72 protein-coding genes and 1 pseudogene are annotated in these 87,909 nt (G+C 70.4%); 27 read left to right on the top strand and 46 right to left on the bottom strand.

What is annotated here, in order from left to right; genetic code table 11:
- Positions 1–23,375 precede the first annotated feature (23,375 nt).
- Genes HEP81_RS40385 through HEP81_RS40375 form a run of 3 tightly spaced genes read left to right on the top strand, consistent with a single transcriptional unit; the run spans position 23,376 to position 26,190 of the window.
- A complete protein-coding gene (locus HEP81_RS40385) occupies positions 23,376–25,067 on the top strand; it encodes a Helicase associated domain protein (protein ID WP_190276130.1) in 1,692 nt (563 codons plus the stop codon).
- On the top strand, positions 25,067–25,366 hold the full coding sequence (locus tag HEP81_RS40380; RefSeq protein ID WP_078967743.1) for a hypothetical protein: 300 nt from the start codon (positions 25,067–25,069) through the stop codon (positions 25,364–25,366). Before HEP81_RS40385 ends, HEP81_RS40380 begins: the two co-directional genes overlap by 1 nt.
- A complete protein-coding gene (locus HEP81_RS40375) occupies positions 25,363–26,190 on the top strand; it encodes a hypothetical protein (RefSeq protein ID WP_037663129.1) in 828 nt (275 codons plus the stop codon). Before HEP81_RS40380 ends, HEP81_RS40375 begins: the two co-directional genes overlap by 4 nt.
- Before the next feature lie 62 nt (positions 26,191–26,252).
- Here the strand turns inward: HEP81_RS40375 and HEP81_RS40370 are convergent, their stop codons facing one another.
- The 3 genes from HEP81_RS40370 to HEP81_RS40360 form a co-directional block, all read right to left on the bottom strand.
- On the bottom strand, positions 26,253–26,477 hold the full coding sequence (locus HEP81_RS40370) for a hypothetical protein (protein WP_106980090.1): 225 nt from the start codon (positions 26,475–26,477) through the stop codon (positions 26,253–26,255).
- 2 nt (positions 26,478–26,479) lie between these two features.
- Positions 26,480–26,830 carry a hypothetical protein gene (locus HEP81_RS40365; protein WP_037663131.1) on the bottom strand — a complete coding sequence of 117 codons (351 nt, stop codon included), beginning with the start codon at positions 26,828–26,830 and terminating at the stop codon, positions 26,480–26,482.
- A gap of 108 nt (positions 26,831–26,938) precedes the next feature.
- Complete coding sequence (locus HEP81_RS40360; RefSeq protein ID WP_063755289.1) at positions 26,939–28,576, bottom strand: replication-relaxation family protein; 1,638 nt, start codon at positions 28,574–28,576, stop codon at positions 26,939–26,941.
- A gap of 660 nt (positions 28,577–29,236) precedes the next feature.
- On the opposite strand from HEP81_RS40360, the gene HEP81_RS40355 reads away from it, so the two are divergent.
- Positions 29,237–29,680 carry a hypothetical protein gene (locus tag HEP81_RS40355; RefSeq protein WP_051850658.1) on the top strand — a complete coding sequence of 148 codons (444 nt, stop codon included), beginning with the start codon at positions 29,237–29,239 and terminating at the stop codon, positions 29,678–29,680.
- Positions 29,681–30,134: 454 nt separating this feature from the next.
- Here HEP81_RS40355 and mobF read toward each other — a convergent pair whose 3' ends face one another.
- On the bottom strand, positions 30,135–32,108 hold the full coding sequence (gene mobF / locus HEP81_RS40350) for a MobF family relaxase (RefSeq protein ID WP_157854655.1): 1,974 nt from the start codon (positions 32,106–32,108) through the stop codon (positions 30,135–30,137).
- Positions 32,109–32,403: 295 nt separating this feature from the next.
- Here mobF and HEP81_RS40345 point away from each other — a divergent pair, with 295 nt between their 5' ends.
- On the top strand, positions 32,404–32,745 hold the full coding sequence (locus tag HEP81_RS40345) for a hypothetical protein (RefSeq protein ID WP_051850660.1): 342 nt from the start codon (positions 32,404–32,406) through the stop codon (positions 32,743–32,745).
- Positions 32,746–32,774: 29 nt separating this feature from the next.
- The gene (locus HEP81_RS40340) at positions 32,775–32,984 is read left to right on the top strand and encodes a hypothetical protein (protein ID WP_037663136.1); all 210 of its coding nucleotides are present in this window, start codon (positions 32,775–32,777) and stop codon (positions 32,982–32,984) included.
- 94 nt (positions 32,985–33,078) lie between these two features.
- Here HEP81_RS40340 and HEP81_RS40335 read toward each other — a convergent pair whose 3' ends face one another.
- The 28 genes from HEP81_RS40335 to HEP81_RS40205 all read right to left on the bottom strand — a co-directional run bounded on the left by HEP81_RS40335 (position 33,079) and on the right by HEP81_RS40205 (position 52,740).
- Entirely contained in the window at positions 33,079–33,939 is an 861-nt protein-coding gene (locus HEP81_RS40335; RefSeq protein WP_037663139.1) for a hypothetical protein, read from the bottom strand.
- Positions 33,936–34,712: a ParA family protein gene (locus tag HEP81_RS40330; protein WP_051850661.1), complete on the bottom strand. Its 777-nt coding sequence runs from the start codon at positions 34,710–34,712 to the stop codon at positions 33,936–33,938. Before HEP81_RS40330 ends, HEP81_RS40335 begins: the two co-directional genes overlap by 4 nt.
- Before the next feature lie 233 nt (positions 34,713–34,945).
- Positions 34,946–35,314 carry a hypothetical protein gene (locus HEP81_RS40325; RefSeq protein ID WP_157854656.1) on the bottom strand — a complete coding sequence of 123 codons (369 nt, stop codon included), beginning with the start codon at positions 35,312–35,314 and terminating at the stop codon, positions 34,946–34,948.
- Positions 35,311–35,916 carry a hypothetical protein gene (locus HEP81_RS40320; RefSeq protein ID WP_037663143.1) on the bottom strand — a complete coding sequence of 202 codons (606 nt, stop codon included), beginning with the start codon at positions 35,914–35,916 and terminating at the stop codon, positions 35,311–35,313. Before HEP81_RS40320 ends, HEP81_RS40325 begins: the two co-directional genes overlap by 4 nt.
- A gap of 62 nt (positions 35,917–35,978) precedes the next feature.
- Entirely contained in the window at positions 35,979–36,695 is a 717-nt protein-coding gene (locus HEP81_RS42475) for a hypothetical protein (RefSeq protein ID WP_244312129.1), read from the bottom strand.
- 10 nt (positions 36,696–36,705) lie between these two features.
- Positions 36,706–37,200 (bottom strand): hypothetical protein, encoded by a 495-nt coding sequence (locus HEP81_RS40310; protein ID WP_037663144.1) that lies wholly within the window; start codon positions 37,198–37,200, stop codon positions 36,706–36,708.
- Positions 37,201–37,202: 2 nt separating this feature from the next.
- Positions 37,203–38,066, bottom strand: a complete 864-nt coding sequence (locus tag HEP81_RS40305) for an Lsr2 family DNA-binding protein (protein WP_037663146.1) — start codon at positions 38,064–38,066, stop codon at positions 37,203–37,205.
- The gene (locus HEP81_RS40300; RefSeq protein ID WP_037663149.1) at positions 38,066–38,632 is read right to left on the bottom strand and encodes a WhiB family transcriptional regulator; all 567 of its coding nucleotides are present in this window, start codon (positions 38,630–38,632) and stop codon (positions 38,066–38,068) included. Before HEP81_RS40300 ends, HEP81_RS40305 begins: the two co-directional genes overlap by 1 nt.
- Positions 38,629–39,090 carry an ASCH domain-containing protein gene (locus tag HEP81_RS40295; RefSeq protein ID WP_037663150.1) on the bottom strand — a complete coding sequence of 154 codons (462 nt, stop codon included), beginning with the start codon at positions 39,088–39,090 and terminating at the stop codon, positions 38,629–38,631. The genes HEP81_RS40300 and HEP81_RS40295 overlap by 4 nt, the downstream gene beginning before the upstream one ends.
- Entirely contained in the window at positions 39,087–39,767 is a 681-nt protein-coding gene (locus tag HEP81_RS40290; protein ID WP_037663151.1) for a GGDEF domain-containing protein, read from the bottom strand. The genes HEP81_RS40295 and HEP81_RS40290 overlap by 4 nt, the downstream gene beginning before the upstream one ends.
- A gap of 89 nt (positions 39,768–39,856) precedes the next feature.
- On the bottom strand, positions 39,857–40,153 hold the full coding sequence (locus tag HEP81_RS40285) for a hypothetical protein (RefSeq protein ID WP_037663199.1): 297 nt from the start codon (positions 40,151–40,153) through the stop codon (positions 39,857–39,859).
- 103 nt (positions 40,154–40,256) lie between these two features.
- On the bottom strand, positions 40,257–40,673 hold the full coding sequence (locus HEP81_RS40280) for an NUDIX domain-containing protein (RefSeq protein ID WP_037663153.1): 417 nt from the start codon (positions 40,671–40,673) through the stop codon (positions 40,257–40,259).
- Between the two features lie 62 nt (positions 40,674–40,735).
- Positions 40,736–41,539, bottom strand: coding sequence for a hypothetical protein (locus tag HEP81_RS40275; protein ID WP_051850663.1), 804 nt, complete (start codon positions 41,537–41,539; stop codon positions 40,736–40,738).
- A gap of 93 nt (positions 41,540–41,632) precedes the next feature.
- The gene (locus HEP81_RS40270) at positions 41,633–42,202 is read right to left on the bottom strand and encodes a hypothetical protein (protein WP_157854657.1); all 570 of its coding nucleotides are present in this window, start codon (positions 42,200–42,202) and stop codon (positions 41,633–41,635) included.
- 96 nt (positions 42,203–42,298) lie between these two features.
- Positions 42,299–42,991 carry a hypothetical protein gene (locus HEP81_RS40265; RefSeq protein ID WP_037663156.1) on the bottom strand — a complete coding sequence of 231 codons (693 nt, stop codon included), beginning with the start codon at positions 42,989–42,991 and terminating at the stop codon, positions 42,299–42,301.
- A 96-nt stretch (positions 42,992–43,087) separates the two neighbouring features.
- A complete protein-coding gene (locus HEP81_RS40260) occupies positions 43,088–43,468 on the bottom strand; it encodes a hypothetical protein (protein WP_037663158.1) in 381 nt (126 codons plus the stop codon).
- A 108-nt stretch (positions 43,469–43,576) separates the two neighbouring features.
- Complete coding sequence (locus HEP81_RS40255; RefSeq protein WP_037663161.1) at positions 43,577–44,152, bottom strand: hypothetical protein; 576 nt, start codon at positions 44,150–44,152, stop codon at positions 43,577–43,579.
- A 3-nt stretch (positions 44,153–44,155) separates the two neighbouring features.
- Positions 44,156–44,287, bottom strand: a complete 132-nt coding sequence (locus tag HEP81_RS42260) for a hypothetical protein (RefSeq protein WP_272924171.1) — start codon at positions 44,285–44,287, stop codon at positions 44,156–44,158.
- Complete coding sequence (locus tag HEP81_RS40250; RefSeq protein WP_037663164.1) at positions 44,284–44,751, bottom strand: Pycsar system effector family protein; 468 nt, start codon at positions 44,749–44,751, stop codon at positions 44,284–44,286. Before HEP81_RS40250 ends, HEP81_RS42260 begins: the two co-directional genes overlap by 4 nt.
- A gap of 87 nt (positions 44,752–44,838) precedes the next feature.
- Positions 44,839–45,435: a hypothetical protein gene (locus tag HEP81_RS40245; protein ID WP_051850664.1), complete on the bottom strand. Its 597-nt coding sequence runs from the start codon at positions 45,433–45,435 to the stop codon at positions 44,839–44,841.
- 136 nt (positions 45,436–45,571) lie between these two features.
- Positions 45,572–46,012 carry an RRQRL motif-containing zinc-binding protein gene (locus HEP81_RS40240; RefSeq protein ID WP_338058784.1) on the bottom strand — a complete coding sequence of 147 codons (441 nt, stop codon included), beginning with the start codon at positions 46,010–46,012 and terminating at the stop codon, positions 45,572–45,574.
- A complete protein-coding gene (locus tag HEP81_RS40235) occupies positions 45,996–46,490 on the bottom strand; it encodes a hypothetical protein (RefSeq protein WP_037663166.1) in 495 nt (164 codons plus the stop codon). Before HEP81_RS40235 ends, HEP81_RS40240 begins: the two co-directional genes overlap by 17 nt.
- Positions 46,491–46,631: 141 nt before the next feature.
- Complete coding sequence (locus HEP81_RS40230) at positions 46,632–46,814, bottom strand: hypothetical protein (protein WP_037663170.1); 183 nt, start codon at positions 46,812–46,814, stop codon at positions 46,632–46,634.
- Positions 46,811–48,319, bottom strand: a complete 1,509-nt coding sequence (locus HEP81_RS40225) for a hypothetical protein (protein ID WP_051850665.1) — start codon at positions 48,317–48,319, stop codon at positions 46,811–46,813. The genes HEP81_RS40230 and HEP81_RS40225 overlap by 4 nt, the downstream gene beginning before the upstream one ends.
- Before the next feature lie 170 nt (positions 48,320–48,489).
- Complete coding sequence (locus HEP81_RS40220) at positions 48,490–50,634, bottom strand: hypothetical protein (protein WP_037663173.1); 2,145 nt, start codon at positions 50,632–50,634, stop codon at positions 48,490–48,492.
- Positions 50,634–51,095: a hypothetical protein gene (locus HEP81_RS40215; protein ID WP_037663175.1), complete on the bottom strand. Its 462-nt coding sequence runs from the start codon at positions 51,093–51,095 to the stop codon at positions 50,634–50,636. The genes HEP81_RS40220 and HEP81_RS40215 overlap by 1 nt, the downstream gene beginning before the upstream one ends.
- A gap of 108 nt (positions 51,096–51,203) precedes the next feature.
- A complete protein-coding gene (locus HEP81_RS40210) occupies positions 51,204–51,407 on the bottom strand; it encodes a hypothetical protein (RefSeq protein ID WP_037663176.1) in 204 nt (67 codons plus the stop codon).
- Positions 51,408–52,359: 952 nt separating this feature from the next.
- Positions 52,360–52,740 (bottom strand): hypothetical protein, encoded by a 381-nt coding sequence (locus HEP81_RS40205; RefSeq protein ID WP_051850666.1) that lies wholly within the window; start codon positions 52,738–52,740, stop codon positions 52,360–52,362.
- Between the two features lie 186 nt (positions 52,741–52,926).
- Between HEP81_RS40205 and HEP81_RS40200 the strand changes: the two genes are divergently transcribed.
- The 9 genes and pseudogenes from HEP81_RS40200 to tpg (HEP81_RS40160) all read left to right on the top strand — a co-directional run bounded on the left by HEP81_RS40200 (position 52,927) and on the right by tpg (HEP81_RS40160) (position 63,283).
- Positions 52,927–53,259, top strand: a complete 333-nt coding sequence (locus HEP81_RS40200; RefSeq protein ID WP_157854658.1) for a GntR family transcriptional regulator — start codon at positions 52,927–52,929, stop codon at positions 53,257–53,259.
- A gap of 153 nt (positions 53,260–53,412) precedes the next feature.
- Positions 53,413–54,846 carry a helix-turn-helix domain-containing protein gene (locus HEP81_RS40195; RefSeq protein WP_037663181.1) on the top strand — a complete coding sequence of 478 codons (1,434 nt, stop codon included), beginning with the start codon at positions 53,413–53,415 and terminating at the stop codon, positions 54,844–54,846.
- A 22-nt stretch (positions 54,847–54,868) separates the two neighbouring features.
- Positions 54,869–55,552 (top strand): RibD family protein, encoded by a 684-nt coding sequence (locus HEP81_RS40190; RefSeq protein WP_037663182.1) that lies wholly within the window; start codon positions 54,869–54,871, stop codon positions 55,550–55,552.
- Positions 55,552–55,968: pseudogene (locus HEP81_RS40185) on the top strand (cytidine/deoxycytidylate deaminase family protein); the annotation flags it as partial. The gene HEP81_RS40190 and the pseudogene HEP81_RS40185, both read left to right, overlap by 1 nt.
- Positions 55,969–55,995: 27 nt before the next feature.
- On the top strand, positions 55,996–56,319 hold the full coding sequence (locus HEP81_RS40180; protein WP_338058785.1) for a helix-turn-helix transcriptional regulator: 324 nt from the start codon (positions 55,996–55,998) through the stop codon (positions 56,317–56,319).
- Positions 56,320–57,323: 1,004 nt separating this feature from the next.
- A complete protein-coding gene (locus HEP81_RS40175; RefSeq protein ID WP_051850763.1) occupies positions 57,324–59,507 on the top strand; it encodes a hypothetical protein in 2,184 nt (727 codons plus the stop codon).
- Entirely contained in the window at positions 59,504–60,319 is an 816-nt protein-coding gene (locus tag HEP81_RS40170) for a DciA family protein (RefSeq protein ID WP_051850764.1), read from the top strand. The genes HEP81_RS40175 and HEP81_RS40170 overlap by 4 nt, the downstream gene beginning before the upstream one ends.
- 192 nt (positions 60,320–60,511) lie before the next feature.
- Positions 60,512–62,722, top strand: coding sequence for a telomere-associated protein Tap (gene tap, locus HEP81_RS40165; protein ID WP_037664294.1), 2,211 nt, complete (start codon positions 60,512–60,514; stop codon positions 62,720–62,722).
- A gap of 3 nt (positions 62,723–62,725) precedes the next feature.
- Positions 62,726–63,283, top strand: coding sequence for a telomere-protecting terminal protein Tpg (gene tpg / locus HEP81_RS40160; RefSeq protein ID WP_106980123.1), 558 nt, complete (start codon positions 62,726–62,728; stop codon positions 63,281–63,283).
- Positions 63,284–63,340: 57 nt separating this feature from the next.
- On the opposite strand, the gene HEP81_RS40155 is transcribed toward tpg (HEP81_RS40160), so the two are convergent.
- Together HEP81_RS40155 and HEP81_RS40150 are read right to left on the bottom strand one after the other, a co-directional pair.
- Positions 63,341–63,841 (bottom strand): hypothetical protein, encoded by a 501-nt coding sequence (locus HEP81_RS40155; RefSeq protein ID WP_157854695.1) that lies wholly within the window; start codon positions 63,839–63,841, stop codon positions 63,341–63,343.
- A 91-nt stretch (positions 63,842–63,932) separates the two neighbouring features.
- Entirely contained in the window at positions 63,933–64,460 is a 528-nt protein-coding gene (locus HEP81_RS40150) for a DUF6233 domain-containing protein (protein ID WP_190276129.1), read from the bottom strand.
- An 88-nt stretch (positions 64,461–64,548) separates the two neighbouring features.
- Here HEP81_RS40150 and tpg (HEP81_RS40145) point away from each other — a divergent pair, with 88 nt between their 5' ends.
- The 3 genes from tpg (HEP81_RS40145) (at position 64,549) to HEP81_RS40135 (ending at position 66,290) form a co-directional block, all read left to right on the top strand.
- Positions 64,549–65,151 (top strand): telomere-protecting terminal protein Tpg, encoded by a 603-nt coding sequence (gene tpg / locus HEP81_RS40145; protein WP_338058783.1) that lies wholly within the window; start codon positions 64,549–64,551, stop codon positions 65,149–65,151.
- Between the two features lie 102 nt (positions 65,152–65,253).
- A complete protein-coding gene (locus tag HEP81_RS40140; RefSeq protein WP_106980124.1) occupies positions 65,254–66,027 on the top strand; it encodes a hypothetical protein in 774 nt (257 codons plus the stop codon).
- Positions 66,024–66,290, top strand: coding sequence for a hypothetical protein (locus tag HEP81_RS40135; RefSeq protein WP_037664299.1), 267 nt, complete (start codon positions 66,024–66,026; stop codon positions 66,288–66,290). The genes HEP81_RS40140 and HEP81_RS40135 overlap by 4 nt, the downstream gene beginning before the upstream one ends.
- A 229-nt stretch (positions 66,291–66,519) precedes the next feature.
- Here the strand turns inward: HEP81_RS40135 and HEP81_RS40130 are convergent, their stop codons facing one another.
- A complete protein-coding gene (locus tag HEP81_RS40130) occupies positions 66,520–66,939 on the bottom strand; it encodes a hypothetical protein (protein ID WP_037664300.1) in 420 nt (139 codons plus the stop codon).
- 124 nt (positions 66,940–67,063) lie between these two features.
- Here HEP81_RS40130 and HEP81_RS40125 point away from each other — a divergent pair, with 124 nt between their 5' ends.
- Both HEP81_RS40125 and HEP81_RS40120 read left to right on the top strand, forming a co-directional pair.
- Positions 67,064–67,294 carry a hypothetical protein gene (locus tag HEP81_RS40125; protein ID WP_037664301.1) on the top strand — a complete coding sequence of 77 codons (231 nt, stop codon included), beginning with the start codon at positions 67,064–67,066 and terminating at the stop codon, positions 67,292–67,294.
- Positions 67,284–67,541: a hypothetical protein gene (locus HEP81_RS40120; protein ID WP_037664303.1), complete on the top strand. Its 258-nt coding sequence runs from the start codon at positions 67,284–67,286 to the stop codon at positions 67,539–67,541. The genes HEP81_RS40125 and HEP81_RS40120 overlap by 11 nt, the downstream gene beginning before the upstream one ends.
- Positions 67,542–67,732: 191 nt before the next feature.
- On the opposite strand, the gene HEP81_RS40115 is transcribed toward HEP81_RS40120, so the two are convergent.
- From HEP81_RS40115 to HEP81_RS40095, 5 genes are all read right to left on the bottom strand, one after another.
- A complete protein-coding gene (locus HEP81_RS40115) occupies positions 67,733–68,119 on the bottom strand; it encodes a hypothetical protein (protein ID WP_051850765.1) in 387 nt (128 codons plus the stop codon).
- Between the two features lie 38 nt (positions 68,120–68,157).
- Positions 68,158–68,598, bottom strand: coding sequence for a RapZ C-terminal domain-containing protein (locus tag HEP81_RS40110; protein ID WP_037664304.1), 441 nt, complete (start codon positions 68,596–68,598; stop codon positions 68,158–68,160).
- Positions 68,599–68,638: 40 nt separating this feature from the next.
- Positions 68,639–68,986, bottom strand: a complete 348-nt coding sequence (locus HEP81_RS40105; protein ID WP_037664305.1) for a hypothetical protein — start codon at positions 68,984–68,986, stop codon at positions 68,639–68,641.
- Positions 68,987–69,095: 109 nt separating this feature from the next.
- On the bottom strand, positions 69,096–69,578 hold the full coding sequence (locus HEP81_RS40100; protein ID WP_037664307.1) for a hypothetical protein: 483 nt from the start codon (positions 69,576–69,578) through the stop codon (positions 69,096–69,098).
- A 218-nt stretch (positions 69,579–69,796) separates the two neighbouring features.
- On the bottom strand, positions 69,797–70,192 hold the full coding sequence (locus tag HEP81_RS40095; protein WP_037664309.1) for a hypothetical protein: 396 nt from the start codon (positions 70,190–70,192) through the stop codon (positions 69,797–69,799).
- A gap of 79 nt (positions 70,193–70,271) precedes the next feature.
- On the opposite strand from HEP81_RS40095, the gene HEP81_RS40090 reads away from it, so the two are divergent.
- The 6 genes from HEP81_RS40090 (at position 70,272) to HEP81_RS40065 (ending at position 73,343) form a co-directional block, all read left to right on the top strand.
- The gene (locus tag HEP81_RS40090; RefSeq protein ID WP_157854696.1) at positions 70,272–70,889 is read left to right on the top strand and encodes a replication/maintenance protein RepL; all 618 of its coding nucleotides are present in this window, start codon (positions 70,272–70,274) and stop codon (positions 70,887–70,889) included.
- A complete protein-coding gene (locus tag HEP81_RS40085) occupies positions 70,883–71,278 on the top strand; it encodes a hypothetical protein (protein WP_037664309.1) in 396 nt (131 codons plus the stop codon). Before HEP81_RS40090 ends, HEP81_RS40085 begins: the two co-directional genes overlap by 7 nt.
- A 218-nt stretch (positions 71,279–71,496) precedes the next feature.
- Positions 71,497–71,979, top strand: coding sequence for a hypothetical protein (locus HEP81_RS40080; RefSeq protein WP_037664307.1), 483 nt, complete (start codon positions 71,497–71,499; stop codon positions 71,977–71,979).
- Between the two features lie 109 nt (positions 71,980–72,088).
- Positions 72,089–72,436, top strand: a complete 348-nt coding sequence (locus HEP81_RS40075; RefSeq protein ID WP_037664305.1) for a hypothetical protein — start codon at positions 72,089–72,091, stop codon at positions 72,434–72,436.
- 40 nt (positions 72,437–72,476) lie between these two features.
- Positions 72,477–72,917: a RapZ C-terminal domain-containing protein gene (locus tag HEP81_RS40070; protein WP_037664304.1), complete on the top strand. Its 441-nt coding sequence runs from the start codon at positions 72,477–72,479 to the stop codon at positions 72,915–72,917.
- A 141-nt stretch (positions 72,918–73,058) separates the two neighbouring features.
- Complete coding sequence (locus HEP81_RS40065) at positions 73,059–73,343, top strand: hypothetical protein (RefSeq protein ID WP_190276128.1); 285 nt, start codon at positions 73,059–73,061, stop codon at positions 73,341–73,343.
- Positions 73,344–73,534: 191 nt separating this feature from the next.
- Here HEP81_RS40065 and HEP81_RS40060 read toward each other — a convergent pair whose 3' ends face one another.
- Complete coding sequence (locus HEP81_RS40060; RefSeq protein ID WP_037664303.1) at positions 73,535–73,792, bottom strand: hypothetical protein; 258 nt, start codon at positions 73,790–73,792, stop codon at positions 73,535–73,537.
- Complete coding sequence (locus HEP81_RS40055) at positions 73,782–74,012, bottom strand: hypothetical protein (protein ID WP_037664301.1); 231 nt, start codon at positions 74,010–74,012, stop codon at positions 73,782–73,784. The genes HEP81_RS40060 and HEP81_RS40055 overlap by 11 nt, the downstream gene beginning before the upstream one ends.
- 124 nt (positions 74,013–74,136) lie before the next feature.
- Between HEP81_RS40055 and HEP81_RS40050 the strand changes: the two genes are divergently transcribed.
- Positions 74,137–74,556 carry a hypothetical protein gene (locus tag HEP81_RS40050; RefSeq protein WP_037664300.1) on the top strand — a complete coding sequence of 140 codons (420 nt, stop codon included), beginning with the start codon at positions 74,137–74,139 and terminating at the stop codon, positions 74,554–74,556.
- A 229-nt stretch (positions 74,557–74,785) separates the two neighbouring features.
- On the opposite strand, the gene HEP81_RS40045 is transcribed toward HEP81_RS40050, so the two are convergent.
- From HEP81_RS40045 to HEP81_RS40970, 4 genes are all read right to left on the bottom strand, one after another.
- The gene (locus tag HEP81_RS40045; RefSeq protein WP_037664299.1) at positions 74,786–75,052 is read right to left on the bottom strand and encodes a hypothetical protein; all 267 of its coding nucleotides are present in this window, start codon (positions 75,050–75,052) and stop codon (positions 74,786–74,788) included.
- Positions 75,049–75,822, bottom strand: coding sequence for a hypothetical protein (locus HEP81_RS40040; protein WP_106980124.1), 774 nt, complete (start codon positions 75,820–75,822; stop codon positions 75,049–75,051). Before HEP81_RS40040 ends, HEP81_RS40045 begins: the two co-directional genes overlap by 4 nt.
- Before the next feature lie 102 nt (positions 75,823–75,924).
- Positions 75,925–76,266 (bottom strand): telomere-protecting terminal protein Tpg, encoded by a 342-nt coding sequence (tpg, locus tag HEP81_RS42030; protein WP_243279863.1) that lies wholly within the window; start codon positions 76,264–76,266, stop codon positions 75,925–75,927.
- A gap of 3,781 nt (positions 76,267–80,047) precedes the next feature.
- The gene (locus HEP81_RS40970; RefSeq protein WP_207748350.1) at positions 80,048–80,230 is read right to left on the bottom strand and encodes a hypothetical protein; all 183 of its coding nucleotides are present in this window, start codon (positions 80,228–80,230) and stop codon (positions 80,048–80,050) included.
- Positions 80,231–87,909: the final 7,679 nt, after the last annotated feature.

The raw sequence follows: 87,909 nt of genomic DNA, 5'->3' as shown, positions 1-87,909 counted from the left end.
GGGGCGGGTACCGACAAGCCACAAGCGCGCTCACATCGCCGCTCGCCCGGAGCGGCGGTCCGAGCCCGCCACGGAGCCGCTACGCCGCCTCGAATGGCCTCTCCCCAGCTCGAAACACGGAGCTTGCCTCAAAACCTTCGCGGGCCGGCCCCGGGAACCTGGACGGACCGGCGGCCATCAGACGCAATGCTCCGCCCGCCATCCTCGACGACTCCGAGACTTCATCTTGCTGGATGTGAGATTCCTCGAGACAGTCCATCTGCGATGGCACGTGGAGATTGACCCTCACATCTTCGGCGCGTACGTTACAGAACGAGCGTGTGCCCCTGCTGGCGGCCAGCACGAGAGCCCAGCGCCCGCAGTGGCAGAGTCGAGGAAGTCGAGCCCAGAGTCTCCAGCGAGACTCGTGCGTGCCCACGTGGCATTGGTCGGTCAACAGCGAGAGCGCAGAGCCCTTCGCCGCTCGCGAGACGTCCCCGCAAGAGGACGACCGCCAGGGCGCGAGCCCGTGGGCAGGCACGTGAGACCCACCCCGAGGGACGGTCCGCCGGCTCGCAGATCTCCGAGACCTCGAGCCTGTTTGTCGTGCATGGGGCCCGTTTACGGGCGAGCTTGACCGAGGGGCCCCCACCGACGCTGTAACGGATCTCATCTGCTGAATCACCCCCCGCCGGCCCGCGCTGGCCCAAGCGTACACCCATGTCAAGGTCCTCTGGGCAGGACCGCGCGTGCATATGCCGGACGGCAGCTCGAGGAAGTCCACGCGCCTCGAGCGCAGCTGCATGCAGTCCTCCACTCGCCCCGACCGCCCCATCCGACGGACCCCGCAATCCGAACGAGCACGTACCGGGCCCACGTGCTCCGCTGGTGAGCCCCGTACCTCCCGCCCCGGCAATGCGAGGACCCACCGCCGACTGAGGGTGACAGTCCGCTCCGTGACGGGTCGCATGTTTTGGAGTGTTGCGCGGGCAGCCAGCGATATCAGGTAGGTGTGCCCCAGGGCTCCCTGGTCTCAGATACGCATGCCGACTACCCCAGGCCCCGGACGTGGGTGTCGCGTGCGAAGGAGAGATATGGACCCAGATAAGCTCAAGAGGGGGGTGTCAACGCGGGCTTCGGCACACTGGGTCAACTCCGTGAGCGGGACGCGCGAGGAGCGCGCCTCCCTCCGCTACCGGAATTACGCGCCGGCTGTACACGAGCCCGGAGCGGGGTTCACGATATGGTGGGCAGGGCACACGCCTCTCCGCGCGCGAAGCCCTATCGCGGACGCCGGCACCAGGATGCCTTAATGCGCACACGATGGGAACGGCCGAAACCAGATCCAGCGGCCGGCGTGCGCGAGAGGTTGCTTGCCATGCTCGCGCCGCGCCAGAGGGCCCGGCGGCGCGGCGGGCCCGGGAGCGATCCGCCACGCGGCTTGCCAGGGTGCCGGGCCCAGGTGCGAGCCCGGGATGCGATTCGAATACGCCCGGTCGAGCGAGATCCACCGGTGCGAGGCCATGGCAGAGCTGTAACGGCGACTCGGACTGCGCCGAGAACTGCTCGCGCGCATGCGTCGGACTTTCCAGACGCCGGTCAGCATATCCACACCGCTCCACGACACCCGACCCCCGATCCGCACGGCACAGTCTGGGGGCTCTGAGTCGACCAGGCCGCGGGCTCCGACAACTGCAGCACGAGCACCGAGGCACCCTCGGCCTGCATGACTACCTTCGGCGCCCCGTCTCCACCTAGGCGCGCCGAGCCCCCACATCCACGGCGCGTCCGGCCAAGGCCCGCACATTATCCGGGGAGAGGTCTGCCTTCGGTTGGGTCGATTCACACCTTCTCCGCGGACCGGCTTGAACTCCCCCGGCCGCGCATGCGGGGAGACCTGAGCGGGTGGCGGAACGCAACGACATTTGGCCCTCGGTCGGCGCCCGTCGCCTCATTCCGGTGTTGCGCGCCGGAGGTCACAGCTGTTTTTTGGACGATTCAAAAATTCCGGGGCGTCGGGGTACGCGCGCGAACGAGATGGCACGAGCTCGATGCCGTGTAGCCTCATCGCACGCCGGTAGCCAACGGTCCAGCCAGTCATATGACCGCTCCCCCTGTCTCTCCCCGTTCCGGCTGTGTGCTGCGTCGTGAGCGCGCGCAACTCTCCGGCGCGGGCGCATGCCGCTCCTGCAGCGACCGCTACGGGGTGCGGCGGTGAGAGCGGCTCAGCACGGCTAGAGCATTGCGCTGCCTATATCGCGCGTGCCCGCCGTCCATTCCAGGCAGGGCGGACTCCCTCCACTCTCATCCTGTCGATCGAATGGGCATGCCCCCACAGGTGGCCCGCCCGGGCGAGAGCCCGGTGAGCCAACGCGCTGCTGGTGCTCGCACAGCGGCATCGCCCACTGGCGAGACCTTTTCGCCGACCCGACCACCATCGACGGCGGCCGCGAGACAGCACATGTAATTCGTCAAGTCCAGACCGACACGGCCCCGCGCGACCCGGACGAAGACGTCGGAACATCCAGCGTTGCGGCATCCGTTTCCCCCGGGGCACGGCCGCCGTGTGACACAGGCTCCCGGGGCGGCAGACTCCGCTCGGGCCCCCCACGGCGCCGGGGTTCCGCCCACGGCTGGGAGGGAAAGGCACGTGTGCGTCATGCGAGCAGATCACCGGCGAAACGTACGTCATGCGCTTCGGGCCAAGCCGCGATCCGGCCGGCGCGCGTTTCTGCCTCCCTGTTCCCGGGCTGGTATTCCAGAGTTGCGAAGTCCTGGTCGACGGGCCTTGTCTTCACAGGAACATCCCGAGGACACTCTGGTTGGCGTCCGAGCATTCCTTTAAGAGCCGCGATCGGTGATAGTCACGACGGATTAGACCCCGAGGTCTAGAGGCGAGATACGGTGAAACGGAGACTTCGGGTGGGCGGCCCCTCCGGCTACCTCGTGGAGGGCGTTCCATGGGGGCGTTCTCAGGTCTGTCGAACAGGCTCCATGCGGTCACCTCGTTTCGCAGACCTCAGAGTCACAATCCGGCATGTGACAGTCTCCGGTGCCGACCATGGAGGACCGAGCGGATGGGGACATCCGTGGAGAGAATAACGACCAGTCAAGTACCTCGCGAGCGGCTTCGTTGACCCCTCACTTCGGCACATGCGGCGCGACCAGTCTGCGGGTACTCGCTTACAAGCGGCTGACAAATACTGGCCAGGGAACAATGACGGAGCGAGGACACCCGGCAAGCGTTGGCCACCTCTACGACAACAATCCACTCGGTCCTCAGGAGGGGCTTTGGGTCGACAGATTTTTTCGGGCGGGCGGTTGCGCAGCTACGGTCTCAGTCAGGGACTCGCCCTCGGCATCTCGCACCGGCCAGGTGCCGCCGCTGTCACCGTCGAGACCTGGGCGTGCCTGGACGCGATTTCAATGGGCCGCGCCTGGGGCACCAGACCCCATGGGAAGCCGGGAGGAACCGGCGAGTCGCCGAGCTCTCGGCTCCGGCGAACGTGCGGATTCGGCAGACCCCGCAGACGGCCACATGAGCAATCCCGGGTGTAACGACGTTCAGCTGGTGCTCCGGGGTACTCCCATGGACAAGCGAGGGTTCGCGAGAACTGGAAGCGCGCCCGTGATCCGGGACCAGACTGCACACGAGGCCCTTAAGGCGGCCCCGCACAGGTAACCTCGCGCACACGCCCGCCGCGACTCGCGCGTCCAGGGCCCCGCGGCGAGCAAGCGGGCCGTGAATAGCAATAGTGGGTTATCGAGGCTCGCGGCGAATGAGGCTGTGCTGCTGCCGTACGAGCCGAACGGACGGCAGACCGCCTGCTGCCTAGCCCGGAGAGCACGGTCAACCAGCCTGAAGCGGCCGGGGTAGCGGTCCTTCAGATGCGACCCTCCTCAGGAACATCTGTGGAGCGCGGCACGCCCGGGGGCGGTCAACGTGCACCGGCGCCGGTATCAGCACACAAACAAGGAGCGCCCCCCGGCTCCCGCCCGACAAGCAGAGAGATCGCGAGACGCGTTATTCGGTGACTCCGGGGGGTAACGTGAGGTCCAGCTGCAGGGGCCCCCGGGCCGAGGGCAGGTGCGTAACTCGGAAGCCGCCGGTGTCAGTGGTCCAGGGCGGACAGGCAGTGCCGGTCGCGGAGCGCTATGACACCTATGCCTGATCCGTCAAGCGTCGTTCTCACAACGAGTGTTGATTCTCCCTTGCAGGTTATGCAGCCGCGGCCTAGCATCCAGATCAAGGTAGAGAGACGGATCTGTGGCGACGGGGGCTACTCCCAAGCCCATCAAGGACGCCTAACTCTTCGAGTAAGGAACGGGCAAGTACAAGCAGGGCCCAGTCCGGGCGCTACAGCGCCTCCTCTCCAGGCGGTCCGGCGGGTCGGCCGGTGGAGGAGACGGGCAGATCCTCGGGGGGTAGTCGTTCCACGGCCGCACATCGTGGAACGTGATCACAACGACGGGCAGTGCGCGAACTCCGCGGGCCTCAAGTCGTGGCCGCAGGTCCGGGACTGGACGACGGCGGACGTTGGACCGAGGTGTTCAGAACTGAATCTGGCGCGCTGGCTGAGTCAAGGGCAAGGTCACCGCGAAGTCGCTGGCCGCTGCTGCGCGAAGGAGCTCGACTCAAGGGTCGTTGTCGACGATGGCCTGAGCGGGTGGGTGCCTGGAGCAGACGCAAGCTGCGGTCGCGCTAACGGGGGGCGAACTCGACGGGATGCGGGTTCACTGGTACCTGCGAAAGGAGTCGGGGTGAGCTACCGGTACGTCGCCGACGAACGCCTCGAGGAGCGTGGCGCGACCAGCTTATGAGCGGTGCAGGGGCACGACTGAGCGCCACTGCTCACAGCAACTGCAGCTGCGAGAAAAGGCGTCCTTCCGAAGCGAAGTTCGCGGCAGGCACGCATACTGACAGCGGCGCACAGCGGCGCTCCTTCGGCGGAAGCACAGTTGGGCAACCGAGAAGTCGCTGAGCAGCGTTCTCGCGAGCATCGGCGGAGCGCCCGGTCGACTAGAACACATTTTGGGCATTCAGTCGCAACGCCGGGTCTCCGGCCTCGGGGGTATGCGGCACGGATGCGGGCGTCGCGGTGCAGGCGTCGTGACGGGTCCTGGATCGCGGAGGTGCTACTGCGCTGGCTTGGACCGGGAGCCTTGCTGTCTCCGGGATGCCCGGAAAAAGGGGCCCCTATTGCTCGAACTGCCCGCACTGTTTGCGGGCGCCTTCGCGCGCGATGCCTCAATTACGCTCGACCAGGCGGGCGTCACCTACGCGATTTCGGATGCTCAACTGACGACCTCGTAGGCGTGCTCTACGGGGGGTTGCCGTGCCTGGCTGTACAGCGTGTTGCGCCAGCGGGGGACCCGCAGGCGACATCGGCGATGTCGGAGGGCACAGCGACGCTCTGAGAAGAAATGTGCCGTGCTGCGCAAAGCCGGTGCTAGCGTGCCTGGTCAGATCGACGCTCCTCGCTGGAGAGTCGTCTGCTCGTGCGGCATGTGCTGATGATCACGCTCCGCAAGTGCGAGCGCTACCCGGTGATCGCACCTGATGGTATTGGAGTGCGCTGAGCACACATCGCGGTGGTGGGACGCAATCGGGGTGGGGACCGGCGCAAGCTCCACACTTCCGCATCCAGGGCGGTGTGCGGGTACCATGAGCACCCGGATGGTTGCGGTGCAGATGCTGAGTCGCTGAGATCGATCGGAGGATCACCAGAAACACGCGGGAAGCGACGTACCGGCGTAATGGACGGATTGGAAGCCGTGGCGGGGCCCTCGCGGCGTCCGCGTACAGCCCCGGCGCTGGCGGGCCCACTTCGGGACGGTAAGGGTGGAGCGCGGCGTGGAGCAACAACGGTCCTGTGGCCAAGGTTAGCGCCAGCCAATCGGCGATGCAGCGCCCGCCAGAGTGATCGATGTGATGGTTCCGAGTCCCTCGCAGCGGGGAGACATCTTCGTCGTGAACCGCACAGGGCGCGGAGCAGGTGCCGCGCCGCATCCGCTCATAGGGCTTGGTCTCGGTGGCGGGTCGCGAAGGCAGGTCCCATGCTGGCTGTGCGTGGGCGGGTCGGCGGTGGTAGGCGATCCTCTCTATGGTAGAGACATGGCCTTCTGCGGGGGCCAGGCGGGCGGAACGGCCGTTTCACGGGCCGTTGCGAGTTCGGCGTAGAGGGTCTCCTCACGGGCACGAAAGCAAGGTGCTAGCGGTAAGGCGCCAGCGGGTGGCCGGGGGCTGGGTTGGAAGAAGTACAGCGGTGGCGTGTTTTGCGGTGCGTGCTGTCTTGGGACATGGTGTGGCGGACGATGCGTTTGCGTCGGGTTCGTCAGTTGGGTGCTTGGTACTTCGTGCATCTACTCCGTATGGTGTCCAGGTTGGATGCGAGAGGGGAAGAGACCAATTCGTGTTCGTCGCGGCCAGCGTCGAAGCTGCGCGAGGCGGGTCGACAAGAAAGCTTCGTGCCCCTGCTCGCCCGCCTGACGCGGCTGTACCGCTGGTTGCCTTTGATTCTTATGCCAGAGTAGGGCCGTGTAGCCCCGATGGTCTCCATGACAGTGGATATCAGGGTGATCCGGGCGTGTCAGATGTAAGCGCTTTAACTAGCCCCGAGGCATTACGTCCGGAGAACGTGCGTCGGACGATGGAGGGACGCCCGCGCCCGGTCGCAGCCGTCTTGCGAGCCGCCAGGAGGCAGAAGGGGTTCCGGCCGGGCGCTGGATGGGCCAGCGGCCTTGCGGCGCTCGACTATGCAGACGGGCGAAGGAAGTCGACGAGGCGGCGTCGCTTGCAGCGACAACCTCTGTTCGGCCATGGGCCGCGGCGCCACCGGAGACGGACCGGACGAGGCCGACCTGCTGCGGCGGGCGCTCAGAAGAGGCTTAGAGGCCTGGCGGCAGAGTCGGCTGCCGAGTGAGCGTCAGGGGCGTCGGTGGAACTCTTGTGCTCTCGGGCCGAGCGCAGCGGAGCATGAAGCGCCGTACGGTCATTGCGTGGGGGATGAGAGAGACCGGTGGTGTCGAGGTGACGGGCCGTGGAGGTCCACAGGGTCGACGATCAGCGCCTTCCGGGTGCTCGTCCCGTAGAATGGGTGTGGTGAAGTGCGATGACGGCGAGGTGCCTGTGGCGGCGGCTGATTCGAAGCACAGTGGCGGTAGCCGTCACGTCGTCGCGATGTGATAGAACCCGGCGGTGCCCGGCTGCCCCGGCGCGTCCGGCACAGATGGAGAGCCCTCTGAGCGCGCGTCTAGCAGAAAGTCGCGGGGCTTGCCGCAGCGCAGCCATCAGCTTCGGCTAGGCAACTCCGCGTGCGTAGGACTTGCCGGTGGTGGTGGAGGGCGTGCTAGGAGAGGCCGGCGGCGCGCTGAGCTCCGCAACCGAAGAGGCCACCCCTTGTCCCACAGGAGAACCAGATCGCGTGGTCTGGCGTCCATGGGTCTAAACGCCCTCGTCGGTGTCGCGCTCTGGGTCCTGGTGTCAGGTGGGTCGGTGTTGCGGCGGCCTCGGTCCGCCGCTAGTCCGTCGGCGCTGTGGGCGGCGGCCGCCGGGGCGCTTGCCGCGTCAGCTGCTGTGGATCGAGCCGCGGCCGTGTCGCCGTGAGGCGGATCGCTACGCTGCTGGTTCATTGTTCGTGCACGGCGGCGCTGCAGTCAGAAGCGTAGCGACCAGATCCAGCACTCGCCTCGCTGTCGCGACATCCTGGAAGAAGGAGTTGGTCTGGCTCCGAAAGTCGTACTTCCCCCGCTCACTGCCACCCTTGATGGTCCGGGGCGGGAGGGTGGCGGAACGTAGGGCAAGCGAACGGCTTGGCGGTTCCCTGGCCAGTATGGGTCCTGACAGAGCCGGAGCAGCGGCCCTAGATGGAGAGGAATGCTCGGCCTCGGTAGAACCGAGCATGGCGCTTGATGTCCGAAGACGAATGATAGCGGCCGGAGTGCTGGAATTGTCCCTCGGCGCAGTGAGACGAGATACTGCATCAGACGAGGGCACCAGGACTCGACGGATCCTACCTCAGTCCTGTTGCCAAGTCGTCGTGCTGCTCCGGCCCCGGCTCGAGAGGTCACTCAACGAAGCTCGTAGCCCTGTGCCCCTTCTCTGGTAGATAAGGGACCTCCGTCCTTGCGAGGATCTTGCCCGGCAACGGCGCGCGGGCGACTGGGCGGGAGCCGCACAGGGCAGTCGGCCGCATGATGGTAATGTGCACTGGCGTGCGTGGACGTCGCCGGGGAACCAAGGTGGTTTGAGGTGATTGCAGCTGGAGACCGGGTCGGAGCCGGGCAAGCCACGCCCTGTAATTCACTGCGCGCCGCGAAGACTCGGTCGCACTCGGGTCAGGATAAGGGCGCTAGTGTGCGAGAACTGAATCGACCGAGTATCTCTTCTGGCCGTGCGCCGGCTGGTCAGCTTGTCGAGCAGCTTCGTCCGGCTGGTGCCGGCCGAGGGTTTCCCCGGCGGCGTGTGTAAGACAGCACATGACAGTGCTCGGTCCGTTCCCGCATCGTCCTGGAGCCGCCCTTGGTCCCATCAATGTTACTCGCTGATCTCTTGCAGAGCCCGGACAAGCCCAGGTAGTAGCGCGGGCCCGTGGAAGGGCGGCGGATCCATTGGCCTCTCGGCTTCGCATTCCAGATAACTCACCGAGGTGCGCTGGTCGCCTCGTTGCGAACCTCCGCCCGAATGCTGGCGGCACCAGACGCTGCCGGGCTAGTGCCGGATTCGGACCGCGGGCATTCCCCGGCGACAGTCTCCGGCGAGCGTGGGCATTCTCCGAGCCTGCCCGCTCGGGGCTCGGCAGGGCAGCGGGTGAAGTCGAGTACGCCGCTCGCAGAGTCGTGCCGAGGCGCGGGTACTGTCTCGCGTGCGGTGGTCGCGCGAGGCAGCTGCGCACACCCAAACCGCCAGACGTGCGGGCGGGCCCGACCTTCCACCGAGTGTGGTCGGTCCACCGGCGCCGTTCGGGCGTAAATCGGGGGCGGAGTTAGCCCTGGCGTCGCGCGCTGGTGGGCGCCCATGGGCGTATCCCCCCTAGCGCGACCTCGACAGGACGAGGCTATCGCGTGCCCGCGGTCGAGGGCATGATTCCTCTCGACATGAAGGCGGCACCTGAGCGGGATCGCGTCGATCCGTACACGTTGGCGAAGTCGACTCCCTGCGCATAGCCAAGTGTGTCGCTCCGGCGGGAGTATCAAGACGGGTGTTACAACCCAGAGCGCGGGACTGGGTGGAAACCAGCTCCGAGCGTAACTTGGGACGCAGCGCGCGTGGATGCGCGGGCGCGGCGTCCCGAGGGGACGGCGGTGTCTGACGTGACGAGGGCGCGGACGGCGGGTCCTGGGGTGGCCCGCCGGGGCTCCGACGCGCAGATCGGATCGAGGCGCCGGAGGGCTGAGTAACCTTCCGTGCAGGTGCCACCGAGAGGCCGATGGGGCGCGTCGACGCAGAGGGACGCGGCGGGCCTGACGCGTCGCGGACGCCGTATCGAAGGGGCGCCCGTCTGGGGGACGGCCACCGGGTGCGGGTTGCGTGAACTCGACGAATCGAGACGATAGTACGGTGTCCGAGGGGCACGTCGGCGGAATGGCACGGGTGATCACCAGAACTCGCGAGGGGCTGCGCGCTGGAGCCCGACCACGGGTCGGGCGCGGGTCCACGTGCGTCCCCCGGATAGTAAAGCACCGGCGTGGGGCCGCGACAATCTGGTGGGAGTGGACCGTGCAACCTGAAGAATCGGGGACACATGAGAGTTGGACACTACCTGAGAGTCGCGGCGAGTGGCGCCCGAAGTATCCCCACGGACGGTGGCGTTCTCTGATAGAGCAGCGCGAGTTCAGTGATGAGGGGGGCCCCACTGCGACGACTGCTAGCGCCCTCCGTCCCTGACAGCGGCCGAACTTGACGAAATCTTCGAGAGGACGACTCACACGGGTCGTGCTTCCTGGAGGGCGAGCGCGCCGGAGCGAGGTTAGTGCCGAGCGTGGAGCCGGACCGCGGCCGCCGCTGTGAACCGAGGTGCGCTCCGCCGGCCCCCGAGTGAGCGCCCCGTGGACGGTGGTGGCGCATCGGGGATAGGCGCACGGCTGATCGGTGCCGCACCGCCGGAACCACACGGGGAGCGAGCGGACCGGGGCGACGGGCCACCGGGACAGGGGGTGGCTCTCACGACCACCGGCAACGACGATTGGACTGCGGGTGGTGGGCTAGAGTGGTGGGCTCAGGTTCGCCGGACGATCGATTAGAGTGGACAGCCGCCACAGCGAACGTCTCACCCACCGCGCATAGCCTCCGCGGCTGGTCCGCGGCGTACATCCGGGTGGTCGGGTCCGGAATGAAACAGCTTACGCGTCGACGACGGTGGCTCAGTGCACTTGCCTTGGCTCGGGCTCGCCCCGCTACCGCGGCCAGGTCGTTCCCGCCACGGCGCGTGGGGCGGTGGGGTGCGATCGCGTGGTTCGGTGCGTGGGGCGTGCACCCTCTGATGGTGTTCCTCAGACGTCCCGTCAAGCGGGGACCGCCGAGAGCTATCCCCCGCCTCAGTCCCGCGCGACAAGGCGTAAGCGGCTCTGCCTCCGTCCGGCGTGCCGGCCCGGTGCCAAAGATGTCTCGAAAGGCAGCAAGGCAGGTTCGCAGCGGCACAGGTGGTGTCGGCTCTCCGCCGGAGTTTCGAGAGCGAGCAAGACAGGGGAGAGCGTTCCCGTACCACACTGCGGGCCACGCGCTCTCATGTAATCGACAACAACTTTGGAGCTGGTGCAGGGGCGCGCGCTGTGGGGAGAGCAGGAGGCGTGCATGGCGCGTGCTCAACCGGTACTGGGCGGGGCTGCCGCGTGGTGTACGGACGTCGCCTGCTGCGACGGGACACCGTGCGCCGCCAGCAAGGCATCGGGGCTCAGCGCCCCAGCATCGACCACAAAGACGCTAAGACCGATGTTGCGTCCGCGCCTTGCGGGGGGGCCGGCGTCAGCCCGCGTACGCACACGCGGCGACACACGCGCGCAGTCCGCATTTGTCGATGTCGCTGGCTGAACGAGTACCGGGCATCCGTGATCGCTCAGGTGACCTGCGTTTCCCTAGACGCACGGTTGGATCCTGCCACAGGCCACGGTCGAGTCGCGGATCCTCAAGGACGGGTGCGAGGTGGGGAGTCTGCCGCCGCTGCCCCACATCCGATTGGGCTGTTTGATCCCCGCCTGGAGCGTGAGCAGTGCCGCGGGGACGAAGACGCGTCTAGCGCCGAACGTTCGCTAGAAACCGAACCCGGTGGACCGGGGCTGGGAGCGAACGTCAGCGCGCAGCCGGAGGGTGTGTGCGATGACAATCCGGCCAAGGCTCACGCGCCGTCCTTCGGCGGTCGAGCCCGCCAAGGGGTTCGTGGGGCTCGCACCGTCATCTCAAAAAAACGGCGACGGCGCACGCTTTGGCAGTACAGCACGGAGCCGACGCGAGATAACCTCACACGACACTAGGGCTATCTTACCTGCTCGGAGGTCGCAAGTTACCTCGCACCGTACCGCCAGACGCTCTTAGACTCTTTATCCTTGGGTCTGTCCTGTAAAGAGTGTGGTGGGAGGAACTACTTGGGCAGGGGTTGGCGGGTGGCAGAGACGCCACGCTTCCTCAAAGGGGCGCGCAGAGCACCTGGTAGAGCAAGGAAGAAAGAGGAGGAATGAGGGTTTGGGTAGACGGCTGGCGGGGCCGCTGTGCGAGCGAATACGAGCGCAGACGAGGAGGCCGGCTGGCTGATTGAGGGCGAGGCGTTGGACGCACAACCCGTACGGCGGGTCGCGTCGCGATACATGGTCATGCCTTCATGGTGGGCAGTCATGAACAGCTCCAGAACCAGGCAGCGATCTATCGTTCGGCGACGGGCGCGAAACACAACGTGAAGAACTGATGGCCATCTACTCTGTTACACGGCTGCGGCAGTGCCAGGGCGTCGTTCGTCAGGGACCGCGCGCGCGAGTAGGCGGCGCGCAAAACAGCGCGGGCTCATCGGTCCACGAGCTGGTACGCCAGCCCTTGTACGGCTTCCCCTCGGCTCCGTCGTAGTCGACGACGAGGGCGGCGGCAGCCCGCTCTTCGACACGCGCCGTGGCATAGACTAACCGTATGCTGTGGCAGGCGCCGGCGCGCTTCGGCCGGTGCGTCGGCTCCTCTGGTGAGACATGCGGTGCTGCGGCGACGGCCACGCTGGTCGCCGCAGGCCCAGCGGGAGCGCCTCGCGAGAGCACCGTGGATCCGGCAACGTCTCCTGCAGCAACAATCCGGGCCTCTGCTGGTGGCGAGGTGGCCGAGGGCGGTTCGCCTAATGAGAGCGGAGGCTACCGCGCTACGCGGCCGGCTGGTAGCAACGATGGCTAGCGCATCGCGCTGGCAGGACGGCACGCGCGGTCGGAACGCTGAGCGCGCATGAGGCGTCGCGGCACCTCAGCTGGTGTCTGCAACTGCTGCCCGGTACTGCTGCGAGATCTAGTGATGCCGATCCACGCGGCAGCCATAGTGCAGAGAGTACTGTAGCGTAAGCTGGCAGCGGTCCATCCGCTGCGATGTGGCCTTCGCCGTTCACGCGCTGCCCTGCAAGCCGGCCGGGTGAAGTCGAGAGGCTGATCGGATTCGATCCGGAGTCCTACGAGGCCGTGGATCCGCGAGGTGTGCTTGCGGCTGCGGCCCGCTGAACGCCGCCCGGCCGGGGGCGCGCGGCGCCGCTTGTGCGTTCCTCTTGTGCGATGATCACCGCCGGAGCTGCGCCGGTTTGCTGCTGCCTCGTACGTCCTTCTGCCCGGGTCGCGCCTTCGCCACCCGGCGCGCCGGGGATCGGTTCCGGGTGCGCAAGGGCGGCGGCGAGGACGGTATGCGGGCTGGCCCGCGCCCCGCACCGCACGAGAGACAGCAACGCCCGGCCGCGTAGGTTACAGCACAGTGCAGGAGCTGCCCGCCTCGGGAGACCCCGCACGTTGGCGGCGACGCACGCCGCCCCGGTGCCCGTGGCTGCATCGACGGCTTACCTACGCCCTCAAGCACGCGCTGCGCCTTTTTCGTGCGGGCGAGTGAGCCGGAGGTGGCAGGTCACGCGGCCGGAGACAGCCGTAGTGGCGCCCCCGTGGTGCCCACAGGCCGTCCGGGAGGCGCGACGCCGTGCTCTGTTCCACCCACTCGGCGCGGCCACCCGCCCGTCCCGAGCCTGCAAAGCTGACCCGCACTGTGGCAGGGGGGCGGCCGGCGGGGCCACACCTTTCGACCGGAAGAACCGATCAAAAATACGGGCGGGCTGAAGCTCCAGCAGCAAGGCCCGGCGGCGGCACGTGTTCGCAAGGCTTCTGGCGTAACGCTCCCGCAAGCCGCTCCTGGAGGGCAGCGAGTCGGCGAAGACGCCGGCGCTCCCGCCCTGGCCGAGAACGTCGTGTGGGGACGTAGCAAGGGAGGGACCCTCGAGGCCTCATCGAGAGGCCGTGCCCGAGTAGGGACGAAACGAAAGTAAGGCCGCTCTCGGAATGGCCGCCCAACCCGATGCGCGACGGGGGGCGGGCCGCGCTAGACGCGTAACCACGGTAGTGACTCGGGCCACTGGGTCAGCGCATCGGACGGATCTGGCAGCCGCAGCAAAATGGTGTCTCCTATGACAAGCCGCCCGCAACCTGGAGCCAAGCGACGGCGGTGGCCATCGCACCGCCGGCCTCGGCCCCGTCGCAGTCTGCGCGCCGCGGCAGAGTTGTGATCACCAGCGCAGCCGCCGCGTAGCCTGAGCTCCGCCGCGTGCCAGCAGGGCCGGACGCCCCCCATAAGGATCCAGCGTGGTGACCTGTCGGTGGCGCGCAAAGCGCGTCGCGTTCGCGGAACCGCCGTGGGCGCCTCCGGCGTCGACGAGGGCCGCCGGCCCGACTGGTCGCCACCTGGAGTCACGGATGGCGAGGGGACAGCCGGGGCCACCGAGGCTGCCCGACAGTACGCTGATGCGTCGCGGCGTTCTGTGTCGCGAAGCTGACGACGGTCTCTCTGTGTCCTGCGCGAGGTAGAGCGCGGCGCGGCGGCGAGTTAGGCCGACTATTCGCCGCGCCTCGCCGACTGGTCCCCAGCTCTGCTCAGTGACCAACTGCCCGAGCCGATGCGCTGGGCGTTGACTCTGGTAACCACTGGACGCGTCGACCGCGGCGCGCGCAACACGCGCCTGTGCTGAAGCGCCCGTGATGCGGCGGCTGTGGGAACGATCAATAATACCGCCCTTCGCGCCGAGGCCTTTCCTGCTACTTCTGGCCGGGGTGGGAGTGCGGACCAGACCCCGAGATTCGAGGCGTCCGCTACGGAAGGGCCGTGGTAGGGCCGACGTTCCTCGCCCCGCCGGAAGGTGCGTGCCGAGCACACGCGACGCGCAGGTCGGGATAGTCGCGAGAGCAAAAAGCGGGCGGATGCTCGGTTCACAACACCGGCCTGCGCGATGAGCGCGCCCCGCTCGACCGCAGTGCCGGATAGACCACGGGGGACGGTACCTCCATCGTCACAGAGTACGCATCGCGTGTGTTGAGGGGCGCCGAGCTGAAGCCGGGCATCCGCAACTCGTCTGCGGCGGTCGAGGGCGAAAACAGGCACGCACCGTCAGGACTCCGGCGGCCGTTGGTCCGCGCCGCACGGGCTCCACCGCTATTCGGGTCAACAGAGTTCGAAGAGCGCGACGGCGTGGACTGGGAGGACGCGAGGGGCCGTAGATCCTCGAGCTCACTGTGGCGGCTGGCTCCGTACTGCCCATGCGCGGTTGTCGCCCAGGTCATGGTTCTCGAACGGACGACCTCGGAGGTCTGACCGAGCGGCCGCGCGGGGAACTTCTGGGGTTAGGCTGACCTGCGCCACGCGGCGCAGGGCGAAAGGCTCCGGCCTGCGCAGACCGGGCGGTGACCGGAGAACCACGTCGCTCGACGCCGTCCGAGGGCGGGTTGTACCGAGTCGCGCTCGGAGCAGCGACCAGCGATCGGCCTGGCCGACGGAACGTCGTCCGGCGCGAGCGAGCCGTGGACTCGATTCGCAAATGCGCGGGTGGCGAAGAGTTCGGCGGTGAAACCTCGGTCCTGAAGTGGCTCGCTCGGGGCCCCTGACTCAGGCAGGCGCCTTTCGCGCGGCGGGGGATCAGGAAGAGTTCTCAGGCGTGGTGCGCGACATCTTGGATGGTGTGTCGCGACAGGAGGGACTCGGAGGCCGAGAAAGGCCCGAGGCTGCGACAGCATCCCTGTGAGTATGGAGGTCGTCACGTGCACGATCCACACGCGGTGCCGACGGGCTTCCTGTACACGTCGCCGCTTGCGGGCCGTTTGCCCTCCGACCGACCTTATGTCCGAGCCGAAGACGTACCCAGCCGACTCGGCTGCGTAAAATGTCAGGCCCTGGATACTCCGGCCCGGCCGTGACAGCGCGGGCCTGTGGCCGCACCGCCCTGCTGCGGCAGCTCCGAAGCCAGCGCGAGCGCAGGTCGGCTTGGCCCGTGCGAAATACCGTGCCCTCGGTGAGGCACCCTCACTGGGCGATCCGCAGGCAGCAGCGGCAGCTGCGAGCCACACCCGCGCGCGTGCTGCGGCACGTTGACCTAAGGGAGCAGCGGTTCATCCCAGGTCAGGGCACCGCAACCGCCCGTAGCCGGCTCTCCACTCGGGCGAGAAGGGTTGGCGCACTGACGATGGATCCACAAGGATGCCGACGTGCCGGCGTTCGGCTGTACGCGTCGAAAGTTCCGTGGTGTGAGAAAACCCAGGGCAGTCGGCTTGGGCCGCTCCGCTTTGCGGCTCAAGCTCGCGGCCTCGGGCGGGTCGGACTCGCGCTCGCTGCTATCCGCGTAGGGCCAGCGCTCCAGCGTCGGTTCCCTTGCCGCATCGGACGGGCCGAAGCAGGCGCATCGAGGAGGACCTTGGACGTTGGTGGGCAGAACCACTGCGTGGCGCTGAGAATCCCTAACCGTGCGTGCGGTCCGCTGATGCCGCTGAGGATCTCCGGCAAGACAGGCACGCACGTCGGCGCCCGCGTCCGCCAGGCCGGCTGCCGGCCGTCATCGCGGGCAGCATGTCGTCCAGGTCGGCGTGGGGTAGCTCAACGCCCCAAGCTCGATCCGACGGCGAGATCTCACCGCCCACCCATCCGGTCCGTCCCGCCTGGGCCGAGGTCGAGGCAGGTGTCCGAGCAAGGCGTTCGAGGCGGCTTGTCCCGCGGCCGCGTCCAGGGCGTGCCCGTGTGTCCGCCAGTACGAGGCGGGTGCTCGCCGGACGTCCCGACGGTTGCGGAGCCAGCTAGCTGGCGGGCTGCGACGATCGCGCAGGCCCAGCGCCAAGCGGCCGCTCGGTCGAGTATGCGCCGCGTGGTCGGACTCAGCCCCTCGGGTCGCCGGTGGAGGGGTCTCGCGAGCAGGCGGGGGGATTCACAGCCCGTCGGATGGAGACTCACGGTAGTGTCCGAGTTGGCGCGCAGCCTTGGGTAAGATGGCCAGGCTGGGCGGCACTGGCGACGGTCGAGGGCGGTACCGAGTAGGCCGAACGGGAGCGTCGCGTCGCTAAGGGGTGCGCGCGAGTCTTGGTGGGAGTATGTCGGCGAGAGGGACCAGGTCTAGGCGACGAAGAGTAGCGACCTCGAGCCTGAGCAAACCCGCCGGTTGGCGCCTCCGTCGGCAGCGCAGTGCTATGCGATGCGGCTCCATCGGCGAAAGTCTCGTCGGCCAGGTGGACGTCGGTCGCCGGCATCCCGGTTTGCGACGCGCAAAATGCATGTGATCGGGCCATGCCCGCACCGGACTCGGCGGCGCCGGGAGCGGCAAGGGCTGCGGGGCGCGTCCGTTGGCGCGTCGTGGGTTGTGACTCGGCTGTGTGGGAGCCAAGCTCGTGCTCCGACCCACGGCCTAGCGTCAGCGGCGCGTCGCCGTGCTCGGTCTCGCGAGCGTCGCGTCGAGGCGTGGCCTCGTGCTTGAGCCTGTGTGCGGCCTGCGTAGGGCGGCGCTCCGTCCGATGTAAGCGCGTGTCGGTATCCGGGGCACGCGTTGCACGTGAGAGGGTGTCAGGCCGGCCGCGGAGCTGGCCTGCAGACGATCCGCTCGGGTACGCGGACGTGGCGCTGGCGCGCGACGATGAAAGCCCGATCCTCGCGCGCTGGTCGCTGGGTGACGGCCCGGGATCAAGGCCGGCCGCGCTGCGGCGGAGTCCGGCGCTGCCTCAGTCTGGCGACTTGTCTCTCAACAGGTCGCGCTGCTCGCCCGCCGGTGGATCGAGCGCGGCGCTCCGGGTCTACCGGCACTCTACCGACGGTCTGCCGGCGCGGCGGTTCCGCGGGAGTGCAGCGCGGCCGTCAGAGACCGATGCGCCGGCGCTTCATGGGCACACCCTTGCCACGTCGCCCTTGTGGGACATCCCGCCGCACCGACGCCGAGCGTCGACACGGGCATCTCGCCGGCTCGCTCTTCATCTACGCACGCGAGCGTCGCGCGTGTCCTCTTATGAGGCCCAGGTCGCACGCCGAGCTCATCGACGCCCTGACTGTACCTGCGCGAGTCTCTGCCGTCGGCGTGTCGCGAGGACGCTTGGTTGTTCGGAGACTCACCGAGACCTTGGACGCAGGAGGTGAGACGAGACGGTGGACGCTACTTCTCGCGTCTGTCAATTCCGTCTTGCTTGCCTAGAGGTGCGCTTCTGACCCGGGTGTCTGCCTTGCCCTACGCCGCCTGTGGTGCCCGGCGCCATTGGCCGCGCAGAGGCGCCACGGCCTGGCACGACCACGCGCAGGCGCGTGCTGCACAGAAGACCCGAGCCCGACAACCCTGTCGGTACAAACGCAAAGCAGCGCTGAACCCTATGCCTCAGCCCGAGGCGATCTCCGGCCTCCGCAACCTGCCCTCGCCCGACGGTTGATCTCGCCTCACGACCGGGACGGGTGCACTGCAACGGTCGCTGGCGACTGACGGAGCGACCGGCCAGAGGCGAGCCGACCTTGCGAGCTGCCCGGTGGCAGGCGTGCCCGGTCACGGCCACGCCGGCGCGGCGTCGATCCTGCGCCTAGCCTGGGTCGCTTCACGCGACGGCAACGTCTGCGGTACGTCGATCGCCAGCATCACGTCTACGTCGTCGACCTCCCGTGCGCCCGCACTCGAACTGACCAAAACCGGGAACGCCACCGCGTAGTCGCCCTGGGCATGTTCGCCGTCTCTCTCCCAGGTGTACAGGGGCGCCGTCCGCCACGAGCGCCGGCCCTCCCGCCGATGGCCGTCCGGCTGCTCCCACCGGCGCTCTGCACATACGGAGCGGAGCAAGCCGCGGCGGACGGTTTTCTTGGGCAATGATCCAGGGGAGTTCACGCCGGTGCCGAAGTCATTGGGATGCAGCGTCGAGCCCGCATGCACGGGAAGGGGTATGTCCCGAACGTCGTCGCCAGCGGACCAGGACCTTCGAGACCGGCGAGTCGCGGGCTCGGCGTGAAGAGCACCCTCCTCTCGGCCCTCCCCGGTGGAGCCGTCGAATGGTCCGACGTGCACTGGGTTGAACGAGTTCGCCTGAACGAAGTCGCTGGACGCGATGCACGAACGCGCCCCCGCTCCTCCGGACGCTTATCCCGCCCGCCCTCCTCCTCGCACGCTCTACCTCGCGCAGAGCGCGGTATCCGTCCGAGTCCAAATCTCGCGGGAGGGAAGCGACGCTGAGGACGTACGGCGCGCGTGTGCCGACCACAGCGTAGACGCCCCCGTGAGGGGAGCGCCGTCGGCGTCGCGCGCTACCAGGTTTGAGAGCGCAGCCGCCGCGTTTCCTGAACCGAGACGGCGGGCAGCACCTGGCAAAATGTGGAAACCAGGCATCGTGCCAAAGGGCGTGGCCGAGCTCGGGCAGATGTGATCGCCGAGCTCTACGCCACAGGTCACCGGAAGGAGTTGACCCGTCGCTTCTGAGGTCTGGCGCGGTCACGCTGCCCGCCCTGCGCGGGAACGTGGTGGTTGGCGGCCGATCTGGGGACGATCCCGGCGGCGCGAGTGGGCGCAAGTTGCGCAGGGCGTTGGGGGCGCCCTTGGAGCGTCGTGCCGAGCCGGCCATAGGGCTTGATGCGTCCTGACCTGGTATGCTCGTCTGCCCGTCTTCGTGTATCCCCTGCCGGCTTGTGCGGCGGTGCGGGGTTGAGCACTAGTCATGCGCACGCAGCGCTGGGGCCCTGGCAGTCTCGAGCCGGCTCCGGCCGAGCTTGCGCCTCTCGAGCCATGCCGGTTCCGCCGACGCTTGCTCTCAGACGCGGCGCGCCCGACGGGCGCGCACGGGTACGCTGCAACGTGGACTGTTGTGCCGCCGCTGCACCGGCCTGGTCGTTCGACGAGTCCGGAACGCACAGAGCTGCCTTCCTTAGTCGCTGCGGTGTGGGTCACCGCTGTCATCGGCCGGAGCGGCGCGCGCCGCGCCCCTCGGCAGCGCCGCGATGGTGGACCGCAGCGCGGGCGCAACTCAGGAGCCGTGGTCCTCGCTCGCCGCCACATGCGTCCGGGGCGCCGTCAGGTCTCTGGTTATAACTTGTCATGCGTCCAAGAGATTCGACCGAAGTGAGCGCTACGGGTCGCAGGATGCTCTCGTATATCGACCTCAGTCGGAGCCTCTGGGCAAGCAAACTGTGCTGTGCCCAAGAATGCGCGCTCGCGTCCGTCGCTGAAACGGTTGAAGCACGCGTGTCCACAGCAACGCTAGCGTGGGTCTGTGGAGGCGTCGGTGGTGCGAGGCTCTGCGTGGGGCCTTCCCCTGATCGCGCGCGCTGGGCCGCATCGTGGCTTGCGGGTATACTGGTTCGGCCACGGTTCGGTCGTGGAGCTGTCGTGCTGGTGGAGCCGAGCGGCGTGCCGGAAGGCGACGGCGCAAGGACTCGCGCTCCGTGCGCTAGCTTCACCGTCCGTTTTGCGACAGGGAGACGTGATTGGGGCGCTCCTGTGCGACCGCGCAGGCCGCTCCGTTGCCCCGGATCGGGTCTGGACGACGATCGCTTTGCGCTATTGCACGGCGTGAACTTGCTGCGAGCGTCGTGGTCCTGTGCCCCCGGCGGCCCTGGCGCGCACTAAAGGGGCGTGTAGGTGGAAACCGCTGGCCGTCAAGGCCGGAGAGCTGTGGAATTGCGGGGAGCGCCTTTCCTCGAGGAGGTCGGCCGAGACTGTGCGTGCGCGGGTCAGGTGGCACCGCAGGGCTGCGGGGCTCGGGATAGCCTCAGCTTGCTTCCCGCACACAAGCTCGCCCCCGGCGGTCGCGGTGGTGTTGCGTCCGACGCTGCGCAGCGAAGGCGTCGACTGTCGACAGATGACTGGAGCACGCGCGACATGAAACGCGATGTCCGCTCAGGTGCCTTTGTTGACCGCGGCGCAGGCGTAGTCACGGTCAAGAAATCGCGTGCCCGCACTCCGAGCGCTGCGAGCTCGTTACAGATCGGTACTGGAGCAGTGATCCGAGCGTGCGCCCGGTAACGCTCGGGGGCCACCCTCCGCGCCAGTGCGCACCACCGTGGTTCACGGTGACTCACCCTAGTCACCAGCAGGATCGAGGCCGGGTCTCACGGACCTGCGGCGTAGACGGTTCGTCTAGTCCGCTGTGCCCGCTCCACTCCCACGCACGGTCACGTCGGGTGAGGATTACGGCGACGGAACGAATTCCATTCGGACATCAGCGCCGAGGGCAGCTTCAATGCACCGACGATGTATCTACCGTCGGCAGCGCATGATCATGGACCGAGGAAAATACAAGCAGTTCTGGGCGAAAGGACAACGTGTCTAAGGCCGAGCGCGGTCTCAGCACCACGCGGGTCGCGCTTATCGCGCTTCTTCTGCAACGAGCCACTGGCCAGCCGCTCCGCGCTGGTGTTCTGCGCTCCGTCAGCTCGACATCTCCTGACTGCGGTGCGCATTCGCGGTGAGCTCCGGCCAGGCTATGCTCCTATAGATGACCAATTCGGCATGGCGGCTCTTGGCCACCCGAGCGCGTACAGAGTAGGGTTCCGTATGCGATGCGGCCCCACTCTAGTCCGGCGTGAGTGCTAAAGCGAGCGGACTCCGTGGCTAGCGGGTCGACATCTTGGTCTGCTTCTCGTGAGGCTGCGTGGGGGGCGTGCGCGGGCGAGCGAGTGGTGGGTAGTTGGTGCGAGACTGTCTCGCACTCGCGTGCACGTTTGTTGAGTGAAGATCATCTGGTTCCATGTATCGCAGGAGGCGGCTGTCGTGTGGACGGTCCGGAACTACACATCTGCTGTGCGAGCTGACGGCGGCGCGTAGAGCGTCCGGATTCACTCACGACTCCTGAGTACGTCTGAATCATGCGAGTTGCTAGAAGCGCCGGTAGAGAACGTCTGGAGACTTCCGCGGGGAGACCTGAGTGGCAGAAAGGTTGTTGGTCGCTCCTGTCATCGCTATCGAGAAGGGGGCCTCTAGGGGCGTTCGCAACTTGCGAGCAGCACACTATGCGCATTCCCCTGATCGATTGGCACGCACAGGCGAGGCTCTTCTGCTGACCCGGACACGCGGCGGAAAGGCGCGCTGACGTAGAGCTGCCATGGTCTCGCGTTGTCGTGCGATTGTCAGTGGGGATGTCTAGTCAGTGGCCCCGTCACACTGGGCCTTCATCGCGTCGTTGCCGCAATCCGCGCGATTCGATTATGCCAAGCGTTTCCTGTCTGGACACGCCGTTCTGTCCACAGAGCAGTGAGGTCTCGGGGATTTGCGGTTGATTCAATTCTCGGACTCACTGCGGGAACGGACGGTAGAACTAACGGTTAGGCCTCTTGAGATCCGGAGGATCACACCGCCGACCACGTTCTCCGCGAGGCTCCGAACGTCGTTCTCGAGACGAGTGAGCGTCGCGTGAGTGACACACGGTCCCTCGCGAGTAGCGGGCGCGTACAACGTGGCGCCGAGAGTCGCGCCGCCGCCTGGCGCCTGTTCAGCGACCCCTCGCTCGCCACAGCGTGCTTCTCGCGTCGCCGAGTCGTGTTCACCGCGTCGCGTCCACACGCTGAGGGCCGTCCGCCACAAGGGCGCGGATCTACACGCGTATGAGATTGCCTCGCTTCACCGCAGGCTTCTCGAGTGGCCCACGCATGGCGCGCGGGCGGCCGCACGGCTGAGCACGACACGCATAGTGCACCGCGGTCGTCTCAGCCGCACGGAGCGGCCGTCTGCGGCTCCTCATGCCCTCGTCAAGGCATCGGCCATGTGGAGCCGGGAGGGCTGTCGCCCGGGGCCGTCGCTCTGGCTGTGGAGAAGGAGGCTCGCGAGTGCGTCCGCATCCCCCGGGTACGCGACCGCGTGGCGATCGCGCAGGGCGACGCGCGGGAGTGGACGCTGCCGGAGGCTCCCGTGCACGCTGCTCCGGTGGTCGTGTGGTCGGACGTGGCCCGATCAAGCCCGTCTAGGTAACACGCGCACCTCCGGGCCGCCCCCCTCTCCACCCCGCTGAGGTCTACCCGCAGGTGCGTGCGCCGCGCGGGCGGCGCAGGGCGCGCTGGGTGCCGTGTCGCTCTACCCGCCCTCTCACATTGGCGAAGGAGCGCTGGTGTGTTCGCGCTTCGCCACATCCGCATACGGACGACGGCCGAAGCGTGAGGGCGGACGTGCTCCGAACCGAGTGCGCGGCGCCTGTGAGGTAGCCGGGCTGCTCGGCCTGAGCGCGCCCTCGGCTGCTCAACTGGTGCATGCAGAGAGCGTCGCTTGTTCTGGCGCCAGTCCCTGGATGCCGTGTGCCGGTCAAGCGGGAGAGGCTAGACCCGCCTGGCCCTCTGCCCTGGCCTAGCATAATGTCGTCGCGTGAGGCGGCATGGCAAGAGGCGCCACGGCTTGGGTCGATTTCGGAGGACTGCATCGGACGTCGCGAGGCCGGATGCACAGGTGTGGTGCTCGGCTCGACGTCCGACTCACCGGGCACCACCGCCCGACGCGTGCGGCTGTGACGAAACTCGATCGAGGCCGGTCACCTACCCATCGACGCCCCCACACAACGCCCGAGCGACGTCCACCCGCTCTATAACACCGGGGAGCCGGCCGAGTCAGACGGCTCTGGCGCGGGCACACAAAGGACGCGGTGGGGGCTGCGTGGAGACCGGGCGCGCTCTGAGCTGGTGCCTTGGCCGAGCGGGCCTTCGGCGCCGTGCTTCACCTGCGGGCGGGCTGTACTCGCGCGGACGCCGATCCTGAGCGCCGAGGCGGCAGTGACGTGCCGAGTAAACACTCCGGCCGCAAAGAGCTCGTGCTGCGCCGTGACGCCCGGTCCCATGAACCCCGCCCGAGCTCGACCGATGGAGACTCTTCGACACGTCTACGCGAGACACCGCCCAACTGCGCGGAACAGCGGAAGGCTTCCCGGCGGCCCTCCTGGGCGCGGAGGGCGCTCGGCCAGAGGTCCGCGGGGCCCGGCTCGCCGCGCTCCAGACCGCCCTGGTGAAGGCGTCTGCGGAGGAGAACTTCCGGCGCACGCTCGTCTTCCACCACGTGGTGAAGGAGGCCGAAGCGTTCGCGGCCGGCCTTCCCGACGTCGCCGCGCAGCTGCACGCCAGCGACCCCGTGCTGTACCCGAAGACGATCTGGGCGGACTGGCTGTGCGGGGACCACAAGCCGCTCCACCGCCGCCGCCTCCTGGGCGAGTTCGCCGCCGGGGTCGCCACGGACGGCACCGTCGTGGAGAAGTGCTTCCTCTGCTCGGTGAAGGTCCTGGGCGAGGGCGTCGACACCAAGAACTGCGACTCCGTGTACTGGGCCGACGTGCGCGGCTCGATGCCCGACCTGGTCCAGGCCGTGGGCCGGGCGCTGCGGATGCAGCCGGGCGAGGGCAAGATGGCCAGCCTGGTCGTGCCGGTCCTGCTCGGGCCGGGCGAGACGGCGGACAACATGCTGACGTCCCGGGCGTTCGGCGGGCTGGCCAAGCTGTTGGAGGCGCTGCGGGCGCACGACGCGCGGATCGTGGAGACGCTCGCGGAGCAGCAAGCCCCGAGCCGCTACAAGCCCGTCAGGAAGGACGAGAGCGGGAAGAGCACGGGCGGGAGCGGCGAGGGCTCGGGGGGCGTCAGTGCCCCCGCCAAGGCCCTGCTGAAGTTCAGTACGCCGCGCGACCCGGCCGCCCTCGCCGCGTTCATCAACCTGCGCGTCCTCAACCCCGAGCACGAGCACTGGCGGCGCGGCGTGGAGGCGGCCGTGATCTACGCCCGCGAACACGGAGACCTGCGCGTCCCGTTCACGTTCCGCGTTCCCGCCGCCGCCGTCGACGGCCAGGAGGCGGAGGGCGCGGTGTGGCCGGCCTCGCTCGCCAACTTCCCGCTGGGGCAGTGGACCGCCGACGCCCGCCGGTTCTACGCCCGCGGCGAGATGGACGAGGACCGCGTCGCGCAGCTGGAGAAGCTCGGCATGATCTGGAGCCATTTCGACGTCGCCTGGGAGGAGGGCCTCACGGCCGCGCGCGGATGGGCTGCCGAGAGCGGGCACCTCCTGGCGCCGCTGGACGCCACCTTCCAGGGCGCGGCGGTGGGCATCTGGCTCAAGAACGCGCGGGCCGCCGCGAGGAAGGCCGCAGAGAACGAGCGTCGGCGCGCGGAGGGTCTGCCGGTGGAGTCGTCGGCCGGGGCGCTGTCGGACGAGCGGCGTGAGCAGCTGGAGGAGATCGACGCCTCTTGGTGCCCGTCGTGGCCGGTGACCTGGCAGCGGGCCTTCCACCTGGTGCGTATGCACCTGGACGCGGGCGAGGCGCTGCCCACCGAGGCGGGCGACGTCCTGCGTCAGGGCGAGGACCTGGGGCGGTGGGTGCAGTCGGTGCGGTACGGGTGGGACGAGCTCACGACCGTGCAGCAGTGGATGTGCGAGCAGGTCCTCGGGATCGAGCCCGCGCCCGAGGAGGAGAAGCCGCAGCGGCCCCGTACGCAGGCCGACAAGTGGAACGCCCACCTCGCGGCCGCCCGGCAGTTCTTCGAGCGCGAGGGACACCTCAAGGTCCCGCGCAAGCACGTCGAGACCGTCTCCGAGGACGGCCGGGAGGACCAGTACCGGCTGGGGGCGTGGGTGAACAACCAGCGGAGCCGGGCCGCCGGGCTGTCGCCGGAGCGGGTGGAGCAGCTGTCCAAGGTCGGGATGAGGTGGTCCTGATGGTGGGCGTCATCGTCACCGCGGCCGCCGCGCTCGCAGCCGGCTATCTGCTCGGACGGCTGCGCCCGTGGCGGCGGGCGGGCGACTGGGCAGCCGATCAGGTCCACCACGCCGGGGCGTGGGCCCGGGGCGGCGCGGGGCGCCAGGCCGTCGTCGTCCTGGTCCACGTCGCCACCGCGCCGCGCACCAGCTGGCGCATCATGCGCACCCCCGCCGCCGACACCACGGTGCCGGTGCCCGTACGCGATCCGGACTGGGTCACCCACCGCACCCGCACAGACAAGGGAGGCACCCCGTGAGCACCGAGCAGCACGACGCCGACGCGTACGGCCAGGAGCTGGCCGCCATCAGCCACCACCAGCACGACGCCACCAGCGCGCGGCTCACCGTCTTCCAGGCCCTGGCCGCCGCCGGGATCGGGCACGAGCAGGCCGACGACATCGTGGCGAAGCTGGAGGCCGGGGCGGTGGCCGGCGCCCACACCTGGATCTCCGAGAGCAGCGCCCCGCACAAGTCCGAGCCGCGGTTCGAGGACGGCTGGCACGCCGGTGTCCGCGACGTCGCCAGCTACCTGCTGCGCATCGCCGACACCACCACCCACGCGGGGCGCGGGCGCGCCGCCTCCAGCGCCATGCTGGTCGCCCACCTCCAACAGCCGGCCTCCCCCGCCCCGGCCGCCCCGGAGGCGACGGCGGCGGACGAACCCGCCCCGGCCTCGGTGCCGCCGCTGGAGGCGAAGGACGTCCTGGCGGCGGCGGAACGCTTCCCGTGGGCCGTGGCCGCGCCGGGCACCCGCCACTGGCCGGACGGGTCGGACTTCCTGGAGGCCGCGCTGAGCGCGGTGGGCGACGAGGAACGCGCGGGGTACATCGAGCGCCTGGCGGTGTTCGTGGAGGAGCACCGCGCCCGCCTGGAGGAGCTGCTGCGCGCGTACGGGCCGGGCAGCAGGCCCGCCTCGCACGGCCGGTACGCGCTGGTCGGTCAGCCCGAGACCCTGGTCATCCTGGAGCGGATGGAGGCCGCCCCGTTCCTCCTGCGCGGCCGGTGGGAGGAGGAGCTGGAGACCGTCTTCCTAGACGACCTCGAGTTCGCGTGGGGGCCGCGCATCCGCCTCAGCCGGTGAGCAGCCGGGAACGAGCAGCGGGGCCGGGCAGGGTGATCCTGTCCGGCCCCGCTGTCGTCGGGTCAGCCGAAGTCGAGCGTGTCCTGGGCGAAGTCGGCCGGGGCCGGGGTGGGCGGGGGCGCCGGCGGTCCCGCTGGGCGGGCGTCCTTCCAGCGTTCGGCCAGCTCGTCCTTCCAGCCCTTCGGCGGGGGCCACGGCACTCCCCAGGCGGCGAGCTGGTCGCGCTTCCAGCCGCCGGCGGGCGTGCGGGCGGCTTCGACCTCTTCGGGCGAGGGCAGGTCGGTCATGGTCAGCGGCCGCCCATGAGGAACAGGGCCGACGCCGGGTTCGCGAGGCTCTTGCCCAGCTGCTCGCTGTCGGCCGCGACCGCCCGGAGTTCCGCGGCGGTCGCGGCCACCTCGGTCTTCACGTCGCCCTGCTCGACCGTGACCTTGTCGCTCTTGGCCAGGAGCTCCAGGACGTCGGCGGTCTGCTCGAACGCCTGCGGGAGCCGCTCGACCAACGCCTTCAGCGCCTGGGTGGACTCCGACAGCGCGGGCGCGGACAGCTCCTTCGCGTCGTCCAGCACCACGCGGTTGAACTGTTCGATCAGGTCCCGGGCCTGCCGGACCAACTGCGCCGGATCCGTCTTCGCCGCCATGTTCTCGCCCCTCGCCGCTGGAATGGTGGCCCTCAGTCTCCCCCACCACCGGCGGCCGGGCGGACCGGTACGTGTACCCGTCGCCCGGCCGCCGGCGGCGTGCCCGGCTCAGCGGCGCAGGCGCGAGAGCCAGCCGGGCTTCTGCTCGGGCACGGCCGGCTCCTGCTCCTGGTCGCGCTCCTCCCGCCGGGGAGTCACACCCCAGGCCCGGTCCAAGTCGGCCTCGTACCGCTGGTCGCAGTCCCCGCACAGAGACGGATGCTTCGCCGGGGAAGCAGTCCATCCGACGGACTTGGTCGCCTTCCATCGTTCGTCGGTGAACGCGGCACCGCACTCGGTGCAGACGGGGCGCTCGGGGGCGGGCCAGAAGTCGTCCGACCCCGCCTCACCGCGCACAGGCTCTTGGCGCTCCCACGTACCGGCCGCCGGGCTGGCGGCGGCCGCGGTGGCCGTCTGCTTGCAGTTGTCGCACAGCTGCGGGTGGGAGTCCTTCGGCGCGTCCCAGCCCTTCGGCTGCACGGCCTCCCAGCGGGCGTCGGTGAACTTCGTCCCGCAGCCGGTGCACGCGGGGCGGCGGGCCTCACGGTCGGCGGCCTGCTTCGCCGCCAGCTCCTGCGCGGCACGCCGTACCTGTTCCTGGTGCGCCGCCGCCCGGGTCTTCGCCTCCTCTGCCTCACGGGCCTGGGCGGCCTCGAAGCGCGGGTTGCCGATCGCCTCCAGGAGCGGCTGCGGGTGCGTACGACCGAAGCGTGCGAACACGGCGCCGGCCGGGCCGTGCTTCTGGAGGTTCTTCAGCCCGACCGCGATGATCGGGATCTTCCGGTCGTAAAGGTGGTGGCCGCCGCGCTGCCGCTCCCCCTGCCACAGGTGGCGGGTCAGTTCTTGCAGGCGCGGGACGGTGCGGTTGGGGTTCCGCTCGCCGATGTGGTTGAACACCAGCAGCACCGGCGGGTGCGGCGCCTCCCCGTACGGGCCCTCGGGGGTGGACCAGCGGGTGCGCCACATCGGGCGCTCCTTGCCGTCGGTGTCCTTCGCGGTGCGGCGGAAGAAGCGGGCGTACTTCTCCAGCTTCAGCGCGAGTTCTTCAGCGGTCTCGTGGCAGTTGTCGACCTCGATGAACAGCAGCGGCACGCCGTCCTGCGGGGCGGTGAGCACGAGGTCGGCCTGGGCGCCGCCCTTGCCGGGCGCGTTCCAGGTGCCGGTCGCCGGGAGCGGGACCTCGGTCCAGTACGAGGCGATGGTGCCGATGCCGTCCGGTCCGTCGACGGCGGCCTGGGCGGCGGCCTGGACGTGGGGCGGGTCTTCGGCGAGCTTGGCCATGTTCGGCTTCGGGCGCAGCATCGCGATCACGGTCTCGTTGACGGCCATCGGGTGGGAGGCCCCGCTGGAGCCCGCGCCGCGCGCGGTGGAGCCCATCTCCGTCACCGGCCGCCGCAGCTCGTAGGAGGCGGCCTCCAGGCCCTTGAGGGTGAGGTTGCGCAGGGAGTCGCCGGTCTCGGTGGAGCCGCCGTTCTCGGACAGGCCGTGCTTGCGCATGTCGGAGAGCGCGCCGGTGTGCGAGGCGGTGCGGGCCTGCTTCTGCTTCGACGGGGTCGGCTTGTCGGCGTGCCGGAAGGTCAGGTGCGGGGCGCCGATCCGCTGGACCTGATCCGCTGTCGCGACCTTGAGCGCTCCGAGCACGCGCAGCACGTCGCCGCGGTAGCTGTTCGTCGATCCCGCTGGGTTGGTCTTCCGCTTCCCCGTCATCAGCCCTGCTTCCTCTCCCTCGTTGCTCGCAACCGCCCGCCGTCGGCCAACCGCCGCCGCGGCTGCTGCGGCTGGCCGCGCCCGGCCTGGGAGGGCGTCCGGGCCCCCCGGAACCCGATGATCTCCTCCACTACAGACAACAAGAGGAGAGAAGAGGGTTGTGACGCTGCGATTTTCACGCCGATTATGCCTCTGACTAGGGGTTTTCCTCCGGGCGGGGGTGCCGGGCTCCAAAGGGGGTTCCCGAGGGGCCTTTGAAGTGGGCACCCAGGGAACCCCCTTGGGCTTGCCCGCCACGGGCGGGCCTTCCGATGGGAGCAGTCCGAGCGGTGCCGCTGCCCGGTCCTCGGGTGGGTGTTCGTCATCGACACGTCTCCTTCGCGGCCCCGGCCGGGGCGGTCGAGGTAAAGGAGCAGCGTGCCGTCGACCCCCTAGTCCGCGGTCTGACCGTGGCCGGTAGCGAACCCTGTCTAGGGGAAACGCGGCCGTGGTCGGGGCGGTAGCAGAGGTCGACAAGGGGGGTGCGGCCCCGTTCGTGGTCGGGGCCGGCCACCCCCGGAAGGCAGGGAGAAGTCTCTGTCCTCTGTCCACAGGGTGATCGCCCGAGGCTGCGGGGAGTCGTCGCGATCAGCGCGGCGACACCCGTCTGAGGAGACCTCCATGCCGTACCTGATCCCGCCCCGGACCCCGCTGACGCCCGAGCAGGTGGAGCTCGGCTTCGACTACCTCCTGGCCCTGCAGATGGGCGGCGGCGCCGCTGTCGCCGGACGGGCGGAAGCCGACCCGGAGCTGGCGTTCGTCCTGCTGCGGCTTGCCGAGGACATCGTCGGGCCCGCCACGGCCGTGGACGGGGAGGCAGAGCTGTCCGCGGACTCCTTCGCGCTGGACGAGGTCGGGTGCGCGCTGCTGTCCGCGCTGCGGGACTGGGCGCGGGAATCCCCCACCACGGCGGCGCCGGGCATCGCCCGCAGCATCATCCGGTTCACCGTGAACGTCATCCCGGACCCCGACCACCCGGACACCGCCGACACCCTGGAGGCGATGCGCGGTGAGCACCTGGTGCTCGCGCACGCGATCCACTCCGCACCCGGTGCGCACCACTGACCGCACCACCGCACCGGGTGGGAGCGCACCGGTGCGGTGGTGCGCTCCGATCCGGTGCGCCCTGGTGCGGTGGTGCGCGCACCGAGTCCATCCGGTGCGCACCACGATGCGCACCACCGTCCACTCGGTGCGCTCCACTCGGTGGGCGGTGCGCTCACCGGTGCGGCCGGCGCGCGTACCGGAGGGACGGTGGTGCGGTGGAGTCGGCCCGGGTGGAGGCGATGGGGCGGCGCGTTTTCCCTTGACCTGAGCTGGTGTCTAGGGGAAACGCACCGGGTGGAAGTGCGGCTCCACTCCCGTCGGTGGCGTCCACTCCACCCGGTGGGCCCCACTCGGTGGAGTGGGTGGAGAGCGCGGTGGCGTCCACTCCCGGCCGGTGGACTCCACTCGGTGGAGTGGACACCGGACATCGTCGGTGCGCACCACCGCACCGGGGTGCGCCACCGTGGTGCGCTCAGTGGCCGGCCTCCCGGCCTCGGTGCGGTCCGGGCTGCTGCGGGTGGTGCGCCTGCTGGTCGTCCTGGCGCACCGGGTGCGCCGCGTCGGCGTCGTCCGGTGCGGTGCGCCGGGCCGCACGGGCGGCGCGGGTGCGGGCGTCCTCGCCCGCCTTGGTGAACACGTCCTGGAGATGGCGCAGTCGGTCGCCGGTGATGTCGAGGGCTTCCACGTCCGTACGGGAGTCGCGCAGGGCCCGCAGCGCCGTCATGTCGATCGCCTCGCCGGGTACGGCTTCCGGCTCCTGGTCGTCGCGCTCGGGATCGGCGGCCGCGGGCGCGAGCAGCTGCTCGGGCATCGCCGCCTGCTGGTGGGCGACGACGTCGTATGCCCGGCCCCGCACGGCGGTGGCGGTGGTGGTGCGCAGCTGCTCGCGGACCACCGCACCGGCGAGGACGGCGCGCTCGTACTGGAGCGGGACGCGGGGGATCTCCCACTCCCCCGCGTCCTGGCCCGGGGCCCGGAGTCCGGCCGGCTCGCCGGGATCGGCCGGGGGGTGCCGGTCCGGATCGGGCACGGCGGGCGGGCGGCGGGCGGGGAGGTCGGACAGGGACCACCGGGCGGTGTAGAGGCGGTAGCCGGCCTCCAGGCCGCGTACGGTCTTCGGTTCACTGATGTCCAGGCAGTGGGTGGAGATGGCGGCGGCCACGACCTGGTCGTCCAGGCCGGGGTCGCGGCGGCGGCCGCGCAGGACCAGAGCGAGGTGGCGGCGGGCTTCGGCGAGCAGGTGCCGGCGGTGGAAGCGCCCGCCCTCGTTCATCACGAACACGGTCGCGGCGACGTCGACGGCCGCCAGGGCGACGTCGACCACGACGGCGACCCGGGCCCGGATCGCCGCGGCCGCAGCACGGGCGTACTCGAGGAGGGAGGTGATGACGTCGGCGGCGACCTTGGAGGTGAGGATCGCGCTCACCTTCCACCAGACGCGTAGCTCCGCGAGCGGCAGCGTCTTCTTCTTCGGCGGGCGGGTCTTGCGGGCGGCGATCCGCTCCATCTTGGCGCGGGCCCGCTCGGAGACCACGGGCAGGAACCGCAGCTCGCCGTCGTCGTCGACGGCGGTGACGTACTCCTGCTCCAGCTCCTCCAGGCAGGCGGCGATCTGGTCGCTCCTCTTGGAGGTCCAGCGGATCAGCTCGTGCGGCACCCCGGCGATCTCCATCACGGGCCGGCGCCCCGGGGTGACGGTGCGCGGCTCGGTCGCCAGCCCCAGCTCCTCACAGACCTCAGCGGCCACCAGCTCGTTGTAGAGCGCGGAGGCGGCCACGGTGTTCTCGTACAGGGCCGTGGTGTGGACCGAGCCCCACTTCCCGTCCAGGCGCTGGCCCTTCACCGACAGCATCAGGTGGTCGTGGAGCAGTGGTCGGCCGGAGCGCGCCTCGTAGTGGCGGAAGCGGGCGGCGACCAGACCGCCGGGCGGCCGCACCCGGTAGATGCCGTCCTTGCCGTACCGGATCACCGCGACCTCGTCCTCGATCCACTCCAGCACCCGGACGATCGCCCGCTCGTGCGCGGCCTCGATCACCAGCCGGGTCTCCTCATCCCCCAGCGCCCAAAGGAGGTAGATGCTCGGCTGCGGCCGGAACACGAAGTCCACGCCCGTGACCGTCACCCGGCGACCGAGGGCGCCGGCCTTGAACGCCTGCTTCGGTGAGGCGCCCGCGGCGAGCAGGTCGGCCTCGATCCGGTCCGCGTCCGGGTGGCGGCCGCGCTCGCCGAACAGGTTCCGTAGCTGCGCCTCGGTGACTTCCTCGCCCGGCGCGAGTCCGAGCGCGGCAAGGCCGCGGCCCATCCAGCGCCCGGCCGGGACCCCGGCTTGCTCCTGGGCGGCGCGCAGCGGTGTGCGAGCCGGGCGGCGGGCGTCGCCGACGACGGTCTCGCGGAGGTAGTAGCGGTACATCTGACCGGCCCGGATCACCCTGATATCCACTGTCATGGAGACCACGGCACACGGCCCTGACCTGCAAGGAAAGGGCAATCAGCGGGACAGCCCGTCAGGCGGGAGCAGGGGCCGAACTTTCTTCGTCGGCGCCCGCCAGGCGGGACGCGGCCCCGGACCGGACACGAATGTCATCGCTCTCCGGCAACCCACACCAGACGACTTGAGACGACACCAAGCACCAACTGAGCACCACCGAGTGCCAAGGAAGACGCACCGCCAAAGACGCACCGCCTACCCAGCCCCCGGCACCCGCCGGGGGCTTCGTCGTGCTGCCCGGAGGAGACCCCTCGTGCCCACCTTCGAGACCTGCCCCCGCTTCGCTGCCGACCTCCAGCACCTCACCCCAGACCAGCGCCGGCGCTTCCGCCGCGTCGTGCTGGACGCCTTCGTGCCGGACCTGCGCACCGGCCGCCAGTTCCGCCCCGGCTTACGGATCAAGGGCGTACGCCGCGCCCTCGGCATCTACGAACTCACCTGGGCGCCGGACGGGCGCGCCACGTGGTCGTACGGCCGGGTGGTGGTCGCCGGGCTCCCCCACGTGGTGTGGCACCGGATCGGGACCCACGACATCCTGGACCGGCCCCTGGCCGAAGGCCGTCTTGCGGGTGCGGGCCGCGTGTTGGTTGGCTGATCGCTCCGAGCATCAGGAGGGGACACCGCGTGGCAGCGAACGAGTCGGATCACCTGAAGTCGTTGATCATCAGCACCGCACAGGAGCTCTGGGAGGACAAGGACGCGCTGAGCAAGTTCCTCAACGTCGTCCGGCGCAGCGAGGGGTTCGCCCCGCTCGCAGACACGCTGGAGCAGTCCGAGGTCCGCCCCGCGAAGCCCACGTTCTACGGCGTCCAGAGCACCGAGTTCCAGGAGTAGGCCGGGAGCACGCAGAGCCCCCACCAGCCGTACCCTCAACGCGACGGCCCCGCATCCTTCCTCGATGCGGGGCCGTTGGCGACTGAACAATTGTTTAGTCGCCCGGGGGCTGCTGGGGGAACGCGGCGGCGGCGGCTGCCATGTGTCCCCGGATCTCCGTGAGTAGCTTCTCGGCTGCCGGGGCGTCCTTCTTCAGCGCTGCGGCGTACGCGTCATCGAGCCCCTGCACCTGCTGGGCGAAGGTCTCGACGTGGCCGACGTACCCGGCTAGCCGCGCGACAGGGTCGACCGGTGCCGGCGCGGGAGCCTTCCTGCTCCGAGGCACCACCCGCTCAGCGTCGTCGACAGCGACCTTGATGTCGAGCTCGTCGCGAGCAGCGGCCAGCGACTTCGCGGTGACCTTGCCCTTGGACTCAGCCGCGCGCCAGATCTTCTGCACCGTGGCGGCGTCGTGATCGCGGGCAACGGGCGCGAGCTCGCGGCACTGCCCCTCGTTGATCTTCACGGTGGCGACGCCCTTGAGGGCCGCTATCACCGGCACGGCCCTGATGAGCTGGTAGGCCCGCTGCTCGGTGTACTTCCACTTCTTCTCGAAGTAGTCCTTGAAGCTGGTGTAGCCGCCCGCCTGCCACAGATCGTCTTCCTTGATCTTGATGAGGGCGGGGCCTGCCTGCATGACGAACTCGTTGTGAGCGACGATCAGGCTGGTCTCGGCTGCCGACTGCGCTGCGGAGATGAGCGCTTCGAGCTTGGCCAGTCGCTCGGCCGGGGTGCCCTGGTCGTACTCGGGCGAGAGGAAGACCGGGTTCTGGTGGCTCTTGGGCCGGCCCCCTGGGCGGTGGGTGGCAACAGCCTTCTTCGCCGCGGCCTCGTCAGCCTTGTAGTCAGGTCGGCGTCGGCGGCTGCCGCGACGCGGGGCGGGCGCGGAGGACGCCGCTGTGTCCTTCTCGGTCACGCGTTGTTCTCCCGCGCCTTCGTCAGGTACGACACCAGCTCGTCGTAGGTGTCGTCGCGGGTCTGCCGGATGCCGAGTTCGACCAGGAGCTGGTCGTACTCGCCGCCTCCGGCTTCGATGGTCTTGCCCCAGGCGCCTTGGAACTCCGTGACCATGGGGATGGCGGTGTCGAAGACGTTCCAGCCTCCGGAGACCAGGATGTTCCGGTAGAGCCGGTTGTGCCGCTTGGCCTGGGGGATGCAGCGGTTGAGCAGGACCCGGGCGCAGATGCCGTTGAGGGTCAGCGGTCCGAGGTCGTTGATCTCGTCACGGATGTCGCCCATCCGCTCGGTCTCCATGGACGACGGAGCGACGGGGATGACGCTGAGGTCTGCGTACCGCATGGCAGACCGCGCGATGCCGGGCTGGTTCTCCAGCGGCGGGGCGTCGATCACGATGCGGGTCTTGGGGTCGGCGAAGGTCTTCGGGATGTCCTGGTGCAGGGTCACCGACGGCATCTGGAAGACGCGGAACGGGAAACCGCCGATCGCGTTGTGCCAGCCCATGACGGACTTGCCGTTGACGTCGCCGTCGATGAGGACGACGTCCTGGCCGTCCTCGTGCAGGGCGAGCGCCGTGAGGACCGCGGAGGTGCTCTTCGCGGTGCCGGGCTTCTCGTTGACGAAGACGATGCTGCGCGGGCCGCCGTCGGGGTGGGTGTTGGGGATGGGCAGGTTGCCCACGGGCTCCGCGGGCACCGGGGCGTCCTCTTCGGACGGGAATGGATCGGTCATGACGGGCACGATAGCGCTGCTCTACGGACGCCAAGCCCCCCTCGTAGGGTGTCGACAGAGGCAGCGGCCGGGGGCGCGGCATGAGACAACCCGAACGAGGGAGAGCAGGGCTCAGAACTGCGGGACGTCTACGCGGTGTTCACCATCGAGCCTGGATCTTCGCCGTTGAACGCAAAAAAGCGGCCCTCGCCGCCCGGATGGAGGTCCGGGACGGCGAGGGCCGCTTCGTGTGCTCAGGCACTCAGGTCGATGCCGGGCGGGAGGTCGCGCCCGGCGAGGGCGTGGGTGAGGAGTCGGTAGGGGTCGGTCCACGCGCCGTGGATGTGGGTCTGGGCGCAGTGAAGGGTGCCGGTGAGGGCGGTCTCGGTGTCGGGGTGGATGAGGACCAGGGCGAGGGGGTCGGTGTCGGGCTGCTGGTCGGGGAGCGGGCGTCCGCGTTCCAGGCCGTGCTCGCCGATCCGTACGGCGACGTCGCCGCGGCCGGTCCACGGGGCCGGCCTCTGGCGGGCGGCGAGCATGGCAGCGAACTCCGCGACGGCCTTCTGGTCGCCGGGGTGCATCGGTCCGCTGCCGTGTCCGCAGCGTCGGAAGCGGGCCGTCACGATCGGACCGTCCGGCGGTACAGCCGGGCCCGGATCCGGTAGCGGAGGGAGGCGCGCTCCTCGCGCTCCTCGATGGCGTCGGCGAGCAGCTCCTCGAGTTCGGTCATCTGCTCTTCGGCGAACCACTGGGGCTGGTAGTCGTCGCTGTGGCAGACCGGGCACACGTGATCGTGTCCGGCGAACTCCAACCACGGCGCGCAGCCGACCTCACCGCAGGTCGGCTGGGTGGGGTCCTCGCCGATGCCGGAGCAGTACGGGCAGCGGGTGTAGCGGTAGTCGATGGGGGAGCCGTGGTGGAGGTCGGAGTGGAGCTGGGCGAGGCCGCGGACTCCGAGCTCGCGCAGCAGGGCGTCGGCGGCGAGGACCTGGTGGTCGATGCCGGTGTGGTGGTGGTTGGCGAGCATCGTCACGGCGGTGCACCAGGCGAGGGTGGATCGGTCGACCGGGACCGGGTAGTTGCTGGCCCACGGGTCGGCCGGGTTGGGGTCGGCGGGCGGCGGGGCCGGTGCGGTGAGCGGGATGCCGAGGGTGGTGAGCTGGGCGGTGACGTCGGCGGTGCGGCGGGTGAACTGGTCGAAGACGTCGAAGATGGTGGTGGGCATCGGCCCTCACATGGACGGGGTCGCCGGAACCGTGGTGGTCCCGGCGGCCGGGCGGGTGGGGGTCAGCGGGAGGCCGGGGTGAGCGCGGCCTTGTGGCTGTCGCGGTGTTTGCTCTGCTCCGGCTCGGCGAGGACGCGCAGGCCGTGCGGCTCGCCGACCCGGCCGCAGGAGCTGCACACCACGGCGTAGTTGCGGCGGCCGGCGCATCCGGCGTCCGGGTCGCGGGGCTTGCCGGAGGGCCGGACGGCGTGGGTGCATTCGGTGCCGTCGGGGTGGAGCGGGGTGACCTTCACGCTGATGCGGGCCATGGGCTTCGTCTCCTGTTCGGGTTCGGGGAAGGGCAGCTGGTGGAGCGCGGCCGCGGGGGCACGGCCCCGGGTGGGGCGCGGCGGGGTGGGCGGCTCGGTGCGGGTGAGCGCGGTCTCGGGGAGGAGTCCGAGCTGTCCGGCGGCGGCCGCGCGGGCGGCGAGGGTGATCGAGCGGGTGACCCGGTGGTGTCCGTGGTCGATCCGCAGGTGGCAGAGCTGGCAGGCGGCGAGCAAGTTGATCTCTCGCACGTCTTCGGGGGTGTGGTTGAGGTGGGCGGTGGTGAGGCCGACCACGGACCCGGTGTCTGGGTGGATCTCCTCATGGACGGCGGGGCAGCGGCCGCCCGGGTGCGCCAGGCCGCAGTGGCCCGTGCACTCGCAGCGGCCGCCTGCCCGCTCGAACCGGATCCGCGCGCTGATCTCGTTCCAGTCGCGCGGGTAGCGGTGCAGGTTCTCGGGACGGATGGGCACGGCGGCTCCGCTACTCGCCGCCGGCGGCCTGGCGCTGCTCGAACGCCTTGATCAGTTCGCCCAGCGCGCTCGGGTCACCGGCGGTGCCGACCCAGACCCCCGCTTCGGTCCACACCGGGACCTCGCCGGAGTCTTCGGCGTCGAACCAGCAGACGTACGGTCCCTTGCGCTCGATGACGGCCGTGGCGACGGTGGCCGGGTCGGAGAGCATCGGCGCGGTCTCCAGCACAGCGAGCGTGTTGACGGCCAGCCACATCGGCTCGTCCGGCGTGCGGGGCAGCCGGAGGTAGCCGGTGACGCGGAGCTTGTCGCCGGGGACCAGGTCGTGGATGACCGCGTGCGCCAGCTCGGAGTCGGCGACGCTGCAGGGCAGGATCATCTCGTCCGCGCGCTCGTCCGTGGGGGAGACGGTGAGGCGGAACCGCGCCGTCGACCCGTGCAGGTCGCCGGGCACGGTCTCCTCGTCCAGGAAGCCGTCCAGGGCTATGGCGTCGTCGGCGGCCACAGTCAGCCGGCCTTCCGGACCGGCGCCTGGTGCGCGGCGTCGTACGCCTCCAGGACCCGCTTGGGCACCATGCCCTGGTCGGCGACCTTGTGGCCGTGCTCGCGCGCCCACGCCCGGACGGCGGCGAGCTCCTCCCGGGTGCGGCCGCTGCCCATGCCCGCGCGGATCGGGGTGGGCGCGGCGGCGGCCGCCGTGGTGGTGGTGCGGGTGCCGGCCTTCACGGTGCGCAGCTCCTCCTGCGCCTTCTCCAGGTCGGCCCGCGCCTTGGCGACCTTCTCCTCCGCCTCGCGCTGTGCGGCCTCGCTGTCGCGGCGCTCGGACAGCTCGCAGAGGTCGGCGGTGATGCGGGCGGCGCGGCTGCGGACTCCGGCGGCCGGGTGCGCGGCCGCCCAGTCGAGCAGCTCCTGGACGGCGTTGGTGACGGGCAGCGCGACGACCGGGACGTCGATCGCCGGGGCGCTGGCGTCCGGGGTGTCGGTGTCCTCGCTGGGCAGTCCGAGGACCTGGTTGGCGATGAGGTCGCTGAGCTCGGTCTCGCTCAGGCCGGTGGCCTCGCGGATCGTCTGCTCGGAGTCGCCGTTGTTGTGCATGGAGATCGCCATGGCCTCGAACGCGGACAGGGCCGGGGCGGCGGCGGGGGTGTTCGTCATGGTGGGTGCGTCTCCGGTTTCCGGGAGGAGGGGGAGCAGGGCGGTGAGGGTGTCGGTGTCGGTGGGCAGCCCGAGGACGTCCAGGAGCAACGCCATGTCGTCCTTGTCGCGGGAGCTGCGGGCGGTGACCCGGGCCGCGGCGGCGAGCTGCTGCGCCGGGTTCGGGTCCAGGGGCAGCGACTCGGCTTCGAGGGCCTCGGTCCAGTCGGTGAACATCACGCGGCCTTGCCGCTGGCGACCAGTGCCAGCACGCGCAGGTTCGACGCGGCCTGCGCCGGGGTGATGGGTTCCTTCCAGCGGTTGTACGGCGCGGGCCGGGTGGGGATGCCCTCCAGCTCCAGGCGGGCGAGGGCCAGTTCGCGGACGGTGGGCGGGACGACGCGGGCCGCCCGCTGCCGCTCCCTGCGCAGTCGGTCCTGTTCGGCCACCACGCCGACCCAGTCCTCACCGAGCCGCGCCACGAGGTCCTTGCGCAGCTGCGTGCGGTCGCGCTTGGTGGTCGCCGCCCACACCCCGGTCTTCGTCAGGGCGGGGTTGGCCAGCGCCCACTTCAGGCAGTCCTTGACGATCGGGCAGCCGGAGCAGGCGTGCTTGGCCTTGGCGAGCGCCTTCTCCCGGGCGCGGGGCTCCTGGTCGGTGTTGGGGATGTCCTCGATCTGGAACAGGGCCGGGCTCGTACGGCAGCGCAGGACCTGGTCGGTCTCGGGGAAGGGGATCCGGTCGTCGGCGAGGACGATGGCCGGCGCGTTGGGGACGCCGGTGCGGTTGCCATTGCCGCTCATGAGGTGGCCTCCGGAGCGAGGTGGGGGAGCTGGAGGAGGACCTGGTCCACGAGGTCCTGCGGCGGGCGCCACGGCCCGAGCTGTCCGTGCAGCCACGGGATCGGCAGCGCGAGCTCCTGGACGTCGGCGAGGACGAGGTGGAACGCGTCGGGCTGCGCCCAGCGGGAGCACGGGGCGGTGCCGGCGGCGTCCTGGTGGCAGTCGGTGAGGCGGGCGACGCCGATGACGGCCCGGGTGTGCAGTTCGCGGCCGCGGATCGCGGTGGCGACCAGCGGGTCGCGCATCGGCGCCCGCTCGGTGGCCTGCCCGGCGTGCAGCAGCACCAGGCCGCGCCAGGACCAGGCGGCCGGCCGGTTCTCCACGTCCTTCCCGGCGAGGATGCAGGTCGTCCAGGGCTGCCGGATCGTGATGCCCCGGATCCAGGTGCCCGGGTCGGCGGCGGTCGTGGTGTCGCTCATGCCGCCCGCCCCAGGGTGCTGGTGCCCGACCGTCCGGCGCGGCGGCCGTTGATGGACGGCACGACGGCGTGCGAACGGTCGGCGAGGACGGCGCGGCCGGTGTGCTTGCCCGCGTACATCGCGGCGTCGGCGGCCCGCTGGAGCACGCTCAGGTCCGTCGTGCCGAGGACGTCGGAGCAGGCCGCGCCGACCGACGCGGCGACGTCGACCAGGACGCCGTCCTCGACCTCCACCGGCTGCGCGAGCAGCTGCGCGAGCTGAGCGAGCCGGAGCGCGCGGCGGGCCCGACCGATCCGGACCGCGACGGCGAACTCGTCCCCTCCGAGCCGGCCGACCGCCCCGCGGCTGCCCGCCCACGCGGTGAGCCGGGCCGCGGTGGCGGCCAGGACGCGGTCACCGGCGGCGTGCCCGCCGGGCCCGTCGTTGATCTGCTTGAAGTGGTCCAGGTCCACCAGGACCACCACGGCGGCGTCGCCGTACCGGTCGGTGATCTGCCGGGCCTTGGCCGTGTAGCCGTCGCGCCCGAGCAGCCCGGTGAGCGGGTCCTTCCGGGCGGCGGCGAGCTTGCGGTGCAGGCTGACCGCGTGCACGGTCCAGCCGGTCAGCGGCACGGCGAGCGTGGTGATGAACAGGGCGCGTTGCCCGATCGGGGCCTGTACGCGCACGGTGGAGGCCATACTGGTCTCTCCCTCTCGTCTTGTACGGGGTGGGTGGCCCGGGGCGGCCGACTGGTTTTCCGGCCTTTGGCGGCCGTCCCGGGGCGAATTCAGAACGTGCGGCGCGTGCCGAACAGGCCGTGGGGGTTCACCCACGGAGCGGCCGTCGCCTTGTTCCAGTCGAGGTCCCAGTCGGGCCGCAGCCCCCGGGCACCCCAACCGCTGACGAACTCGTGCGGGATCTCCTGCCCGGCCTGGTGCAACAGGCGCGCCTTGGCGTACGCGTCGTGTGCGGCGTTGCGGGCAGCGAGGGGGTCGTCGGCCAGGCCGACGAAGATGTGGATGCGCTGCCCCGGCTGGTCGTTGTGCTTGGTCGGGACGTCAACCTCGAAGTAGCGAAGCGGCATGACGCCCTCTCCTTCCTGTCGCTGGTCGTGGCGGAACACCGCGACCGCCCCGGCCGGTGAGGCCGGGGCGGCACGGAGGAACGCCGCGCTCACGCGGAAGGGATCAGCGCTTCACGGCCTCCGCGACGATCTCGGCGTGGTCGAACGCGAGGTCGGGGAGGGCGGCCAGGGGCCACCAGCGGGCGGCGGTGGCGTCGTCCCCGGCCGCCGGCTCGGTCAGGGCGGGCAGGGTGGCGGTGTAGGCGACGCTGACGTACCGGCCGCGCGCGTCACGGCCGACGGCGTCGAAGGCGCCCACCTGCAGCAGGTCGGCGGCCGGGACCGTGATGCCGGCCTCTTCCTCCAGCTCGCGCACGGCCGCCTGCAGGCTGGTCTCCCCCACGTCCACGTGACCACCGGGCAGCGCCCAGCAGCCCGCGTGCGGGTCCCAGCCCCGCTCGATCAGCAGGACGTGCCGGTCGGCGAACAGGACGACGTCGGCGGTGTAGCGGATCGTCTCGGGGGTGGTGTCGGTGCTCAAGAGGTGCCTCCTGATCTCGGAGTGGAGCCCAGGCCGGGCGGCCGGGGCGAGACGGAACGACGTCAGGCCAGGGCCGGGGCGGGGGTCTCCAGTCCGGCACCGAGCAGCAGGCCGCGGATCGACTGCTCGTACTCGCCGGTGCGGATCCGGTCGAACATGAGCTGACCGGCGACCAGGCAGCGGGCCCGCAGCTGGATCAGGGCGACGGCGTGCGGGTCAGCCCCGGCGGCGGTCGCGGCCTGCGCGGCGGCGTTCCCGGCGAGCTCGTTGGCCGCCTGGAGGCCGGCCTCGCGGCGGGAGTACTGCGCCCGGCAGAACGCCCAGCCGGTCAGGGCCCGGGTGTGGTCCACGCGCTTCTCCCATGCCGTATACGTGCGGCGGGTGCCCTCGGGGTCGGCGGTCCACTCTTCGGTCCACTGCCGGGCGAGGTCGGGCAGCTGCGCGAGGGTCGCCAGGACCTGCATGCCGCGGTGCCCGAACGCACGCCACGCCTCGACCTCGCGGACGACGCGGATCTGGTGGGACATCAGCCAGTACGGGGCGAAGTCGTTGCCCCAGTTGCCGGTCTCACCGAGCGGTTCGACCTCCCACAGCCTCACCGGCCAGCGCTCCTCCACCTCCAGGCGCTCCAGGATCTCGCCGGGCCGGGTGTACATGTGGAAGTACGAGAACGGCTTGTCGGTGTACCACTTCTCGCCGGGGCTGGGGTGGTCGACGGTCTCACCGATGTGGTCGGCGAGGTTCACGGTCGGGATCGTCTCGCCCAGGCCGCTGTAGTAGCGGGCGAGGTGGTTGCAGGTGGGCGGGACGGTGCCGTCGGGCCGGGTCGCCATGTAGTGGACGACGGGCCGGGCGCTGCGTGCCATGACTTCCTCCGTGTCGGTCAGGAAGGGGTGGGCTGACGTGCCCCCGCACCGTCCCGGCCGGGAGGGGCCGGGGCGGCACGGCGGCGCGTCAGATCACATGCGCCGGGCGAGGTCCGCGGTGATGCGCTCGGCTTCGGCTCCGTCGGCGAGGATCTGCGCCTGGAGCTTGTTGGCCTGCCGCTTGCTGAGCGGGTTGACCTTCATCTCGTGGCGGACCCAGGCGACGCGGTTGTCGCGGGCGCCGGAGCGGATGAGCTGGTCGACCTCGACGAAGCCGCGCAGCAGGCTCAGCTTGAGCTGCTTGGGGTCGCGCATCTTCGGGGCGTTGATCAGCATCCACATCGCGCCCTTGGGTGCGATCACCGTGGCGACGCGGAAGTCCGTGGGCTTGCCGATGATGCTCTGCTGCACGCCGACGGACTTCCAGGTGTTCTCCGGGACGCCGGCGGCCTCGCCCTGCGCCTCGTTGGCGAGGGAGAGCAGCAGGCGCGGCTTGGTCAGGATGATCGTGACCGCGCCCAGCGGGCGGCGTCCGAAGTGGTCGTGGACCAGGTTGCGGACGGTCGGCGCGTAGGAGGTGACGCGCTGTTCGGCGGTGCGGGAGACGAACGCGCCGTAGCGCAGCACGCTGAGCTGGGAGGGCCTGTTCCTGGTCGCGGGCATGGTCGATGCGGTCCTCTCGGTGGGGGATCACGGGGTGGGCTGATTGGCCACTGCACCGCCCCGGCCGGGAAGGGCCGGGGCGGAACGGGTAGCCCGTCAGGCTTCGAGCGCCTTGAGGTGGTTGTCGAGTTCGGCGATCGTGTCCGCGACCGTGTCCTCGGTGTCGCCGGTCGCCGGGACGGCGGGGAGGCCGGCGGCGCGGGCGGCGAGGCGGTGGCGGATCTGCTCCATGCCGGTGATGACCACCGGCTCCTCGCCGTCGCCGGTCAGCAGCGTGAAGTGGTGCTTGTAGTCGTCCCTGTCCGCGCGGTGGTGGAGCACCACGCCCGGGGCGAGGTAGAAGGACGCCTCGCCGTCCTCGTAGCCGCGCCACCGGTCCTCGCTGCGCAGGAAGTTGTCGCTGTCGTCGATGCGGAAGGCGGCGCTGGCGGCGCGGTGCGCGGCGTCCTCCTCGGTCGCGACGACGACCTGGGCGAGGGCCTCGTCCAGCGTGGTGGCCGGGGCGGTGTTCCTGCGCGGGGCGGTCGGCCGGGCGGTGCTGCGGGCCTTGGTGAGCAGGCGGCGCAGCGGGGTCAGGAACAGCTCGGCCAGGGAGTTGACGGCGACGGCGGCCACGACCGCGACGCCACCGGCGAAGGCCAGGCGCCAGTCGCCGGACCAGGTGTCGGGCGAGTAGGTGTAGCCCGCCCAGGCGCCGATGGCGCCGCCGATCACGACGGTGACCATGTCCAGGCCCTCGGTCGCGGCGTCGGCGACGGCGATGGCGGCGCGGCGAACAGCTCGGTTCATGATGGGGGTGCTCCTTCTTCTGTCGGATGCGCTCTGGTGGGGGAAGGGGCGTGCTCCGGGGCGGCCGGGTTCGATGCCTGCGGCCGCCCCGGGCGCTCAACTGGCCGCGTGGAGCGCGGCGGTGGTGCGGACGGTGTCCGCGAGCAGCACGGTCAGCTCGTGACCGTGGTCGACGGCGTCCTCCAGGCCCTCGATGAGCTCCGGGGGCAGGCCGCGGTTGCGGGCGCCGGCCAGGACGCCCTCCAGGTAGAGGACGTCGGCGAGGACGCGGCCGCGGACGTCCAGGACGCCGGGCTGCACGGAGAGGACGTCGTCGTTCTTCGCGGTCGCCAGGGCCGCGTGGTCGGCGGCCTCGGTGTACGCGATCTCGGTCTGCTCGGTGAGCAGCTCGTCGACGGCGGTGGTGTCGCCGTAGGCGCGGCGCCAGCCGAAGCGGGCGGCGGCGGCCTCCATGAGGGAGCGGCGGGCGAGGGACACGGTGACCTCCGGGGGAGGGCCGGTCGTCCGGTCTCGGCTGACCGGGCGGACACCGCGTCGCCCCCGGCCGCCGACGTGCGGCGGGCGGGGACGCGCGGAGAACGCCGGTCAGTTCTCCGGGAGGCGGCGGGCGTAGTAGGAGACGTAGTCGCTGTACTCGCTGCGCTCGATGCGCGCGACGTCCGGCTGGTCGACGACCAGCTGCTGGAGCACGTCCACGATCCAGGCGTTGGTGCGCTGGAGCGTGAGGCGGATCAGGTCCAGGTCGGAGACACACAGCTGAACGTCCTTGTCCCGGTGGCGGGCACCGCACACCCAGGAGTGCAGCCGCTCGCGGACGGTGTTGTCGTCCGGGCGGGCGGGGATGTCGCGGGGCAGCGCCCGGCAGGTCGTGGCGTGCTCGTTGGCGACCTTCGCGGCGTCGGCGAGGCCGTAGCGCGTGTTGTAGGTGCGCTGGCCGTTCTCGCGGGTGGCGTAGTGGCAGCCGAGGCAGGCGACGGAGTAGTAGGTGCCGTGCGGGCCGTCGTCGGCGGTGTAGACGAGGACCACCGAGTTGGCCTGGTTGTAGTAGCGCTGGGCGATGGTGACGCCCTCGGGCTTCCAGGTCTCGCCGATCTCGGGCCACGGCTCGGGGGCCGGCGCTTCGACGGGCTCGGGGCGACGGGCGAACAGGGTGAGGGCCATCGGTTACTGCTCCTTCTGGTCGGCCTGGGCGTGGATGCGGGCGGCGGTGCGGCGGGCGGCGGCGATCACGAACGGGATGGCGAGCGCGCCGGCGATGCTGGCGTAGCTGATGACGAAGCTGGCGGCGGTGCTCACACCAGCGCCCCGATCGCCGCGACGGTCAGCAGGGCGAGCGCGGCGAGGATGACGTCGACGGCGAGGGCCAGGCGGCGGAACTTGCGGGCCGCGAGCATCGACAGCGCCTTGATGCGGGCCAGACGGTGGTCCTGTTCCATCGCCACCTCGAGCTCGGTGTCCTCCAGGCGCGCCCACTGCGGGAAGGTGCCCGGCGCGGCGGTGCCCACGGCGAGGCAGGGCCGGACGACCAAGAGGAGTAAGACGGCCGCGGCGGCGAGGGCGAGGACGGCCAGGCCGCCGACGACCTTCGTGAAGACGGGCAGGTCCTTGTCGGCGAGGCTGGCCAGACCGGCGAGGACCGCGCCGTCGAAGGCGAGCAGCAGGCTGGCCTTGCTGTCGGTGCGGGCGATCTCACCGGTGACGGTGGCGCAGGCGGCGTCCCGGTTCCGGTCGCCGCTGATGGTGAGGGGGGCGGTGGTCACGTGCGACTCCCATCCGGGCCGGGCTGTCCGGCTCCCCGTCACCACCCGACCCGCAGGGCGGGGCGGGTGGATCAGGCAGCCGTCAGATCAGCGAGCCGGATGGTTGTGGTTGTGCAGGTGGATCAGCGGGCGCAGGGACAGGCCGCGCAGGGCGAAGAGGCTGCCGATCGTCCAGGCCAGGACCGCGAGGGCGGCGGCGACGGGGCGGCCGGCGGCGGGGGCGGCTTCCCACACCATGAACACCGAGCAGGCCCCGTGTGCCGTCCAGGTCAGCCGGGCGCCGACGGCGCCGGTGAGCCAGGACAGGGCCAGCGAGACGATGCCGACGCCCTGCCAGATGACGAACGCGCTGGTGGCCGTGAGCGGCAGGCCGACCGTGTGCGCGCTCAGGTAGGCGTGGACGGGGTCGGCGATGGTGGCGGTCCACTGCGTGAACCACGCCCAGTCCTGCTGGTGGTACCAGTCGATGCCCTTGGGGATGCCCCACTTAAGGGTGAGCAGCAGGGCGACCAGGGCGACGATGCCGAAGGCGGCGATGGCGCCGGGCGGGATGTCGTCGGTGGCCTTGATCGGGCGCGGCCGGGGCGGGGCCGGCCGTCGGGGCGGCGGGATGCGCTGGCTGTCGTCGATGGTGTCCAGCGGCGGGACGGCGGGGTCGGGGTCGTACTTGTCGGGCTCGCTCACCGGGTTCTCCTTCACGGTGGTCGACGGCTGCGGGACGAGGTGGTGCTGTACGTGGGCGGGCCGGGCTCACCGACTCCCCTTCACCACCCGCCGATGGGCGGGTGGATCAGGCAACCGGCAGACGCGGGAGGGGTGTTCAGGCCGCAACGGCGAGGCGCTCGCCGGGCGGGCGCATGTAGCTGCCGGGCGCGGCCGGGGTGCCGTCGTGGCACTCCAGGCAGGACCCGAGGGTGCGCAGAGGGAGGCAGTGGTAGTACCGGCGCGCGCACTTCGGGCAGGTCTGGCGGGCGGCCATCGCCTTGTCGAGCGCGAGCTCCTTGGCGAAGGTCATCGGCCGTATCGGCTTGGCCTTGGCGATCTCGTACAGCCACGCCTTGCGCTTGCCGCCCCGGCATTCGATGACGGCGACCGGGTCCTGGCCGCCGGGCCGTAAGCGCCGCTCCCTGAGTTGCCGTCTGGTCGCGAGCCCTTTCGGGGCCTGCCTCCAGCGGTGCACGGGGAGGGCGCCGGTGGGGTCGGCGTAGATGTCGACGTCCCGGACGGCCGGCGGGGACGCAGGTTCAGCGGCGGCGGCCACGGTTGTGTCCGCGGCCGGTGTGGACCTGGACGCGGGCGCGGCCGCGGGCGTTGACGTTGATCGAGCCGCCCCGGCCGGGGCCCGTGGCGAGCATCTTGAGCAGCACGAAGCCGACCAGGACGACACCGGCGATGATGGCGAGCGCCTTGGCGAGCTCGAGGATGGCGGCGGCCAGGAAGTAGATGCCGACCCCGGCGACGCCGACGATGAACGCGACCAGGGCGGCCTTCACCAGGAGCGGGGAGACGTAGGGCTGCGGGGCCGGGGCGGGCGGCGCCGTGTAGTACGCGACCGGGTGTCCGTTCGGGCCGGGCATCATCACGACGCCGTCCAGGCCGGCGGTCGGCGGGTAGACGACCGCGCCCTGGGGGAGCGGGACGACGTGCTGCCCGTACGCGGGGACGGGCGGCTGCCCGTACTGGGGCGGCAGCGGCTCGGGGTAGTAGGTGGGCTGGGGCTGCTCGCCGTATGACGGCATGATGGGTCCTCTCCTCGATGGGGAGCCCGGACGGATCGCTGGCGTGTGAGGTCCGGGGGAGGCTTCGGCCTCTTCACCGGCCCCCGAGGTGGCTTCAACATCTCGGGGGCCAGTGGAGCCGTCGAAGCTCGGGTGGCTGCGTCAGTCGGTGAGCTGGCGCCACCGCGTGGGCAGCAGCGCGTCCCGGCGCAGCAGGATCGTGGGCGGGTGTTCGGGGCCGGCCTTGGGGAGCAGGGCGACCGGCTCGGTGCCCAGGTGGGTGAAGTCGAACTCGAAGTCCGTGTCCACGGTGTCCTCTTCCTCGTGCTCGGGCCGGTGGGTCATGCCGCACCGGCGCTGTCGCTGTCGTCGTCCTCGAAGACGTCCAGGGCGTCGGCGATGACCGACTCCTCGAATCCGTCCTCGTCCGCGAGGCGCTTCTTCGCGGCGCGGACGCGGTCTCCGACCCACGTCTCGCCCTTGCCGTACTGGTTTCCGAGGCGCTCCAGGTCCGGCGCGATGCCGGACAGCGAGCACTTCGCGATGTACCGCTCGGCTTCGTCACGCTGCTTCTCGCGCACTTCGCGAGGAATCCGACCGCCGTTTTCCGAGGCGGTCAGGGCGGGCACCGCGCTGAGCGCGACCCCGTTTTCCGAGGCGCGGCCCGCAGAAATCGAGGTACGGGCGACTGCACTTTCCGAGGTTCCGCGAGCCTTGGCGGCGGCCCGCTCCAGGGCGCGCTCCCGCTTGAGCTTCTCGGCTTCCTCCAGGGCGCGGGCCTCAGCCTCAGCCCTGATCCGCTCGGCCTCAGCAGCGGCTTCGGCCTCCGTGCGGAGCGCCTGCGCCTGGGCGTCGGCTTCCTTGCGCAGCGCCTCTGCCTGCGCTTCCGCCTTGACGATCTCGGCCTGGCGGGCGGCCTCACGGTCCCGCTCGGCCTGGTCCTGCTCCCACTGCTCGCGGCGGCGGCGGTCCTCGATCTCGGCTTCGGCCTTGCGCCGGTTCGCCTCGATTTCTGCGGTCCGCGCGGTCAGCGCGAGCCGCTCGCGTTCTGCCTCGATTTCTTCGCGGCGGGTCCGGGACGCCGCCTCGATTTCTGCCTGCCGCCGCTCGTTTTCGAGCCTCGCGTTCTCCTCGCGTTCGCGCCGGTCGGCCTCGCGTTCTGCCTCGGCACGCTTCGCGGCGGCCTCGCGTTCTGCCTCCTCGCGCTTGGCCGCGGCCTCGCGTTCCGCCTCCTGGCGGGCTCGCTTTTCGGCGGCCTCGCGTTCCGCGGCCTTCGCGCCCTCGAACGTCGCGATGATCGCGATCAGTTCGCCGCGCCGCCGGGTCGCGTACTTGCGGTAGCCGGTGGCGGCTTCCGCGAGCAGGATCAGCAGCGCGGGGGCGACGGAGTGGAGCAGGATGCCGCCGGCGTCGGGCTTTTGCGGGATGAAGTGGAAGTGGCCGTCGGGGTAGAGCGACGTCCAGCAGTTCATCACCCAGGTGGAGAGGCCGGCGGTCCAGCGCAGCAGGAACGGCCAGCCGCCGGGCTTGTAGTCGCCGCCGTGCTCCGCGAGGACGCCGTCGACGTACAGGACGGTGATCAGGGCGAGGCTGGCCAGCGGGTCCAGCATCCAGGCGATGTACCAGGGGATCTCGTGGGAGACGCCGAACCGGGTCACATTCACACAAGTGAAGATCAAGGCGCCGCCCCCGAGGGTGAGCAGCGCCTTGGTGACCATGGCCAGGACCTCGTCCAGTTTGGCGATGGACTTCTTGGCCTTGGCGGCGTCGTCCGCGCTGACCGGCGCGGTCGGGACGGGGTTGTTGGGCGGCCCGGCCTGCTTCGGCCGGGGAGCGGTCGGGGCGCTCATTCTGGCTACCTTCCGTAGTGTGCGGGGGGTGTGTGCGGCGCACACTGCACAGGGTGCAAACCGGGATCAATCACCTGTGTGCGGGTCTGCACACTGGAAATTCCCTAGGGGGAGGGAGGGGTCGCACAGTGCGGTGTGCGCTGTGCGACCCCTCCCGGGTTTGATGACTGTCAGTTGCCGTTTTCGAGCGGGGAGCGGATCAGGTCGTACGATCCGTAGCCCTCCTCGGACTCGTCCTTGGCGATGACGCCGTCGTCCAGGAGCTGATTCTTGAGGCGGTTCCACCAGTCGCGGGCGCCCTTCTTGTTGACCCGCATCCACAGGTCGTTGAGCTCCTTGGGCTCGAAGTTGTCTTTGCCTTCGCGCACCCAGGAATCCATGCGCGCAAAGATGGCGGCCTTGGTGTCCTCGGGGGAGAGCTTCTCCTCGTCGGCCACCGCGCCGGGGAGCTGGAAGACCGGGGCGTCGTCGGCCGGCGCCTCGATCTCGGTCTCGACGCTGAGGTGGTCGTACGCGCCGGGCTCGGGGTCGGCGGCCAGGATCTGCCGCAGTTCCTCGTCCAAGTCCTCGGTCTCCTTCGCGAGCAGGTCCGGGTCGATCTCCACGTCCTCGTCCTCCTCGTACTCGTCGTCGGCGTCGTACTCGGAGGCCGGGTCCGCCGCCGGGGCGGCGGGGGCGGCCGGCTGCTGGGGGAAGGCGCCGGATCCGTCGGCGTCGCCCTCCAGGAGCGGGGTGGTGTAGAAGGTGCGGTTGGTCCACAGCGCGCCGAACGCCTCAGCGGTCGTGGCGTCCATGGGCGTGCGCACGTTCATGCCCGCGGTGACGGCGGCCGCCAGGGTGGGGCGGTCGGCGTTGTAGGTGCGGGCGGTGACCGCCCAGCGGTCTTCGGCGATGCCCATCCCGGCCGCGTACAGGTATCCGGGCTTCCTGTTCGCCCAGCCGGGGAAGGCGCCGGCGTCGATCGCCTCGGGCGGCAGGACGTACTGGGCTTCCGCGCCGTCGGACAGGCCGTAGGCCATACCGGCGGGGTGGTTGGAGCGCGCCGTGGTGTCCATCTGGTCGTGCGTGGCGCGCTGGATGGAGGAGAGGAACCAGCCGCCGGTGGAGCGCAGGGTGCGCAGCACCTTGCCGTACGCCTCGCCGTCGGCGAAGTCGGCGGCCTCCTCACCGATGATCAGCAGGAAGTTGAGGCCGCAGCCCGGCTTCCACTTGGCCAGGCCCTTGGCCGCGAGGTACTCGCCGCGGGCCTTGATGACCGTGTGCATCTGCTTGAAGAACCGGCGGGCGTCCTTCTCGTTGGTGATCACCATGTCGGCGGCGTGCCGGACGTGCCCGTAGTCCTGCATAAATTTCGAGCAGTTGATGACGATGACGGACACCTCGGTGCGGGTGGCGGCCTCGGTCACGATGATCGAGTTGCCGACCGTCTTGCCCGCGCCGTTGACGCCCTGGGCGACGCAGTGCTCAACGTTCTGGCCGCCCTCGACTTCCTGCGGGTCGTTGAGGATGCCGGGCAGGTTGAGCTTGAGCGTCTCGCCGTCCTCGTACCGTCCGAGGTTGATCGGCATGTCTCCGAACCCGGCGCCGAACGCCGACGGGCCGGGCCAGGCGAAGCCCTCCTTGAGGAGGTCGGCCACCTGGACGCGCATGGTGATCAGCGAGGCGTCGTCGTCGTCGACGGTGTGGGTGATGCGGCCCTGCCCGAGCTTGAGCGCGGAGGTCATGGCGGGGATACGGCGGGCGAACTCGTCCGCCGTCGCCCCGTCCTTCGCCTCGATCTTGGCGACGACCGTGCCCTTGCCGTTGGACTTGGCCTCCTGGAGCTCGTGCTTGGCCAGTCCGATCTCGGACTCCAGCTTGGCCCACTTGCCGTCGGCCTTCTCGCCCGAGCCCTTCTTGTACAGCGCCGACCAGAGGTGGTTGGCGATGCACAGGCCGGACCCGGCGAGCATCCAGGCGCCCATCGTGGCGCCGGACTCCAGGCCCACCACGGTGCCCAGGGTGACCCCGGCCGTGGTGGTGACGGCGTTGACCTGGTGGAGGTAGCGGACGTCCTTGTCGCGCTTGGCCTTGTGGTCCATGTGGTTGATGAACTTGGCCAGGGCCGCGCCGGTGCCGGCCAGACCGAGCGCGGCGAGCGCCAGGGAGGCCGGGGTGGTGGCGAGCAGCACGTGGGCGGTCTCAGCGACGATGCAGCCGCCGATGTTGATGCCCCACGGCCCGCCGTAGGTGACCCATGCCTTCCTCGAGGACTCCTGCTCCTCTTCGGTACGGGTGTCGATCTTCTTCGCTCGTGCGGAGATACGGCGAGCCATCACGCTGCCCTTCCGGCCTCGCCCGGACGCCCGGCGGCGCCCTTGGGCTTGTCACCGATGGAGAATCCGGGCTTCTTCGAGCCCTTGCCCTCGCGCGCCTTCCGCTCAGCCTCGATCTCGGGCTGGATGAAGTGCTTGACGAAGGAGGCGTACATCTTCACGCCGCTCAGCCCGAGGACCTTCGCGGCCGACGCACCGCCCTTGAGGTGGGCGGACACGAGCTTCGCGCGGATCTTGGACTGCGCGCCGAAGGTCCACCACTTGCCCTTGTACTGGGCGAGGATGGCGCCGACCATGTCCGCGTCCATGCCGATCCGCATGTGGAGCTCCAGGCCGATCGCCCGCAGGATCCGGGCGTACTGGTAGAGGTCGCGGTCGCTCGTGAACTCGATCTTCTCCAGCTGCTTGATGAGCTCCGAGAGGTTCGAGCCGAGCTTCTCGCCGCTGTCGCTGTCGCTCATGTCGGGGTGGGTTCCTTCCAGGTCGGGGGTCGTGCGGGCGGGTCGGGGGCTGTCACCTCCCCGCGGGCCCGCACCTCGCGGTGCGGAGCCACGGGCAAGCGGCAGGAGTCACTTGCTGGCGGCGTCGTTGTTGGCGTTGGAGATCGCCGTGCCGATGCCGTGGCCCATGCCGTCGATCGCCCCGGCGAGCGGGGACGTGGCGAGGGCGTAGCCGCAGACGAGCGCGGCGATCAGGACGCCCGCTCGCATGTCGGAGCGCCAGAACAGCCAGGTGGCGCCACCGGCGAGCAGGAAGAGGGGCAGTGCAATCACGAGGTCCTCCAGGGACGGGGAGTCGGGGAAGTGCTCTCCAGCCGCGAGGGCCGAACCGAGCTGAGGGGCGGGTGCTCCTTCGCTCTCCACCGCCACCGGGCCGCGGGGCGGGCCGGTGGCGACTGGGCAACGCAGGAAGCGCGGCGTGCGGGTCAGCGGGCCAGGAGGACCGCGATGACGATCAACGGGCTGGCCATGCCGAGCAGGTAGAGGAACCTCATGTCTCCTACTTCCAGAAGCAGTTGAGGGACCGGGCAGCGGGGCGAGCCCGGTCCGCGGTCACTTCCCGCCGCGGGCCCGGCGCAGGGCCTCTTCGATGATCGGGTCGGTGGGGTCGTCGTTCTGTGCGACGCTGAGGGAGTTCAACAGGGCCTCCATGCAGGTCCTCGACAGCCCCGGGGGTCCGATCCCTGGGGTTGTCGTCGTTTCGGGCGCGGGCGGGATGCCCGGCTCCGAGCGGCGCGTGGGCCGCAGTGCCCCGGACCGGACTCGAACCGGTCGTCGTGCTCCAACGGGGCTCCGCGATCTTCGCCCTTTGTCACCGCGCGTTCGGATCGCCTGTCGCCCGCGAGGGCGGCAAGGGAAAAGGTGCTTCGGGTGCTGTCTGCGCGGCAGGGCTGGCTTGTCGCTGTTGCCTGTCCCGCATTTCGCCTGCGGGCGGGCGGTCCGCATCCCCTGCGGACCGGGCCGGTTCAACCAGAGGACTCACCTGGTGACACCCCTCCGCAGATCTCTTGCTCGGGAGTGCCGGCTAGTCGTAGCGCCGGATGTTCGCTGATTCAGTTGAGAAGGAACGGCCACTCCGGGGATCCACACCCCACCGAGGTGGGGGCTTCGCCCAGGGCGTCTCGTGCTGGCGGGGACCGTGTCCGGCTCCCTCATCCGGCGCCGCCCGCAGGGGCGGTTCCGGGTGGGGGAGCCGGGTCCGAAGACCCGGCGGGTGGTGCGGAGTTCAGGCCGCGATCGGCAGGGCCGCCGCGGCGGCCGGCCTCGTGATGCGCATCTGCGCGGCGTAGGGGAGGAGCACGTCGACCAGGCGTTCGCGCACCAGCTCGGTGGCGGTCGGGTCGGTGGCGGCGATGTCGCGGGCGGCGAGCATGCGGTTCTCGCGGGCCTCGATCGCGGCGAGGGCGGCGGTGATGTCCAGGCCGTCCAGTCGCTCGTGGGGCAGGGGGCCGGCGGCGTACATCTCCAGTGGCGTGCCGAAGGCGATGTCCGCGTCGATGTCGGCGAAGTCGGGGAGCGGAACCTCGACGGCCTCCAGGAGGGCGAGGGTCTCCGCGTCGAAGGTCTCGGTGGCGAGGCTGGCAGCGGGGCGGCGAGTGGTGTTCATGGGGTGGTGCTCCCTTCGAGTGCCGGGCTGTGTGATCCCGAGAAGTGGCAGGTGGGGGCTTTTGCCGACCGCCTCACCCTGTCGACATACATAACTTAGCAGATACAGTCGGGGGCGTGTCAAGTGCTTGGTTGAGGAAGCTATGGAAGCTAGCTAAGACGAGGGGGTCGACCTACGATGTCGCTCATGAGCAACGAGGCCGTGCAGCCGTACCAGCGAATCGTTCAGGATGTCCGCGACAAGATCCGCTCCGGCCGCTGGACCGCCGGGACGAAACTGCCGAGCACACGCGAGCTGGCGGAGGAGTACGGCGTCGCGGCCGGCACCGTCCAGCGGGCCCTGACGGAGCTGCGCACGGCGGGGCTCATCTACTCCCACCAAGGACGCGGCAGCTTCATCACGGAGACCGCTTCCGAGTCCAGTGAAGACTCGACTGCCCGCGCCCTCAAGGTCCTTGAGGAGCAGGTCGCCGACCTCGCCGCACGCCTCGAACGGATCGAGAAGGGCCGAAGCGACTGACGCCCTTTCCCACGTCCCGTTGCGCATGTTCGTCCCTCCTTGGCCGGTCCAACTTCGTTAGCAAAGTTGTAGGCCCAGCCCGGGAGCGAGTTCTAGATCGGACGTGTATCCAGCCGCTGGATACACCGAGTGGAGACATGGAGGGATCACCAAGTGGGGCAGCAGCCGAACGTGCTGACGCCGGAGCAGTCGCCTCTGCACCGCTTCGGATACACGCTTCGAGAGCTCCGAAAGGTCCGCGGCATGTCCCTCCGGGAGCTGGCCGCGAAGTCCTTCATGTCGCACTCCAAGCTGCAGAAATGGGAGAACGCCAGCCGCCCCCCGAAGGACCGGGCGGAAGTCGAGCTGATCGATTCCCTGCTCCGGGCCGGCGGTGTGCTGGTCGACCTCTGGGAGCGGATCGCCCCGGGTGTATCCGCTCGGGCCTCTGTATCCGTTTCTGCTCCCCATGTATCCGAAGCGTCGATCGGGCTGGCCACAGCGGGCATCGAGCGGGCAGCGTCTGATCATGAGGGGATCTTTGTCCCCGCTCGTCTACGGGATGGATCGGTGGTATTCGTGGCGCTCGATCGACGCGACTTGCTGCGTGGTGGGGTGGGCATCGGCGCTGCGGCCGCATTCGGCGCGGGCACGCCGGCGGTCGCGGACTCCGAGGTTGTTCAGGGCCTGAAGCAGCCCCCACGGCTGGCGGCCGCGTACAGCGGAACGCCCATCGAGCACTTCAGGCAGGCACGCCGACTGCTGATCGACAACGACAACCTGCTGGGGCCGCGGCACGCCATCGCGGCGGTGCGCGAGCACATCGAGAAGATCAAGACGCTGCGCCAGGACACCAAGGGCGCCGACCGTCAGGACCTGATGGAACTCCAGACGCAGTACGCGGAGTTCGCCTCCTGGCTCTACCAGGACATGGGTGATTTCAGCAGCGCTGAGTTCTGGCTCGACAGGGCGTTCCAGTGGAGTCACACCGTCGGCGACGGTGACCTGACCTCCTACGTCATGGCCCGCAAGGCGCAGCTCGCCGGGGAGAAGCGAGACTTGGTCGACGTCGTCGACCTGGCCGAAGCGGCGCAGCGGATGGCGCGGCCCCGGAGCCGCCTCGCGGCCGTCGCCCGGACCTACGAGTCGTACGGCCACGCTCTCCGGGGCGAGTCCAGCGACAGCGAGCGCGCGATCGACGACGTCCGCAACGCCCTTGATCGCGTCTCCAGCGACACCACCCCATGGGGAGTGTGGCTGAACGAGCAGTACCTCGATGTGCACCGCGCGCAGGGCCTGGAGGTGCTGGGGAAGCACGCCCAGGCCGCGGAGGTCTTCACCAACGCCATCAAGGCCCTGCCTGCGGGCTACCACCGGGATCGGGGTGTCTACCTGGCCCGCGCCGCAGTCGCCCACGCTGGCGCCGGCTCACCGGAGGAGGCCGCCGCCGTCGGCCTCCAGGCGCTGGCCGTCGCGAGGGACACCGGCTCCGGCCGAATCATGCGCGAGCTGGTCAACCTCGACAGGACGCTGGTCCCGTGGCAGCGCCAGCCGGAGGTGTCCGCCTTCCGTGAGAACTTCGACGCCGTCCTTGCCCACGAGTCCTGAGAGAAACGGATCACTGACCCCCATGACCACACGCCCGTACGTCATCCTCTCCGCTGCCATGTCGGTCGACGGCTACCTGGACGACGCCAGCCCCGAGCGGCTGCGCCTGTCCAACGCGGCCGACTTCGACCGCGTCGACCAGGTCCGCGCGGAGTCCGACGCCATCCTGATCGGCGCGACGACCATGCGGAAGGACAACCCGCGCCTCCTGGTCAACAGCGAGGAACGCAGGGATCAGCGCGTCGCGGAGGGCAAGCCGGCTTACCCGCTCAAGGTCACGGTCACCCGGACCGGGGACCTGTCCGCCGACCTCAACTTCTGGCACCACGGCGACCAAAAGTTGGTCGTCACCGTCGACGCCGCGGTGGAGAAGGTGCGCGCCACGCTCGACGGCTTGGCCGACGTCGTCAGCGTCGGCCCGGAGCTCGACTGGGGCCTGGTCCTCGATGAGCTCGGGCGCCGTGGAGTCGGTCGGCTCATGGTGGAGGGCGGCGGCACGATCCACACCCAGCTCATGGCCGCGGACCTCGCCGACGAGGTGCATCTCGCCATCGCGCCCCTGCTGGTGGGTCAGCCGGAGGCGGCCCGCTTCCTGGGCGCCGCCGACTACCCCGGCGGATCGACGGCCCGGATGAAGGTGCTGGAGATCCGGGCGATCGACGACGTCGTCTTCGTCCGCTACTCCCCGAAGGAGCGCACCGCCTGATGTACGCCCCCGACCGAGCCCAGGACCTGCGCTGGATACAGCGTGCGATCGACCTCGCCGCGCTGTGCCCTCCGGCACCCGGCGCCTACTCGGTCGGAGCGGTCATCGTCGGCGAGGACGGCACCGAGCTGGCGTCCGGCTACTCCCGCGCGACCGGCCCCCGCGAGCACGCGGAGGAAGTCGCCCTCGCCCAACTCCCCCAGGACGACCCGCGCCTCGCGGGTGCGACGATCTACAGCTCGCTGGAGCCCTGCTCCCAGCGCAGCGCCTCCCGTACGCCCTGCGCGCGGCGGATCCTCGAGGCCGGCATCCCGCGCGTCGTCATCGCTTGGCGCGAGCCGAGCCTGTTCGTCGACGACTGCGTCGGCTACGAGCAGCTGGTGGAGGCCGGCGTGGTTGTGGTGGAGCTGCCCGATCGTGTATCTTTCGTAGTTGCAACGATCATGGAAGGGGTGGCTATGTCCGACTCGGACCGCTCGCAGCGGGTGGACGCTCTGCTGAACGGCCTGCCCGAGGCGCTGCCGTCTCCGCAGGTGCGCGCGAAGCTGCGCCTGGCGGCCGGCCTCACGCAGCAGGACGTCGCGGACGCCGTGGGCGTGAAGAGGGTCGCGGTCACGCGCTGGGAGTTGGGTCAGACCAGCCCCCGGCGTCCGCACCGCGAGAACTACCTGCGTCTCCTCAAGGGCCTCGCCGACCGCTTCCCCGAGGCCGCGAAAGCGGATGAGGGCACGCCGACGCCAGCCTCGGATTCAAGGGGGTCGGGGTGACGTAGCCGCCACCGGCCGCGCGGCCACCTTGCGGACGGACAATCCGCTTCGGCCAGCGCGGCCCTTCGCACCGACTGGGCGTGACACCTCAGTTCGGCTGCTCAGTTCCGGTTGACGCCGGTCCTGAGCTTCGGCTCATCGAGCCAGTTCACCTAGCAAAACCCCGCCTTCGACAAGGGCCACCAGCAGCACCCCGACCGTTGACGCGGTCGGCGCCCTACCCGCAAGACCCGGCCGTTTGACGACGGTCAAGTCCTGCACCTCAGCAACACCCGGCCGCTGATAACGGCCACGTCCCGCTGAGCCGCGGGGCCCCGTGAGGGGTCCTGCGGTTCACCAAGATCAAGAGGAGAGGAGAAATCTCCCCCCACCCGATCCAGGCCCGCCCTTTTCTCACGAAGGGGGCGGTCCCTGACTCATCCGCACACCTGGGGGTCGGTCCAGCCCGGAGGGCTCGGTCGGTCCAGCTATATGGAGAGCAGGTCGTTTCTCATAGTGCCCGAAGTGGTGTCCCCCTGTCAGCTTGACCCTGTCCGTTTCACCCCGGTTCAGGCGCGGCGGTCGTCCCGTGTGACGGGATCGGCGTACCGTTCGCCCTTCTTTTTCCGTTCCGTACCGGAAGTTGGATTTCCGGTAGGAAGCTACAAGAGCAGCAGTTTCGGGGTGGTCTCGCCGACCCCGGCCGCGACGTCGGTCGCCCGGCTCATGCACCCGTTCGCGGACGTCGTCCGCAACTCCGTCGACGGGACCGTCCGCGAGGGCGGCTTCCCGTGTGGCGGGACGCGATCCGAGATCGTTGCCCGCCGTGCGGGAGCGAGGGGGGCAATCGGGGCTCACCGGCCTCTGTCCACAGGGCTCGCGGTGCAGGGTCGTCGCGTGGATCAGGATTCGAGCGTTTCGGCTGCTCAGGGGGGTGTCCGCTTTGGCGTGTACACCGGCCCCATGCAGACGCAGAAGATCACGGCCGGTACGGCTTCCGGTGCCCTCGCCGGGGCGGTGGGCCGGTGAGCGCCGTGGCGGCACCGGCCGCGCTCCCGCGCCCCCGTACGTTCGTCGGCGAGGCTGCGCGCCGTCGGCTGCGGTCGGTCCCGGCGCAGGCCGGGCCGGTTGTGCCGCTGAGGGTCGGCAACCCGCTCCAGCTGACGAAGACGATGCGCACCCGGCTGCTCGCGGCGGTTCGCGCGCTGCTGGCGGACCCCGGCCTCAAGGGTGCGGACGACCCGGTGCGCCTGGCGGCCGTCGTGCTGATGGCGAAGGCCAAGGTGGCGACCGACTACAGCGCGCGGATCACCGCGACGGAGCTGGGCCGGTGGATCGGGCTGAAGAAGTCCCGGGTCGCGCACCACGTGGTGCCGGAGCTGCGTGAGCGCGGCGTGCTCGGCTCGAACGAGACGACGAACGCTGCCGGGTGGATGACGGGCCTGGAGTGCTGGGTGGTCCCGATGTACCGGGCGCAGCACGGCGGGGACCGTCGGCACGACCTCGCGCTGTCGAAGGTGGAGCTGATCGTGCTCCTGAAGCTGATCGAGGCGCTGTTCGCGCCGGGCTGGACGCACGAGGGCGGCCGGGTGACCCCGGCCGGGATGCTCGCGGACCGTACGGGGCGCGGGGCGGCGACCGACCGGCTCGGGCTGCTGCTGATGGTGCTGTCCTCGAACTCCAAGGGGTGGCTGCAGCTGTGCTCGGGCAGCGTGGACAGCGAGCGGGGCCGTCCGGCGGCGACGGCTGCCCGGCTGCTGGGCTGCTCGCCGGCGGGCGGGGCGAAGCTGCTCTCCCGGCTCCAGGAGCAGGACGTGCTGTCGGTCGACCGGCGCGAGACCGCGTCGGGGCTGAACGCGCGCAGCCGGGTCCGGCTGCTGCCGGTCGCCAAGGCGCACGGGATCGCCGTCCGGGAGGCCCGTGAGGCCGCCGACGCCGTGTTTTCAGACCTCGCCGTTACTGCATCCGGTGATCTTGAGGCGGCGGTGGAGGCTGTGCCCCCTGGGGTTACTGGGGTCCAGGGCGCCGGGGAGGGCCTGGAGGCCGATTCGGCAGACCGCGCCGATGCTGCACACCTTCACGCCTCTCACGCTTCTGTGGTTACTCCCGGTGGGTCTCTCTCGCTCTCTGGTGGTTTTTCCGGCGAAGGCCGTGGTGGGAACCACGGTCTGCCGGACCGCGCGTGCGTGCGCGAGGACGGCGGCCCGCTCCGCGGGGAGAAGCCGAAGAAGTCCCCGTCGATCAGCAGCGAGAAGCCCGGCCGCTGGCCGGTGGCCGATGGCCCGGTGCGGGTCGTGGACGGTGCGGGTCAGGGCAGGCAGCAGCGAGGGAGGGTCCCTCTGCCGCCGCAGGACCTGCGGGCCGTTCTGGCCCCGGTGGACCTGGTCTGGGCACGGCTGGACCGTGCGGCCGCCCGCCACCTGGTGGAGGCCGCTGCCCGCAGCGAGCTCAAGCGGGTGGAGGGCTTCGCGGGCCGTACGGACGCTGCGCAGGTGCTCGCCGACCGGCTCGTGCGGCGCCTGGACGAGCAGCTGCGCACCGGCGGTCCGATCACCGACCCGGTGGGCTGGCTGCTGGCCCGGGGCCTGCCCCAGCGGCAGCAGTGCGGCGACGCCCGGTGCGACGACCGGGTGCTGCTGGACTCCGGCCGGGACTGCCCGCGCTGCGAGGACCGGCAGGCCGACCGCCGCGCCCAGCGCCACGCGGTCGCGGCCGCCGTGGACGCCGCGATGCCCGACGCCTCCGAGGACGAGCGCCGCACGGCCGCCGACCGGCAGCTGCACGAGCGGGTGACCGCCCAGGGGTGGGCCCGCGAGCACGAGTGGGAGCAGGTCCGCGCCCGCCAGGCCGCCGCCAAGGCCCACCGCGCCGAAGCCGCGGCCGCGCAGCCGGCCGACGACGTTCCGGCCGTGCCGGTGGCCCCGGTCGCGATGCCCGCGCCGCGCCCGGCCGCCGTCGCCGCTCCGGAGCCGGAGTTCGCCGACGTCGACGACGACCAGGAGCTCGTCCTCGAGGACCTCACCCGCGAGCAGGTCCTGGACTGGCGCAACCGCGCCGCCGCCGACCACCAGATCGTCCACGACCACATCGACCGGTACGGCGAGCTGTCGGCGCAGCGCCTGTTCACCCGGGCGTTCGTTTCCCAGGTGCAGCGCCTGTCCGGTCTCGGGCACCTGGACCTCGGCTTCTCCACCTGGGGGCAGGCGTGAGCGGCGGCGAGACGTCCGGGGTCGACCTGGCCCGGGTCGCGCTGCGGGCCGCGATGGAGGCGGCCCGGAAGAACGGCGGCGGCCAGAAGGCGAAGCAGAGGCCGCGGGCCGTCACCACGGTGCGGCGTGACGGGCGCGAGCCGATGGGACTGGGGGCGGCGATCGGTGCGCTGGTCACCGAGCGGGCGTGGGAGCTCCCGGCCGCCGGCGCTTCGCTGCGGGAGCGGTGGGCGGCCATCGCCCCCGAGCTCGCCGGGCACGTCGCCGCCGTGTCGTACGACCCGGACTCCGGCCGGCTCACCGTGTGCCCGGAGTCGACGGCCTGGGCGACGAAGGCCCGCTTGGAGCAGACCCGGGTCGTCGCGGCCGCCAACAAGGCGGCGGGCCGCACCGTCGTGCGCGCCCTGCGGATCCTGCCGCCCGGCGCTGCCCTTGCGCCCGGCCCGGCCGCTGTCCCGGCAGACCCGGCCCCGGCCGCGCCCACCGGTTCGGCCAGGACGCGGGAGACGGCGTGCGAAGGCTACCGCCGCGCGCTCGCTGCGCACCAGGAGGTCGCGCCGCCGCGCCGGGTGGACCCGAGCATCGCGGCAGCGGTGGAGCGGCAGACCGCCGCGATGCGGGAGCTGTCCCGACGCGCGTTCCCCGAGACCGACGTCGCGGTGGAGGACGAGGCGCCGACCCCGTTCGACGCCACCCGGTCCGAGCGGCGCCGCCAGGCTGAGGTGTCCCGCGCGGCCGCGCTGCGCCGGGCCCGTGCCGAGAAGGCCGGCCGCCCGATGGCCGCTCCGCAGGCCCTGGAGAACACGGCATGACCGGCCGGACTGCAACGCGCACTGCAACACGCGGCTGCAACGCCGCCCGCGTTTCACCCCTGACCTGCGAGAACAGCCGTTGCGCCGCTTACCCGCCCGCGTGTTGCACTCCTGCCCGTTGCGCGATTCATGCGCGATTGAGTGCGCGAATCAATGCGCGATCGGGTATGCTGTCTATTGGAGGTGACCTCTGTGTCCACTGAGAACGAGCTGTTCAGCGCCGTCGATGCGCTGCTGGAGCAAGTCGCGCAGGACGACCTGCCGGACCCTGCGGAACGCAAGCGTCTGCGGGAGGCGGCGGGCCTGAGTCAGGCGCAGATCGCCACGGCGCTGGGCGCCCGCCGGGAAGCCGTGGGGAACTGGGAGATCGGCAAGAGCGAGCCGCGGCCGCCGAAGCGCGCCGCGTACGCCCGGCTCCTGGAGGGCCTCGCCGCCCGTTACCCGGCCCAGTCCGCCGACGCGCCCGCCCCTGCTCCGACTCCGGTGGTCCCGGAGGCGTTCACCGGCCCCACGGCCGTCCCCGCCCCGGCGGTCGAAGCGCCGGCGGCCCCGGCCCCGGCTGCTGCCGTACGTCCGGCGCCCGCCGTGAAGCCCGCCGCGTCGTCGCGGCGCCCGGGTGCGAAGAAGGCGGTGGCGAAGAAGACCACGGCGGCCGCGACGGCCGACGTCGACCCGCGCTTCGAGAACGGACCGCTCGCGGTCGTCGACTGCGAGGACGGGCAGGTGTCGGCGTACTGCGCCGGCGGCCTGGTCCTGGACGTGCCCGCCAAGACGATCCCCGCCCTGGTCGACTGGACGCTGACCGAGGGCCGCCTCGGTCAGGCCCGGCTGCACCGCAACGGGCGCGACGCCGACCCGATCCTCGTCCTCACTGCGGCCGCGCTGGAGCGGTTCGGCCTGCCCACCGCCCTGTCGGAGGAGGAGCGGCACGCGGGCCGCATCCCGGCCGGCCACAAGGTGGTCAAGCAGATCGAGCGCGCGGGCCTGCAGATGACCCAGCGGGGCTTCGGCCCATGGGCCCGGCTCTACCGCGACCCCGAAGGCTCCCGGCGGCGCTGCGTCCAGCTGTGCATCCTGCCCTGGCACGCCCTGGACGTCCGCGAGTGGGGACGGAAGGACGACCCGGAGCTCCTGCTGACGATGCACCCGGCCGACCTGGTCCAGTACCTCGGGCTGTACGCGGCCCGAGTGATGACGCCGCGCGGCTCCACCGCGACGACCGGCCTGGAGCTGATGACCGCGCTGCGCCCGCCCACCCGCGCGGAGAAGAACCCGGCGACCGGCGAGTTCGAGCGGGCCTACAACGAGGACGCGCTCACCCAGCTCTACCCCGTGGTGCCGTGCGAGGTCCCCGACGAACACCCGATCCTCAAGGGCCAGTTCGCCCGGCACCACATGCGCACCCCGGCAGAGATGCTGATGGAGGAGCCCTACGACTGGTGCCGGCCGCTGACCGATGAGGAGTGCGCCAACCCGTACCTGGTCGTGGTCGACCTCAACATGTCGTTCGCCGCAGCAGCGAACGGCCTCGCAGTCGGGCTGAATGGGCCGACGCACCTAAAAAACAACCCGGCGTTCGACCCGTCGCTGCCCGGCTCGTGGCTGGTCGACCTCTCCCACGTCGACCTGTCCCGCGCCCGGGTCAACAACCGCACGGTCGACGGCTCCCGGCTGCCGAGCCCGTTCACGCCGAAGGGCGACACCCCCGAGGGCCCGGCCTGGTACGCCACGCCCACCGTGCAGTATGCGGTGGAGCTCGGCTTCGACGTTGCGCCGATCGAGGCGTACGTCCGCACGCAGAACGGCCGCTACCTGGACTCCTGGTACAAGCGGCTGCGCGACGCGTACGTCGCCACGATGGCCGACATGGGCGTCACCACCGACCTCCAGGGCCAGGAGTTCCTCGAGGCGATGGCGCGGCGCAAGCAGGTCGACCCGGCGCTGGCGCTCCTGGAGACCGCGATCAAGGCGACGGCGAAGGGCGCGATCGGGAAGTTGAGGCAGCGCTCCCGGGGCCAGGTGCCGTACTACGAGCCGTACCCGGCGCTGGAGCGGGTGAACTGGCGCCCCGACATCCGGGCCGCCGTGCTCGCGAACCAGCGGGTGGGCCTGCACCGCAAGCTGATGAAGACGGCGGCCGCCGCCGACCTCTACCCGGTCGCGATCGGCACCGACGCCATCGTCTACCCCTCGCCCGGCCCGTCCCCGCTGGACGTCCTGCCGACCACGCCCGAGGGCAAGCCGGTACCCGGCGGCTTCCGGCTCGGGGTCTCGCCCGGGATGGTCAAGCACCAGGGCACCCAGACCGTCCTGTGGGCGGAGCAGCAGTTCGAGGAGCGCGGCGGCGTCTTCAACATCTCCAACCTCATCAAGACCGACCAGAGCGCCGGAGAAGGGGAGTAGACCGTGGTGGACTCGCTCGGGGACAGCCTGGACCGCGCGCTGGAGGGGGCGTTCACCCGCCGTATCCCGCAGAGCGCCCAGGCGCAGATGAAGTACCTGGTCAAGCAGCTCAAGGGCACCAAGGCCGCCGCCCAGGCGCTCGGGATCTCCCAGCGCACCGTGGAGCGGTACGTCTCGGGCAAGCTGAAGCGGCCCCGCCAGGACCTGCGCGGCCGCCTGGAGCGCGAGGTGAAGAAGCGGTGGCAGCCGCAGATCCGCGCGAAGGCGAGGAAGAAGGCGGCGTCCACGGGCGGGCTGGTCGTCTCCACCCGCGCCCGCTTCGGGTTCGAGGCCGCCGGAGGCACGACCGACGATGCCCGGATCCGGGACATCACCCAGGCCCTGCCGCCCGAGTACGCCGACAAGCTGTTCAGCGCCCGGGAGGAGGGCAAGACCGAGGACCAGCTGCGGCAGATCGCGGCCGACGGTCTCGCGCAGATGTACTTCCGCGCCAACAACAGCAGGGCCCACGGCCTGGGCGTTGAGTTCACCGACGTGGAGCGGCTCGAAATCGAGCTCTGATCACCCGCGACGCACAAGGGGCCCCGACCGGCGCACGGTCGGTCCGAGCCGGACGACCTACTGCGGGTCGGGGCCGGCCTCGCCCGGCGCGGCCGCCGTGCGACGGGAGCGCCGGCGGACGACGTCGGGCAGCTGGCGGGAGGCGGCGGCCGGGATGAAGAACAACCCGGTCATGCCGAGCGCCGTCACGGTGGCGCTCAGCAGGCCCACCGAGACCGACGGGTCGTCAACCGAGACCACCCCGCAGAACACCGAGCTGACGGCCACGAACACCAGCGAGGCGGGGATCCACCGCTCCCGCAACGGCGAGCGGGCGCCGGTGGCGGCCACCACCGCGCCCCACCACACCCAGCCCGCCGCCACGCAGAACAGCACGGCCGCCGGCGGCAGCAGCACAGGCGGCGCCCACCGGGCAACGTCACCGCGGGGGAGCTGCTGCCCGGCCTCGTAGCCGACCTGGACCAACCACACCAGGTACACCGGCACCTCGACGGCGATCACCACCCACATCAAGACCCGCAGCGCCCGTAACGCGCCCCGCCGCTCGTCCATCCCCACGTCGGTCCCCCTCTTCGGTCATCAGGTCACGGGGAACGTACTGGTCGGCCGTCCTCGCCCACCAGGGCGCCATCACCCGAAGGGGTGGAGATCAGCCGCCCTCGATGTGGTCGAAGCCGCGCAGCAGGGGGTCCAGCTCCTGAGCTGCGCCGCACAGGGAGCACAGCCGGGTGCCGGGCTGCTCCGCGACGTTCAGCGCCCGCTCCAGGGGCAGCAGCGGCGCGCCCTGCGGGGCCTCCTCGCAGTCGACGGCGTGCAGCACGGCGCGGCCGGGCCCGCGGCCGCCGCCCGCCCTCTGCAGCACCCAGCCCGAAGGCCGGCGGGGCCCCAGCACCTCGCGGACCGACGACGGCGGCGGCAGCCGCTCGGTGGGCACGGCGTCGTAGGAGACGCCGTCGACCGGCCGAACGTGCTCGGGCGCGCGCACCCACACCCGGTACTCCGCGGCCTGGACGTCGCCGTCCTCGGTGTTGCGGTACGCGGGCAGGCCCACCTGGTACAGCCAGCCGCGCGGTGTCTCGCGCCGGGCCCACAGCCGCGCGGTGAGTTCCTGGCCGTCCGGCAGGACCACCACCACCGGCACGGGGGCGGCCGGGCCGTCCGAGGGCGTCGTCGTCATGCTGTCCACGGTAGGCAGACCCGGCCGCGCCCCGGCGGTCCGTCGGCGTCGGTCTCTGTCCACAGGGCTGCGGCGGTGAGCTACCCCCGTGACCGAAGAAGAGAAGGCAGAGAAGGCAGCACAGGCGGCCCAGACGCGCGCCAGGTTCATGGAGGGCCTCGCCCGCGTGGAGCGCACCCTGTTCACCCGGCCCGCGCCGAAATCCGCGCGAGCCCAGATGAAATTCCTTCGCAAGCGGGAGAAGGGCTCCACCAAGAGCCTGGCGGAGCGGCTGGGCGTCTCCCGCAAGACGGTGCAGCGCTACCTCTCGGGCGCCTCCACCAAGCCGAACAAGCGCCTCCAGGAGGCGTTGGTCCAGGAGACCGAGTCGGAGTGGCAACCGCAGGTCAAAGCACAGGCGAGGCAGCACGCGAGTACCTCGGGCGGGCTCGTCATCAGCTTCCGGGCCACCCTCGGATTCACCGCGAACGGGTCCTCGGACGACGACCGGGTGCGGGACCTCAGCATCGCCGTGTCGCCCTCCCACGCGGCCCTCATCCTCGCCGCGCAGGAGGAAGGTGCGACGGACTCAGCTCTGCATGATGCCGTCGCTGAGGCCATAGCGGACGCCTATTTCCGTCAAGGCGGTGGAGGACGAGCGAGCTTGAAGGTGAACTTCACGGACGTCCAGCGGCTGGACATAGCGTTTTAGCAGCGCGGAATTCGAGCGTGCTGTAGACCTGTGTGACCGGCCCGCCCAAGCGCTTTTCCGGGCAGGCCATCTTTTCCATATCTGAGTTGAAAGCGAGTCCTGATGAACACGTCCGACGGGTGGCGGCCCCGCCGTGTCCCAGAGGCCCGCGGCCGCGCCGGCACCCCGCGCGCGCCGGTCGACTACGCGAAGATCGGCCGGTCCTCGGTACGCCGCCGCGCGCGGGGCATGACGCACAGCGAGGCCGTGGCGGCGCTCGAAGCAGCGGAACAGCAGGCGCACCTGGACCGCCGCGACGAATCCGCCTTCGACGACGGCGGCCGCCGTGCTGCGGAGCTCGCGGAGTGGCAGCGCGTCGTGCAGCTGCTCGCCGCGACCGGCGGCCCGTACGACCCGGAAGCCGACGTCGTCGTCCAGGAGGAGCTCACCGAAGACCGCCGCCGCGAGGAAGCCGAGCAGCAGCGCCGCCAGGAGCAGCAGCAGCTCGCCGACCGGGCCGAAGAACTCGCCCGGCTGGGCGGGGCCGGCCAACTCGATCGCAGCGTCCCGAGCCGGGCCGGGGACGAAGCCGCCCGCGACCTCCTGGAGGAAAACCGCGACTACCGCGTTGCGGAGGTCGACGCCTGGCTCGCCCGCTCCCTCGCCGACCAGTCCGGCCACTACGCCGACCCCGCCGCCCGCACGGCCGCCGCTGGTTCGCTGCCCGTTCCGGTGCGCGCCCACGCTGCGCTGCTCGCCGCCCTCGCCCGCACCGGCGCCCCGGTCGGAGGCGGCCTCGAGTTCGCCGGGCGCCTCGCCCAGGCCGACCCGGCCGCCACGACCGCGCTCGCTGCGTGGCTGGAGACCGCGGCCGCGGTGAAGGGCGGCACGGCGTGAGCGCGGCGGACGAGGTGGTGGCCACCTGGAGCGAGCACAGCGAGATCGGCCACCACTACGAGGACCTGCTCGCCGACGGCTCGGTCATCGCCTGGACCGAGCCGCCCTTCGGCGAGACGCTCTACCCAGGCGACGACGACCCCGACTACAACCCGATCTGCTCGTGCTCGCGCGTCCCGCGCCAGTTCTGCATGGAGTGCGCCGGCTGCGCCGCCTGCGGGCAGTGCACCGGCCCGCACGTCTGGCCCCCGCTCCAGACCTGACAACCCGTTGTCACGCTCACCGAGGGTGACAATCGGTTGTCACGCCCCCCTGTCACGTCGGTTGTCACGTTGCCGGAAGGCCGCGTGACAGCCCCTGCCCGGAAGCCCATCAATTCGGGCATTCCGACGCGGAAACGGCCTGGAAACCCCTCTCCGGGCCGTTTCCGCGTGACAGGCGCGACAGCGTGACAACCCCTCCCGGGGTGATCACGCTCCGTGCGGGGCTGGGTCAGGGGATCTGCCGGACCGAGGCGTCGTGGTGGCTGGTGGAGACGGGCGTATCCACCGGGTGGAGCCAGCGCAGCGGCACGGTCAGGGTGCCGATCCGCGGCAGTTCGACGGGCTCGCCCTCGGCGTCCAGGAGCATCCCGGAGACCTGGTAGCCGCCCCTGGGCGGGAGGCCGGCCTCCTGCGCCTGGTCCTCGGTGAGGTCCACCGTGACCCGGGTGCTCGCCCTCATCACCAGGCCGTGCGCGGTCCGTGCGGCGGTGTCCACGTCGACCACGGACAGCGGGAAGTACGTACCGCGCAGCCAGCTCAGCGGCCACCAGGAGTCGCCCATCGTCTCCGGCCGGTACCGGCGATACGGCAGCGCGAACGGCACCTCGCAGCGGTAGGTCTCGCCCACCCGGACGTCCTTGGTGCGCATACCTCCAGGGTCCTCCCCGCCGGGCGCCGCCGCTCGGCGCCGGGTTTCGTCCGTACCGTCCCGGAGCGCCCCGCCCCGGCGCTACCGTGAACAGACACGCCAGCAACCCGCCCAGGAGCCCCGGATGAGCCAGCAGCCGGCCCCCGCGCCCGCCCGCCAGCCCCTCGATGAGCACGCCGCCGAATCGGTCCTCGCGTACGCGGCCGCGGAGCGCGCCAAGACGGACGTCCTCGCCTCGGTCCTGGAGGACATCGCGGCCAACGGCTACCCGGCCCCGGAGTCCGGCGTGCCGTGGGAAACCGCCCGCGACGCCCACCTCGCCCGCCTCGCCGATGAGCAGCCCCGTGTCGCCTGAGCACGGAGCGCGCCGCTCCCAGGTCGTCATGGTGGAGCCCGCGCTCACCCAGCTCGCCAAGCTCACCGCGCACGAGACCCACCGCCTGGACCGCGCGATCGTCGCCATCAGCGTCAACCCGGAGCTCGGCACCGAGGTGCCCGGCACCCTGCTGCGCGACTACGCCGACGAGGTCGACGGAGTCCGGGTGATCTACTACGTCACCGCCCTGCGGACCATCACGATCGTGGCGTACGTCGAAGCCTGAGCAGCACATGCAGCAGCGCCCCGGACCGCGAAGGTCCGGGGCGCTGCTGTGTCTGCTGCACGGCGGCCGGCGGGGTGCTGCACGGCGAGCCGGCGGCCGGGCGGCACACGGGTGCTGCTCGTGCAGCAGGGCCGGTGCAGCGGGGCAGCGGAGCCGTGCAGCGCCCGGCCCGTGGGCCTGCTGCACGGCGGTCAGTCGCCGTCGGTGGCCCACCGCTCCATCTCGCTCGGGTCCTTCTTCAGCAGGGTGTCGCGGCGGGACTGGGCGGTGGCCCGGGTGACGCTCATGGAGCTCGCCAGCTCGCCGTAGGAGCCGCCCCGGGCGGCGTGCTGCCGCACGGCGGCGTCCCGGATGCCCTCCAGCCGGTTCATCAGCCCGTCGGACATCAGCACGGTGGTCGCGAGGTCCTCGGTGCTCGCACTACCGGCGCGCAGCTGCGCCAGGCCGTGCAGGACGGCACCGAGCCGCATGGCCATCTGCCCGACGTCGTCGCCCAGCGCACGGGCGTCGGCGGCGGACAGAGGGATCGTGAGGTCAGGGACGGGGGCGGGGGCGGTGTTCTCGGGCTCGGTGGTCACCGGGTTCCTCCTGGTGGTGTTCGGCGGCGGGGCGGTGCTCAGCGGTCGACGACGTCCTTGTCGAGATCGCGGTGGTGGAGGTCGACGGCCAGGCCGCGCCCCTCGTACCGCGCGGCTAGATCGGCGACCCGGTACGCGGCGGCGGCCTCGGTGTCGCCGGACAGGGCGGCGGCGAGCGCGTCGGCCACCGTCGCGGAACGGTGCCGGCCGCCCGCGCAGCCGACCGCGACGGCCAGCGGCTCGTCCTGGCGCGGCCCGGCGAGGTAGGCGTCCACGGTCGCGGCGATGGCGTGCACCAGCGCCAGGACGCCGTCGGTGGCCATCACCGCCTCGCGCACGGGGGCGTCCCGGGCGGTGAGGTAGCGCAGCTCCGGACGCAGGTGGGGGTCGCGGAACTGGTGGCGCAGGTCGTAGCAGGCGCGGGCGTCCGGCTGCGGGCCGTGCAGGTAGCCGAACGAGGTGATGGCCACGGTGAGCATCGCGGGCGCTCCTGGGGGAGGTGAGGGGTGCGGGAGGGGGTCAGAGCCACTGGAAGGCGCGCCGGACGTCGCCCGCGGCCCCGGAGAGGTTGTCGGCGTGCAGCCGCACGTCGAAGTCGTACGGGTCGTCGGCCGCGTCCATGACGCGCTCGGAGGCAGCGTCGAAGACCCCGGCGAACGCCTCGTGGACACCGGCGGCCTTAAGGGCCTGGACGATGTCGTCGTGGTCGGCGCCGCCGCGCCGGACGGCGTCGGCGAGCAGGTTGAGCGCGGCGGCCGCGGCCGGGGCGAGCACGGCCAGGTCCTCGCCGACGGCGGTGGTGCGGGTCCGTTCGACCCCCGTCTCGATGTGGCTGATCCGGGCGAGGGACGTCGACTGCTGCTCCATGAGGACTCCGATCAGGGGCGCGGTGGGCGGGGGAAGGTGGCGGTGGAGTGCGTGCCGGAGAGCGATGACATTCGGGGCCGGCCTCCCGGCGAGCACGGCGGTGGAGCGGTCAGTCGTGCTGGGCGAGGTAGCGGGCGGCGGTGTCCACGAACTGGTCGTGGGCGACCATCGCGGCCTCCCGCGCGGCGGTGAGCTCCTCGGTGCTGCCGAAGTGGTCCCGGATCGCGTACGTCAGCGTGATCATGTGGTCGGCGGCGGTGCGCACGGCCGGGTCCGTGATCAGCACGCGCATCGCGACCAGCGGCCGGGTGACCTGGGAGCGGGTCTGGTGGCTCTCGCGGCGCAGCGACTGGATCAGCTCGGCCTCGGAGCCCTTGAGGACGGCGTCGCCGCGCATCCACATCGTGCGGCGGTGGTCGCTGGCGGCGCAGGCCAGCGCGGTAACGGCCTCCAGGCGGTCCCGCCGGATCGTCTCGCCGTGGCTCACGCGGACGGACCGTTCGGCGGCCCGCTCCTGGAAGCGACCGCTGATGAACGAGCCGAGCAGCGTGCCGACGACGGCGATGGCGGCGGTGACGAGGGCGAGTAACACGGTGGGTCCTCCCGAAGGTGTATGAACTTCAATACACTGTATGGAAGTTCATACACCCAGGGAAGGGGATCGCCCATGATTCTTTTCGCGGGCCTCCGACCTGCGCGGTTCCCGCCCGCGGGAACCGTGTGCACCGATCTGACACACCCCGCCCGCAACGCGAAGCGGCGCCGCATCCCTCGGGAGGATGCGGCGCCGCTGACTTCAGGGCTGCCCGGCTACGCGGTCCGGCGGGTGGGCACGGCCGTGAGGTGACGCTGCGGGGCGGGGACGCAGGGCTCGGCGAGTTCGCCGGCGCGGATCGCCTCGATCGCGTCGCGCAGCGCCTCTTCCATCTCCTCGACGGTCTCGTACCCGGCGAAGTACGGGTGGATGAAGTAGCTGCGGTAGCGGCCCTCGGGCCGCAGGACGATGTTCCGCTCGACCAGCTGGTTCATCGCGATGGACGTGCGGTTCTTGCTGAGGCCCACACGCGCCCGCAGCTCGGCCTGTGAGGCGTTCACCTCGCCGCCGGGGCGCTGGACCTCGGTCATCGCGCTCAGGAGGTCGTAGTTGGCCTTGGAGAGCTCCAGGCGGTGCAGCTGCGCGTACCCGAGGTGAGCTTGGATCAGCATGCCTGCTCCTCCACATCGTTGTCGCCGAACGCCAGCTGCCGCGTCCGCGGGCCGGCGGTCGGTGGACCGCGGTGAGCCCGTGACGTCGCCGCTGGCGGACAGCTTCGCCAAGGCCCTGGACCGTACGCCGCCGAAGGCCGGTCGGCCGGTGCGGTCGGCGAAGGTCGACTACACGTACCGGGCCCCGCACGACGCGTGGGGCTCCCGCGGCTTCAGCATGGTCAGCAACGCCTTCCTCGCCGACGTCCTGGCTGTGCTGATCGCCAGGTACGGGATGTCGCCGGTCCAGTCGGCGGTCCTGCTGTTCTGCATGGGCCGCCAGGTCGAGGGCCGCCTGAAGATCACCCACGTCAAGGTCGCCAAGCACCTCGGAGTCGAGCGTGCGAACGTCACCCGGGCGCTGGGCAGCCTGGAGAACTGGCACATGCTCCAGCGCCGGGCCAACTCGGTGATCGTGGTCAACCCGCTGATCTGCTTCAAGGGCAACGGCGACCTCCAGGAAGAGGCCCTGGAGCAGCTGCGCCAGGACGCCAGGGCCGCGCTGCGGAAGCACTTCCCGGAGATGCGGGAAGATGTGATGGCGCTGGAGAAGGCGGCGAGCGAGCGCTTCCCGGAGTTCACGGCCCCGGCCGCGCCGGCCCCGCGGACGCGGCAGCTGGCGTTCGGCGACAACGATGTGGAGGAGCAGGCATGCTGATCCAAGCTCACCTCGGGTACGCGCAGCTGCACCGCCTGGAGCTCTCCAAGGCCAACTACGACCTCCTGAGCGCGATGACCGAGGTCCAGCGCCCCGGCGGCGAGGTGAACGCCTCACAGGCCGAGCTGCGGGCGCGTGTGGGCCTCAGCAAGAACCGCACGTCCATCGCGATGAACCAGCTGGTCGAGCGGAACATCGTCCTGCGGCCCGAGGGCCGCTACCGCAGCTACTTCATCCACCCGTACTTCGCCGGGTACGAGACCGTCGAGGAGATGGAAGAGGCGCTGCGCGACGCGATCGAGGCGATCCGCGCCGGCGAACTCGCCGAGCCCTGCGTCCCCGCCCCGCAGCGTCACCTCACGGCCGTGCCCACCCGCCGGACCGCGTAGCCGGGCAGCCCTGAAGTCAGCGGCGCCGCATCCTCCCGAGGGATGCGGCGCCGCTTCGCGTTGCGGGCGGGGTGTGTCAGATCGGTGCACACGGTTCCCGCGGGCGGGAACCGCGCAGGTCGGAGGCCCGCGAAAAGAATCATGGGCGATCCCCTTCCCTGGGTGTATGAACTTCCATACAGTGTATTGAAGTTCATACACCTTCGGGAGGACCCACCGTGTTACTCGCCCTCGTCACCGCCGCCATCGCCGTCGTCGGCACGCTGCTCGGCTCGTTCATCAGCGGTCGCTTCCAGGAGCGGGCCGCCGAACGGTCCGTCCGCGTGAGCCACGGCGAGACGATCCGGCGGGACCGCCTGGAGGCCGTTACCGCGCTGGCCTGCGCCGCCAGCGACCACCGCCGCACGATGTGGATGCGCGGCGACGCCGTCCTCAAGGGCTCCGAGGCCGAGCTGATCCAGTCGCTGCGCCGCGAGAGCCACCAGACCCGCTCCCAGGTCACCCGGCCGCTGGTCGCGATGCGCGTGCTGATCACGGACCCGGCCGTGCGCACCGCCGCCGACCACATGATCACGCTGACGTACGCGATCCGGGACCACTTCGGCAGCACCGAGGAGCTCACCGCCGCGCGGGAGGCCGCGATGGTCGCCCACGACCAGTTCGTGGACACCGCCGCCCGCTACCTCGCCCAGCACGACTGACCGCTCCACCGCCGTGCTCGCCGGGAGGCCGGCCCCGAATGTCATCGCTCTCCGGCACGCACTCCACCGCCACCTTCCCCCGCCCACCGCGCCCCTGATCGGAGTCCTCATGGAGCAGCAGTCGACGTCCCTCGCCCGGATCAGCCACATCGAGACGGGGGTCGAACGGACCCGCACCACCGCCGTCGGCGAGGACCTGGCCGTGCTCGCCCCGGCCGCGGCCGCCGCGCTCAACCTGCTCGCCGACGCCGTCCGGCGCGGCGGCGCCGACCACGACGACATCGTCCAGGCCCTTAAGGCCGCCGGTGTCCACGAGGCGTTCGCCGGGGTCTTCGACGCTGCCTCCGAGCGCGTCATGGACGCGGCCGACGACCCGTACGACTTCGACGTGCGGCTGCACGCCGACAACCTCTCCGGGGCCGCGGGCGACGTCCGGCGCGCCTTCCAGTGGCTCTGACCCCCTCCCGCACCCCTCACCTCCCCCAGGAGCGCCCGCGATGCTCACCGTGGCCATCACCTCGTTCGGCTACCTGCACGGCCCGCAGCCGGACGCCCGCGCCTGCTACGACCTGCGCCACCAGTTCCGCGACCCCCACCTGCGTCCGGAGCTGCGCTACCTCACCGCCCGGGACGCCCCCGTGCGCGAGGCGGTGATGGCCACCGACGGCGTCCTGGCGCTGGTGCACGCCATCGCCGCGACCGTGGACGCCTACCTCGCCGGGCCGCGCCAGGACGAGCCGCTGGCCGTCGCGGTCGGCTGCGCGGGCGGCCGGCACCGTTCCGCGACGGTGGCCGACGCGCTCGCCGCCGCCCTGTCCGGCGACACCGAGGCCGCCGCCGCGTACCGGGTCGCCGATCTAGCCGCGCGGTACGAGGGGCGCGGCCTGGCCGTCGACCTCCACCACCGCGATCTCGACAAGGACGTCGTCGACCGCTGAGCACCGCCCCGCCGCCGAACACCACCAGGAGGAACCCGGTGACCACCGAGCCCGAGAACACCGCCCCCGCCCCCGTCCCTGACCTCACGATCCCTCTGTCCGCCGCCGACGCCCCGTGCGCTGGGCGACGACGTCGGGCAGATGGCCATGCGGCTCGGTGCCGTCCTGCACGGCCTGGCGCAGCTGCGCGCCGGTAGTGCGAGCACCGAGGACCTCGCGACCACCGTGCTGATGTCCGACGGGCTGATGAACCGGCTGGAGGGCATCCGGGACGCCGCCGTGCGGCAGCACGCCGCCCGGGGCGGCTCCTACGGCGAGCTGGCGAGCTCCATGAGCGTCACCCGGGCCACCGCCCAGTCCCGCCGCGACACCCTGCTGAAGAAGGACCCGAGCGAGATGGAGCGGTGGGCCACCGACGGCGACTGACCGCCGTGCAGCAGGCCCACGGGCCGGGCGCTGCACGGCTCCGCTGCCCCGCTGCACCGGCCCTGCTGCACGAGCAGCACCCGTGTGCCGCCCGGCCGCCGGCTCGCCGTGCAGCACCCCGCCGGCCGCCGTGCAGCAGACACAGCAGCGCCCCGGACCTTCGCGGTCCGGGGCGCTGCTGCATGTGCTGCTCAGGCTTCGACGTACGCCACGATCGTGATGGTCCGCAGGGCGGTGACGTAGTAGATCACCCGGACTCCGTCGACCTCGTCGGCGTAGTCGCGCAGCAGGGTGCCGGGCACCTCGGTGCCGAGCTCCGGGTTGACGCTGATGGCGACGATCGCGCGGTCCAGGCGGTGGGTCTCGTGCGCGGTGAGCTTGGCGAGCTGGGTGAGCGCGGGCTCCACCATGACGACCTGGGAGCGGCGCGCTCCGTGCTCAGGCGACACGGGGCTGCTCATCGGCGAGGCGGGCGAGGTGGGCGTCGCGGGCGGTTTCCCACGGCACGCCGGACTCCGGGGCCGGGTAGCCGTTGGCCGCGATGTCCTCCAGGACCGAGGCGAGGACGTCCGTCTTGGCGCGCTCCGCGGCCGCGTACGCGAGGACCGATTCGGCGGCGTGCTCATCGAGGGGCTGGCGGGCGGGCGCGGGGGCCGGCTGCTGGCTCATCCGGGGCTCCTGGGCGGGTTGCTGGCGTGTCTGTTCACGGTAGCGCCGGGGCGGGGCGCTCCGGGACGGTACGGACGAAACCCGGCGCCGAGCGGCGGCGCCCGGCGGGGAGGACCCTGGAGGTATGCGCACCAAGGACGTCCGGGTGGGCGAGACCTACCGCTGCGAGGTGCCGTTCGCGCTGCCGTATCGCCGGTACCGGCCGGAGACGATGGGCGACTCCTGGTGGCCGCTGAGCTGGCTGCGCGGTACGTACTTCCCGCTGTCCGTGGTCGACGTGGACACCGCCGCACGGACCGCGCACGGCCTGGTGATGAGGGCGAGCACCCGGGTCACGGTGGACCTCACCGAGGACCAGGCGCAGGAGGCCGGCCTCCCGCCCAGGGGCGGCTACCAGGTCTCCGGGATGCTCCTGGACGCCGAGGGCGAGCCCGTCGAACTGCCGCGGATCGGCACCCTGACCGTGCCGCTGCGCTGGCTCCACCCGGTGGATACGCCCGTCTCCACCAGCCACCACGACGCCTCGGTCCGGCAGATCCCCTGACCCAGCCCCGCACGGAGCGTGATCACCCCGGGAGGGGTTGTCACGCTGTCGCGCCTGTCACGCGGAAACGGCCCGGAGAGGGGTTTCCAGGCCGTTTCCGCGTCGGAATGCCCGAATTGATGGGCTTCCGGGCAGGGGCTGTCACGCGGCCTTCCGGCAACGTGACAACCGACGTGACAGGGGGGCGTGACAACCGATTGTCACCCTCGGTGAGCGTGACAACGGGTTGTCAGGTCTGGAGCGGGGGCCAGACGTGCGGGCCGGTGCACTGCCCGCAGGCGGCGCAGCCGGCGCACTCCATGCAGAACTGGCGCGGGACGCGCGAGCACGAGCAGATCGGGTTGTAGTCGGGGTCGTCGTCGCCTGGGTAGAGCGTCTCGCCGAAGGGCGGCTCGGTCCAGGCGATGACCGAGCCGTCGGCGAGCAGGTCCTCGTAGTGGTGGCCGATCTCGCTGTGCTCGCTCCAGGTGGCCACCACCTCGTCCGCCGCGCTCACGCCGTGCCGCCCTTCACCGCGGCCGCGGTCTCCAGCCACGCAGCGAGCGCGGTCGTGGCGGCCGGGTCGGCCTGGGCGAGGCGCCCGGCGAACTCGAGGCCGCCTCCGACCGGGGCGCCGGTGCGGGCGAGGGCGGCGAGCAGCGCAGCGTGGGCGCGCACCGGAACGGGCAGCGAACCAGCGGCGGCCGTGCGGGCGGCGGGGTCGGCGTAGTGGCCGGACTGGTCGGCGAGGGAGCGGGCGAGCCAGGCGTCGACCTCCGCAACGCGGTAGTCGCGGTTTTCCTCCAGGAGGTCGCGGGCGGCTTCGTCCCCGGCCCGGCTCGGGACGCTGCGATCGAGTTGGCCGGCCCCGCCCAGCCGGGCGAGTTCTTCGGCCCGGTCGGCGAGCTGCTGCTGCTCCTGGCGGCGCTGCTGCTCGGCTTCCTCGCGGCGGCGGTCTTCGGTGAGCTCCTCCTGGACGACGACGTCGGCTTCCGGGTCGTACGGGCCGCCGGTCGCGGCGAGCAGCTGCACGACGCGCTGCCACTCCGCGAGCTCCGCAGCACGGCGGCCGCCGTCGTCGAAGGCGGATTCGTCGCGGCGGTCCAGGTGCGCCTGCTGTTCCGCTGCTTCGAGCGCCGCCACGGCCTCGCTGTGCGTCATGCCCCGCGCGCGGCGGCGTACCGAGGACCGGCCGATCTTCGCGTAGTCGACCGGCGCGCGCGGGGTGCCGGCGCGGCCGCGGGCCTCTGGGACACGGCGGGGCCGCCACCCGTCGGACGTGTTCATCAGGACTCGCTTTCAACTCAGATATGGAAAAGATGGCCTGCCCGGAAAAGCGCTTGGGCGGGCCGGTCACACAGGTCTACAGCACGCTCGAATTCCGCGCTGCTAAAACGCTATGTCCAGCCGCTGGACGTCCGTGAAGTTCACCTTCAAGCTCGCTCGTCCTCCACCGCCTTGACGGAAATAGGCGTCCGCTATGGCCTCAGCGACGGCATCATGCAGAGCTGAGTCCGTCGCACCTTCCTCCTGCGCGGCGAGGATGAGGGCCGCGTGGGAGGGCGACACGGCGATGCTGAGGTCCCGCACCCGGTCGTCGTCCGAGGACCCGTTCGCGGTGAATCCGAGGGTGGCCCGGAAGCTGATGACGAGCCCGCCCGAGGTACTCGCGTGCTGCCTCGCCTGTGCTTTGACCTGCGGTTGCCACTCCGACTCGGTCTCCTGGACCAACGCCTCCTGGAGGCGCTTGTTCGCTTGGTGGAGGCGCCCGAGAGGTAGCGCTGCACCGTCTTGCGGGAGACGCCCAGCCGCTCCGCCAGGCTCTTGGTGGAGCCCTTCTCCCGCTTGCGAAGGAATTCATCTGGGCTCGCGCGGATTTCGGCGCGGGCCGTGAACAGGGTGCGCTCCACGCGGCGAGGCCCTCCATGAACCTGGCGCGCGTCTGGGCCGCCTGTGCTGCCTTCTCTGCCTTCTCTTCTTCGGTCACGGGGTAGCTCACCGCCGCAGCCCTGTGGACAAGAGACCGACGCCGACGGACCGCCGGGCGCGCGCGGGTCTGCCTACCGTCCCGACAGCATGACGACGACGCCGCTGCGGACGCCCGGCCGCGTGGTGTGCGTCTGCGCGGACGCCAGGAACTCGAGGCGGGGCGCGCGCGGCTGTGGGGCCGGCGCCGAGACACGGCGCGGTGGCATTACCAGGTGGCCTGCTCCGCGTACCGCAACATCCGAGGACGGCGACGTCAGGCGCGAAGTACCGTGTGTGGTGCGCGCGCCGAGCACAAAGCCGGATCGTCGGCCGGTCGACGGCGTGCAGTTGCCTACGAACGCGCGTGGCGCAGCGGCACGGGGAGCGGCTGCGCGCCGCCGTCTAACGCTCCGCGAGGTGCTGGGCCCGCCTGGCCTTCGGGTCTGTGTGCTGCAGAGGCGGGCGCGCCGCGGCGCGGTTTCGCGCAGTGCGGAGTGGCGCACGCCGTCGACTGACGAGGAGCGCGCCGCAGGGCGCGCGCTGCTGACGGAGCGGGCGACTGCTGAACGTCGCGGAGCAGCCGCACCGGCTGTGCTCCTGTGCGGCGCAGCTCAGGAGCTGGACCCTAACCCTCGCGGCGCGGGCTCGAGCGCGAGCGATCGAGGCGGCGATCTCCACCCGTTCGGAGTGGCGCTCTGTGGGCGAAGAGCGAGCGCTGACCAGTGACGTTCCGGCCCTGTGACCTGATGACCGAAGAGGGGACCACGCGAGTGGGATGACGAGCGCGGGCGCGTAGGGCCTGCTGCGGTGCGTTGAGGTGGGTGGTATCGCCGTCGAGGACTGCGGTGATGTTACACTTGTTGGTTTTGTTTCCTTCCCAGGTCCGGCTACGAGGCGCGAGCAATGCTCCCGCGGTGACGTCTGAGCCTCGGTGGCGCCGCCTGTGCTGCTGCGCCAGGCGGCCGTGCTGTTCTGCGTGCGCGGCTGAGTGTCACGCGTGGGCGCGGTGTGGCCGCCACCGGCGCCCGCTCAGCCGTTGCCGGGGAGCGGTGATCCCCGGCTCGCTGTGTTCGGTTGCCGTCAGGTCGCTTTCTGCGGCCCACTCCGATGATGAGGTCTCGGTTGACGACTCCGTCGGTGGTCTCGTTGGGCCTGCTAGGCGCCACCGTGACGGCGCTCGGCATGGACCGGGTATGTTCTTCATCCCGGCCGCGCCTCCCGCCAGCTGCCCGACGTCGTCCCGCGCGCGCGTCGCGCGTGCGGCTCGCGCCTGGGCGAGGCCGGCCCGACCCGCAGTAGTCGTCCGGCTCGCGACGTGCGCGGTCGGGCCCCTTTGTGGGCGTCGCGGTGAGTCAGGAGCTCGATTTCGAGCCGCTACCACAGTGGGCGTGAACTCAACTGACCCAGCCGCTGGGCCCTGCGTTGTTCGCGCGGACCTATCTCAGATCAACATGCTCGCGAGGACCGTCGGGCCGCGATCTGCCGCAGGCTGGTCACGTTCTTGCCCTCCTCCCGGAGACTGAACAAGACACTAGTCGGCGCCGTTACTCGGCGGCAGCCTGTGATGTCGCACGCCCATCCGGGCATCGTCGTACGTGCTCCGGCGGCTCGAACCCGAAAGCGGCAGCGCGTGCGGTGCACGATCCGACGCAGCCCAGTTTCTTTCGTGCGACGACGCTTCTTCCTCGCCATTACGCGCGGATCTGCGGCCCAGCCCACCGCTTCTTCACCTCGCGCATCCAGCGCAGCCGCGCAGTCCTGGCGGGCCGCTCATGGTCTATGCGCTGAGACGTACCGCTCGCACGGCCCTGCAGACTAGGACGATCCCGAGCGCCTGGGCGGCGGCTTGGTGCCTTGAGCTGCTTGACCAGACATTCATCTGCGCTGGCGCTCTGCGATACGCGGCGTGACGCCCCCTCCAGCGCGCGTCCAAGGCAGTCGCACGAGCGAGCAGTCCACACTGCTCTACTCCCCTCTCCGGCGCGTCTGTCGGTCTTGATGAGGTGGAGAGCTTGGAGACGCCGCCGCGCTACCTCCAGACTGCTGCTCCGCGCCACAGGACGTCTCGGTGCCCTGGTGCTTGGACCATCCGGCGAGACCCGAGCCGAAGCGCCGTACCGGCTTGCCCGCGTGTCGCAGGACGTCCAGCGTGGACGCCGGGCGAGGGGTAGACGATGCGATCGGTTTGCCGATCGGCGACCGGGTAGAGCGCGCGCGCCGCCGTCTTCATCAGCTCTGCGGTGCAGCCCACCGCTGCTTTCGCGAGTCACGGCGGCCCGGTATGTCGGCGCCAGTTCACCCGCTCCACGCGCCGGGTACGGCTCGTAGATACGGCACTGGCCCCGGAGCTGCTGCCTCAACTTCCGATCGCGCCCTCCGCCGTCGCCATTGATCCGCGGTCTGCCAGGAGCGCCAGCAGCGCGGTCGACCTGCTGCGCCGCGCTATCGACCTCGAGAACTCCTCGGCCCTGGAGGTCGGTGGTGACGCCCATGTCAGGCCATCGTGGCGACGTACGCGTCGCGCGAGCGCATTGTACCAGGAGTCAGTAGCGCGTTTCTGCGTTGCGACGTACCCTCGATCGGACGCAACGTCGAAGAAACCGAGCTCCACCGCTATACTGCACGGTGGGCGTGGCGTATCCAGCCGGCCCTCGGGTGGGTGTCGCCCTTCGGCTGTGAACGGGCTCGGCAGCCGGAGCCGTCGACCGTGCAGGTGTTGACCCGGCGCGACAGCGTCGACTGGGAGAGCGTCGACAGCCACGAGCCGGCAGCGACGGGTCGAAACGCCAGGGTTGTTTTTAGTGCGTCGGCCCATCAGCCCGACTGACGAGCCGTCGCTGCTGCGGCGAACGACATGTTGAGGTCGACACGACAGTACGGGTGGGCCACTCCTCATCGGTCAGCGGCCGCACAGTCGATAGGGCTCCTCATCACGAGCCATCTCTGCCGCGGCGCGCATGTGGTGCCGGCGCGACTGGCCCTGAGTGATCGGGTGTTCGTCGGGACTCGCACTGGCACCACGTAGAGCTGTGTGAGCGCGTCCATCGTTGTACGGCCGCGCGAACTCGCGTCGCCGAGGTTCTTTCTCCGCGCGTGCGGCGCAGCTGCTGGTCATCAGCTCCAGGCGGTCGTCGCAGGTGGAGCCGCGCGCTCATCACTCGGGCCGCGTACAGCCCGAAGTACTGGACCAGTCGGGTCGGGTGCATCGTCAGCAGGAAGCTCCGGTCGTCCTTCCGTCCCCACTCGCGGGCACGTCCAGGGCGTTGCCATGACAGAATGCACGACTGACGCAGCGCCGCGGGAGCCTTCGGTCGCGGATAGAGCGGCCCATGGGGCCGAAGCCCGCTTGAGGGTCATCTGCAGCCCGCGCGCTCGATCTGCGTGACCACACCTATGTGGGCCGACCGGGATGCGCCGCGTGCGCGCTCGCCTCCGACAGGCGGTGCAGGCCGAACCGCTCCAGCGCTACAGCCGCAGTGAGATCGACGCGATCGGTGCGCGTCGCGCCGTTGCGATGCAGCGCGCGCTGACGAGGCGCCCTCGGTCAGCGTCCAGTCGACCAGGCGGACGGATCGTCTTGGCTGGGGCACGTCCAGTGACGCAGCCGCACACGTGCGACGTAGTACGCGGACACCTGCCCGTCCTCGCAGTCGACGACGCGCAGCGTCCGTTCTCGAGCGCGGTCGACGTCGGCTCCGTCGCGGCGCCCGTTGGTCTTCTTCGCCACCGCCTTCTTCTCGCACCCGGCGCGCCGCGACGACGCGAGCGGGCTTCACGCGGCGCCGACGTACGCAGCAGCCGGCGAGCCGGCCGCCGCGCTTCGACCCGCGGCGGACGCCGTGGCGTCGTGAACGCCTCCGGACCACGGAGTCGGAGCAGGGCGGCGCGTCGGCCGACTGGCGGGTAACGCGCGTGGCCCTCATTACCACGGCGAGCGGCGCGTTCGCTTCGGCGGCCGCGCTCGCTCTTGCAGCTCCAGTTCCCCACGGCTCCGCGGGCGCCAAGCGCCGTGGCATTCTGGCGCCTGATCAGCCCGCCGCCTCCCCAGACCTCTTCCGCATGTCCGGCAGTCGTCCTGCGCGACTGCTCCTAGCAACGCACGACCGCTGAACAGCTCTCGTCAACGTTCTCATGACACAAGTCACCTCCAATAGACGAGCATACCCGATCGCGCATTATTCGCGCACTCAATCCGGCATGAATCGCGCAACCGGCAGGATTGCAACACGCGGCGGTAAAAGCGGGCGCAACCTGTTCTCGCATGTCATGTTGAAACGCGGCGCTTGCAGCCGCTGTGTGCAGTCGCGCGTTGCCAGTCCGGCCCATTGCCGTGTTCTCCAGGGCATGCCAGCGCCATCCGGCGGTCCGGTCCTTACTCGCGCACGGGGCCCGCGCAGCCGCCGCGCGGGACACCTAGCCTGCGGCGCCGCTCGGACGTGGCGCGAACGGCGCGGCCGGCCTCCCGTCCTCACCGCGACGTCCGTCTCGCGGCGATACGCGCTCGGGACATGCCCCGCAATCGTCGCGTCTGCCTCTCCACCCGCTGCCCGATGCTCGGGTCACCCGGCCCGGCCGACCTGCGCGGCGCAGCGATGCCGCGGCGATCCTTCGCACCGCCGTCGTCCCGCGTCCGGCCGAAAACCGGGGCGGCCCCGGGCCGAGCGGTCTGCCGACTACGCCGGCCGGGCGGAAGCCAGCGCCGGGCCAGGATCCCAGGGCTGCCGCATCGACGGCGGCCGCCGCCTTGTTTGGCCTGCGCCGCGGAGACGCGGTCTCTCCAAGCGGGGCCTTTCGCGCCCCAAGCCATCGACCCGGGGCACACTGGTGAGCCAGCCGGATTTGCAGTTCCCTGGTCTCGCGACTGCGGCGGCTGGAACGGTGTCGCCCGTGCCAGCTCACGAGGGACACAGCTATTGCGCGCCACCGCCTCCCGGCACGAAGCTCCATGCACCCGCCGCCAACTCCACGCCCGACAGCTCGACGGTTGCCAGCAGCATCCAGCCATCCCTCCCATTCCTCTCGTCAGCTGCGCACCCATTCACGACTCTGATGGCTCGGCCAGCGCCCTCATGTGCCTCTTGCTTCGCCTCTTCGCCGCCCGTCCGTTCTTCCGGGCCGCCTCCATCGCCGGCCCGCGCGCGGACCCGCCCAGTCGAACCCCTGACGTTCCGCCGCCGCTCACGCCCTGCCCCCCCATGGAGAACCGAGTCCAGTTCCCGTAGCGCCGGGCGCTACTCTGTGGTGAAACACGCTCCGCGCGCGTGGACGTTGCCGTGTCCGGGTGAAGCAGGTCTTGGCCCTATGATCGCCTACCTGTGTCGTATCCCTTGTGGTCCTGTCACAACTCTTGTGTGACCTGACTCGTCGGCGCGCGCATATAGCTATTGCGAGCGACCCTGCTGCGGGTACAGCGTCACTCCCATGAGGAGCGAAGACCCTGGTCTCGCTTGACGAAGGTGCTGCGAACTCAAGCCACTCCGGAGTCGGCACGCTTTCGGCCGCGATGCACGTCGCGGCAATCACCGGAGCCCAACCGTCGCACCTGATCCGCGCCTTCGTAACGTCGCGACGCAGTATCGAGCGAGCCCGCCTGCGCGCGGCCGTCGAACTGCGAGCCGACGCGCACTTATGCAGCTGGGCCACCGGGCAGGGCCGCCGCTGCGATCTGCCTATCTCAGTTTGCGCCGCATGGTCTGAGCCCCTATGACGGCGCATCCCCCGTGATACGTCGCATGGCTCCTGCATCGCCTGCCGCGCTTCGTCCTCGGAGCGGTCGGGCGATCCGGTCTTCGTCCACCGGCTGTTCGGGGCGGCACACCGCGGGTCATCTGGCACCGCAGTCGCTGTCGCGGCATGCAGAGTCGCTGCGAGCAGCCTGACCGGCGATCCCGCCTCACCTCGCCCACCAGCACTCTGATGCAGCATTCTCGCAACTCCGTGTCTCCCGCAGGCTGCTGCACTCTGTGGATGGCAATAGCACCTTCCGATCCAGCATCCTATGACTCCACCGGTCGCGCGGCACCGCCGAAGCCAAGTCTGTCCACGCGCCGCACCTAGACGGTCGCAGCAGAGCAGGTCAATGCTACCACGCCTTACCCGACGAACGCCTCCACCTCCACCCTTGACTCGTCCGCAGCCCGCCTCCCACACCAGAGCTGCGCCGCACGGTGCGCATCTGAGAATCGCCCGACTGGCCAGGCTTTGTCTCGCCTATCCGACCGAGCGCTCCCAGAATCCGGAGCCAGAACTGGCCCCCGCAGTCCTGCGGCGGCAGAGGACCCTACTGCCTGCCGCGTGTCTGCCCGTCGCCGAGCTCTGAGCCCCACCGTCCACGCACCGCAGCACAAACACCGGGGCTATCAGTGCGCCCACCCGGCCAGGCCCGACGGCCAACTTCTCGGAGCTATTCACGGGCTTTCTATCGCTTTCTCCTGCGGCTACGGGCCGCCGTATGCGTTGCGTCGCCACGCGCACACGCGCTGTCCTGCTACGCCGAGTCTCCCACCACGCCTTCGACGGCGAAAGAACACCAGAGATAGCCTAGAAGAACCTCTCGCAGAATTAACACAAGAACGTGAGAGCCTGGAGTGCAGAGTGTCCTCAGCATGCTCGACCGCACCGCCGTGGCCTCTCACGGCCCCTCCCCACGCGTCCGCTTACACTCCGAGTGAACCGCAGAGGGACAGCCAGCTATCCACTCTCGAACGCTCAAGGATCAACACGCAAACCTAAAACCCGAACTCCTCGCACGTTCTATGACGCACAACTACCGAGCGTGCCCACCGCGGCACGAGCGCACAGGCCGCGTCGCGCAGCACGCCCGATCCCGGAGCCCTTGGGTGCGAGCCAGGCCAGAGCGAAGTTCACCCGGTCTCCGACTGCGTCGACGGTCAGCCCGCCCGTATCTCGCGCCCGGCCACGAACCAGCACGTCCAGGCTGCGCTACCGAGAGAGCTCGGGTCGTGAGAGCCAGCTTCCCTCGACGCCGCCCAGCGCTTCACCCACACGGCACTCCAGCCCTCGCCGCTCCTGCAGCGCCTGACAGGATCCCTCATCTCTTCGATCCACGCTCTCTCCAGCACGGCTCACCACCCCATCGATACGCCACCACGCGCCGCCTGACGTCGCTGGCGCGAGAGACGAAAGCAACACCACCCCACGAGCGCGACAGCCCAGCCCCGGTCGTTCGCTCCCCCGCCCTCTCATCCGTATCCCTCAGTCGCGAGCATCGGTCCGGCACCGCATCGGCACGGGCACGCCCACCCGCTCGTGCATCATCGGCGCCACACAGCATGCGCCTCCATCGCAGCTTCAGGAGCTACGATCTATCGAGCCTCCGAAGCCACCCGAGGTTGCCCCCGACACGGCACGCTCACAGCCCGCTGCGACGCAACGACAGTATCACGAACCACCAGCCACATCCAAACCCGTCATGCCATGCTCCCACACCGGCAACGCGTTCGTCAAGCCGTTCGAGCCGAAGCGCGCACTCCCTATGCACCCGCGAGCTCCACTGCGAGCCACATGCTGGCGACCACTGCATGGGCACCGTTCTTGCAGCCCGAGCCACCGCCCAGCTCACTGATGCGTCGCACTGGACTTATCTTTACACCACCTTGCCTTCGGATCAGCAAGAACGAGCCCGACATGCTCGCCCACGAGGTTCTAAGCCCCGCACGCACCGGTCTGACGGACCCGTGGTCCTGTACGGTGCTCTAGCAGCCGCGTATAGCCCCCGTATTGAGTCACCGCGTTCCCACGTCTTACATCAGCGTCTTAGCTATCCGACCGCTCGAGAGCGACAACTCGGCTCGCCCGCCACCACCTCTATTAACGCGTTCTCCCAGCCTCGCGGCACGAAACTCACAGGTCTCCGCAACGCACGATCCGCCGACGCCTCTACCCGACCCCCACCCAGCCCCCCGCCAAGAAGGCACCACGACAGCTATAGCCGCTCTCTGTGATCATACTGCGGTCTCGCCATCAACGACGATGTACACCAAACAAACGGACACCCCCCTGAGCACCGAAAGGCGCCGTCCAAGTACTACTCCTTACCACGAAGACACCGATCATTCACCGCGAGGCCCGTTTGACAGCAAGGCCTCACTGTACGGCGCACTGTGTCCCGCCTCCTCACCCACGCGGCAACATCTCGATCTGCGTCCCACCACAAACGTGACTAACTGCTCGCGCATCACCAGCTTCACACGTCGCCGAGTCCCGTCGACTGATAGCCGTGCTGACTACTCGACCGCGAGAGCGCTGTGCTCATAACGTCGCGTTAGCCAGAAAGCACCATCGCTTACCGATCGCAGATACCGCTGACCACACGAAAGCTGCAACCTGCCTCTGTCCAGCTACCGTAAATCCAACTTCCCGATACACTATCGAGCAAAGCAGCGACACAAGCAGACGCTAGCAGCCCGATCCCTCCTACACGCTAGACGACCGCCGCAGCCAACGGACCATCTCTCGGAACGAATCATACACGGCAAGACAGCTTATCCCAGCAGACCAGCACTTACTGGGCACTCAGATGAGAAACTGATCACTACTCTCCATTTTGTGATCCAATATCGCACACGTATTCTCCGTCTTGACCGCGCATGAGTGTTCTGGCTCCTGGATGAATGTTCACGTACGCGTTCTTAAGATCGCAGGGCCTGGCCTGAGAGTCACGGTCGTTGATCTTTGTGCCGCTGGATGATTTCTCTTTTCTTACTCGGGCACACCGCCGGAACCCCTCACGTCGCGAAGCGTTCGCCAGCGCACATTACGTGTCGTTATGCAGCGGAGTGCGCTCCACGCGGCGTGTTGCTAGAGCTCAAGCACGCTGACATTGACCTCCGATTTCAAGACTGGTACACCGGTCTTGCGACACGCGTTAGCGCGACGCTCTAAGTACAAGTCTGTGTTCGTGGCTGTGCCACTAGTGTCGAGTATCGCGCGACTTTAGCAAGTTTAACCTGCTCGGGAAGGCCGCAATCTCAGACCACGGCTCAAAGCGGAACTGATGTCAAGACCGAAGCTGACGGTGCTCGCTCAGTTCTCATAGGCGAGCACAGTGCAGACAGCTAAGTCAAGCGTTATTGATCGCAGCCAAGCTCGCGATGCGCCATGTGTCGTCTGAGCGTCTCCGAACCCTCGCTTAGAATCCACTGAAGTGGCTGCCTTCGGGCTGCCTCCATCCGCTGGTTCGCGGTGCGTCGGGAACGTCGGCCGAGGTCGCTCTGAGGGCCGAGAGCATGCGTCACTTCCACCGTCGGTGCGTACCGGATGCTGGTTCTGACCCAACTCCCAGCAGCTGTAGCGCGGAACGCTCTGTTCTATCGCCCACTGTGCCGTCCGCATCCGTTCTGCACTTCGACGCCGAGCGCGTCCACAATGCCGCCTGAACGCGCAGAGACAGCAGCGCCTCGGGCAGGCCGCTCCATGGTTGTCAGACAAACCGGTCCAAACCCTGCCATGTCCGCGACGTTCCGACGTAACATACCCCAGCGCCCTTTTCGGCCTATGACTCGGGAAATGCAACTCCGAAGATATCTTCGAACACATCCTTCGGGCAACGCCTCGACCACAGATCCGACGCCGCAGTCCACCGACGCTACGTACGCGAACGCCCACGGTCTACGAAACAGCGCGCTCGGCGCAATCATGGACGACGCCGGATCGGCCTCGAGGATCGCCTCGCCAGGGCTACGAGGCGCTCGCTGGGAGCAGGGCTCAGCTAGCGTAGATTCGTGCGCACCCGCGAGCGCGCGTCCTGGGGGATGGCAGCGATCTTCTCCGCTGTGCTCCGGGGCCGGTTCGCGCCTAGCGAAGTAGCGGACTCCAGCTCCCTTGCCTGCGCTAGCGGCGACGATGCACCCGCCCGACGAAGCCCTGCTCCGCAGAGGACACAGCCAGCGAGCGTCGAATCGCACCCTTGAGTCCCAGCGCAGTCCTGGGCTCGCTGCCTCGGGGCTGTTGACAGTCACGCACGGTGTGTTCGCTCCCTTCGGGCTTCCACGACGAAAAACGAACGTACGTCGCAGACGCGGAGACACGATCCAGCCAACGCTCTAATCCGCCGTACTATTCTCCCGGGGGTAGTCAGGACTCGCTCCAGGAACACGCGCGTGCCTCCGAGCCCTGACCCCACCAATGACAGCATGGGCGAATTGTCGAGCCATTGCGTCGGCAGGTCCCCACGCCATGAAGGCTGTGCGTGTGATCGTGCCGCCCACCAGTCCAATTCCTACACGCTGTGTCCCAGAAACCCTGACCTCATCGCTCCAGAGCGCGAGTGACATCACCTACGTCCCCGAGCTGGACTCCGGCCACCTACGACTCACCGCCAACCGGCATCGTACGCCGCACCTTCTCCACGCTGGCAGGCGCTCTACACAATGAATGAACCGAGAGTTATTCTGACAGCTGCCAGAAGAGGGTCGCGACAGTGCGCGCCGTCGATCGCATGGTTGTCGACACCGTACCACTGAACGCTTGTGCAGAGCCTGGCGTCTGCCCTCCGGCGACGCGCGCTATCACCTCCGACTTCCGCTCCTTGGACCAGAGCCTTGTCACTTTCCGAAATATCCGAGTCGCCGCGTACGGGCGCCTCGCGGCCATCAGGATGGGCGTCGGACGTAACCGCGCGGGATCTGAGTCCCGCACGGCGGGCGAGATCTGAGTAGGGGGTCGAACTCGGCGGCCCGTCGGGGTTGGACACCGCCAGCCATCGAGCGCGCGCTCCCGAAAGTAGCCGTTCATTTCGGACGACATAACGCTGCCCTTGCAGCGAAGAGGGCCGATTGACGAACGGCGCGACACGGTCATAAGTGATTCGCAATCGGCAGCTCATTGATCCTTTTCCTCAGGTACTCGGGGCCAAGGAACACGGGCGTCGACTAAGATTCTCACGGAATGTGCAACCTCCGCGCCCGGCGTGCCACGGAACCCAGCGTCACGTGCAGAGCTGCATCACGACCCAAGCTTCGCGCACTGTACTCCGGGCCGAGGTCTCGGCGCTGTTCCCCGACGCACCCCCTAAGGCCGGGGGGTTCTTGTAGATCCTTGGTTGTGGACGAGGAGCGACACCGGCAAGGTCTCCCTCCGGCTGACCGGCGCACCAGCTGTTGGCGACTGCGGCGCGGCCAGGTGTGGAGAACACACCGAGCCGCGACCGATGGTAGCCCGGCAGGCGTCGTTGACTTTTGTAGTGCCAAGACCGTCCGACACGTCCTGGCCGGCTTCACCCGGCCATTGGCCACAGCACAACACTCAACTTCGCGCGCGCTCGTGCCACAGTTTCGAGCACGTACGTCTTTCGTGATCGGCGGCACACTGCTCCTTCAGCCACGTTCCCCATTCGACCATCCGGGACGCCGACACGATTCCTCGTCATGGAGAACCGGCTCCATC

Origin of the sequence: Streptomyces griseofuscus, from assembly GCF_014673495.1 — a bacterium.
In the GTDB taxonomy this organism is placed as follows: Bacteria; Actinomycetota; Actinomycetes; order Streptomycetales; family Streptomycetaceae; genus Streptomyces; species Streptomyces murinus.
Note: the sequence above shows the minus strand (reverse complement) of the source record. Positions and strands in the feature narration are given on the sequence as shown.

Excerpts from the sequence above, each read along its gene's own strand:
- HEP81_RS40320 (WP_037663143.1), bottom strand. The coding sequence starts at position 35,916 with ATGCCCACCACCATCTTCGACGTCTTCGACCAGTTCACCCGCCGCACC.
- HEP81_RS40235 (WP_037663166.1), bottom strand. The coding sequence starts at position 46,490 with ATGCCGTCATACGGCGAGCAGCCCCAGCCCACCTACTACCCCGAGCCG.
- HEP81_RS40150 (WP_190276129.1), bottom strand. The coding sequence starts at position 64,460 with ATGACGACGACGCCCTCGGACGGCCCGGCCGCCCCCGTGCCGGTGGTG.
- HEP81_RS40040 (WP_106980124.1), bottom strand. The coding sequence starts at position 75,822 with ATGAACACGTCCGACGGGTGGCGGCCCCGCCGTGTCCCAGAGGCCCGC.
- HEP81_RS40300 (WP_037663149.1), bottom strand. The coding sequence starts at position 38,632 with ATGAGCGGCAATGGCAACCGCACCGGCGTCCCCAACGCGCCGGCCATC.
- HEP81_RS40285 (WP_037663199.1), bottom strand. The coding sequence starts at position 40,153 with ATGCCGCTTCGCTACTTCGAGGTTGACGTCCCGACCAAGCACAACGAC.
- HEP81_RS40360 (WP_063755289.1), bottom strand. The coding sequence starts at position 28,576 with ATGACGGGGAAGCGGAAGACCAACCCAGCGGGATCGACGAACAGCTAC.
- HEP81_RS40190 (WP_037663182.1), top strand. The coding sequence starts at position 54,869 with ATGACCACACGCCCGTACGTCATCCTCTCCGCTGCCATGTCGGTCGAC.
- HEP81_RS40275 (WP_051850663.1), bottom strand. The coding sequence starts at position 41,539 with ATGGCACGCAGCGCCCGGCCCGTCGTCCACTACATGGCGACCCGGCCC.
- HEP81_RS40220 (WP_037663173.1), bottom strand. The coding sequence starts at position 50,634 with ATGGCTCGCCGTATCTCCGCACGAGCGAAGAAGATCGACACCCGTACC.
- HEP81_RS40125 (WP_037664301.1), top strand. The coding sequence starts at position 67,064 with ATGAGCCAGCAGCCGGCCCCCGCGCCCGCCCGCCAGCCCCTCGATGAG.
- HEP81_RS40295 (WP_037663150.1), bottom strand. The coding sequence starts at position 39,090 with ATGAGCGACACCACGACCGCCGCCGACCCGGGCACCTGGATCCGGGGC.
- HEP81_RS40330 (WP_051850661.1), bottom strand. The coding sequence starts at position 34,712 with ATGACCGATCCATTCCCGTCCGAAGAGGACGCCCCGGTGCCCGCGGAG.
- HEP81_RS40065 (WP_190276128.1), top strand. The coding sequence starts at position 73,059 with ATGGCCATGCGGCTCGGTGCCGTCCTGCACGGCCTGGCGCAGCTGCGC.
- HEP81_RS40050 (WP_037664300.1), top strand. The coding sequence starts at position 74,137 with ATGCGCACCAAGGACGTCCGGGTGGGCGAGACCTACCGCTGCGAGGTG.
- HEP81_RS40180 (WP_338058785.1), top strand. The coding sequence starts at position 55,996 with ATGGAAGGGGTGGCTATGTCCGACTCGGACCGCTCGCAGCGGGTGGAC.
- mobF (WP_157854655.1), bottom strand. The coding sequence starts at position 32,108 with ATGACAGTGGATATCAGGGTGATCCGGGCCGGTCAGATGTACCGCTAC.
- HEP81_RS40225 (WP_051850665.1), bottom strand. The coding sequence starts at position 48,319 with ATGAGCGCCCCGACCGCTCCCCGGCCGAAGCAGGCCGGGCCGCCCAAC.
- HEP81_RS40110 (WP_037664304.1), bottom strand. The coding sequence starts at position 68,598 with ATGCTCACCGTGGCCATCACCTCGTTCGGCTACCTGCACGGCCCGCAG.
- HEP81_RS40095 (WP_037664309.1), bottom strand. The coding sequence starts at position 70,192 with ATGCTGATCCAAGCTCACCTCGGGTACGCGCAGCTGCACCGCCTGGAG.
- HEP81_RS40205 (WP_051850666.1), bottom strand. The coding sequence starts at position 52,740 with ATGAACACCACTCGCCGCCCCGCTGCCAGCCTCGCCACCGAGACCTTC.
- HEP81_RS40380 (WP_078967743.1), top strand. The coding sequence starts at position 25,067 with ATGGTGGGCGTCATCGTCACCGCGGCCGCCGCGCTCGCAGCCGGCTAT.
- HEP81_RS40270 (WP_157854657.1), bottom strand. The coding sequence starts at position 42,202 with ATGCCCGCGACCAGGAACAGGCCCTCCCAGCTCAGCGTGCTGCGCTAC.
- HEP81_RS40230 (WP_037663170.1), bottom strand. The coding sequence starts at position 46,814 with ATGACCCACCGGCCCGAGCACGAGGAAGAGGACACCGTGGACACGGAC.
- HEP81_RS40355 (WP_051850658.1), top strand. The coding sequence starts at position 29,237 with ATGCCGTACCTGATCCCGCCCCGGACCCCGCTGACGCCCGAGCAGGTG.
- HEP81_RS40070 (WP_037664304.1), top strand. The coding sequence starts at position 72,477 with ATGCTCACCGTGGCCATCACCTCGTTCGGCTACCTGCACGGCCCGCAG.
- HEP81_RS40200 (WP_157854658.1), top strand. The coding sequence starts at position 52,927 with ATGAGCAACGAGGCCGTGCAGCCGTACCAGCGAATCGTTCAGGATGTC.
- HEP81_RS40105 (WP_037664305.1), bottom strand. The coding sequence starts at position 68,986 with ATGGAGCAGCAGTCGACGTCCCTCGCCCGGATCAGCCACATCGAGACG.
- HEP81_RS40055 (WP_037664301.1), bottom strand. The coding sequence starts at position 74,012 with ATGAGCCAGCAGCCGGCCCCCGCGCCCGCCCGCCAGCCCCTCGATGAG.
- HEP81_RS40290 (WP_037663151.1), bottom strand. The coding sequence starts at position 39,767 with ATGGCCTCCACCGTGCGCGTACAGGCCCCGATCGGGCAACGCGCCCTG.
- HEP81_RS40365 (WP_037663131.1), bottom strand. The coding sequence starts at position 26,830 with ATGGCGGCGAAGACGGATCCGGCGCAGTTGGTCCGGCAGGCCCGGGAC.
- HEP81_RS40305 (WP_037663146.1), bottom strand. The coding sequence starts at position 38,066 with ATGTTCACCGACTGGACCGAGGCCCTCGAAGCCGAGTCGCTGCCCCTG.
- HEP81_RS40215 (WP_037663175.1), bottom strand. The coding sequence starts at position 51,095 with ATGAGCGACAGCGACAGCGGCGAGAAGCTCGGCTCGAACCTCTCGGAG.
- HEP81_RS40265 (WP_037663156.1), bottom strand. The coding sequence starts at position 42,991 with ATGAACCGAGCTGTTCGCCGCGCCGCCATCGCCGTCGCCGACGCCGCG.
- HEP81_RS40370 (WP_106980090.1), bottom strand. The coding sequence starts at position 26,477 with ATGACCGACCTGCCCTCGCCCGAAGAGGTCGAAGCCGCCCGCACGCCC.
- HEP81_RS40140 (WP_106980124.1), top strand. The coding sequence starts at position 65,254 with ATGAACACGTCCGACGGGTGGCGGCCCCGCCGTGTCCCAGAGGCCCGC.
- HEP81_RS40255 (WP_037663161.1), bottom strand. The coding sequence starts at position 44,152 with ATGGCCCTCACCCTGTTCGCCCGTCGCCCCGAGCCCGTCGAAGCGCCG.
- HEP81_RS40085 (WP_037664309.1), top strand. The coding sequence starts at position 70,883 with ATGCTGATCCAAGCTCACCTCGGGTACGCGCAGCTGCACCGCCTGGAG.
- HEP81_RS40075 (WP_037664305.1), top strand. The coding sequence starts at position 72,089 with ATGGAGCAGCAGTCGACGTCCCTCGCCCGGATCAGCCACATCGAGACG.
- HEP81_RS40130 (WP_037664300.1), bottom strand. The coding sequence starts at position 66,939 with ATGCGCACCAAGGACGTCCGGGTGGGCGAGACCTACCGCTGCGAGGTG.